General features: G+C 37.4%; 105 protein-coding genes and 2 pseudogenes (1 of these 107 only partly in view). 68 read left to right on the top strand and 39 right to left on the bottom strand.

The genetic code is table 11. The features are described 5' to 3' along the window. The 3 genes from spoT to gmk all read right to left on the bottom strand — a co-directional run. Window positions 1-1,433, bottom strand: partial view of a bifunctional GTP diphosphokinase/guanosine-3',5'-bis pyrophosphate 3'-pyrophosphohydrolase gene (gene spoT, locus AVFI_RS00475; RefSeq protein ID WP_065624634.1) — the 5' portion only. The gene continues 691 nt to the left of window position 1, outside the view; only the first 1,433 of its 2,124 coding nucleotides appear in the window; it begins with the start codon at window positions 1,431-1,433; its stop codon lies off the left edge, out of view. Window positions 1,434-1,484: 51 nt separating this feature from the next. Continuing rightward, window positions 1,485-1,748 (bottom strand): DNA-directed RNA polymerase subunit omega, encoded by a 264-nt coding sequence (gene rpoZ, locus AVFI_RS00480; protein ID WP_054775397.1) that lies wholly within the window; start codon window positions 1,746-1,748, stop codon window positions 1,485-1,487. A gap of 108 nt (window positions 1,749-1,856) precedes the next feature. Then, on the bottom strand, window positions 1,857-2,480 hold the full coding sequence (gene gmk, locus AVFI_RS00485; RefSeq protein ID WP_005417000.1) for a guanylate kinase: 624 nt from the start codon (window positions 2,478-2,480) through the stop codon (window positions 1,857-1,859). Window positions 2,481-2,708: 228 nt separating this feature from the next. Between gmk and AVFI_RS00490 the strand changes: the two genes are divergently transcribed. The 3 genes from AVFI_RS00490 to AVFI_RS00500 all read left to right on the top strand — a co-directional run bounded on the left by AVFI_RS00490 (window position 2,709) and on the right by AVFI_RS00500 (window position 4,874). Beyond that, window positions 2,709-3,134: a phosphate-starvation-inducible protein PsiE gene (locus AVFI_RS00490; protein WP_005417001.1), complete on the top strand. Its 426-nt coding sequence runs from the start codon at window positions 2,709-2,711 to the stop codon at window positions 3,132-3,134. Between the two features lie 196 nt (window positions 3,135-3,330). Further along, the gene (locus tag AVFI_RS00495) at window positions 3,331-3,711 is read left to right on the top strand and encodes a hypothetical protein (RefSeq protein WP_054775444.1); all 381 of its coding nucleotides are present in this window, start codon (window positions 3,331-3,333) and stop codon (window positions 3,709-3,711) included. A gap of 230 nt (window positions 3,712-3,941) precedes the next feature. Then, window positions 3,942-4,874 (top strand): DMT family transporter, encoded by a 933-nt coding sequence (locus AVFI_RS00500; RefSeq protein WP_188863318.1) that lies wholly within the window; start codon window positions 3,942-3,944, stop codon window positions 4,872-4,874. A 224-nt stretch (window positions 4,875-5,098) separates the two neighbouring features. Here the strand turns inward: AVFI_RS00500 and AVFI_RS00505 are convergent, their stop codons facing one another. Next, window positions 5,099-6,010, bottom strand: coding sequence for a hypothetical protein (locus tag AVFI_RS00505; protein ID WP_188863317.1), 912 nt, complete (start codon window positions 6,008-6,010; stop codon window positions 5,099-5,101). 112 nt (window positions 6,011-6,122) lie between these two features. Between AVFI_RS00505 and AVFI_RS00510 the strand changes: the two genes are divergently transcribed. From AVFI_RS00510 to AVFI_RS00530, 5 genes are all read left to right on the top strand, one after another. Further along, on the top strand, window positions 6,123-7,568 hold the full coding sequence (locus AVFI_RS00510) for a hypothetical protein (protein ID WP_188863316.1): 1,446 nt from the start codon (window positions 6,123-6,125) through the stop codon (window positions 7,566-7,568). Between the two features lie 324 nt (window positions 7,569-7,892). Continuing rightward, window positions 7,893-8,531: an inovirus Gp2 family protein gene (locus AVFI_RS00515; RefSeq protein WP_054775400.1), complete on the top strand. Its 639-nt coding sequence runs from the start codon at window positions 7,893-7,895 to the stop codon at window positions 8,529-8,531. 179 nt (window positions 8,532-8,710) lie between these two features. Then, window positions 8,711-9,652 carry a DUF4339 domain-containing protein gene (locus AVFI_RS00520; RefSeq protein ID WP_054775401.1) on the top strand — a complete coding sequence of 314 codons (942 nt, stop codon included), beginning with the start codon at window positions 8,711-8,713 and terminating at the stop codon, window positions 9,650-9,652. Window positions 9,653-9,827: 175 nt separating this feature from the next. After that, window positions 9,828-12,665 (top strand): phospholipase effector Tle1 domain-containing protein, encoded by a 2,838-nt coding sequence (locus AVFI_RS00525; RefSeq protein ID WP_188863315.1) that lies wholly within the window; start codon window positions 9,828-9,830, stop codon window positions 12,663-12,665. Next, window positions 12,658-13,287 carry a hypothetical protein gene (locus AVFI_RS00530; protein ID WP_054775406.1) on the top strand — a complete coding sequence of 210 codons (630 nt, stop codon included), beginning with the start codon at window positions 12,658-12,660 and terminating at the stop codon, window positions 13,285-13,287. Before AVFI_RS00525 ends, AVFI_RS00530 begins: the two co-directional genes overlap by 8 nt. A gap of 103 nt (window positions 13,288-13,390) precedes the next feature. On the opposite strand, the gene AVFI_RS00535 is transcribed toward AVFI_RS00530, so the two are convergent. From AVFI_RS00535 to radC (AVFI_RS00565), 7 genes are all read right to left on the bottom strand, one after another. Further along, on the bottom strand, window positions 13,391-13,744 hold the full coding sequence (locus tag AVFI_RS00535) for a hypothetical protein (protein ID WP_054775407.1): 354 nt from the start codon (window positions 13,742-13,744) through the stop codon (window positions 13,391-13,393). Beyond that, on the bottom strand, window positions 13,741-14,475 hold the full coding sequence (locus AVFI_RS00540; protein WP_188863314.1) for a hypothetical protein: 735 nt from the start codon (window positions 14,473-14,475) through the stop codon (window positions 13,741-13,743). The genes AVFI_RS00535 and AVFI_RS00540 overlap by 4 nt, the downstream gene beginning before the upstream one ends. 17 nt (window positions 14,476-14,492) lie before the next feature. Beyond that, the gene (locus AVFI_RS00545) at window positions 14,493-14,663 is read right to left on the bottom strand and encodes a hypothetical protein (protein WP_155654533.1); all 171 of its coding nucleotides are present in this window, start codon (window positions 14,661-14,663) and stop codon (window positions 14,493-14,495) included. 126 nt (window positions 14,664-14,789) lie between these two features. After that, on the bottom strand, window positions 14,790-15,680 hold the full coding sequence (locus tag AVFI_RS00550; protein WP_054775409.1) for an LPD25 domain-containing protein: 891 nt from the start codon (window positions 15,678-15,680) through the stop codon (window positions 14,790-14,792). Window positions 15,681-15,770: 90 nt separating this feature from the next. Then, the gene (locus AVFI_RS00555; RefSeq protein ID WP_054775410.1) at window positions 15,771-16,238 is read right to left on the bottom strand and encodes a DUF2787 domain-containing protein; all 468 of its coding nucleotides are present in this window, start codon (window positions 16,236-16,238) and stop codon (window positions 15,771-15,773) included. 64 nt (window positions 16,239-16,302) lie between these two features. Next, complete coding sequence (locus AVFI_RS00560; RefSeq protein WP_054775411.1) at window positions 16,303-16,746, bottom strand: DUF2787 domain-containing protein; 444 nt, start codon at window positions 16,744-16,746, stop codon at window positions 16,303-16,305. Continuing rightward, window positions 16,746-17,213, bottom strand: coding sequence for a RadC family protein (radC, locus tag AVFI_RS00565; RefSeq protein WP_054775412.1), 468 nt, complete (start codon window positions 17,211-17,213; stop codon window positions 16,746-16,748). The genes AVFI_RS00560 and radC (AVFI_RS00565) overlap by 1 nt, the downstream gene beginning before the upstream one ends. A gap of 170 nt (window positions 17,214-17,383) precedes the next feature. Between radC (AVFI_RS00565) and AVFI_RS00570 the strand changes: the two genes are divergently transcribed. From AVFI_RS00570 to AVFI_RS00595, 6 genes are all read left to right on the top strand, one after another. Continuing rightward, window positions 17,384-17,575: an AlpA family transcriptional regulator gene (locus AVFI_RS00570; RefSeq protein ID WP_063647114.1), complete on the top strand. Its 192-nt coding sequence runs from the start codon at window positions 17,384-17,386 to the stop codon at window positions 17,573-17,575. Window positions 17,576-17,669: 94 nt separating this feature from the next. Next, window positions 17,670-18,125 carry a ribonuclease HI gene (locus AVFI_RS00575; RefSeq protein WP_054775414.1) on the top strand — a complete coding sequence of 152 codons (456 nt, stop codon included), beginning with the start codon at window positions 17,670-17,672 and terminating at the stop codon, window positions 18,123-18,125. Window positions 18,126-18,330: 205 nt separating this feature from the next. Further along, window positions 18,331-20,922 carry a type I restriction-modification system subunit M gene (locus AVFI_RS00580; RefSeq protein WP_188863313.1) on the top strand — a complete coding sequence of 864 codons (2,592 nt, stop codon included), beginning with the start codon at window positions 18,331-18,333 and terminating at the stop codon, window positions 20,920-20,922. Continuing rightward, the gene (locus tag AVFI_RS00585) at window positions 20,915-22,180 is read left to right on the top strand and encodes a restriction endonuclease subunit S (protein ID WP_199414885.1); all 1,266 of its coding nucleotides are present in this window, start codon (window positions 20,915-20,917) and stop codon (window positions 22,178-22,180) included. Before AVFI_RS00580 ends, AVFI_RS00585 begins: the two co-directional genes overlap by 8 nt. A 37-nt stretch (window positions 22,181-22,217) precedes the next feature. Beyond that, the gene (locus AVFI_RS00590; protein WP_188863312.1) at window positions 22,218-25,349 is read left to right on the top strand and encodes a type I restriction endonuclease subunit R; all 3,132 of its coding nucleotides are present in this window, start codon (window positions 22,218-22,220) and stop codon (window positions 25,347-25,349) included. A gap of 84 nt (window positions 25,350-25,433) precedes the next feature. Next, a complete protein-coding gene (locus AVFI_RS00595; RefSeq protein WP_188863311.1) occupies window positions 25,434-26,843 on the top strand; it encodes an RES family NAD+ phosphorylase in 1,410 nt (469 codons plus the stop codon). Window positions 26,844-26,893: 50 nt separating this feature from the next. Here AVFI_RS00595 and AVFI_RS00600 read toward each other — a convergent pair. From AVFI_RS00600 to AVFI_RS00610, 3 genes and pseudogenes are all read right to left on the bottom strand, one after another. Further along, window positions 26,894-27,097: pseudogene (locus tag AVFI_RS00600) on the bottom strand (integrase); the annotation flags it as partial. A 22-nt stretch (window positions 27,098-27,119) separates the two neighbouring features. After that, window positions 27,120-28,331, bottom strand: a complete 1,212-nt coding sequence (locus tag AVFI_RS00605; protein WP_188863310.1) for a tyrosine-type recombinase/integrase — start codon at window positions 28,329-28,331, stop codon at window positions 27,120-27,122. A gap of 170 nt (window positions 28,332-28,501) precedes the next feature. Further along, window positions 28,502-29,365: a YicC/YloC family endoribonuclease gene (locus AVFI_RS00610; protein WP_005417008.1), complete on the bottom strand. Its 864-nt coding sequence runs from the start codon at window positions 29,363-29,365 to the stop codon at window positions 28,502-28,504. A 160-nt stretch (window positions 29,366-29,525) separates the two neighbouring features. Between AVFI_RS00610 and rph the strand changes: the two genes are divergently transcribed. Both rph and pyrE read left to right on the top strand, forming a co-directional pair. Further along, window positions 29,526-30,242: a ribonuclease PH gene (rph, locus tag AVFI_RS00615; RefSeq protein ID WP_005417011.1), complete on the top strand. Its 717-nt coding sequence runs from the start codon at window positions 29,526-29,528 to the stop codon at window positions 30,240-30,242. 452 nt (window positions 30,243-30,694) lie between these two features. Beyond that, window positions 30,695-31,336 carry an orotate phosphoribosyltransferase gene (gene pyrE, locus AVFI_RS00620; RefSeq protein ID WP_005417014.1) on the top strand — a complete coding sequence of 214 codons (642 nt, stop codon included), beginning with the start codon at window positions 30,695-30,697 and terminating at the stop codon, window positions 31,334-31,336. 25 nt (window positions 31,337-31,361) lie between these two features. Here pyrE and AVFI_RS00625 read toward each other — a convergent pair whose 3' ends face one another. Beyond that, on the bottom strand, window positions 31,362-32,105 hold the full coding sequence (locus AVFI_RS00625) for a ParA family protein (RefSeq protein WP_188863309.1): 744 nt from the start codon (window positions 32,103-32,105) through the stop codon (window positions 31,362-31,364). Window positions 32,106-32,310: 205 nt separating this feature from the next. Here AVFI_RS00625 and ompR point away from each other — a divergent pair, with 205 nt between their 5' ends. Next, window positions 32,311-33,030, top strand: a complete 720-nt coding sequence (gene ompR, locus AVFI_RS00630; protein ID WP_012532766.1) for an osmolarity response regulator transcription factor OmpR — start codon at window positions 32,311-32,313, stop codon at window positions 33,028-33,030. A gap of 336 nt (window positions 33,031-33,366) precedes the next feature. Then, complete coding sequence (gene envZ / locus AVFI_RS00635; protein ID WP_065604246.1) at window positions 33,367-34,671, top strand: two-component system sensor histidine kinase EnvZ; 1,305 nt, start codon at window positions 33,367-33,369, stop codon at window positions 34,669-34,671. Window positions 34,672-35,164: 493 nt separating this feature from the next. On the opposite strand, the gene AVFI_RS00640 is transcribed toward envZ, so the two are convergent. Beyond that, a complete protein-coding gene (locus AVFI_RS00640; RefSeq protein ID WP_054775422.1) occupies window positions 35,165-36,556 on the bottom strand; it encodes a uracil-xanthine permease family protein in 1,392 nt (463 codons plus the stop codon). Between the two features lie 754 nt (window positions 36,557-37,310). After that, window positions 37,311-37,946 carry a ComF family protein gene (locus AVFI_RS00645; protein WP_236782058.1) on the bottom strand — a complete coding sequence of 212 codons (636 nt, stop codon included), beginning with the start codon at window positions 37,944-37,946 and terminating at the stop codon, window positions 37,311-37,313. 112 nt (window positions 37,947-38,058) lie between these two features. Here AVFI_RS00645 and bioH point away from each other — a divergent pair, with 112 nt between their 5' ends. Further along, the gene (gene bioH, locus AVFI_RS00650; RefSeq protein WP_011260983.1) at window positions 38,059-38,832 is read left to right on the top strand and encodes a pimeloyl-ACP methyl ester esterase BioH; all 774 of its coding nucleotides are present in this window, start codon (window positions 38,059-38,061) and stop codon (window positions 38,830-38,832) included. A 26-nt stretch (window positions 38,833-38,858) separates the two neighbouring features. Further along, the gene (locus tag AVFI_RS00655) at window positions 38,859-39,338 is read left to right on the top strand and encodes a hypothetical protein (protein ID WP_005417025.1); all 480 of its coding nucleotides are present in this window, start codon (window positions 38,859-38,861) and stop codon (window positions 39,336-39,338) included. 413 nt (window positions 39,339-39,751) lie between these two features. On the opposite strand, the gene AVFI_RS00660 is transcribed toward AVFI_RS00655, so the two are convergent. The 5 genes from AVFI_RS00660 to coaBC all read right to left on the bottom strand — a co-directional run bounded on the left by AVFI_RS00660 (window position 39,752) and on the right by coaBC (window position 45,934). Further along, window positions 39,752-42,067, bottom strand: coding sequence for a Tex family protein (locus AVFI_RS00660; protein WP_188863308.1), 2,316 nt, complete (start codon window positions 42,065-42,067; stop codon window positions 39,752-39,754). Between the two features lie 410 nt (window positions 42,068-42,477). Further along, window positions 42,478-42,945: a transcription elongation factor GreB gene (greB, locus tag AVFI_RS00665; protein WP_005417033.1), complete on the bottom strand. Its 468-nt coding sequence runs from the start codon at window positions 42,943-42,945 to the stop codon at window positions 42,478-42,480. A gap of 18 nt (window positions 42,946-42,963) precedes the next feature. Beyond that, window positions 42,964-43,902, bottom strand: a complete 939-nt coding sequence (locus AVFI_RS00670; protein ID WP_011260986.1) for a Kdo(2)-lipid IV(A) acyltransferase — start codon at window positions 43,900-43,902, stop codon at window positions 42,964-42,966. 24 nt (window positions 43,903-43,926) lie between these two features. Beyond that, complete coding sequence (slmA, locus tag AVFI_RS00675) at window positions 43,927-44,517, bottom strand: nucleoid occlusion factor SlmA (protein ID WP_054775424.1); 591 nt, start codon at window positions 44,515-44,517, stop codon at window positions 43,927-43,929. A 187-nt stretch (window positions 44,518-44,704) separates the two neighbouring features. Next, complete coding sequence (coaBC, locus tag AVFI_RS00680; RefSeq protein ID WP_054775445.1) at window positions 44,705-45,934, bottom strand: bifunctional phosphopantothenoylcysteine decarboxylase/phosphopantothenate--cysteine ligase CoaBC; 1,230 nt, start codon at window positions 45,932-45,934, stop codon at window positions 44,705-44,707. 221 nt (window positions 45,935-46,155) lie between these two features. Here coaBC and radC (AVFI_RS00685) point away from each other — a divergent pair, with 221 nt between their 5' ends. The 4 genes from radC (AVFI_RS00685) (at window position 46,156) to AVFI_RS00700 (ending at window position 48,467) form a co-directional block, all read left to right on the top strand. After that, entirely contained in the window at window positions 46,156-46,830 is a 675-nt protein-coding gene (gene radC, locus AVFI_RS00685) for a RadC family protein (RefSeq protein ID WP_017019188.1), read from the top strand. Between the two features lie 195 nt (window positions 46,831-47,025). Beyond that, window positions 47,026-47,262: a 50S ribosomal protein L28 gene (rpmB, locus tag AVFI_RS00690; RefSeq protein WP_005417050.1), complete on the top strand. Its 237-nt coding sequence runs from the start codon at window positions 47,026-47,028 to the stop codon at window positions 47,260-47,262. Between the two features lie 14 nt (window positions 47,263-47,276). Then, window positions 47,277-47,444, top strand: a complete 168-nt coding sequence (gene rpmG, locus AVFI_RS00695; protein WP_005417052.1) for a 50S ribosomal protein L33 — start codon at window positions 47,277-47,279, stop codon at window positions 47,442-47,444. A gap of 567 nt (window positions 47,445-48,011) precedes the next feature. Continuing rightward, window positions 48,012-48,467, top strand: coding sequence for a hypothetical protein (locus AVFI_RS00700; RefSeq protein WP_011260989.1), 456 nt, complete (start codon window positions 48,012-48,014; stop codon window positions 48,465-48,467). 340 nt (window positions 48,468-48,807) lie between these two features. Here the strand turns inward: AVFI_RS00700 and AVFI_RS00705 are convergent, their stop codons facing one another. Beyond that, entirely contained in the window at window positions 48,808-50,790 is a 1,983-nt protein-coding gene (locus tag AVFI_RS00705) for an LTA synthase family protein (RefSeq protein WP_069581380.1), read from the bottom strand. A gap of 87 nt (window positions 50,791-50,877) precedes the next feature. Here AVFI_RS00705 and mutM point away from each other — a divergent pair, with 87 nt between their 5' ends. Next, complete coding sequence (mutM, locus tag AVFI_RS00710; RefSeq protein ID WP_012532671.1) at window positions 50,878-51,699, top strand: bifunctional DNA-formamidopyrimidine glycosylase/DNA-(apurinic or apyrimidinic site) lyase; 822 nt, start codon at window positions 50,878-50,880, stop codon at window positions 51,697-51,699. Here mutM and AVFI_RS00715 read toward each other — a convergent pair. From AVFI_RS00715 to AVFI_RS00735, 5 genes are read right to left on the bottom strand one after another with little or no spacing between them, the layout of a single operon-like run. Then, complete coding sequence (locus AVFI_RS00715) at window positions 51,678-52,631, bottom strand: glycosyl transferase family 90 (protein ID WP_069581379.1); 954 nt, start codon at window positions 52,629-52,631, stop codon at window positions 51,678-51,680. The genes mutM and AVFI_RS00715 overlap by 22 nt on opposite strands. Next, window positions 52,628-53,110: a pantetheine-phosphate adenylyltransferase gene (coaD, locus tag AVFI_RS00720; protein ID WP_017020349.1), complete on the bottom strand. Its 483-nt coding sequence runs from the start codon at window positions 53,108-53,110 to the stop codon at window positions 52,628-52,630. Before coaD ends, AVFI_RS00715 begins: the two co-directional genes overlap by 4 nt. Next, window positions 53,103-53,900, bottom strand: a complete 798-nt coding sequence (locus AVFI_RS00725) for a glycosyltransferase family 2 protein (protein WP_012532761.1) — start codon at window positions 53,898-53,900, stop codon at window positions 53,103-53,105. Before AVFI_RS00725 ends, coaD begins: the two co-directional genes overlap by 8 nt. Continuing rightward, window positions 53,897-54,667, bottom strand: a complete 771-nt coding sequence (locus AVFI_RS00730; RefSeq protein ID WP_063645030.1) for a glycosyltransferase family 2 protein — start codon at window positions 54,665-54,667, stop codon at window positions 53,897-53,899. The genes AVFI_RS00725 and AVFI_RS00730 overlap by 4 nt, the downstream gene beginning before the upstream one ends. A gap of 20 nt (window positions 54,668-54,687) precedes the next feature. Next, window positions 54,688-55,743, bottom strand: coding sequence for a glycosyltransferase family 9 protein (locus AVFI_RS00735; RefSeq protein ID WP_188863307.1), 1,056 nt, complete (start codon window positions 55,741-55,743; stop codon window positions 54,688-54,690). A gap of 357 nt (window positions 55,744-56,100) precedes the next feature. On the opposite strand from AVFI_RS00735, the gene AVFI_RS00740 reads away from it, so the two are divergent. Next, a complete protein-coding gene (locus tag AVFI_RS00740) occupies window positions 56,101-56,790 on the top strand; it encodes a 3-deoxy-D-manno-octulosonic acid kinase (protein ID WP_054775425.1) in 690 nt (229 codons plus the stop codon). A gap of 34 nt (window positions 56,791-56,824) precedes the next feature. Here the strand turns inward: AVFI_RS00740 and waaA are convergent, their stop codons facing one another. From waaA to rfaD, 6 genes are all read right to left on the bottom strand, one after another. Beyond that, window positions 56,825-58,078 (bottom strand): lipid IV(A) 3-deoxy-D-manno-octulosonic acid transferase, encoded by a 1,254-nt coding sequence (waaA, locus tag AVFI_RS00745; protein ID WP_188863306.1) that lies wholly within the window; start codon window positions 58,076-58,078, stop codon window positions 56,825-56,827. Continuing rightward, window positions 58,078-58,767 (bottom strand): glycosyltransferase family 32 protein, encoded by a 690-nt coding sequence (locus AVFI_RS00750; protein ID WP_069581374.1) that lies wholly within the window; start codon window positions 58,765-58,767, stop codon window positions 58,078-58,080. The genes waaA and AVFI_RS00750 overlap by 1 nt, the downstream gene beginning before the upstream one ends. After that, on the bottom strand, window positions 58,760-60,043 hold the full coding sequence (locus AVFI_RS00755; protein WP_069581414.1) for an O-antigen ligase family protein: 1,284 nt from the start codon (window positions 60,041-60,043) through the stop codon (window positions 58,760-58,762). The genes AVFI_RS00750 and AVFI_RS00755 overlap by 8 nt, the downstream gene beginning before the upstream one ends. After that, window positions 60,040-61,065: a lipopolysaccharide heptosyltransferase II gene (gene waaF, locus AVFI_RS00760; protein ID WP_069581373.1), complete on the bottom strand. Its 1,026-nt coding sequence runs from the start codon at window positions 61,063-61,065 to the stop codon at window positions 60,040-60,042. The genes AVFI_RS00755 and waaF overlap by 4 nt, the downstream gene beginning before the upstream one ends. Beyond that, a complete protein-coding gene (locus AVFI_RS00765; protein WP_054775429.1) occupies window positions 61,065-61,784 on the bottom strand; it encodes a glycosyltransferase family 25 protein in 720 nt (239 codons plus the stop codon). Before AVFI_RS00765 ends, waaF begins: the two co-directional genes overlap by 1 nt. A gap of 162 nt (window positions 61,785-61,946) precedes the next feature. Beyond that, window positions 61,947-62,888, bottom strand: a complete 942-nt coding sequence (gene rfaD, locus AVFI_RS00770) for an ADP-glyceromanno-heptose 6-epimerase (RefSeq protein ID WP_005417078.1) — start codon at window positions 62,886-62,888, stop codon at window positions 61,947-61,949. 801 nt (window positions 62,889-63,689) lie between these two features. Between rfaD and AVFI_RS00775 the strand changes: the two genes are divergently transcribed. The 3 genes from AVFI_RS00775 to AVFI_RS00785 all read left to right on the top strand — a co-directional run bounded on the left by AVFI_RS00775 (window position 63,690) and on the right by AVFI_RS00785 (window position 66,396). Then, on the top strand, window positions 63,690-65,150 hold the full coding sequence (locus tag AVFI_RS00775) for an MBL fold metallo-hydrolase RNA specificity domain-containing protein (RefSeq protein WP_069581370.1): 1,461 nt from the start codon (window positions 63,690-63,692) through the stop codon (window positions 65,148-65,150). A 77-nt stretch (window positions 65,151-65,227) separates the two neighbouring features. Further along, window positions 65,228-65,569: a four helix bundle protein gene (locus tag AVFI_RS00780; RefSeq protein WP_054775430.1), complete on the top strand. Its 342-nt coding sequence runs from the start codon at window positions 65,228-65,230 to the stop codon at window positions 65,567-65,569. Between the two features lie 182 nt (window positions 65,570-65,751). Continuing rightward, entirely contained in the window at window positions 65,752-66,396 is a 645-nt protein-coding gene (locus tag AVFI_RS00785) for a TetR/AcrR family transcriptional regulator (protein WP_005417082.1), read from the top strand. Window positions 66,397-66,573: 177 nt separating this feature from the next. Here the strand turns inward: AVFI_RS00785 and AVFI_RS00790 are convergent, their stop codons facing one another. The 4 genes from AVFI_RS00790 to AVFI_RS00805 form a co-directional block, all read right to left on the bottom strand. Beyond that, a complete protein-coding gene (locus AVFI_RS00790) occupies window positions 66,574-68,796 on the bottom strand; it encodes a YjbH domain-containing protein (protein ID WP_054775431.1) in 2,223 nt (740 codons plus the stop codon). A gap of 3 nt (window positions 68,797-68,799) precedes the next feature. Then, the gene (locus AVFI_RS00795) at window positions 68,800-69,561 is read right to left on the bottom strand and encodes a capsule biosynthesis GfcC D2 domain-containing protein (RefSeq protein WP_188863305.1); all 762 of its coding nucleotides are present in this window, start codon (window positions 69,559-69,561) and stop codon (window positions 68,800-68,802) included. 40 nt (window positions 69,562-69,601) lie between these two features. Continuing rightward, entirely contained in the window at window positions 69,602-70,276 is a 675-nt protein-coding gene (locus tag AVFI_RS00800) for a YjbF family lipoprotein (protein WP_188863304.1), read from the bottom strand. A gap of 123 nt (window positions 70,277-70,399) precedes the next feature. After that, window positions 70,400-70,648, bottom strand: a complete 249-nt coding sequence (locus AVFI_RS00805; RefSeq protein WP_054775432.1) for a hypothetical protein — start codon at window positions 70,646-70,648, stop codon at window positions 70,400-70,402. 479 nt (window positions 70,649-71,127) lie between these two features. Here AVFI_RS00805 and AVFI_RS00810 point away from each other — a divergent pair, with 479 nt between their 5' ends. The 36 genes and pseudogenes from AVFI_RS00810 to AVFI_RS00985 all read left to right on the top strand — a co-directional run bounded on the left by AVFI_RS00810 (window position 71,128) and on the right by AVFI_RS00985 (window position 109,793). Continuing rightward, window positions 71,128-72,273, top strand: a complete 1,146-nt coding sequence (locus AVFI_RS00810; RefSeq protein ID WP_456356049.1) for a polysaccharide export protein — start codon at window positions 71,128-71,130, stop codon at window positions 72,271-72,273. 227 nt (window positions 72,274-72,500) lie between these two features. Next, window positions 72,501-72,851 carry a four helix bundle protein gene (locus AVFI_RS00815; RefSeq protein ID WP_011261019.1) on the top strand — a complete coding sequence of 117 codons (351 nt, stop codon included), beginning with the start codon at window positions 72,501-72,503 and terminating at the stop codon, window positions 72,849-72,851. Window positions 72,852-73,204: 353 nt separating this feature from the next. Then, window positions 73,205-73,645, top strand: coding sequence for an arsenate reductase/protein-tyrosine-phosphatase family protein (locus AVFI_RS00820; RefSeq protein WP_188863303.1), 441 nt, complete (start codon window positions 73,205-73,207; stop codon window positions 73,643-73,645). Window positions 73,646-73,944: 299 nt separating this feature from the next. Continuing rightward, complete coding sequence (locus AVFI_RS00825) at window positions 73,945-76,104, top strand: polysaccharide biosynthesis tyrosine autokinase (protein WP_188863302.1); 2,160 nt, start codon at window positions 73,945-73,947, stop codon at window positions 76,102-76,104. Then, window positions 76,105-77,142, top strand: a complete 1,038-nt coding sequence (locus AVFI_RS00830) for an FAD-binding protein (RefSeq protein WP_188863301.1) — start codon at window positions 76,105-76,107, stop codon at window positions 77,140-77,142. A 233-nt stretch (window positions 77,143-77,375) separates the two neighbouring features. After that, complete coding sequence (locus tag AVFI_RS00835) at window positions 77,376-78,329, top strand: hypothetical protein (protein ID WP_188863300.1); 954 nt, start codon at window positions 77,376-77,378, stop codon at window positions 78,327-78,329. Next, window positions 78,310-79,569, top strand: a complete 1,260-nt coding sequence (locus tag AVFI_RS00840) for an oligosaccharide flippase family protein (protein WP_188863299.1) — start codon at window positions 78,310-78,312, stop codon at window positions 79,567-79,569. The genes AVFI_RS00835 and AVFI_RS00840 overlap by 20 nt, the downstream gene beginning before the upstream one ends. Continuing rightward, window positions 79,569-80,660 carry a polysaccharide pyruvyl transferase family protein gene (locus AVFI_RS00845; protein ID WP_188863298.1) on the top strand — a complete coding sequence of 364 codons (1,092 nt, stop codon included), beginning with the start codon at window positions 79,569-79,571 and terminating at the stop codon, window positions 80,658-80,660. The genes AVFI_RS00840 and AVFI_RS00845 overlap by 1 nt, the downstream gene beginning before the upstream one ends. 1 nt (window position 80,661) lies before the next feature. Continuing rightward, window positions 80,662-81,771 carry a glycosyltransferase gene (locus AVFI_RS00850; protein ID WP_188863297.1) on the top strand — a complete coding sequence of 370 codons (1,110 nt, stop codon included), beginning with the start codon at window positions 80,662-80,664 and terminating at the stop codon, window positions 81,769-81,771. Between the two features lie 10 nt (window positions 81,772-81,781). Further along, on the top strand, window positions 81,782-82,819 hold the full coding sequence (locus tag AVFI_RS00855) for a polysaccharide biosynthesis protein (RefSeq protein WP_188863296.1): 1,038 nt from the start codon (window positions 81,782-81,784) through the stop codon (window positions 82,817-82,819). Window position 82,820: 1 nt separating this feature from the next. Then, the gene (locus AVFI_RS00860) at window positions 82,821-83,693 is read left to right on the top strand and encodes a dTDP-4-dehydrorhamnose reductase family protein (protein WP_188863295.1); all 873 of its coding nucleotides are present in this window, start codon (window positions 82,821-82,823) and stop codon (window positions 83,691-83,693) included. Then, the gene (wecB, locus tag AVFI_RS00865; RefSeq protein ID WP_188863294.1) at window positions 83,686-84,813 is read left to right on the top strand and encodes a non-hydrolyzing UDP-N-acetylglucosamine 2-epimerase; all 1,128 of its coding nucleotides are present in this window, start codon (window positions 83,686-83,688) and stop codon (window positions 84,811-84,813) included. Before AVFI_RS00860 ends, wecB begins: the two co-directional genes overlap by 8 nt. A gap of 2 nt (window positions 84,814-84,815) precedes the next feature. Further along, complete coding sequence (locus AVFI_RS00870; protein ID WP_188863293.1) at window positions 84,816-86,021, top strand: glycosyltransferase family 4 protein; 1,206 nt, start codon at window positions 84,816-84,818, stop codon at window positions 86,019-86,021. Window positions 86,022-86,062: 41 nt separating this feature from the next. Beyond that, window positions 86,063-86,419, top strand: a pseudogene (locus AVFI_RS00875) (UDP binding domain-containing protein); the annotation flags it as partial. Between the two features lie 242 nt (window positions 86,420-86,661). Next, window positions 86,662-87,753 carry a UDP-N-acetylglucosamine--undecaprenyl-phosphate N-acetylglucosaminephosphotransferase gene (gene wecA / locus AVFI_RS00880; protein ID WP_054775442.1) on the top strand — a complete coding sequence of 364 codons (1,092 nt, stop codon included), beginning with the start codon at window positions 86,662-86,664 and terminating at the stop codon, window positions 87,751-87,753. A 622-nt stretch (window positions 87,754-88,375) separates the two neighbouring features. Further along, window positions 88,376-89,290: a sulfate adenylyltransferase subunit CysD gene (gene cysD / locus AVFI_RS00885; protein WP_017018357.1), complete on the top strand. Its 915-nt coding sequence runs from the start codon at window positions 88,376-88,378 to the stop codon at window positions 89,288-89,290. 47 nt (window positions 89,291-89,337) lie between these two features. Then, a complete protein-coding gene (locus AVFI_RS00890) occupies window positions 89,338-91,053 on the top strand; it encodes an SLC13 family permease (RefSeq protein ID WP_188863292.1) in 1,716 nt (571 codons plus the stop codon). A gap of 24 nt (window positions 91,054-91,077) precedes the next feature. After that, window positions 91,078-91,707, top strand: coding sequence for an adenylyl-sulfate kinase (cysC, locus tag AVFI_RS00895; protein ID WP_054776067.1), 630 nt, complete (start codon window positions 91,078-91,080; stop codon window positions 91,705-91,707). 12 nt (window positions 91,708-91,719) lie between these two features. After that, entirely contained in the window at window positions 91,720-93,138 is a 1,419-nt protein-coding gene (cysN, locus tag AVFI_RS00900) for a sulfate adenylyltransferase subunit CysN (RefSeq protein ID WP_188863291.1), read from the top strand. A gap of 1 nt (window position 93,139) precedes the next feature. Continuing rightward, entirely contained in the window at window positions 93,140-93,907 is a 768-nt protein-coding gene (locus AVFI_RS00905) for an NDP-hexose 2,3-dehydratase family protein (RefSeq protein WP_161939981.1), read from the top strand. Next, window positions 93,900-94,883 carry a Gfo/Idh/MocA family protein gene (locus AVFI_RS00910; RefSeq protein WP_188863290.1) on the top strand — a complete coding sequence of 328 codons (984 nt, stop codon included), beginning with the start codon at window positions 93,900-93,902 and terminating at the stop codon, window positions 94,881-94,883. Before AVFI_RS00905 ends, AVFI_RS00910 begins: the two co-directional genes overlap by 8 nt. After that, on the top strand, window positions 94,873-95,958 hold the full coding sequence (locus AVFI_RS00915) for a DegT/DnrJ/EryC1/StrS family aminotransferase (RefSeq protein ID WP_188863289.1): 1,086 nt from the start codon (window positions 94,873-94,875) through the stop codon (window positions 95,956-95,958). Before AVFI_RS00910 ends, AVFI_RS00915 begins: the two co-directional genes overlap by 11 nt. A gap of 8 nt (window positions 95,959-95,966) precedes the next feature. Further along, window positions 95,967-96,881 (top strand): DapH/DapD/GlmU-related protein, encoded by a 915-nt coding sequence (locus tag AVFI_RS00920; RefSeq protein WP_188863288.1) that lies wholly within the window; start codon window positions 95,967-95,969, stop codon window positions 96,879-96,881. Between the two features lie 47 nt (window positions 96,882-96,928). Further along, window positions 96,929-97,423, top strand: a complete 495-nt coding sequence (locus tag AVFI_RS00925) for a hypothetical protein (RefSeq protein ID WP_188863287.1) — start codon at window positions 96,929-96,931, stop codon at window positions 97,421-97,423. After that, window positions 97,420-98,349, top strand: a complete 930-nt coding sequence (locus AVFI_RS00930) for a ketoacyl-ACP synthase III (RefSeq protein WP_188863286.1) — start codon at window positions 97,420-97,422, stop codon at window positions 98,347-98,349. The genes AVFI_RS00925 and AVFI_RS00930 overlap by 4 nt, the downstream gene beginning before the upstream one ends. Beyond that, window positions 98,342-98,569, top strand: a complete 228-nt coding sequence (locus AVFI_RS00935) for an acyl carrier protein (protein ID WP_054776075.1) — start codon at window positions 98,342-98,344, stop codon at window positions 98,567-98,569. The genes AVFI_RS00930 and AVFI_RS00935 overlap by 8 nt, the downstream gene beginning before the upstream one ends. A 17-nt stretch (window positions 98,570-98,586) precedes the next feature. Next, window positions 98,587-99,372: a phosphoadenylyl-sulfate reductase gene (locus AVFI_RS00940; protein WP_188863285.1), complete on the top strand. Its 786-nt coding sequence runs from the start codon at window positions 98,587-98,589 to the stop codon at window positions 99,370-99,372. Between the two features lie 3 nt (window positions 99,373-99,375). After that, window positions 99,376-100,446 carry a dTDP-glucose 4,6-dehydratase gene (gene rfbB, locus AVFI_RS00945; protein WP_188863284.1) on the top strand — a complete coding sequence of 357 codons (1,071 nt, stop codon included), beginning with the start codon at window positions 99,376-99,378 and terminating at the stop codon, window positions 100,444-100,446. Window positions 100,447-100,455: 9 nt separating this feature from the next. Continuing rightward, window positions 100,456-101,334 (top strand): glucose-1-phosphate thymidylyltransferase RfbA, encoded by an 879-nt coding sequence (gene rfbA, locus AVFI_RS00950; RefSeq protein WP_188863283.1) that lies wholly within the window; start codon window positions 100,456-100,458, stop codon window positions 101,332-101,334. Beyond that, a complete protein-coding gene (locus tag AVFI_RS00955) occupies window positions 101,327-102,754 on the top strand; it encodes a lipopolysaccharide biosynthesis protein (RefSeq protein ID WP_214651509.1) in 1,428 nt (475 codons plus the stop codon). The genes rfbA and AVFI_RS00955 overlap by 8 nt, the downstream gene beginning before the upstream one ends. A gap of 11 nt (window positions 102,755-102,765) precedes the next feature. Then, complete coding sequence (locus AVFI_RS00960) at window positions 102,766-103,872, top strand: TDP-N-acetylfucosamine:lipid II N-acetylfucosaminyltransferase (RefSeq protein ID WP_188863282.1); 1,107 nt, start codon at window positions 102,766-102,768, stop codon at window positions 103,870-103,872. Between the two features lie 6 nt (window positions 103,873-103,878). Continuing rightward, complete coding sequence (locus AVFI_RS00965; protein WP_054776078.1) at window positions 103,879-104,748, top strand: glycosyltransferase family A protein; 870 nt, start codon at window positions 103,879-103,881, stop codon at window positions 104,746-104,748. Window positions 104,749-104,770: 22 nt separating this feature from the next. After that, the gene (locus AVFI_RS00970) at window positions 104,771-105,577 is read left to right on the top strand and encodes a glycosyltransferase family 2 protein (RefSeq protein WP_188863281.1); all 807 of its coding nucleotides are present in this window, start codon (window positions 104,771-104,773) and stop codon (window positions 105,575-105,577) included. Beyond that, window positions 105,574-107,451 carry an acyltransferase family protein gene (locus AVFI_RS00975; RefSeq protein ID WP_188863280.1) on the top strand — a complete coding sequence of 626 codons (1,878 nt, stop codon included), beginning with the start codon at window positions 105,574-105,576 and terminating at the stop codon, window positions 107,449-107,451. Before AVFI_RS00970 ends, AVFI_RS00975 begins: the two co-directional genes overlap by 4 nt. Next, window positions 107,429-108,493: a glycosyltransferase family 4 protein gene (locus AVFI_RS00980; protein ID WP_054776083.1), complete on the top strand. Its 1,065-nt coding sequence runs from the start codon at window positions 107,429-107,431 to the stop codon at window positions 108,491-108,493. The genes AVFI_RS00975 and AVFI_RS00980 overlap by 23 nt, the downstream gene beginning before the upstream one ends. Window position 108,494: 1 nt before the next feature. After that, a complete protein-coding gene (locus tag AVFI_RS00985; RefSeq protein ID WP_155656857.1) occupies window positions 108,495-109,793 on the top strand; it encodes a capsular polysaccharide export protein, LipB/KpsS family in 1,299 nt (432 codons plus the stop codon). Window positions 109,794-109,824: 31 nt separating this feature from the next. Here AVFI_RS00985 and AVFI_RS00990 read toward each other — a convergent pair whose 3' ends face one another. Continuing rightward, window positions 109,825-111,057: an exopolysaccharide biosynthesis polyprenyl glycosylphosphotransferase gene (locus AVFI_RS00990; protein ID WP_054776084.1), complete on the bottom strand. Its 1,233-nt coding sequence runs from the start codon at window positions 111,055-111,057 to the stop codon at window positions 109,825-109,827. Window positions 111,058-111,226: 169 nt separating this feature from the next. Between AVFI_RS00990 and AVFI_RS00995 the strand changes: the two genes are divergently transcribed. The 3 genes from AVFI_RS00995 to galE all read left to right on the top strand — a co-directional run bounded on the left by AVFI_RS00995 (window position 111,227) and on the right by galE (window position 114,800). Beyond that, window positions 111,227-112,393, top strand: coding sequence for a nucleotide sugar dehydrogenase (locus AVFI_RS00995; RefSeq protein ID WP_069595028.1), 1,167 nt, complete (start codon window positions 111,227-111,229; stop codon window positions 112,391-112,393). A 270-nt stretch (window positions 112,394-112,663) separates the two neighbouring features. After that, window positions 112,664-113,617 (top strand): DHH family phosphoesterase, encoded by a 954-nt coding sequence (locus AVFI_RS01000; protein ID WP_188863279.1) that lies wholly within the window; start codon window positions 112,664-112,666, stop codon window positions 113,615-113,617. Between the two features lie 175 nt (window positions 113,618-113,792). Then, a complete protein-coding gene (gene galE / locus AVFI_RS01005) occupies window positions 113,793-114,800 on the top strand; it encodes a UDP-glucose 4-epimerase GalE (RefSeq protein WP_054776085.1) in 1,008 nt (335 codons plus the stop codon). Window positions 114,801-115,343 lie beyond the last annotated feature (543 nt).

Here is a 115,343-nt window from a genome sequence, read left to right on the forward strand (position 1 = left end):
CGCATGGTTTTTAGCACTTGGCGGATCTTAGTACGTGCTTTTGATGTCACTACGTAGTTCAGCCATGCTGCATTTGGACGAGCACCTGGAGCACTGATGATTTCAACCGTTTGACCATTTTTAAGTGGTTTACTTAACGGATAAGGTTGACGGTTAACGCGTGAACCAACACAGCTATTACCAACATCAGAGTGAACGGCGTAAGCAAAGTCCACAGCCGTTGCACCAACAGGCAGTTCAAAAATACGGCCTTTGGGAGTGAAAACGTAAATTTCGTTCGGGAAGAGATCCGATTTTACGTTTTCAATAAATTCAAATGAGCTACCTGCACTTTGTTGAAGTTCAAGTAAGCTTTGCATCCAGCGTTGTGCTCGGATTTGAGCCGTCGTGCTAGAGTTATCGCCTTCTTTGTACGACCAATGTGCAGCAACACCTTTGTTCGCCATTTGCTCCATATCTTCAGTACGAATTTGTACTTCAACAGGAACACCGTGAGGGCCAACCATAGAGGTATGAAGCGATTGGTAGCCATTGGCTTTTGGTACAGCAATATAGTCTTTAATACGACCCGGACGAGGTTTGTAAATGCTGTGAACTTGGCCTAATGCTCGATAACAAGTATCGACATTATCGGTAATTACTCGAAACGCATAGATATCCATAATGGTATGGAAACGCTGTTCTTTATTTTTCATTTTATTGTAAATAGCGAACAGGTTTTTCTCTCTGCCAATCACTCGACCAGTGATGCCAGCTTCAGCAATACGGCCTTCAATTTCAGAGTGAATTTTTTGGATCATCTCTTTACGGTTACCACGAGCTGACTTCACCACTTCTTTTAATACGCGATAGCGATTAGGGTAAAGAGCCTCAAAACCTAACTCTTCAAGTTCAGTTTTAATATTGTGGATACCAAGGCGATGCGCCAAAGGAGAGAAGATTTCTAAAGTTTCACGAGCAATGCGGCGACGTTTATCAGGGCGTAAAGCACCCAACGTGCGCATGTTATGAGTTCGGTCAGCAAGTTTGATCAATATAACGCGGATGTCTTGCACCATCGCCATGACCATTTTTCGGAAGTTTTCAGCCTGTGCTTCTTTTTTATCGCGGAACTTAAGTTTGTCCAGCTTAGAAACACCATCCACTAATTCGGCAACCGTATCACCAAACTGCTCTGCGAGCTCTTCTTTGCTAACTTCAGTGTCTTCAATAACATCATGAAGCAGCGCAGCCATCAGTGTTTTGTGGTCGAGCTTCATTTCTGCAAGGATTCGAGCCACAGCTACTGGGTGGATGATATAAGGTTCGCCACTTGAGCGAGTTTGCCCTTCATGGGCTTCTTTTGCTACCAGATAAGATCGACGAAGAGCCTCAATGTGAGGCTCTGGCAGGTAATCTTTGGCAACATCTTTCAGGCTATCGAATAAATCCAAATTTCGCCCCGTCAGGTTTGCTGTTTTACAATCTACAAGAGATTATAAAGATTAACGATTGTGTGTGATTGAGCTTACTGCTGCTAATTCAGCTGCGTCTTGCTCTTGGCGCTCACGAGCATCTAGTAATTCTTTAGTGATCAGGCCTTCTTCAATTTCACGAAGAGCGATAACAGTTGTTTTATCGTTCTCTTCAGGCACTAGCGCATCTTTACCACCAGTTTGCATTTGACGTGCGCGACGAGAAGAAATAAGTACTAGATCGAAACGGTTGCCGATTTTCTCAACTGCGTCTTGAACGGTTACACGTGCCATGAGGACTCCAATTTATTAACAAAAATAGTTATATGATGAGAAAGTATACAAGTAACCCGTATAAGTTTCTAGCTAGGGTTACAAGATACTCGTAGAAATATGAAGAAATTAGTCCGCTAATAGCGCTTCTAACATGCCTTTATATTTCATTGTTTGTTTGTCTTGTTTTAAGCGTTCTGCACGGATAATTGAACGGAAGTCCATTTGTGCAGTATCAAAATCGTCATTAATGATCACATAATCGTATTCATCGTAATGTGAAATTTCAGATTTTGCTTCGCTCATGCGCTTAGCAATAACAGCATCGCTGTCTTGGCCACGTGCATTTAGGCGTCGTTCTAGTTCTCCATTTGATGGAGGTAGAATGAATACGCTTTTTGCTAAAGGCATTTGTTCACGAATTTGACGAGCACCTTGCCAATCAATATCTAAGAACACATCAATACCTTTATCAAGGGTCTCTTCGATCCATACACGAGATGTTCCGTAGTAGTTACCAAACACTTCGGCATATTCTAAGAATTCACCTTTTTGAATCAGTTCTTCAAAATGCTCTTTCTGAATAAAGTGATAATGAACACCATCAGTTTCTCCTGGGCGCATACCACGAGTAGTATGAGACACAGAGACTTTCATAGCATAAGTTGGGTTGCTTTCTAACAGTGCCGAGATCAAACTCGACTTACCAGCACCACTTGGGGCTGACACAATATAAAGTGTACCTTTGCTCATGATAGATTCTCTTGGGAGTTATGGCATTTCTCTTAATATACCATTTTTTTAGATATTGAGAGGAAATGCGAAGCATAGAAAATTGGGTGGCGAAGAATAGCACAATCAAGAATCAATTTGAATGAAAGAAATACGCTAATTCAAATAATAATTTTGTGTTAAATCGAGTTGGCACTATCATTAAGGCTTAATTAATCCTCAACCTTAATAATAGTGGATATTTTAGTTATGCCTTCTCATCTGCCGAAATCATTTAGTAAACCGTTTTTAAAAGTTTTCCATATTTTAGAAGCAATATTATTGGTCGCTATTACGCTAGCCACCTTATTTGCGATGGTGAACGAATTCATTCATGTTTTTGTCGAACAGCAAATTCAATTAACAGACATCCTTTTAATGTTTATTTACCTTGAAGTGTTGGCCATGGTGCAGCAGTTCGTGATGAACGGTAAAATCCCGGTTCGTTATCCTATCTACATCGCTATGATGGCCATTGCTCGTTACATTACATTAGGAATGAAAGAGATTGATGCAACCTTGGTGGTTTGGTTAGCGTTAGCCGCTTTCATTCTTGCCGCTGCGACGTTATTGATCCGTGTTGGACACCATTATTGGCCATATGAAATAAACGAAAACAAACATTATGATGAGTAGTCTTAACGCTATTTTTTGTTTGTAACAATAAAACGCCCCTGTAGTGATTAACTATTGGGGCGTTTTAGTAACAAATAGATGAAAAGAATCGTATTTTGTTGTTGTAAGGATTGTGTAAAAAAACGTAATGCTTATTGTGAAGTGAGTCGTATACCGTTATCTTCATTCTTGTATTTATGTCTAGCGAGATATTGTGATGCTAACTAGAAAGATAGCCACAATTTGTATTTTCATAGCGACACTATTAGTTTTAACGCTATATAGTGCGACATCTCGTGCAGAAAATTTACCAACTCAGTTCTCTGATAATCACGCTGTGGTTGAAATTAGTCATGTTGATTTTTGTAATCTAGAGCTTGGTAATATTCAATCATCAGCAGAGTCGGGGTGTTGTGATCCCGGAGGCTCTTGTTTTGAAAAGCAATGTTGTTCTCATGGGCATGCATCAAGCAGTAGTCTGGTGAGTAATTCACTGTTTGTTAATATAACGCCTTATCATTTTGTATCAGCTCCTATGGTATCTACTACCTACTTAAGTGCTGATCTCGGTTATCTTTACCGACCTCCAATCAGTTAATTCCTATCTCGTGACGATTTTGTCACACCACAATTATATCTATGCGTGAATACACGCGTGCTTTTTTGTCATGCAGGTACATCAATTCGTTGATGGATTTACCTCGCTTTTTGATAGGGATCTGAAAATGTCTTTTAGATTTATTAATGACGTATTTTTCTATTTAACTCAATACGTTTGCTTCTCATGTAATCATTCTATTCGCTCTGTATGTAAAGAAGGAGCGCATTATGAATAAGAAATATTTACCCGCATTATTGTTTGTTTCAGTGTGTTTAATTTGGGGAACAACTTGGCTTGCAATGGAGTTTGCTGTTCAGACGATTCCTCCAATCTTTGCGACTGGTTTGCGTTTTTTAATCGCTTCACCACTACTAATCATGTTGGCTAAGTTGTTTAAGCAATCTCTCTTTTTCCCGAAAGGAAAGCGACTTTGGATGCTGATAGTAGCAATGTTTTATTTCGCTATTCCGTTTACCTTGATGATTTTTGGAGAGCAGTATATTTCATCTGGATTAGCTTCGATTATCTTTGCAAATATGCCAATCGCTGTGATGTTTACATCCAGTCTATTCTTAGGTTTAAAACTGAGAAAGGTTCAAATCGGTGGTTTATTTATTGCAGTCTTAAGCTTAATTTTGATTTTAACAAAGGAGATGAGTTTAGGCGGAGAGGATTATCTACTTGGATTTTTGGCTCTAGGAGGTGCCGTTCTTATGCATGCCATCATGTATGTGTTGGTTGAGAAGTTCTGTGAGCGAGTTCCTGTACTTACGTATAATGCGCTTCCTAGTTTGATCGCTTCTTTATGTTTGCTTGTCACATCTATGTTTATCGAGCAGCCAGATGTGAGCACATTCTCTGTAGATTCGATTATGGCTGTTGTCTATTTAGGTATATTTGCAAGTGTTGGAGGCATTGTGGCTTACTTTAAACTTGGTCAAGTATCTTCACCATTTACAGCATCTATCTGCTTCTTATTTTTCCCTCTTATCGCTTTAAGCCTTTCTGTTTGGTTTGCGGGAAATAGCATATCTACCACCTCTGTTTTATTGTTGTTGCCTCTACTTTGTGGAATTTTAGTCACTAAGCTCGATGCTTCTTTTTGGACTAAGCTGTTTTCACTAGGTATGGGAGGGAGAAGAAAACAAAGGGTAAATTAAAGAACATAAGTTGTTATTGATAACCACAAAAAAGCCCTGATAAGTTCAGGGCTTTTTATTAATCTATATTTAGTAGAATCGAATTATTCAATATTCTGAATTTGAATGTCGATAGTGTTGAGGTGTTTCTTTATTATCAGTATCTTAGGTTTATATCTATTCGTAATGTAGAGTATTACCCGCCACTTTACTCGCCAGTTGATTTCGATGGTTATCGTTTATTTTTAGTCTTTTAATTTTGGATCAGAGTTATTTTTGAATATACGAGATGGGAAGTCATGCAATACCGTTGCTGTTAAGCGGAGGTGATCGTAATTGTAGTATTCATTAACAGTGGGTTGTGTCGCTACTATGCCGTTGCATGGTGTTTTTTTAGTCTTGAATTTGTCATTAAATGGCATGTGATCTGATTGTAATTCCGATTCATTAGTTTCATTTTTCTCAGGTGTAGTTTCGGTTTGAAGAGTAGAGTATTGTTCTTCTTTTTTGAATTGTTGTTCTTGATGTTTTATAAGTTTAAATAGCATTGACTCTAATCTTTCAAATTTTGCGTTAGTGAAATTAGCCAGAGTTTCTATTTTTTCAATGATTTGATTGTCTACTTGTTCTTCTTGGCGGTTGTTAGAAATAGAGTCTATTTCTACAGGAATTTTAACACTTCTTTCTGGCATGTCTGATCGTGTTTTCTTTCTTATTTCTTGTGTTATTTCTTTTCTGAGTTCTTTCTCTAATGCCTGTCTTATATCTTGATGTTTACCATATTCATTATAAATTAAATCAAGGATTGTATCTTTGATTGTGGCCTTTTTACCTTTGAGGTTCTTTAAAGATATTAGCTTATCGTATTCAACATTTGTTAGTTCGATGTTAATCTGTTTGTGGTTTTCAAGTTGTTTAAGTTTCTTCCTCCAAGCAGACATTACATTTTTTCTGATCCTCTTATCGTCTTCACTACCATGTTGAAGATCCTCAAAAAACAGTTCAAACAGAGCTTGTGATTTTTCTTCTCTAATTCCTTTTATGTTAGGTATTGAAATATCAGATTCTGGCTTTCTAGTACTGTCTAAGAAGTACTTTGTTAACCATGATCTATCATCTTTATTGTTCCAATTAAAGCCAACTAACGTGTTGTTCATTGTTGTATATCTCTTTTTAAAAAACTTATTTAAGGTATTATACAAGCCTTTGATATTAACTAGTATCTATTAAAACTAGTATTTCGTTGTTAATAATTAACAGGGTGTATATATGGATTTTAATCCTAGTTTAGTTGGATATATATTATCTAGTATAGAGGGGCTTAGTCCTGAAGGGCGTTTTTTATTGTTGTGCTTACTTTATGAGTACAGTATAGAAAATAAAGAAATAGATATTTCAGTAAAACAGCTTACTAGTAAGTATGGCGTGACAAGGACTGTTTGTTCGGAAGTATCGAAATTTTTGTCGTTACCTAAAAATAAATTAGGACAAATAAGACGTTCAAAAGTACGGTGCTGTGAGTTTGATTCAGTTTCGTTAAGCAAGTTTAGTTCTGATTTTGATAACGGACAGTATGGCAATGTTCATCATTTTACGGTTGTTGATTTGTTAACAAAAAAGTCGACGGTAAATGGTGTTAAAAATGAATGTGACTTAAGCGTGTCAAATTTATTACTCTTAATTATTCTATTAATCCACTCTGATAGTTCAGGCTCCGTTGAGAGGTTGAGTAAAGCCAAAATTAGAAAAATGATGGGTGGAATATCTTCTGACCGTTTAAAATCTCAGTTGAAAAAATTAAGTGAAAAAGGTTGTTTGTTTATTAGTTGCAGTGGTGGCAGCGGTCGAAAACTGTTTGGTAAAGTATCTAACAATTACATTCTAAATTGTGTCTCTATTAAGCCCAAAGAATACTCTTTGAATGAAGCGGAATCTGTTCGTGTTTCTTCTGATCAATTCTATTTGATTTTAGAAAAGTTAGAGGCAGTTGTTCGCAAGCTTCATTTTGTTAGATGCCCTAAGGGTTGGAAAAAAAATGCAGAGTGGAATGATTTATTTATACTGTTTGGAAGTGATCTCGATGCTTCTATGAGGATAATGAACTTAATCTTGAATAAGTGTGAATGCATCATATCTGTACTTTTGACTGAATGTTGGAGTGAGATCAACGATGACTTCATTTTTACTAATTATGACCTTTTGAATCATTCTCGAATAAAGCCATTGATGCTAGGGAGTAGTTTGTTTTCTCTGAGTGTTACACGCGATGAATTTAGTTTTGATGAGTCTAATCTTACCTCAAAGGAAATAAGTGATAGGAAGCGTGAACAACGTGAAAAAGTAGAAGGTTTTAGATTAAAAGAGATAGTTACTCCCAACTCATTGAAGCAATGGGGTGATAGTCATGGTATTGATAACAAATCATTGGATTCTCAAGCACATCTATTAATTGATTTTTTAGTTTCACAGTCTTTATGTATGGCGAAAGATATAAAAAATCTGATAGTTAATTGTTTAGGGTATGCAGATAAACCTGATTGGATTAATGTGATTTTTAATCACGCAAAGGTCAATGGTACTGTTGGCGACAATTGTCATATGACAATCGCATTGGCACTCTGTGAGCAAGTTGTTTTCTGTGAGGTAATCTCAAGGCGGTTAGCTCATAATGATGTTGAGAACGTCGTAAAGAACAAAATCTACGTTAGCATATAAGATAACGTCAGAGTGATTTCATTTCTGCTATCCAGTGAATGTCTAGGATGTTTTGGATTAATGCCCTTAACATCCTTTAGGTAAACACATTCGTGTAGTGTTGGATATAATATTATATGTTCTTTATATACTCTCTTAACTATATATTCTTTATTACAGTATTCTCTTAACTATATGCTCTTTCTTAATACACACTAACCATGCTACCTACTGATACCTTCCTAGTCATACTCATTAATTATTTGATTAACGTTAATCCTTATCACCAATAAAAAATAATCTATTCAACTATTCCTTTGATACTAACTTTGAAGGAATAACAACATGACTAATCAATCATATCCATACTCACTGTATAACCAAGGCGAAGGCTTAAATCCTCAATACTTAACCACTTTAGATAATACTGTGCAGGATATGCTAGACGACCACACAAGAGTCTTTGCTTTAAGAGTAGATTTACACTTACCTGATAATGACCTAATCAATCAGTATAGATTAATGACTCGTTTTATTAGTTCACTTAAAGCACAACTCAAAGCCTATGAATTAAAACGTAGTAAGCTAGGTACTCGTATTTACCCTAATACCCTACGTTATGTATGGGCGAGAGAAACAGGCTCAGAGAACGAACTAGAGCACTACCATTTATTATTACTATTTAATAAAGACGCTTATCACTTATTAGGAAGTTATCGTGTAGCTCACACATTAGCGAATCGAATACAGCAAGCGTGGTTTAGTGCATTAGGTGAAGCGGTAGCGAGTGAATCAGGATTAGTACACTTCCCTAAGAATGGCTGTTATTACATTGATGGTAATTCACCTGATTATGAAGACCAATTAGACGAGTTGATGTATAGAGCCAGTTACTTGTGTAAGAAACAAACCAAAGTCATTTCATCTAGAGTGCGTTCATTTGGTGCTAGTCCTCGTATTGTCGTAAAAAGGGCTTTTAGTTAATAATATATTATCTAAATCATTAGGAGGCGTAGCGAGCTTCCTAAGCCCCATATCTCCTTGTTTATGCGTTACTTATCACAAAACAAATCATTACTCATATCACTAATTCGGCATGAGACACTAGATGCCCCTACGGATTGTACGTTTCTCTTTTATTGTTATTACGTTAGGTAAATAAAATGAGTGAACAAGCAATGTGGTTCTATGAATCAAAAGGTAAAAGGGAAGGGAGTGTATCCACTACTGAGATAATTGAATTGATTAACCAAGGAGTTATTCATCAAGGAACTCAAGTGTGGAAAAAGGGAATGACTGAATGGGTAACATTAGAAGACAGTGAATTAGCTCAATACTTAGAAGATGTGGCACCACCACTAAGCAGTAATGATGTACCACCATTACAAACCGTCTTAACCCCTAAGTCTAATGAAGAAAGTTTTAGTGCTAAGTTCGCTAGTATTTGGCGTTTTATCTATGCGCCTACTTTTGCCGCTATCGTGACATACCTTGCGTCTTATCTAATTAAAGGTAATAGCTGGCAAGCGTTTGGATTATGGTCAACATCGGGTATGGCTGTGATTTCACTATTCATCATTCTTGTTGCATGGGCAGAAGACTTATGGCGATTTAAGAAGTCAGCCAATTACACAGGTTGGTCTTGGTGGTGGTTATTTGCACCTTGTTATATTCATGACCGTATGGGTAAGCAATGGAAATGGACGATAGGACTAATCATCTTATCGTTAGTTTGTAACCTAATAGCGTCTGCGGCTATTGCATTACATGGTGATGGGTACTTTGATGAGAATGATGCATATAACTATCAGCCACAATCTAACGTTCAAGTTGGTGGGATGGATTTGAATACTATCGAATTAGAAACGTATTTGAATACTACTAATACCGATGCAGCAATGACAGGGCATATTAGTGTTGCCATGCTTGATGATGTTACTTATCGAATTTCTTATTCTAATCTGTGCGGCTCTCATGGATGTGACTACAGCTACCTTAAATCAGCGCAAGATGGTGGTTACTGCTACGTGTTAGGTAGTAGTGATGAACAAGCGATAGCGGCTACACAATGCAGCTCAACGCCATTTAGATTGACATATAACTAAACACAATGGGAAGCGATTAGGCTTCCCATTTTTTTATAGCTATCTAAAACGACAACCAAATTACGTGACGTACAACCAAGAAAAATACTTTGGTTATTTTACCTAGTCATTCAGTTAAAACGAACTTGCATTTTAGATTAACATTTGAGTGTGATTTAAAAGAGAAGAATAACGAATGAAAGAGTGGGATGAAAAATTAGAGAAGTTTGTTGAGCCAGTAGATGAAGCAACACCAAAGTTTGTAAATGCGTATTTTCCATGGAATGAAGAATTAGCTAAAGCGGCTAAAGTCGATGTGCCGCATTATGAGCCAGTAAAGGAGAAGCAAGCTAAAGCGGCCGAGTTTGAGTATTCAATTGAAATTGCGTGTGCTCAAGATGAGCTGAATACCTATCAGGTAGGTGTATTCTCTTTGGGTAAGACTAAAGAAGAAACCAATATATCCGCATGGAATAAAACTCAAAATGAGAAAGGTTTTACTCTGTTAACGGCTAGTGTGAATGTGGATGAGTTAAAAACTCTCAATAGAGAGTTCTTTATCTCAAGTGGCAGTGCCATGGTATTTGATGACGTAAAACCTATTAAGCAAGGCGCAGCTCATGCTACGGAGTCATTCATTCCAGTAAAACCCGCCGTTCAAGTTGGTGAACGTCTTGGGTGGCCTACTGAAGGATACTTTTATCATTTCATTGATGATGCGTTAGTGCATGAATATAAATTAATGGGAGATGGTAAGTGGGCATTTCAAGTTACTCAATCTACAGAGCACCATTTAACTGATGAATTGCTATCAGAGCATGAATACAGTTTTATTCTATTGCCTTGGAAAATAAGTAATACCGTTGTTGCTCGTCAGCACTTACTTTACCTTTCACAGAAAATGACCACACAACAACTTGAAGAATTAACGGCGCAGTGGATTGATGAAAACGCTTGTTTACTTAATGTAAATGCCATTGTACAAGCAAAAGAGGAAGAGAAGCTCACTCGAGAGAAACAGAGTAGCAATGAAACCACTTATGTTATCCAATCGGGTGATACGTTATCTGGCATAGCTAAGCACCAAGGGTTAACGTTAAATCAGCTAGTTGAACTAAACCCTCAATACAAAGGCAAAGAAGACCACATTCAAGCCGGTGAGTCGCTTGTTATTGAAACGACAGAGGCTCAAGCCTCGTCTACCTCTGAGCATACCGTTAAGGTAAATCCTGAAACAGGTCAACGTGAAACATGGGGCGAGATAGCGACCCAATACGGACTTGCAGCCAAAGCATTATTAACTTTAAACCCACTGTATGAGCAAGACCCTACTTCATTAAAAGTGGGTGATACATTATTGATTAATAAAACGGAAAGCGAGCAATCAATAACTCAACAGCGTGAAACTTTACCTCCAAAACCCATTCAAGATGTTGGTCAAGCGGTTAGCTTTGCTAATGCGTATACCACACAGGTTGAGCGAGAACTCAGGCATGGGGTTATTGCCGTGTTAGAAGACAGTGCGGTACCTCAACGAACACCCGTTGTGAATGTGTGCAAAATGGAGCCTGAGCGTACGTTACGTATTGGTGTTTTCTTTGATGGTACAGGTCAAAACAATCCAAATGATGCCTATAAAGAAAAATGGGGCAATAAATCACGTACTAACGTAGCGAGACTATTTGAGGCGTACCCTGAAAAAACAGGTGAATCATACGCAATTTATGTTTCAGGGGTCGGTACTGTGGATGGCATTGATTCTTCGGCAGGAAGAAACCCTATTATTGATGCCGGTGACGACGAGAAGTCTTTAGCACAAGCCTTTGGGGTGTTTGATGATACAGGAGCCTTTAGGAAGTGGCAGTCGTTGCTTGGGCGACTAGCTTCAATTTTAAAAGGATTAGAACAAAACGAGCTATATTCCAAAATTAATCACATTGAATTTGATGTCTTTGGCTTCAGTCGTGGTGCTGCTTTGGCTCGTCATTTTATTAATGCGGCACTAGAAGGTGTACCTGATTATTTAAATCAGGAAAAAACGAATAATCCTGTTGATATCTACCCAAACTTACTGGGAAATGAATCTCATGAAGCATTTGATAAAGATAATGACGATTTTTACTCTATTGATAAGACGCGCCGTGTCTCGATCCGCTTCGCTGGCCTATTTGATACCGTTGGCTCGTTTTATATGGCAGGTAACAACGACGAAGGTAACTTCACTTTGGGTCTTAAAAAGAATGCTGCAAAAACAGTTTTCCAAATTTGCGCTAAACATGAGTACCGCAAGAACTTCCCATTAACCGCATTAGATGATGGGAAAAATGGAGTTAATGCGTTTGCTAATGTGGAGGAGTCATTCTATCAAGAGGTTTTTCCTGGGTGTCATACCGACATCGGTGGCGGTTATCCATCCAAAGAGCAATATGGACGCACTGATTTACCTGAACGATTAAATCGCCCAGTAGATTCAACTTACAACCGTAGATTGATGACAGATAACACTATTGATTATCAAGTAAAATACAAGGATGAATTAAGGTCTATTCCTCCAAGAGATAAACCTATTTTTATCATGAAGAAGCTCGAAGAGGAAAATGCTCGCTGGGCAAAAGAAGTGAATGATAACGAAGGGATATATGGTGAAGTTAAACAAGTTGGTAGAGAGTTTCTATATTACCAATTCACACCAATTAGCAACGCTCTGTCAGGATTAGCTCTGGAGCGAATGAAACAACAAGCAGAAGCGAGCGGCATTGAATGGGAGCATGATGAATTCCCTCCTTACCCTGACTATGAGAATGATGACAATATAGCTAAATCGCTATGGGATGAGTTAAAAGGAAAACCACTTGGTAGCATATCGATGTTTGATTGGGAAAATAAAGAGGATGATTTATTAGACGGCTATATTCATTTACCTCATGATGCTTTAGTCAATGCAGGGTATGATTCCTTATATGAAAAAATAGTCAACTCAGTCACGTACAACGACAAAGACCAATTACAACGTAAGGTATTTAGTAATGAATAAATTAAAATTTGGGTTGTTTTTCTCTATGCTGCTTTCATTAGTGGCTTGTGCCAATGATGATCCATATACCGTTAAAGTTGGGTATACCAACGGTACAACATCAGGTAGGCATGGTACAGGAGATATAATTGTTACAACGCTTTCTGGTGGAATGGTAAATTTTGCAATGGGTGCAATTGGTACTTATCCAGGGAAAATGTCAACGGGTGGGAGAATGGATGCACCAGCTCATATCGAAGGCGACTGGGCAAAGGGAAATCCAGAGCCAAACAGCGGATACATTTCTTATCATCGAATTTCAGCAGATATCCCTAAAGAGGCTGAGGCAAAAATGAAGTTAATGGATAACTATTATCAAAACTTTGATAGGAGTTATGGTTCGATGCAAGTGATTGTTGATGGACCACGAATCAGAGTTTTTTATACTAAAGAATGTTTTAGTAAATTTGATGATTGTACACCTAAGAAAGGAATAGATCCGAATGGTTGGGTCATTAAGTCACCAAAGAATACAACGGATGTAGTGGTTCTCTTTGATGGTATTGGTGAGTCATCCCAAACGCCTTTTCCGAATACCGAATTTGTCGATTTAGATAAAAGAAGAGAGTTTTATAGTAATTAGGCTTTGCATCTAAGGTGCGTTGATAATTTAAATTGAAAGCTAAGTGTACTTACACACTTAGCTTTTTTATTATCTGAATAAACTTAAGAACCTTTTAAATTCGTTAGTTAAATGTCCACGTCCAATCACCGCTATTGGTACGAACAGTCGCTTCAATAATATTACATATCTTTGATGGTGAGAACATGCGCTTTTCACCCATTTTCATTGTATACGGTAACGCTATTTGACGACCGTTGGGGTAACGTAATTTTTCTACGGTAGTTAATCGAACTTTACCGTTTTGACAATCACCTTGGTTAAGAACAATATTCTTAATTACAACGTTATTATCACGTGCCGTTGCACGTAATACTGAAGCGTTACCACGGTATTCTTTATAGATTTCTAGTGGTGCTGCGGTAGTTACAGGTGCTGCGATAAATAAAGCTAGAGCTACGATAAGTGTCTTTTTCATGGTGTTTCTTCCTTAATGGTATTGGTTATCTTATTTTTCCAATGCGTTTTCACATTGAAGGTGGATGGGTATTCAAAGGTGAACGTTGATACGCTCACTGCATTGATGTGTTCAATGGCTATGATTTGGGTTTCCAATTGCTCATTGATGTATTGCCCTATGACTAATTCAATTTTTGAGTGGTGGTGAATTAACCCTAACGGCATAACATACAAGGCTGCGGTTTCATGCAGATGCAAGGTAAGCCAGTGATTGTGATAAAGAGCCGTGTTTATTTTTTGAAAGTTCTCCTCATGGGTTTGGTGTGGTAATTGACTGCTTATCTTTTTAAGCCATTGTCTTTCCTTAGTGGTACTCGCTATTGAAGACAGAGAGCGTCGAGCGTCTTCAAATCGGTTCTGTAATGCTTTTAAAAGACTTGCTGGTGTTAGGTGAATGAAATGCTCATTCGCTAACTGAAAGATAAGAGCGTCTCTTGGTGGTATGGCGTGATGGTGCAATCTGTTTTGATAACCATAAGGTTTGCTGCGGTCATCTTTCTCAATTAAATTAAGCTCCACCAATACATTGAGATTGCGCTGTATGGTGCGCGTATCACGATGTATGTCCCTTTCGATTAATTGGTTTCTAATCTCTTTGGTGGTGGTTTTAAAGTGATGAGGAACGAGCTGATATATCTCAAACACAACAGATAAGTGCTCTTGAGTACTAAAGCGTGTTTGTTTAGTCATGGGTAAATGCTCAGTGATTACTGATTATCTGAATTAGCAATGAGGGTAATGTCATCAAGGGTGTAGCCACGTCTGAGTAGTTCATCCGTAGCAATCTCTTTGGTTTGTGTTGATGTGCTGGTTTTGATTAATTCAAATAGCTCATGAATGAGTTTGGTTTGGATGGTGTTTCGATTGATGGTTGGCATAGTGATGACTCAAATAATGATTTTCCTTAGAGTGTAAATAGCCATTGGGCATCAAGCGTCCAATGCGGTTTTAATTGATAAAATAAGAGAGGAGGCCGTTTAGCCTCCTCGTCGTTTTTATGCTTTTCATTCGGGAATACTCATTTCTCCCAATGGTACGTACTGTGATTTACTGCGAGACGTTCCAAAGGTGATTTTCTCAACACACCAACCATGATAAAGATAATCCACATCCGTTAAGCCTGAGCCTTGCCCTATGCCGTAGTTATTACGGTGCTCACAGCTTTGCTCTTTGTCATTTAGAAATACCGTATCAGGGTTATTCAAACAGGCTTTACGGAGTTCAGGAAATAATCGTCTGGTATGGGGTGACCACGCTAAAATAATAGTGCGAAGGGTTTTAGTATGATGCTCTCCTGAATACGGCTCACTGCGTTCTTTATCGTATTCGGTGTAAGTGGCTACGATCACGCCTTTCGCCCATTCAGGTATGACTAGAGCCGCTTGAAATGCCTTTTCCTTAGCTTGATGGGCTTGCCATTCTTTTTCTTCTTGCTCACGTTTGGCTTGCTCTTTATCTCGCTCTTGTTGCTTGGCAAGTTCAGTGGCTTTGATGGTTTGAATTCGAGCATTAGTCACAAATACAGTATCAAAGCGATAGGTTCTAATCAGTGCGATTAATTGTTGATGTTCAGCATCATTACGTAACCATGGCTTATCTACATCGAGGTGATGTTTCTCATGGTACTCAAGGGTACTAAGACAATGATCAGCAAAGCCTACGTCATTGCCACCACAACCTAAATCCAATCGGCATTGGTGCTCATCCCCATTTTCAAACGTCACCGTCACATTGGTTTTGTCGTAACCGCCTAATGGATTTTGTTTAGCTACGTCTAGTGCTTTACGTTCAAAGTCCATAAAGTCATACAACTGGCCTTCATTGAACTCATTGGATTCAGACCAATTGACTAAGACAGAGAAGGGATTAAGGGAGGGTGTTATTTGTTTATTCATGAGTTAGTTATCCTGATTTTTAGGCATAAAAAAACCGCAATCAAAAGGCTGCGGCATGATCTGTGTGATATTGAAGTGAAAGGAAGGTGATTAAGATACGTTGATTTCTATTTCGTCATACATCCCCATAGAGGCATAAGCTAGAAAGTTATGCTCCCATAAGCGGTACAGTTCAGCGGCATTCGCATTGTTTTTAATGGATGAATAATCCCTTAAGTAGCTGGCAAACCATTCTTCACTTAGAAAATCAAAATCTAATTCTTTAGCTAACTCTGGATAATGATTACCCACAAAAGTAAAATCAGTGATGTAGGCGTATCGCCATGTGTTATCCGCCTCTTTGGTTAGTGCAATTTCAACAGGGTGAAAGCCACCGTTTTCAACACTGTAGTTTTTATCTCGAAAGTTAAAGATGACACTATTTGTTTCCTCTAAACCAGAATGCAACTCAGGGTGCTGATTAAGTACATCAACAAGGCATTGGTTTAACTTGCTTGATACTGGCAACAACGTCTGGATCAGGTTAGTGGTGGTAATGATGGTTTGTAATTCAGACACGATGTGTCCTCCTATGATTGAAATAAGATAATAGTTTGGTAAAACGAATTAAGGTTGGATGGGATTAAGTGCGTATTTCGTTAGCTGAAATATCATCGAAATGTTGATTTCTGAGTTGACGACAAAAGGCGAGAGCCCATGAAGTAAATAAGTCGATGACTTGCGGCCTTGCAAGCTCACAGCCTTGAATGTCAGGTTGATAGAACCAACCACGTTTAAAGTTAAAATACAGCTCAGGTGCAACGTTTGGACTGTGTTCATCGGGATAAGAAAAGCTGGCAATAAACACCAATTTCCAAATATGGCGATTATCTTCGTCTCGCTCAAAACGCATTTCTACAGGGTGCAATCCCTCACGTCGATGGTAATAGCTGGTGTCTCTAAAATTTACAGACAGTCGATTGATGTCAGTACGAAGTGAAAAACTATCAAGTACCACTTCAAGATGACGATGCAAACTTTTAGGTAATGCTAGGTCTTTACCGTGAACCACTAATTCTCTTTTCATTAGATAAGCCCTCGCTCTGCAAAAGAGACACAAGGTGAGCCAACCACCACATGGTCAAGTACTCGAATATCTAGCAGATTTAATGCGTCCACCAATTTAGTGGTAATGCGTTTATCGCTCCCTGATGGCTCGGCAATACCTGAAGGGTGGTTGTGAGCAAATATCACCGCCGCAGCATTGGTTTGTAATGCCGCCTTTGCAACTTCACGAGGGTACACACTGGCAGAATCCACCGTTCCATAGAACAACTCTTGATAACTAATCAGTTGATGTTGGTTATCCAAAAACAGTACTGCAAACACTTCACGCTCTTGATGGCCTAATTTCATGGATAGGTAGTGTTTGGTGTGCTCAGGGTTAGTGAATGACTGCTCACGTTTGTATTGGTGTTCAAGTAACTCAGCGGCTTTCTCAAAGACTTGTAAGGCCGTCATAGGGGCAGTAGTGACGTAATCGGTTGAATGCATAATGGAACTCCTTGAAAGAATAGATAGGTATATACAAGGAGGTAATATGTGATTGAAATTATTTGGAAAAGTGGTGGATAGAGGTAGATGAGGTAAGGGGAAGCGAACCCAAAATAAAAAAGTATTTTGGAGAGGAATCTTTTGAACTTATAACTCAAAGGATAACCATCATGCGTTTTTTAAAACTAAAAGAAGTCATGGCATTAACGGCATTAGGTCGCTCAAGCATTTACAAATTCATGGAAGAAAACCGATTTCCTAAAAGCGTGTCGTTAGGTGATAGAGCCGTAGCATGGGTAGAAAGCGAAGTTGAAGAATGGATGCACGAGCGCCTAAGCCAGCGTGATGAAAAACAAGCTTAAGCCATCCTTCTAAGAACTAATCCACCACACCACATAAAAAAACAATTAAGGCTGGTCTACTAAGGCCAGCAAATCCAAATAAGGAAGTCCCCCCATGAGCAAAAATACTTATTCAATTTACATCGATGGCGCAGCTCCAAATAATCAAGGTGGTTGCATGAAAGGCGGTATCGGTATTGCGGTATACGATGAAGATAATGAGTTAATCGATTCATACTCAATCACAGTCAATAGAGCAACGGATAATGCAGAGCTAGAACTCATGGCATTAGTCGAAGGATTAGAATATGCCGCTGATGGCGATATCATTTATTCAGACAGTGAGTTCTGTGTAAAGGGCTACAACGAATGGCTTGATGGTTGGAAAGCAAAGGGATGGCGTAAAGCAAATAAAAAGCCAGTGGCTTATCGTCATTTATGGCAGCAAGTGGATGAGCTGCGTAGCGAGAAGTATGTAGAAGTGGTTAAAGTGAAGGCGCACAGTGGCATTGAAGGAAATGAAAAGGCCGACGAATTGGCATCAATGGCAGCCTACGGTGATGATGAATAAATAAAAAGCAACACGGATAAACGATAGCAACAAGATGGTGTTTTCTTTTCACCATCTTGTTACAGCATCGACAACTTAACAGAAGAACATTAGCTATAAAGGGCGGTTTGTTGATAGAATCGCGGCATTATGCAGTAATGGATATTCATTACATTGAGTGATTAATATCACTTATTAAACCTTTTTATCAGGATTAAATGTACCTATGAACAAACAACAATTAGCCGCAAAAATTTGGGAATCAGCAAACCAAATGCGTTCTAAAATTGAAGCCAATGAATATAAAGATTACATCTTGGGTTTCATCTTTTATAAGTACTTATCAGATAAGCAGTTGCAGTTCGTTAAGAAAGAAGAATTCTCGCCTGAAGATATCAAAGCATTAACAGAAGATGATATTGAAACCGTTGATTACATTAAGAGTAACATTGGTTATTTTATTGCGTATGACGATTTGTTTTCTACGTGGATTGAATCAGGTAAAGACTTTGATGTATCGGACGTAAGGGATGCGTTATCAGCATTTAGTCGCTTAATCAGTCCAGCTCATAAAAAATTGTTTGATGGTGTTTTTGAAACGCTACAAACAGGTTTAAGTAAGCTAGGTGAGAATGCGACCTCGCAAACAAAAGCCATTAGTCAGTTAATCCATTTAATCAAAGACATCCCAATGGATGGAAAGCAAGACTATGATGTGTTGGGTTTCATCTATGAATATCTCATCAGTATGTTTGCGGCAAATGCGGGTAAAAAAGCAGGTGAATTCTACACGCCACATGAAGTGTCGTTGTTGATGTCAGAAATCGTGGCTGAGCATTTAAAAGATAAGAAAGAAATTGAAATATACGATCCAACAAGCGGCTCAGGCTCTTTGCTGATTAATATTGGTCAGTGTGTAGCAAAACACATGGATGATGAAAATAACATCAAGTATTACGCTCAAGAGTTGAAACAAAATACTTATAACTTAACTCGTATGAATTTAGTGATGCGAGGCATTTTACCTAATAACATAGTGACTCGTAATGGCGATACATTAGAAGACGATTGGCCGTATTTTGATGAAAACGATAAAGTGAATTCTTACGATGCACTTTATGTTGATGCGGTAGTGTCTAATCCTCCTTATTCACAAAAGTGGGATTCAGAGAATAAAGAAACTGATCCACGTTATGCTCGTTTTGGTTTAGCTCCTAAAACAAAAGCAGATTACGCATTCTTATTGCACGATCTTTACCATATTAAACCTGATGGGATCATGACCATTGTATTGCCTCATGGTGTGCTATTCCGTGGTGGTGAAGAAGGGGCGATCCGTAAAAACCTAATCGAAGGCAATCACATTGATGCCATTATTGGTTTACCAGCAAATATCTTTTTTGGTACAAGCATTCCAACCGTTGTTTTAGTGCTAAAACAAAAACGCACGAATACGGACATCTTAGTGGTTGATGCTTCAAAAGGTTTTATTAAGGTTGGGAAAAATAACAAGCTGAGAGCATCAGATATTAAGCGTGTAGTCGATACTGTTATTCATCGAGAAACTAACGCTAAGTTTTCTAAAGCGGTAAGCCGTGATGAAATACGTAAAAACGATTATAACCTTAATATTCCACGTTATGTTGATTCCTCTAAAGCGGCAGACAGTTGGGATATTTACGCTTCTATGTTTGGTGGTGTTCCTGAAAAAGAATTGAATGAATTAAGTTCGTTCTGGACAGCTTTCCCTAATCTTAGAGAGTCGCTATTTACTAAAACATCCAGTGATTATGCGGAATTGAATGTTGATGATGTTAAGAAGGCGATAACGGAACATTTTGATGTAAAAACATTCGGAACTACATTTTCTACTTCTTTTGCAGATTTTGGTAATCATCTTAAAAAAGAATTACTGGACAACGTGCAAGCGTTGAATATTGAGAAGACACAAACACGCTTAAGTCGTGATGTTTTCACTCGTCTAAAAGATATCTCATTAATTGATAAGTATGACGCTTATCAATTGTTTGATGATGAGTGGGAAAAGATATCAGGTGATTTAGAAATTATTCTTACTGAAGGTTTTAAAGCAACGAAAGTTGTTGAAGCCAACATGGTTATCAAGAAAAAAGCAGGTAAAGATACGGAAGTTCAAGAGGGATGGCTTGGTCGTATTATGCCGTTTAACTTAGTACAGAATACGTATCTGAATGCTGAATTGTTGAAGTTACAATCTAAAGAAAACCGCCTTGCTGAAATCACAAGCGAATATGAAGAAACGCTAGATTCATTGAGTGAAGAAGAAAAAGACTCAGAGACAGTGAATGAAGCTAAAACAGGTTTTGTAAATTCAGTGGTAGTTAAAGAAGCTAAGCAATTTAAAGCGGGTACGAAGAAAAGCATTACGTATGCAGATGACTCTTATGAAGCAAAAATCATCAAAATAGATGCACTCATTACTGAAGAAAAAGCCGTTAAAAAATACGTAAAAACGGAAGCGGCAAAATTACACCTGAAAACCAAAGAAACCATTGAAAAGCTAACCGATGAACAAGTATATGAATTGTTAGAGTTAAAATGGATACAACCACTTGTAACGTCTATTAATAAGTTACCTACAGTGCTTATCCATAATTTGACGACTAAAGTACAAGCCCTTGCTGAAAAGTATGCGGTTACTTATGCTGATGTAGCTCAAGAGATAAAAGAAACAGAAGGCTCTTTATCTTCATTAATTGATGAACTTACAGGCAATGAATTTGACATGAAAGGTCTTAACGAATTTCAATTATTTTTAAAGGGTGCGTCAGATGAGTGATAATAAGAACGTGCCTGATATTCGTTTTAAGGGGGTTAGTGGGGAGTGGGAGCATTTTTCTATTGAGTACTGCTCCAGTTTGATAACTAAAGGTACTACTCCAATGACCATAGGTAGGAGTTTCGTTGATAGTGGTATTTCTTTCGTAAAAGTCGAATCAGTAGATGAAATAGGCAATATAAATCAATCAAAGTTTGCATATATTGATGTTGAGACAGACCAAATTTTGGCAAGATCAAGAATTAAAGAAAATGATTTATTGATATCGATTGCGGGCGCTTTAGGAAGAGCTGCAATAGTAAAAAAAGAAATATTGCCAGCAAATACCAATCAGGCACTAGCTATTGTTAGATTAACAAATGATTCCCCTGTTGCAGTTGAATTTCTATATCACTTTACTAAAACTAAAGATTTTAGAGATTTTGTAGATGCTTCAGCTTCACAAGGTGCACAGCCGAACTTATCGCTTGGCGATATTTCTAACGTAAGAATTCTTGCCCCTAAGAAAGAAGAACAAACCGCTATTGAAACTTACTTCCAAAAACTCGATAGCCTAATCAACCTGCACCAACAAAAGCATGAAAAGCTCAGTAACTTGAAAAAAGCGATGCTAGAAAAAATGTTCCCCAAAGAAGGGAATAATGTTCCTGAGATTCGGTTTGAAGGGTTTAGTGGAGGTTGGATTATTACAGGTTTAGCAAGTGTTGCATTAGTAATAGATCCGCATCCAAGCCATAGGGCACCTGATGCTATAACTGATGGAATTCCGTTCTTAGGAATAGGTGATCTTTCAGAAGATGGAAAAATAAGCCTGAAAAATGTTAGGCATGTTCATCACAATATTTACGATGAACATTCGGTTAGATATAAGCTCGAAAAAGGAGACTTTGCTTACGGCAGAGTTGCGTCGATTGGTAAAATAATAGATCTGACAATAAATATTGATAAGAAATATACATATTCGCCAACAATGGCATTAGTCAAGCCTTTTAAATTAAATTCAGAATATCTTAAAAGTTATCTTAAAACGAATGTTTTTAAAAACATAGTAGAAAACAAAACAACAGGATCTACTCGAAAATCACTAGGAGTTCAGAATTTTAGAGAACTACCTGTATGTTATCCAACCGATAAAAATGAACAAGAAAAAATAGGTTCTTATTTCCAAAAATTAGACAAGCTAATTGCTCTTCAAAAGCAGCAATTAGAGAAGCTTAAAAACATAAAAAAAGCCTGTTTAGATAAAATGTTTGTGTAATGTTTTCATCGTAACTAATTAAAAGAAGAATAATAAAATGACATATACATCAGAAGCTGAGTTTGAAGCAGCCTTAATCGTTGAGCTAGGTAAAAAAGGATGGGAGAAAACAGTTTTAAAGAATGCCACAGAAGCAGACTTACTTAAAAACTGGGCTGACATTCTTTTTGAAAACAACAGAGACATTGACCGTTTAAATGATACGCCCCTCTCTGATGGCGAAATGCAGCAAATCTTAGAGCAAATCACAGAGCTAAGTAGCCCACTGAAACTCAATGGTTTTATCAATGGTAAAACCGTAGCAATTACTCGTGATAACCCTGATGATAAATTACATTTGGGTAAAGAAATTAGCCTTAAAATATATGACCGTCGTGAAATTGCGGCTGGTCAAAGTCGTTATCAAATAGTGCAGCAACCAAGATTCAAGAGTAAATCTAAAATCTTGAATGATCGTCGTGGCGATCTTATGTTGTTAATTAATGGTATGCCAGTCATCCATGTTGAGTTGAAAAAAAGTGGTGTTCCTGTCAGTCAGGCATACAACCAAATTGAAAAGTATTCAGATGAAGGCGTATTCACTGGCATATTTTCATTGGTTCAAGTGTTCATTGCAATGGAGCCTTTAGAAACGGTTTATTTTGCAAATCCTGGAAGTGATGGTCATTTTAATAAAGACTTTTATTTTCATTGGGCTGATTTCAATAATGAAGCCATAAACAACTGGAAAGACGTTACAGCTACATTACTCTCTATCCCTATGGCACATCAACTTATTGGCTTTTATACCGTTGCAGATGATTCTGATGGTGTTTTGAAGGTAATGAGAAGTTATCAATACTTTGCCGCTAATGCGATATCCGACAAAGTATCAAAAGCGGATTGGAAGAGTGCTAATTTATTGGGTGGGTATGTTTGGCATACCACTGGCTCAGGTAAAACAATGACCAGCTTTAAGTCAGCACAGTTAATCGCTAACTCTAAAGATGCTGATAAAGTCATTTTTCTTATGGATAGAATAGAGCTTGGTACGCAATCTTTGACTGAGTATCGAGGTTTTGCTGATGGTAGTGAAGACGTACAAGGCACAGAGAATACAGGTGTTTTAGTATCTAAACTGAAAAGTGAAGATCCAGCTAATACGTTAATTGTTACCTCTATTCAAAAGATGAGTAATATTCATGATGAGGAAGAAGGACTTAAGTCTAAGGATATTGAGCTAATTAATGCAAAACGAATTGTGTTTATTGTGGATGAGGCTCATCGTTCTACTTTTGGTGATATGTTAATTATCATTAAAGCAACTTTTTCTTCAGCTATGTTTTTTGGTTTTACAGGAACACCTATTCAGGACGAAAACCAAAAGAAAATGAATACAACTTCAAGTGTGTTTGGTGATGAATTACATCGTTATAGTATTGCTGATGGGATCAGAGACAAAAACGTATTAGGTTTTGACCCATACAAAGTTATGACATTCAAAGATAAAGATTTAAGAAAAGCAGTCGCGTTAGTAAAAGCAAAAGCAAGTGATGAAAAAGAGGCGATTGATGATCCTAAGAAAAAGCGTGTTTATTATAAATACATGGACTCTTCACAGGTTAAAATGGCTGGTTATCTTGGTGCTGATGGAAAATATGTAAAAGGGATTGAAGATTATCTCCCATCGTCTCAATACGAAACTAAAGAGCATCAAACTAAGGTCATTGATAGCATTTTAGGAAATTGGTTAACTCTTAGCCAAAATGGAAAGTTCCGCGCTATTTTTGCTACAAGCAGTATTCCTGAAGCAATAACCTATTACCGAATGCTTAGAAAAAAAGCCCCTGATTTAAAAGTGACAGCGTTATTCGATCCTAATATTGATAATGGCGGCAATGTTAAGATTAAACAAGACGGGCTGGTTGAAATTATAAGTGATTATAATGAACGATATGAGCAAGAGTTTACCCTTGCGAGTTATGCTAAATTTAAAAAAGATATTGCAGCAAGATTAGCAAATAAAGACCCATATAAAAAGATTGAAAGAACACCTGAAAAGCAAATCGAATTATTGATTGTTGTTGATCAAATGCTAACAGGTTTTGATTCTAAATGGTTGAACACGCTATACATGGATAAAGTGCTGAGATATGAAAATATCATTCAAGCGTTTTCTAGGACTAACCGTTTATTTGGTCCTGATAAACCTTTCGGTACTATTTGTTATTACAGATATCCGCACACGATGGAGCAGAATATCAATAAAGCCGTTGAGTTGTATTCAGGTAACAAACCAATAGGATTGTTTGCAGATAAGCTTGAGTATAACTTGGGTAAAATGAATGAAATTTATAAAGATATTGCTGAGTTATTCAAAAATTCAGGGGTTGTTGATTTCACAAAATTACCATCAGATCGTTCAGTGTGTGGGAAGTTCGCTTCACTTTATAAAAATCTTAATGCTTACTTAGAAGCCGCTAAGATCCAAGGCTTTAAGTGGAGTAAGTTGACGTATGATATTGTTGATACTGATCGTTCGGTAGATCTGATTTTTGATGAGAATATTTATCTTATCCTAGCTCTTCGTTATAAAGAACTGTCTAATACGGGTGGTGGTGATGGCGGTGATTCAAGCTCTATTCCTTTTGATATATCAGGGCACTTAACTGAGATTGATACAGGGCTCATTGATGCTGAGTATATGAACACACGGTTTGATAAATTCCTGAAGACGTTAGAGCAAGAGGGAGTAGACAGCGATCAAGTTCAGCAAACACTTGATGAGTTGCATAAGTCGTTTGCTTCACTTACACAAGATGAACAAAAGTATGCAAATATGTTTATTCATGATGTTCGTCGAGGTAACGCCATTTTTGACGCTGGGAAAACATTTCGAGAGTACATAGCTGAGTATCAATCGAAAGCGAAGAATGCTGAGATTTATAACATTGTTCAGGTTTTAGGTTTAGATGAAAGTAAGCTTAGAAGTATCATGAATACGAACGTGACTGAATCTAATATTAATAGCTATGGTCGATTTGATGATCTGAAAAGTAGCGTTGATAAAGTGAAAGCCAAAGCCTACTTTGAAAAAATAGAGGGTAATCCAATTCCTCCTTTTAAAGTAAATATCAGAGTTCAAGCATTACTTCAGAGCTTCATTACCAGTGGTGGTTTTGAAATATAGGCGATGAGTTGTAATTACTTTTTTGCTCGTTTATTTGTCATCATGTGTATGTGTTAATAAAAGGCTCCTTCGGGAGCCTTACTTATGTGTAAAGTATTTCTAAATTTAAAGGCTATTATGGATACTAAATTCGTATGTTTGGAGTGCGTTAATAATACTTATCTCCAAAATGAAATGAAGAGATCTGATGTAAAAGTATGTCATTATTGTAAGCAGCAACAGCCATGTATGACGATTGAAGCTTTGACTGATTATGTACATACCGCACTTAAAAATCATTTTATGATTACACCAACAGAACCTGAGCCTTGGGTATCAGCAATGATGAATGATAAAGAATATGATGGTGATGGATGGTATCGTGATGGAATGGATCTTTCTGAGACTATCGAGAGCCTCTTAGAGTGCGATGAAGAGTTAAATGACGATATTATTGCTGCTTTATCTAGTAGATTATATGAAATTTCTGGTTTCGATGAGTATGATGAAGATCCGCTTTTTGAGGCAACTGTCAATAAAAGTATTGAGTGGGAAAGGAAATTATATGATTTAGAACACTCAATTAAAAGTGAAAGTCGATTTTTTAATCGTAAAGTTGAAGAAACGCTGGATGATATTTTTGATGGGTTAGAACATTTAACAACTCGTAAAGGGGACTCTGTATTGATATGTGCAGGCCCAAAAAGTAAACAAATTCATAGTTTATTTAGAGCTCGTGTTCACAGTAGCAGTGAATCATTGCAGCAAACGTTATCTTCTCCCGAAAAAGAACTTGGGCCACCCCCAGCAAATATTGCAAGTGCAGGGAGGATGAATGCTCGTGGAATATCTGTATTTTATGGCGCTCTAGATCAACACACCGCTATTTCTGAGGTACGACCCCATGTTGGAAGCTATGTTGTTGTTGGTAAATTTGATTTAGTTAAACCACTTACATTAATAAATCTATCTGCTTTGCAAGAGATAGTTAAAAGTAGATCTGAACTATTAGACCCTAATACATATAGATTGGAACAACAGGCTATATTTTTGGAACAATTGAGTAAAAAAATATCAAAGCCAATACATCCACATGAAATCGAACTAGAATATATTACAACTCAAGTTATCGCTGAATATCTTGGAAAAAAATTTGATGGTTTAGTATTTAAATCCGCACAACATTTAGATGAAAATTTTAATGTGGTATTGTTTCATTCATCCTCTTTAGTTGAACAAAACAACCCTAAATTCCATCAAGATATTAGTGTGCATTTTTTTGACTATTGGGATTCAGAAAAAATGTCTCCAAGAGTAACTATATGGGAAGAACGATTTAAAGGGCGTATAGTTCAGCATTTACATACAGACCCTTTTGTTAATAAGGTTGTTCCTAGCTTAAAACTAGATCGAGATAATATTTTTGTTTCCGAAATTCAAGGTATCACTTATAAGAGCTCTTCAGAAAAAGTCTCGTTTAATACTTATGAAAAAAAAGAGGTTGATGAATTTTAGTTAGAGTGAATACGTAATAGAGGCTCCTTCGGGAGCCTTATTTATGCCGCTTAGCCAACCAAAGATAAACACTTCATTCCTGATATAGATAAGCTTCCTTTCGATGATTCCTCAATATGTCCACTCCACCACTTCATCATCGATATTCTTCGTTCAAGATAATCAGTACGGTTATAAGCCGCACGTACTTGACTGTCATCTACGTGAGCAAGAGCAGCTTTAATAAGGTCTGATTCAAAGCCTTGTTCATTTAATAATATCTCATTCGTAAGTACGTTAGATAACAATAGAATGGATCTTCGTAGCTAATTTATCTAAGGCTTCTTTTCGTTCCTCTAAGTAATCATACTGGTCATAAATTCCTTCTACACCTTTCAACTTATGATTAAGGCAACGTTCAGCAATATGACCTTGAGTTCCTTGTCTTGCTAATAAGGTTCGGCAGGTTCGACGTAAGTCATGAACAGTAAAGTGCGGAATATCCCCCATTACATTTTTAGGTTGTTTTTTCTTTCCTGCTTCATGTCCAAATAATTTTGTGATGGCTCGGTTTAACGTATCAGACCCCATGTGCGGTTTTTTACTGATCTTTCGACTAGGAAAAACATAATCAGAGTCGAATCCAATAATTTTTAATTCCTCAAACCATGCCTGAACTTCAATAGCTAAAGGAATAGTGAAAGCAACATTAGTTTTACTTCGTTCTTTAGGTAGATGCCATAATCCCTTTTCTAGTTCAAATTCATCCCATCTTGCTTCACATAATTCAGATTTTCTTACCCCTAAACAGATTAATAAAGCACAAGCTAAATAGTTAGAACGACTAAAACTTTCTTTATGTTTACGAGCGGTTGAAAAAAATTGATTTAACTCATCTTCATTTAAAGCTCGAATTTTATTTTTTTCTACACCACCAGCATCTCTGAAAGTAAATGCAGATGCAGGGTTAAAATTCATAAGGTCTAATTTAATACCATGATTAAAAAGCTGCTTACTATAACCTAGAGCATCATTAGCAATCGTTGGGCGACCAGAGTCATTGATCGTATTTATGACTTTACGGATGTCTCTTGCGCTTATTTGATCTAACTTAATATTTCCAATATGAGGAGCAATATCTTTAAGGTAAATTCGTTGAGGTATCGTTGGGTATTTTAGGCGTTTAACTAGAGTTGGATACCAATCATGAAAAAGATCATTAACGGTTTTTATATTCTCTTGTTCAGCTCGTTGGCGCTGGATTAGAGGATCTGCACCTTCACGTAATTGCTTCATCTTAGTTGCGGCATCTAATCGAGCGTCAGCTAAAGATATATCGATGACTTTACCTAGAGTCATTTCTCTGCGTTTTTTATTTGCACTGTAGCGAAGCATCCAAGAAGAATGACCAGATTTAGGTACGACAAGGTAAAGGCCATCACCATCAGCATAACGGTTTGGTTCTCCTTTGATAAGAGCTTGTACAGATTTACTTGTTAATTTTCCCATGATAAAAGTTACCCACCACTGTATAGTGTGGCTAGTATAGCACACCCACCACTTCACCCACCAGTAGGTGGTGGGTATTAGTGAATAGCGGTGGATGCTAATGGACTTTTGTTTGTCTTAATATATTGTTTTTAAATGTATTTTTATTTCGCGCTGAACACTTCTGGATGCTATTCAATATTCTGAATTTGCTCACGCATTTGTTCGATAAGCACTTTCAGCTCAACACCAGATGCAGTGATGTCTGTGCTGATTGATTTAGATGCTAGCGTGTTGGCTTCACGGTTAAACTCTTGCATCATGAAATCCAGTTTACGACCACATGCGCCGCCTTTTTTCATAATACTGTTTGCTTCTTTAACGTGAGAATCTAAACGATCGATCTCTTCAGCCACATCCGATTTTTGAGCTAAAAGGATCAACTCTTGTTCAACACGAGAAGAATCCAGTTCAATTTTCGCATCTTCAAATTTAGTCAGAAGACGGTTGCGTTGCCATTCTAGGATTTCTGGCATGCGAGCACGAACTTTTGCTGCTTCTTCAGTAATAGCATCTAAGCGTTGTACGATAAGTGCTTGCATGTTTGCACCTTCACTTGCACGAGCTTCAATGAAGTCATTTACTGCTAGTTCAAAGTGCTCAAGAAGCTCTTTATTAATCGCATCGAAATCTTGCTCAGGAGCTTCCATTACGCCTTGCCATTGCAGAACTTGGAAAGGGTTAATGCTGCCTTCGCCTGATTCTGTTTTTACCCATTGCGCCGCTTTAATCACTTGGCGAGCTAAATCTTCATTAATTTTTAGTTCGCTGTTTGCTGCATTGTTTGCTTCAAAACGTAGGTGACATTCTACTTTACCGCGAGCAAGACGCTTACGGAAACGCTCACGAAGAACAGGTTCTAAGCCACGGAACTGTTCTGGCATACGGAAATAAGTTTCTAAATAACGTTGGTTTACTGAGCGGATTTCCCACACAGCGTTACCCCAATCTGCTTTTACTTCGCGGCGTGCATAAGCCGTCATACTGTAGATCATGTAAGCGTCCTCAAATCATCAATAGGAAGGATGATGAATAAAATATCGCGATACTATAACAGATAAGCGCAATAGTGAGTAACTAGAGAAACAGGAGCTATGCTTTATTCTTGGACTTGGGTATAATCGGCGACAATTTGTCATAATCAAGGTATCTGCCATGCGTCCTAGCGGAAGAACAGCTCAGCAAGTCCGTCCAATTACACTTACTCGTAACTTTACTGCACACGCAGAAGGTTCAGTATTAGTTGAATTTGGTAATACAAAAGTAATTTGTACTGCAAGTGTTGAAGAAAACGTTCCTCGCTGGTTAAAAGGCAAAGGGAAAGGTTGGGTAACCGCTGAGTACGGTATGTTACCTCGCGCAACACACACTCGTAATCGCCGTGAAGCAGCAAGCGGTAAACAAGGTGGTCGTACGATGGAAATCCAACGTTTGATCGCTCGTAGTTTGCGTGCAGCCGTTGACCTAGAAGCACTAGGTGAACAAATGATCACAGTTGACTGTGACGTTATTCAAGCTGACGGTGGTACTCGTACAGCATCTATTACTGGTGCAAGTGTGGCGTTAGCTGACGCAATTAATCACATGATTGCTACGGGTAAACTAAAGTCGAACCCAATGAAAGGTCATGTAGCGGCGGTTTCTGTTGGTATCTACAACGGCGAAGCAATTTGCGACCTTGAGTATCTAGAAGACTCAGCAGCAGATACAGACATGAACGTTGTCATGATGGAAGATGGCAAAATGATTGAAGTGCAGGGCACGGCAGAAGAAGCGCCGTTCTCTCACCAAGAATTGTTAGACATGCTGGCTCTGGCGCAACAGGGCATCAATGACATTATTGAGAAGCAGAAAGCGGCATTGGCCGAATAATTGATTTTAATAGCTCCTAATTTAGGGGCTATTTTTTTATGTGTTTTTAAGAGCAGGGACGAGAACGCTGTGCTCCGAGAATTGAGGACGGACTTCGTCCTAAAGAAAGAGCAGGATTCAGGACGCTATATTTGCAGGTTTCACAATACAGTTCCTCCCCTTGTTCACTAATGTTACTTGGTAGTAACTGTTGATATAAGGGGAGGCTAGGAGGGGTTGTAAATGATGAGGTTTGGTTTATTTGAATAACGTAAAAACAACATAACCAACCCCCTCTAGCTCCCCCTTGTATTAACTATGTTGATCTCATGGCAGTAGTGATAAAGGGGGAGAATTATTCTTTGTCGCTGTGATAACAGTATTCGTCTCTGAATCTTGAAAGCGTAGCGACTTGAAACCTGTTATTACCAATTTGAAAGTTATAAATTATTAACCAAAAAGAGAGAATGAAAATGAAAGCATACCAGCGTGAGTTTATTGAATTTGCCCTTGAGAAAGAAGTACTAAAGTTTGGTGAGTTTACTTTAAAGTCTGGTCGTAAAAGCCCATATTTCTTTAACGCTGGCTTATTTAATACCGGTCGTGATTTAGCTCGTTTAGGTCGTTTTTATGCAGCAGCATTGGCGGATTCTGGTATTGAATATGACGTATTATTTGGCCCTGCGTACAAAGGCATTCCAATCGCCACAACGACAGCAGTAGCATTAGCTGATCACCATGATACAGATAAGCCATACTGTTTTAACCGTAAAGAAGCAAAAGATCACGGTGAAGGTGGCAACCTAGTTGGTAGTGCACTTGAAGGCCGCATTATGCTAGTTGATGACGTGATCACAGCTGGTACAGCGATTCGTGAATCAATGGAAATCATTCAAGCAAATGGCGCTGATTTAGCAGGTGTTCTTGTGGCTATTGACCGTCAAGAAAAAGGCAAAGGTGAGTTATCGGCGATTCAAGAAGTTGAACGTGACTTCAATTGCTCAATCATTTCGATTGTCAGTCTGACTGACTTAATCTCTTTCTTGGAAGAGAAAGGCGATAATGCTGAGCAACTAGAAGCCGTAAAAGCGTACCGTGCTGAGTTTGGTATCTAATTGATGCTAATCCCTTTAAATAGGGTTAATAATGCTTTTTCAAAATAGAAGAGTAAGTGGTTGATGTTGTATCAGCCACTTTTTTTTGCGCTTCATCTTCAACATTTGCTGTCTGTGTCATATCGACATTTAACCACTCTTTCATGTTCTTCCAGAGCGGTTTATCAAGCTCAGGGTAGCGAGCTAAGAAACAGTTCTTTTCTGAAAACATCTCTTGATAAGCTTGATGCTCAGACATAGTGCCTAAAAGTGGGTACTTCATATGTTGCAGTACTTTATGAACAAATTCAGTACCTTGGTTGTTTTCTTTGCAGCGAGTAATAACAAAGGCTAGCTCAACATTATTATGTTTAAACGCAGGGGAATTAATTAAATCTTTAATGAACCCAAGCATTGAGTGCACATCAATCGGTGATGGTTGGACAGGAAAGATGATCTTATCAACCATAGAAATATACTTCTCCATCTCAAAACGACTAAAGTTAGAGGGAGAATCAATCACTGTGATTTTGGTGTCCGCTTCCAAGCGCAAAGCGAGAGAAAAGGGCACATTTGATGATGGTAAAAAACGAGTTGTTCTTACCCCTTCGGTTTTACTGCCCCAAAAGTGACTTGTTCCTTGAGGGTCAAGATCAATGATTTCCGTTTTTACTTTTTGATGAGCGTAGAAAGACGCCATTGCTATTGCAAACGTGGATTTTCCTGCGCCACCTTTACGGTTGATGACAAGAACTTTTTTACATTGTGCTCGTTTATATCCAACTAACATGATGAACTCATCTATAATCATTGACAATATTATAACTAAGCAATCAATATGCCATGTAATTCAAGTTTGACACGGTAATCTGTCTTAAAGTTTGAACTCGTTACATAAAAAGTAACAATTTCATCTCTCATTTTTTATGAAATACCGCTTCAATTGCTTCGAGTTACGAGTAAACTGAAATAAGACATATATTGAGGTTAAGCCCATGCAAGAAAACCATAAGATTTTAGTAGTTGATGATGATGCTCGTCTTCGTTCTTTATTAGAGCGTTACTTGTCAGAACAAGGCTTTCAAGTGCGTAGCGTAGCTAACAGTGAACAAATGGACCGTTTATTGGCTCGTGAAACTTTCCACCTAATGGTATTGGACTTAATGTTGCCGGGTGAAGATGGCCTATCTATTTGCCGCCGCTTACGCAGTGCAAATAATATGTTGCCGATCCTAATGCTAACGGCAAAAGGCGATGAGATTGATCGCATTGTTGGTTTGGAAGTCGGTGCTGATGATTACCTGCCAAAACCATTTAACCCACGCGAATTACTAGCACGTATTCGTGCGGTGCTACGTCGCCAAGTTATTGAAGCGCCAGGAGCACCAAGCGCAGAAGACAAAATGATTGAGTTTGGTGAATTCCGCTTAAATCTAGGCACACGTGAAATGTTCCGTAATGATGAGCCAATGCCACTGACATCTGGTGAATTTGCTGTTCTAAAATCATTAGTGACGAACATGCGTGAACCAATGTCGCGCGATAAATTAATGAATATGGCCCGTGGCCGTGAATATTCAGCAATGGAACGTTCAATTGACGTTCAAATTTCTCGTCTTCGTCGTATGATTGAAGAAGACCCAAGTCGTCCACGTTATATTCAAACGGTGTGGGGATTAGGTTATGTGTTTGTTCCTGATGGGGCAGAAGCGTAAGAGCAGGGACGAGAATCGAGTACGCTTCGCTTAAGGGGCGAGGAAGAGCGTTAAAAGCAGAGTTCAGATCGGTCGCAGGCTCCCTTGCAGGATTCTAACTCCCCCTTGTATTAACTATGTCGATCTCATAGCTATTGCGATAAAGGGGGAGAACCTTTCTTTGTCGCTGCTATAACAATATCCACCCCTGAACTCTGCTCTTCCTGAAACCTGCAAGCGAAGCGTCCTGAAACCTAGGTTATTCCAATACCAACAATATTCGCTGTTGTCGCTTCTAGTTAGCGTAGCGTATAGTCTCTAGCTCTCTTCAAATTCATCACCAAACAGAGAACCTCTATGAAAAGTACCTTCGCCAGAACCCTTTTACTCCTCGCATCCCTTCTTATCGCCAGTCAGGTATTCTCTTATCTCGCGGTTTTTAATTACGCCTTATTACCTAGCTTGCAGCAGTTTAATCGCATTTTGGCTTATGAAGTACGCTTAATGTTAGCGGAGGATGTTACGTTAGCGAGTGGTAAAAATGTTCATTTAGGGCAGCCTCTACGACGCCAATTATTAGAGCAACTTGGTGTGAGTATTCATGATGAAAACGATCCTGATATGAAAGAGTATTATCAGGCCAGCCCGGTTGAATTTTTAAGTGAAGAGATGACTCAGGAGTTAGGGGCACCAACAGAGGTGCGTTTGATTTTAGGTGCAGACAGTTATGTGTTGTGGATGAAGAGTGAAGCAATGCCTGAGTTTTATATGCGAATACCACTTTCAGAGCTGCAAGAAGATGATTTTGCGCCGCTCTTTAGAAACAGTTTGTTTATCGCTTTACTCGTAATTCTTGGTGGTTGGACATTTATTAAAATTCAGAATCGACCATTAATGGCACTGCAAACTGCCGCTCGTAAAGTAGGTAAAGGTGAAATACCCGATCCGTTACCTGAAAAAGGTGCATCAGAGATTCAAGCGGTGACTCGTGCGTTTAACCAAATGTCGAAGGGTATTCAGAAATTAGAGCAAGACCGAGCGTTATTAATGGCCGGGGTCAGTCATGATATTCGAACACCATTAACTCGGATTCGTTTAGCAACAGAAATGATGTCTCCAGAAGACAGCTACCTTGCCGAAAGTATGATTAAAGACACGGAAGAGTGTAATGAGATCATCGGTCAATTCATGGATTATTTAAAACCTGTCGCAAAGCAAGATTTTACTCAGGTGGATGTTAATACCATCGTTAATGAGGTGATATTAGCTGAGGGTGGTTATGAGCGTGAAATTCAGACTAAGCTTGCTATGATCCCAAAAGCGATTAATGGTAATGCGGTAGCAATTAAACGAGTGATCACTAATTTGGTCGTTAATGCGATTCGATATGGTGGTGATTGGATCCAAGTATCAACCAGTGTGTCTGCTGACCATAAAACCGTATGGATTATTATTGAAGATAATGGCCCTGGAGTTGATAACGCACAGCTAGAAACCGTGTTTGAACCTTTTACTCGAGGTGATACGGCTCGTGGTAGTGAAGGGACAGGGCTAGGATTAGCCATCGTTAAGCGTATTGTTACTCAGCATCAAGGTGAAGTGAGTTTATCAAACCGAAGTGAAGGTGGTTTGAAGGTTCAAGTTGAGTTTCCGTTGGGGTGAGAGCAGGGACGAGAATCGAGGACGCTGCGCTCGAGGGGCGAGGAAGAGCGTAAGAGCAAAAAGCTAGGATTCAGGAAGAGCAAAAGCAGAGTCCAGAGGTGATTGTTGTGATATCTACGGGCACAATACAGTTCCTCCCCTTGTTCACAAAGGTTACTTGGTAGTAACTGTTGATATAAGGGGAGGCTAGGAGGGGTTGGAAACTAGAGACGATACGCTAGCGCTAACTAGACCGCTTCGCTCCTATAAGAGCAAAAAGCGAAGGGTTCAGGTTTCAGGAAGAGCAAAAGCGAGTACACCTGAAACCTGCAAGCGTCGCGCCCTGAAACCTAAAAACTCACCACATCAACCATGTCCGCTCTTATAGTCTCTAGTCAGCACAGCGTATCGTTCCTAGTAAAAAATAAAAAAGACCGCAGATGATAATCACCTGCGGTCTTTTTCGTTTTTACTCGTCCCTAGAGCGAAGCGAACTTGCTCCTAGTCCCTTTATTTAAACAACCACATCTTGTTTTGCTTCTTCTTTCACTTCTGCATACGGCAATACGATATTTAAGATAATCGCAGTTACACCACCTGCAGTGACACCTGATGAGAAAATGTTTTTAATCATCTCAGGCATGAACTGAAGAATTTCAGGTTTTTGAGCTAAACCAAGACCCATGGAGAAAGACATAGCCATGATTAGGATTGCGCGACGGTCTAGTTCAACACGAGAGATAATACGCACACCAGCAGCCGCAATCGTACCGAACATCACAATAGTTGCACCACCAAGCACAGGCTCAGGAATGATCTGCACCATGCTTGCTACCCCTGGGAATAAACCAAGAAGAACTAGCATACCTGCGATGAAATAACCCACATAACGGCTTGCTACACCTGTTAATAGAATTACGCCATTGTTTTGGCTAAACGTTGAGTTAGGGAAGCTGTTAAATGCTGCGGCGATTGCCGAGTTAATACCATCAGCTAATACACCGCCTTTAATGCGCTTCATATAAACAGAGCCTTTTACTGGTTGGCCTGATACTTCTGATGTCGCAGTAATATCACCAATGGCTTCTAGTGCCGTGATTAAGAAGATAAGCACCAAAGGAATAAACAGAGACCAGTCAAAACCTAAGCCATACTGCATAGGGATTGGTAGGGCAATGAGAGCCGCATCATGAGACATATTTGTATTAAGCATTCCCATTGCCCACGCCACTAGCGTACCTACTGTCATTGCGATAACGATAGAAGCCATACGAAGGTAAGGGTTAGTTGCACGGTTTAGTACTACAATAATTAATAATACAGTGCCAGCAAGAGCGAGTTTATCAAGGCTACCAAATGTGCCTTCGCCCATAGCTGAATACCCGCCCCCCATAGACACTAAACCGACTTGAATAAGAGTAAGGCCAATTAGGGTAACAACAATGCCAGAGACTAATGGAGTAATGATTTTTTGAGCGTATTCAAGAACACGAGATAGGAAAATTTCAGCGGTTGAAGCAACAAGAATGGTACCGAAAATGGCTGCCATCATTGTAGGAACATCAGCACCACCGGCTTTTAGTGCAAGGCCAGCACCAATGATTGGGCCTAAGAAATTAAAACTGGTGCCTTGAACTGAAAGTAAGCCGGAACCGATAGGGCCAAAGGTTTTAATTTGAATAAAAGAAGAAATGCCCGAAGCAAATAAAGACATGCTGATGATGGTATTGGTCTCAGCCGCTGGAACACCAAGAGTCTGGCAGATGATCAGAGAAGGCGTAATAATCGCAACAAACATTGCTAATAAGTGCTGAAAAGCAGCAAATAAAGTGTGCGGTAGCGGTGGACGATCATCCAATTGATAGATCAATTCAGATGGTTTTGTGGTGCTGTTTTTAACGGTCATGGCCGATATTCCTAGTAGTATAACGTTGTCTTCAAATCTCGCTGAATGGGAGTTTGAAGTGAGAAGGCGTCAATCTGTGATTGCTGTTAATCAGAACCTTTCTCGATAGGGTTGCATTGTTAAGTTCGATACTTAATCAATTGGAGCGGTATTTTATAGATAATTTAATGAAAAGCAATCGTTTGCTTGTGTTTTTTAGAGAGGTAGAGCGAGGGTAAATGGAGGAAGTATTCTAGAGACTATACGTTGTGCTAACTAGACCGCTTCGCTTCTATAAGAGCAAAGCAGGGTTTCAGGGTTCAGAGGAGATTGTTGTGATAACAACGATCACAATACCGTTCCTCCCCTTGTTCGCAAAGGTTACTTGGCAGAAATTGTTAATATAAGGGGAGGCTAGGAGGGGTTGTAAATGATGAAGTTCGGTTTAATCGAATAACAAGAAACATTATAACCAACCCCCTCTAACTCCCCCTTGTGTTCACTATATCGATCTCATAGTTATAGCGATAAAGGGGGAGAACTATTCTTTGTCGTTGTACTAACAGCGTTTGAAACTAGAAGCTATACGCTGCGCTAACTAGACAGTTTCGCTTCTATAAGAGCAAAGCGAGGGTTCAGGACTCAGGTTTCAGGAAGATCAAAAGCGAGCACCCCTGAATCCTGCAAGCAAAGCGTCCTGAAACCTAAAATATCACCACATCAGTCATACAGGCTTCTATAGTCTCTAGTTAGCACAGCGTATAGTCCCTAGCCCCTAACTCCGCCCCGTCCGACAAACCGTATACACATCAATACGTTCAACCCCCGCTTTTCTTAACTCCACACACAACAGATTAATCGTTGCACCCGTTGTCACCACATCATCAACAAGAGCAACGTGTTTTTCTTTGATTGGTTTAGTGATTTTAAATGCACCGAGTAAATTGGTTTGTCTAAACGAGCGAGATAAACCTTGTTGAGGCCTTGTCGCTTTAACGCGTTTCAATATCTTGTTATTACAGTGAGTGGTGGACGACTTAAGATTGAATTCTCTTTCTAATGTCCAACCTAAATGATCACTTTGATTATAAGAACGCCACCAGAATCGTTTCCAATGCAGAGGAACAGGAAGAATGAGAGGCGCTGGTTCTGGGATTCGCTTACTGAGTAATACACCTAAATCTTGGGCAAGCCAGAACTGTTGAGCGTATTTGAGTTTATTAATGTACTCGCGTAATGGGTCAGAATAGTCACTCACACAATATAAGCGGTCCCATTGTGGTGGGTGCAAAAGGCACTCTCCGCAGACATCAGTCTCATGCTCGGTTTGCAAACCACATCGCTGACAGCGAGGCACTGTTTTGATTAAATCTAAGCAAGCTTGGCACCAAATGGTTTCAGATGGTGGCATTGCTTGTGAGCAAAAGTCACAATGACTTACGCCTAATTTTTGTATTGATCTTCTTATCCTCCTGATGAACACTAAACCACCCATACTAATTAATCATTAACAGGCAGTGTAGATGACAACACCTCTTTATTGGCAAACGGAAGGCGAAGGTTCCGATCTGGTTCTCATTCATGGATGGGGAATGAATGGAGCAGTGTGGCAGACCACATCTGAAAAGCTTAGCCAGCATTATCGTGTGCATACTGTCGATTTATCTGGTTATGGTCATAGCGCAGAGTTAGGCTGTGCTGATTTTGATGAAATGGTAAAGCAAGTTCTTGCTCAAGCACCTAAAAAGGCTGCATGGTTAGGTTGGTCATTAGGGGGATTGATTGCGACAAAAGCCGCGTTAACTTCTCCCGAGCGAGTATCACAACTCATTACCGTTGCGAGCTCACCACGATTTTCAGCAGAGAAAGGCTGGCGAGGCATAAAACCTCTTGTATTGTCTCAATTTACTGAGCAGCTAAAAACCGATTTTACATTAACCGTTGAGCGCTTTATGGCACTACAAGCTATGGGGAGTCCTAACGCTAAGCAAGACATTAAGTTGGTAAAAAAGGCTGTATTTTCAAGGCCAATGCCTGATCAGCAAGCATTAGCTACAGGTTTAATGATTCTGGCCGATATAGATCTACGAGAAGCTGTATCTCAATTGTCGATGCCGGTATGTCGTATGTATGGACGACTGGATGGATTAGTGCCAATTAAAGTTGCTCATGATATGGATGAACTTATGCCGAATTCGGCTAAAATCGTTTTTGAGCAAGCATCACACGCACCTTTTATTTCGCATAATGACGAATTTATTTCTGAGCTACGCACTTTTTTAAATCAACACGCTTAGTTTTTATTTAGTTAAGGAAACGCTTTATGATCTTTTCACCTAACAGTGTCAGTGTGCCGCTTATCGCACCTTCTGTTAATCTGCCAACAGAACAAGTAGCACGTGAAAATCGTGTTAAGAAGCCTGTTGCGCCGACGACAAAGATGAGCGAAACCACATCTGAAAAAGCAATCAAAGGTGATGATAAGCAACATAAGCGGGATGCTTGGGAGCCATCAGATCACCCAGGTTATGATGTGATGGAAGAAAAAGAGGAGCCTAAACCTCATTTCGCCACTCTGTATGATATTGATGATGATTTAGCTAAATTAGCTCGATTGTTGTCGTTGGATACTTACGCTCAAGGTGAAGGAACGGGTTATACCATCCGTTTTAATTTGCCAAAGAATTTATTAGATAAACTTGAAGAGATGGGACGAATGGTTCGCCGTCGTAGCGTGATAAGTTTTCACTATGATAAGGCGGTGGTTCCGAATAATCCGTCGGATATATTGGCGGTGCTTTGAGGGTTTAAGAGCAGGGACGAGAGGCGAGTACGCTTCGCTCGAGGAGCGAGGGAGAGCGTAGGATTCAGGTCTCAGGTTTCAGGAGGAGCAAGAGCATAGCTTAGTCGCAAGCTCCCTTGCAGATTTCAGAGATGATCGTTGTGATTACAGCGTTCATAATACTGTTCCTCCCTTTTTTACGAAGGTTACAAACCAACCCCCTCTAACTCCCCCTTGTATTAACTATATCGATCTCATAGTAATAACGATAAAAGGGGGAGAACCATTCTCTTTCGCTGTGATTGCAGTATGCGAGCAAAGCGGAGGATTCAGGTAAAAGTGAGTACACCTGAAACCTGCAAGCGAAGCGCCCTAAACCCTTTCTCTTAGCTCTTCCTCGCCCCTAGAAGCGCAGCGTTCTCGTCCCTCAAAACTTACTTCTTCGCCTTCGCAAAAGCAGCCGCAAACGCACCACCCATTGCACCACCGCCAACATCGTTATTACGTTGCTGTCTTGGTGCTTGAGAACGCTCATTGCGCTGTTGTGGTTTATTTGATTGGCGTTGAGGACGATTGTCTTCCCCTGGCTTGTCGTTTAAACGCATAGAAAGAGCGATACGCTTACGTTGCACATCCACTTCCATCACTTTTACTTTTACGATATCACCAGCTTTAACGACTTCTCTAGGGTCAGAAACAAACGTATCACTTAATGCAGAAATATGAACTAAGCCATCTTGGTGAACACCGATATCAACAAATGCACCGAAGTTCGCTACGTTTGATACAACACCTTCTAATACCATGCCTAATTCAAGGTCAGATACCGTATTTACGCCATCAGCAAAGGTGGCTGTTTTAAACTCAGGACGAGGATCTCGACCCGGCTTATCTAGCTCTTTAATGATGTCAGTGACTGTTGGTAAACCAAAATCTGCACTGATGTAATCGTTAGCCGCAACCGAGCGTAAAAACTCAGTATTACCAATAATGGCATCAATAGCTTTGCCATTTTTCTCAGCAATGGTTTTTACTACTGGGTAAGCTTCAGGGTGAACCGCAGAAGCATCCAATGGGTTTTTACCGTTCATTACACGTAAGAAACCAGCACATTGTTCAAAGGCTTTAGGCCCTAAACGAGCAACTTTTTTCAGCGTTGTACGGTTTTCAAAGCGGCCGTTTTCATCACGGTAATCCACAATGTTTTGTGCAATCGTTGCTGATAAACCCGCAACACGAGTTAATAGAGCAGGAGAGGCGGTATTTACATCAACACCAACGGCGTTTACACAGTCTTCGATGACGGCATCTAACTTTTTCGCTAGTTGGCTTTGGCTTACATCGTGTTGATATTGACCAACACCAATGGCTTTTGGATCGATTTTTACTAACTCAGCCAGAGGATCTTGCAGACGGCGAGCGATAGATACCGCACCACGGATTGATACATCTAAATCAGGGAACTCTTTCGCTGCTAATTCAGAGGCAGAATATACCGATGCACCCGCTTCACTTACGATGATTTTCGCCGTTGATAGGCCAGCACCTTTTAGTAGATTACCCACAAAGGCATCGGTCTCACGTGAAGCAGTACCGTTACCAATGGCGATTAAATCCACATTGTGTTGTTTGATTAATGCTTCGATAATCTGTGCTGATTTTGCAATTTGATTATGGGGTTGGTTAGGGTAAATCGTATCTGTTGCTAGTACTTTACCAGTAGCATCAACCACGGCGACTTTCGTACCTGTACGTAGGCCTGGATCAAGTCCAAGTGTCGTTTTAAGACCTGCTGGCGCTGCCATTAATAGGTCTTTTAGGTTGGTAGCAAATACATCAATCGCTTCGTTTTCTGAGCGTTCTTTTAGGCCGCCCATTAATTCTGTTTCCATGTGCATTAAAATCTTAATACGCCATGTCCAGCTGATCACTTGTTTACGCCATAAATCAGCAGGTTGAGAACCTAGCGTAATACCATAATGATTTGCGATGATGATTTCACAGTACGAGCCACGAGCACCTTCTTCCTGAGTTGGGTCAGCGTTAATAGAAAGCTGTAAGAAGCCTTCATTGCGACCACGTAGCATAGCAAGAGCACGGTGAGAAGGGACTTTTGTTAATGCTTCATGATGATCAAAGTAATCTTTGAACTTTTCACCCGCTTGCTCTTGGCCGTCTACCATTTTAGATACAAGCTCAGCATTAGCCGTTAGATAAGTACGTACTTTTTCAAGTAAGTTTGCGTCTTCTGCCATGCGTTCCATAAGAATGGCACGAGCGCCGTCTAATACAGCTTTAGCATCGGCAAAGCCTTTTTCTTCATCAATGTAAGATTGAGCGGCATCTTCAGGTGTATTTTCAGGCTGTGTCCACAATAAATCAGCTAATGGTTCAAGACCTGCTTCAATAGCTATTTGGCCTTTAGTGCGACGCTTACGTTTAAATGGTAGATACAGATCTTCAAGACGTGTTTTGCTGTCCGCATCTAAAATCTCACGCTCTAATTCAGGCGTCAGTTTTTCTTGTTCTTTAATCGATTTTAAGATCGATTGACGGCGGTCATCCAATTCACGTAAGTAAGTTAAACGAGTATCAAGCGTACGAAGTTGCGTATCGTCTAGGCCATCTGTTACTTCTTTACGGTAACGAGCAATAAATGGGATGGTGCTACCTTCGTCAATCAGTTGAACGGCAGCAGAAACTTGTTGAGGGCGAACGTTAAGTTCTTTAGCAATTATGTTTATTATCATTTTGATTCTTTTTTAATTAAAAATTATTGGATAGAAGCAAAGAGCAGGGTTCAGATCGGTCGCAAGCTCCCTTGCAGGGTTCAGAGGAGACAGTGGTAATTCAAGCGATCACTATACAGTTCCTTCCCTTGTTCATTAATGCTGATTGGTAGCAAATATCTATCTAAGGGGAGGCTAGGAGGGGTTGCTAGTGATAATGTTTAGTTTATCTGAATCACTAGAGTATGGTGTAACCAACCCCCTCTAACTCCCCCTTATATTAACAATGTCACTTGCATAACCTTAGTGATAAAGGGGGAGAACCTTCTTTGATGCTTTAATTTCAACGATCACTATTTCGCTCTTCCTGAATCCTGAAACCCATCTTCCTCGTCCCTCGAGCGAAGCGTCCTCGAATCTCGTCCCTACACCTAGTACCTAATCGAATTCACGAACCACTCTTTATCCCCATCAGGCGTTTTTACAATCACATCTTCATCGACTTCTTTTTTGATCAGTGCGCGAGCCATTGGGGAATCGATAGAGATATAGTCGTTGCGGCCAAATATTTCATCAGGACCAACGATGCGAAAAGAGAGGATATCGCCTTGTTCGTTTTCAATTTCAACGAACGCACCGAAAAAGATTTTTCCGTCTTGCTGTGGGGAATAGTCGACCACTTTTACTTGGTCTAAACGTTTACGAAGATAGCGAACACGGCGGTCTATTTCACGAAGGCGTTTTTTGTTGTATTGATAATCTGCGTTTTCACTGCGATCACCAAGGCTAGCCGCCCAAGTCACTTTTTTTGTGACTTCTGGGCGTTCTTCTTTCCATAGAAACGTGAGTTCATCTTGTAGCTTATTAAAGCCTTCACGTGTGATTAAATTGGTTTTCATTATTTATCCTGACACGCCCTAATCGTAGCGGATGCCTTTTTTAACGTTTGGATCTTCCATTGTTTTAAAACGTTTATGTAGCCACATCCATTGAGGAATACAGCGTAAAATGACACGTTCTACCGCTTTATTCATTACCGTAGCAACACCAACGGGATCTTTCTTCGGAAATTGATCACTGATGTCATTATCAATTTGTAAGTGGTAATTATTGTAAGTTCTAAAGCCCGATGCAGTAACAACAGCACATTTACTTGCACTGATTAAGATATCCGAACCTACAGTGGTACAAGCATCTGGAACCGCAAAGAAAGGAACAAAAACCGATTTATTACGGTTGTAATCGTGATCCGGCATATACCAAAGACGCTCACCTTTACGTAATACACGCAGCATGCCTTTAACGTCTTTTCTATCAATCATTTGGTTGCCATTATTGGTACGGCCCCAATGTTGAATAAAATCGTAAGCTGGGTTGTTATGTGGGCGGTAAACCCCATAACCTGGAGCAAAAGAAGTGAATGCACGAGCGGTAAGTTCAAGGTTTAATGCGTGAACACAAACAACCAATACGCCACGACCTTCTTCTGCAAGATCAAGAATGTGTTGCTTGTTTTCATAACTAAAGTGTTTTTCGACACGCCAATCTGGCCATACCCAAGCCATTGCGGTTTCAAAAATCGCAAGACCTGAATTTTTGAAATTCTCAACAATAATGGCTTCACGCTCGGACGATTCCATTTCTGGAAAAGCGAGTTCTAAATTACGGCGAGCAACATGGGCTCTTGATTTTCCGAGTTTTAATCCAAGTAAACCAAGAGAGCGACCAAGTTTGTAAGTTACTTTATAAGGCAATAGGGTGACGATGGCAAAAAGGAATCCGAATCCAAACCATACCCCCCAATATTTAGGGTGTAGAAGAGCGCTAGAGAATTTAGGTGCTGGATACTTTGACATCGTGAGCCTATTTTATCTAATTAATTATTGGATCTGAGCACTGAGTAGCGCCCAATATTCGTTAAAGTTTTCAGTCGGTTGATATTTAAAATCAGAACGGACAAAACGACAGAAACTCCCCTCGACTTGACCCACAAGCTGAGCGGCTAAAATACTTTCATCAATTGGGAATGCTTTCCCTTCACGTAATTTACGTTCACGTAAGATTTGTTTGAATTGAAGTTCAATACGCTCAAATATTTGATTGATGCGGCTTCTTAAGCGCTCATTTTCAAACATCAGCGCATGGCCTGTCATAATTCGAGTTAATCCAGGGTTACGTTCAGCAAAGGCGAGCAGAAGTTTTAATAATAGCTCAATACGTTTTAAAGTATCTTTTTCATCTTCAAGAATGCGGTTAACACGCGAAAAAATAGATTCTTCAATAAACTCAATTAAGCCTTCAAACATTTTGGCTTTGCTTGGGAAATGGCGATATAACGCAGCTTCTGATACACCAACCTGTTTTGCTAATTTGGCTGTAGTAATGCGAGCAGCACCTTCATTGGACTCTAGCATTTCAGCTAAAGCTTGTAGTATTTCATCACGACGATTTGTTTTTCTTGGGGTCGCCATTACGGTTCCTTTGTCATTTTTATTATTTTTTGTGGAGCTAGGTTGTTTGTTACTAGAGGCTATACGCTTAGCTAACTAGACCGCTTCGCTCCTATTGAAGAGCAGGTTTCAGGATTCAGGAAAAGCGCATCGAGTTCAGTTCTAGCTTTTCCTAAAGTCTCTGCGCGAAGCGTCCTGAATTCTGCTTCTACAGTTTTTCAACGATCTCAAGCATAATCGCTTTACCCAACTCCGACTTCGTCGTTAACGGTAGCGCTTTATCACCTTCTTTCCAATATAGGTGAAGCGCATTGTTATCACTATTAAAGCCTTGTCCTTGAATTGATACATCGTTTGCACAGATCATATCTAAATTTTTGCGCTCTAATTTACCGCGAGCGTATTTTTCCACATCTTGAGTTTCAGCTGCAAAACCGACAGTAAATGGACGTTGATTCGTTAATGCCGCAACTGAAGCGACAATATCTGGATTCTTAACCATATGAAGCGTCATACCATCTTCATCGGCGGTTTTCTTTAATTTTTGAGTCGCCACTTGGCTTAGTTTGAAATCAGCAACGGCAGCGCATGCAATAAAGATAGAATGAGATTGTGCATTTTTCATTACCGATTCGTGCATTTGTTCTGCGCTTTCAATATCAATGCGTTTTACGTTCTCTGGTGTTGCAAGGTTAACAGGCCCACTGACTAAAGTGACGTTAGCACCTAATTGAGCTGCGGCCTCTGCAATAGCAAATCCCATTTTCCCTGAGCTGTGGTTAGAGATATAACGAACTGGATCGATGGCTTCACGAGTTGGGCCTGCAGTAATAAGTAGAGATTGGCCTTTAAGTGGTTTTTTATCCGCTTCTGCTTGTTCACAAGAATTCGCTTGGAAAAAGTCTTCACATAAATGAACCAGCTCCATTGGCTCAAGCATTCTTCCCATGCCCACATCGCCACAAGCTTGTTGACCAGCAGCAGGACCCCAAATGTGCATGCCACGACGAACGAGTGTTGCTATGTTTTCTTGCGTCGCGATATTGCTATACATTTGCTGATTCATAGCAGGAGAGACCGCGACAGGAGAATCTGTAGCAAGAACTAAAGTAGATAATAAATCGTTACCCATGCCAGCAGCCATTCGAGCAATCAAATCAGCCGTTGCAGGAGCAAGTAAAACAATGTCAGCCCACTTAGCTAATTCAATGTGTCCCATTGATGCTTCAGCAGCAGGATCAAGTAAACTATCAGCAACAGGGTGGCCAGAAACCGCCTGCATCGTTAATGGGGTAATGAACTCTTTTGCTGCTTTTGTCATTACTACGCGAACTTCAGCGCCGCGTTCAATTAATCGACGAGTCAGTTCTGCACATTTATAAGCCGCAATGCCGCCGCTAATACCAAGAAGAATTCGTTTCCCTGCAAGAGATGCCATGACACTAATTACCCTGTTAAGTGGTTCACCATAAAGTAGCGCTAACCATATCATAATTTTTTTTCAGAGTGATGCACTTCCAATCTCTTCCATCAAGTAAATGACCAAAAACATAATTGCAATCAAGGTTTGAAGCTTGCCGAAGGCTAAACGATCGAGAAAGCGAATAAGATTTAGACATCGTAGGCTGTGTAGATAGTAAGTCATCAATTGAGAAAATTATGTCGTTAATGAATCTACCAGAAGAATCTCGACCAAGAGAGAAGTTACTTGCCCTTGGTCCAAAGTCACTGACTGATGCTGAATTACTCGCGATCTTTTTAAGAACAGGGATCCAAGGAATGAATGCCATTGAACTGGCAGACAAACTATTAAAGGAGTTCGGCTCATTAAGGAAGTTACTCAGTTCTGATGAAAATGAATTCTGTAGTCATAAAGGGTTGGGCACGGCAAAATTTGCACAACTTCAAGCCGTTGTAGAAATGACTGAGCGGTATTTATTTGAAAAGATTGAAAAAGAAGACGCGCTAACGAGCCCCGAACACACGAAACGTTATTTAACCCGAATGTTAAGAGATAGACATAGGGAAGCGTTTTATGTTTTGTTCCTTGATAATCAACATCGAGTGCTAAAAGGGGAGATATTATTTGAAGGAACAATCGATGCTGCTGCTGTTTATCCGAGAGAAGTTGTAAAAAGATCGATAGATTATAATGCAGCCGCCATCATTTTAGCGCATAATCACCCTTCCGGCGTAGCCGAGCCAAGTCAAGCTGACAGAAGAATTACAAAACGTATTTCTGATGCTGTAGAATTGGTAGATATCCGAGTCCTTGATCATTTTGTGATCGGTGATGGAGAAATAGTCTCTTTTGCTGAAAGAGGATGGATTTGAGTGTTTTTTTTACCGATTGAATAAAAAAAATACAAAAAACCGTAAAAAGGATCCCTTAGGGTCTTGAGCAATGCGCAATCACTTAGTATAATGCGCGACCTTTGATAGCCTTGAATTAGAAATTTCAGATGGAATTTCTAGTGGTTTTTTGCCACCAAGGTGATATCGAGCTGAAACGATTTGGAGAAGACAGCAATGTCCCGAGTATGCCAAGTAACTGGTAAGCGTCCTGCAGTTGGTAACAACCGCTCACACGCAAAAAATGCCACCAAGCGTCGTTTTCTGCCGAACCTACAAACTCATCGTTTCTGGGTAGAAAGCGAAAAACGCTTCGTTAAACTTCGTCTTACCGCTAAAGGTATGCGTATCATTGATAAGAAAGGTATCGAAACCGTTCTTGCAGATATGCGTGCTCGTGGCGAGAACGTTTAAGAGGAATCTGAACAATGGCTAAAGGCGCACGTGAGAAAATCAAGTTAGTATCAACTGCTAACACTGGTCACTTCTACACAACCGACAAAAACAAACGTAACATGCCAGGCAAAATGGAGATCAAAAAATACGATCCTGTTGTACGCCAGCACGTTCTTTACAAAGAAGCAAAAATCAAGTAATTCGATTACTGATTGCAACTTTGATAAAATTGAAAACCCAGCCTTGTTGCTGGGTTTTTTTTTGCGTGAAAGAGCAGGGACGAGAGGCGAGAACGCTTCGCTCGAGGTGCGAGTAAGGTCAAAAGCGGAAGAGCTAGAGACTATACGCTTCGCTTGCAGAATTCAGAGGCACTTGCTTCTAGCTCCTCCCCTTTATCGACATAGCCACTTGGTTGATAAAGTAAATATAAGGGGAGGCTGGGAGGGGTTGTTAGTAAATGACTAGGAACTATATGCTGTGCTAACTAGATATTATAAAAGTGAGTATGATAGGTATTTTGAGCTCTAGGTTTCAGACCGCTTCGCTTGCAAAGTTCAGCGGTACTTGTTTTTAATCTTCCTGAAACCTGAAACCTGAAACCTGAAACCTGAAACCTGAAACCTGAAACCTGAAACCTGAAACCTGAAACCTCGATCTTGCTCTTATCGTTTCTAGTTAGCGAAGCGTATAGTCTCTAGAACTTGCCTCTTCTTGAATCTTGAGTGAGCGTTCTCGCTTCTAGTCCCTGTTTTTAAAAAGGATTTAAAATGAAAAAACCATCACGTCGCAAATACAACAACATGCTGATCATCTTCGTGTTGCTTTTCATTGCAGTACTTCAAGCTCCTCAGCTAATAAAAACATATTTAATAGAACCAAAAGAAAATATTGAAGTTGTTGAAGGCATTAAGCCGCTATTTGAAGGGGAAAATGCGATTCAAAAAATGCATTTTTCAGAATACGATCTAAGTGCTAATACTTCAGAGCAAGAGAGCCAACTCATTGAGCGTTGGTTTACCCTAGAAGGAACCCTTCTTAATGATGATTCAGTAAAAGCATTAAAAGAAAAGTTACCCGCTCCAAGCTCTGTTGAAGTCTGGCTTGAAGATCAAGAAGAGCCGCAACGAATTACTATTTATCAAGCTCCAAGTTTTTGGATGATGCAAAACTGGCAAGGTGAGTGGATTGCAGTAAGTGCGGAAGAAGGGTATTTGTTTAGATAAGAGCAGGGACGAGAGGCAAGGACGCTGCGCTCGAGGAGCGAGTAAGAGCGAAAGAAGAGAGCAGAATTCAGATCGCTTCGCTTGCAGAGTTCAGAGGTAGTTGCTTCTAACTCCTCCCCTTTATCGCCATTATTACTTGGCAGGTAAAGTAAATATAAGGGGAGGTTGGGAGGGGTTGTTAGTAAATAACTAGAAACTATACACTGCGCTTTCAGGCTTCAGGAGCTATCGCTTTTGATTTTCCTGAAACCTGAAACCTGAAACCTGAAACCTGAAACCTGAAACCTAGCTCTTATAGCTTCTAGTTAGCGAAGCATACCGTCTCTAGTGCTAATTTTTATTACTCAGTAAACCCTTTGATTTGAGCATTTAAAAACAACGTTTGTAGATGGCTGTAATCTTTTTGGATGGATTTATCAGGGTTAGCCATTGCAGTTGGTTTGATTGTTAATGAAACATTATCAGCCCAAGGGTAGATCACATCAGGGGTAGAGTTATTAAACACACCGTTTTTGGTATAAGTAACATTACCATTAAACCCAACTGGATTTTCAATATCGTTTACTTGCAGCAAGTTACGTCCACCTAAACTGTAATAGTTTTGATTTGATAAACTAAAAGCATACAGGGTAGGGAAAATGTCTCGATGAGAACCAATGCGTTCTTTTTCAAACTTATAGCTCGTATGTTCTAAAATAGCTTCAGGGACATAAAGATAAAAAGGAACTGCGCGCGCGAAGCCTAAGTCTTTAGGAAATTCAATTGAGTAGTTACGTAATCTGTGATCACCAGAGGCCGAGATAATCGTTTTGCTTTTAAGCGAAGAAGCTTTTATTGAATCAACAAATTCACCTAAGGCATTCGACGAATATTGGTAAGTACCGTAAATCTTCTCCGATTCCGTTTTATCAAGCCCCATTTTATCCATCGCATATTGGCTGACCTTAATAGGCTTCACATCATAATTTTCAGGTACTTTATAAGGAGGGTGATTCGTTTCTGTTTGGATCATCAACATCATAGGCTTCTTACTTTCAGCCAGAATTTTCTCAGCAAACTTAAAAGCGAATTCATCTGGTACACCCCAAGTACTCGATAGTTTTTCTGCTTCAGGGAAGGCTTTTTTTATATCGACTTCATCATAAAAAGCATCAACACCTTGGTATGGCATGTAATATTTTAAATTACGCCAGTTAGGACTGCCCCCAGTGATGTATACGACATCGTAACCTGCGTTTTTATAAGGTAAGAATGCAGAACCAAACAATGATGTCTTTTGAGCGCTACTGTGGCTAATAGAGTTAACATTGCTGTGAAATAACATCATTACAATGCTATTTATTGTTCCGCCAGTACCTGAAGTAAAACGATTAAAATGAAAATCGCTTTGCATATGAGGACGAAGAGCACCTAATAAATCAGTACCATTACCATCTTCTAGTAATAAGTTTGTTCCCATGCTCTCCATTAATGCAAACACCACATTCGGTGGATTTTTTTCTAAATATGGATTCGCTGGTGTTGTGTACTGTGCATCTGATTGATGAAGTACTTTTTCTACCTGAGATGTATATTCGTTAAAAGAGACTTTGTGGAATTTTGCGTCTTTTTTATGGTCACTATTAGCCCAATCAAGAGCAAGGATAGCGTTAGGGGTTGCTTGGTTTAATACCTCATAGTTTGAAACGTTAGCGTGGTATTTTTTTAGTGGGAAAGTACCAATAGAACCGCGAGCAATCACAAAATAAATAAGAATATTAGCAATAACAACAAGAGTGCATTTAAGTGTAGGTTGTGTGGAATAAGCTTTATTTAAAAAGTGATGAACGTATTTCTTACAAAGAAGAGTAGAAGCGATAGCGACGAATAAAGAGAAAATAGCAGAAGATAAGATTGGATAGTCTTTCCATAAAATATCAATTACAGCTGCAGTATCATCTTCCATTAAACCGAAGACAAAAATATCAAAGGAATTTCCATAGGTTTGATAATAAAAAAAGTTTGCTGTTGTTACTGAAATAGCGATAAAGCTAACGATGAACGTATAAGGAACAAAAGCGTTAAGCACTTTAGAGAAAAAATGAGTATTAGCAGTTAATAAACCAATCAAAAAGATAGGTGCATAAGCGATAGCTGCAACTTTTAAGTCAAATCTAAATCCAATAAACAGAGAGTTGAATAGATCGTTTGGAATGGCTTCAAGTGTGTCAAAATTAGCGTACTGAAGAATGAAATTCAAACGACCAAACATTAGAATAGCCGTAAAGGATAAGAGGCTGAGCCATACGACAGGATACAAAGCCTTACTGTTTTTTTGGAACATCACAAGTCTCTTTTTTGATTATCAAGTTCATTTATAAGATTTGCGAGTATGTTAACAATAGTAGCTCCATTTTTAAAGGAAGCCCCAATGCCAGAATTGCCAGAAGTAGAAACCAGCCGCCTAGGAATTACCCCACATCTGCAAGGTCAGACAATTAAAGCCATTGTGGTTAGAACGGATAAGCTTCGTTGGCCAATTCCTCAAGAATTGCAAAAATTAGTTGGACAAAGAGTTCAGTCAATTCGTCGCCGTGCAAAATATTTAATGATAGATACCCCAGAAGGCAGTGCGATTATTCATTTAGGAATGTCGGGCAGTTTACGCGTTTTAGATGAAGAAGTGCCGTCAGCAAAACACGATCATGTTGATCTAGTCTTAGAAAATGGCAAAGTTCTTCGTTATAACGATCCACGCAAGTTTGGCGCTTGGTTATATTCTGAGGTAGGTGTAGCGCATCAAGTGCTTTCTAAGCTAGGGCCAGAACCACTAACAAATGAATTTAATAGCGAGTATTTTGCTGAGAAAGCCAAGAATAAAAAAACCGTAGTTAAGCAATTTATAATGAACAATGCTGTAGTGGTTGGTGTTGGTAATATTTATGCCAGTGAATCTTTGTTTATGGCTCAAATTCATCCTAAAACGCCAGTAGGTTCATTAAAAGCGTCTCAGATTACTGTCCTTGTAGCTGAAATAAAAAAAGTGCTAGAAACCGCAATTAAGCAAGGTGGAACAACACTAAAAGATTTTAATCAAGTTGATGGCAAACCTGGATATTTTGCACAGGAATTGAAAGTGTATGGGAGAGCAGGGAAAGAGTGCCCAGTTTGCTCTAGTAAAATAGAAGAAGAGAAAATTGGGCAACGGAATAGTTTTTGGTGCGGAAAGTGTCAGTTTTTAGCTGAAGATTGACCTGATAAGTCAAAATATTTTTGAGCAACTAAAAGGGAGATTAATTTCTCTCTTTTGCTGTCTTTAAATTGTTCAACCCATTGGTTAGCATTTTTAATGATCTCTAGAGCTTCATCTTCATGCTTTGTGTAATAATCCATTTTTTCAATTAAGTCTGAAAAATCATCTTTCACTTCAACAAAATGAATACCCGCTTGTAGCTTTCCTTCCATAAACCAAGTTTCATAGCGTAGTTTTGGAGTGAAACACAGCGAGTTTGAAGACATGATCCATTTCAGGTTAGTTGCAACGTCCATGCCCTCTAAGCTTAAGATAAACTTATATTCCAACTGTTCTTCAATCGACATCGAAGGTAGAACGTAGCCAAGTTGCTCTTCTGAATCGTCTTTTGTATCAACACGACCAATATTGCATTTTGGGTTGTTGAAATGAGTTGAAAGTAATAATCGACGATTTGGACGAAAACCTGTTCCTCGCCATACCACAGCATCTTTCTTTTCTTGAAAGCTTTTATTGTCATTAATGAAGTTATAGTGACGGATTGCATTTAGCTTTAATAATATAGATGCCGCATTATCCCCATCAATAGGTCTGCTTTTTAAAAAGCTAGGCTCAGCAGGAACATCAATAACATCCCCATTAATGTAGTTAAAAAAGTAAGAAGGGCTAAACGCTTTAATGACTTTAAACAGATCTAAGTAATAAGCACTACCACCTGTTTTTTTAAATTGGTTAACTTGTGTCGCTTCTTGGTTATTTACAGAAAATGGAATATCCAGTTTATTGTAATAATTAACCCTTTGCTCAATATAGTCTTGATCAAATGAGGTTCTGCTTTGCAGCGTTTTTTTGCCAAGAGCTTGGAGAATAAAAGCAGGTATTATCGTAATGCTGCCGTTGGCGACATAATAACGAAATTTCTTTAAGCTCATTGCTTCACCTTTTGATAGATAGCCGAAGCTACGTACGGATGAACAAACTGATCAATCTTACCGCCGTGGATAGCCGTTTCTCTTACGATGGTAGAAGATAAAAATCCGTGCTCTTCAGGTGGCGTAAGGAAAATGGTTTCTAGTTCAGGCATTAACTTTTTGTACATGGTGGTTAAGCCAAGCTCATATTCAAAATCCATCGTAGTGCGTAAACCACGAACTAAGATATTAGCTTGCTGATCTTTTGCTAAATCAACTAACAGTCCAGAAAAGCCAACAACAGAGACATTATTCAAATGTGCTGTTGCTTGCACTAACATATCCACACGCTCCTCAAGAGAGAACATGGTTTTTTTACTTGGACTAAAGGCAACGCCCACAACAACATGATCAAACATATTAGACGCACGACTAATAATGTCTGAATGTCCGTGAGTTACCGGATCAAAGGTTCCAGGGTAAATAACACGCTTAGTCATGTTGCTCCTCAAGAAACTGATTAATACCTTGCTCACAACGAGTAAGTTTCTCTGTGATTGTTTTTTCCAAAATAGCGTCATTTTCAGCTAAAGAGGCACGAGAGTTTTCATTATGGAAAAGATGGTAGCCCACGCCTGAAAACTTCAGGTATAAACGACGTTTTTTCGCATTTAGCATACGAAGGACAAACTCACTGTCTTCACGTCCCCAACCAACAAATTCTTGGTTAAAACCGTTTACTTCAATGACATCTTCGCGCCAAAAAGCCATGTTACAACCACGAGTTGCTTTGTCGTTGTTTCTTTCATAAGAGAACATACGAGACAGAAAAGCACTTGTGATGCAGTTTTTACGGTTGCGAATACCAGATGAAAAAATAGTTGGGACGGCACCGTCATTCATGATTTTTTTACTGAATGCTTCTTCAGTTAATACACGTCCGCCTTGAACAAACCAGCCTTTTTTAGCGACATGCTTATGAGATTGAACAAAAGAAGGAGATAACACCATATCACCATCAATCATCATAATATAATCACCAGATGCTTTTGCTATTGCTCTATTACGGCTCATTGAAAGCTGAAAACCATTGTCTTCATGCCAGCTGTGAATTAATGGAATAGGGAAAGTCTTTTGAATAGAAGCAACCATATCGATAGTATCTTGACGAGAACCATCATCGGCAACGATAACCTCATCTGGAAGTTCAGTTTGTCTAAGCACACTATCAAGGACTGATTTCAATGCTTCTTTCCAGTTATAAGTAGTGATGATTAATGTCGTTTTCATTTCTTTTTTGCCTCTTCACGAAGGTAAAGATCGATATATTTAATAAAAGTAGAATGCGTAGCTAACCAAGCTAAAATGAATCCATGTCTGCCATCTAAGAAACCACGTTTGATGATATACATCTTAATAAAACAGCCTAGCGCATGAATTAATGCCGTGCTTAGTCCCGCTTTTTTCTTTCCTTCACGTTCATCCGTCCATGCTTTTAAGTAGCCAGTTGTTTTGTTGATGTAATGGTGCAAATTATCGTAAGTAAAATGCAGTAAACGACCTTTTAACTTTTCAACACGAACAGAGTCAGAAGTCACTACTTTCTCATGAACCAAAGCATCGTTATATTGAGCTTCATTAGTGCGATATAAGCGAAGAACCCAGTCAGGAGACCAGCCCGAGTAATGAATTTCTTTACCAAATGCATCACTTAATCGATTCACTTTATAGGCGACATTAGGCTTGTTATCACTGATTGCTTTTTGAATGTCTGCTTTTAATTCAGGGGTTACTCGTTCATCAGCATCAAGCCATAAAACATAGTCAGAGGTGATGTGTTGTTGTGCAAGTTGACGCTGTTTACCAAACCCCGGCCATTCAGGGTTTACAAAAAATTTATCAGTAAACTGACGAGCAATAGCTTCGGTAGAGTCAGTACTACCAGAATCAAGGATAACAATTTCATCCACCCAACCTTGTACGGTTTCAAGGCAAGATTGTAGGTGGTTCGCTTCATTTTTAACGATAAGAGCGACGGTGAGTGTAGGTGTTGTCATTTATATGATTCTCATTAACGTTAGAGTGAAAAGTCGATAACTGCTTTATCAAACATGGCAATAACTTGCTCAGAGCGAATACGATTCATTGCCTGCTTATCTTGAACACGAGTTCGCCATGATAACTCTGATTTATCTTTCCCTGTTTCAGCTTTAATCGCTTCATCATAAACCGTAACGACATAGTCACGATATTGATAAGGACATGTGCGATCAGGGTTATGGTGCGCATACAAACCAATAATAGGGGTATTAACGGCATTTGCCATGTGTGCAGGACCAGTATCTGGAGCTATTACTAAATTGGCTTGCTTTAATAGTGCTAACATCTCTTTAAGTGAGCTTTTTCCTACTAAATTTTTAACAGGTGCATTTAAAAGAGATTCAATGTTTTCAGCTAAATCAATTTCAACTTGAGCCGGACTGCCTGCAAGTGTAATCGTCCAACCTTTAGATTGAGCATGATGGATGACATCAGCATAACCTTGAGCATTCCAATTTTTATAGGCTTTACTTGCTGCAGGAACAATGACGAGGTTCTTGTTATTAACATCAGAAAGCTGAGAAGATGCCCATGCATTATCTTCAGAACTGGTCGGAATATCCCACGTTGGGTTCGTGGTATTCACACCAAGCTCTTTTACAAAAGCGATTAATCCATCAAGTACATGTGGTTTTTGTGGAGAGGGCACTTTGTAGTTAGTAAATAGGGTTTGAAAGTCATTACTGCGTTCTTTATCAAAGCCTAATTTGTACTTTGCTTTAATCCCTAATGTAGCAACGCTTGCTCGCAATGCGTATTGCATATGAAGAAGCGCATCAAAACGTTCATTTTTAAGTGTTTTCCACAATTGGGTATAACCTTTCCAACCCAGTTTTTTATCAAAAACAACCACATTAATATTAGGTAGATCGCCAATTAAATGCGCTTCAAGTTTACCTGTAATCCAAGTTATTTTAGTTTCAGGCCATTGCTTTTGAATCATTTGAACAGCAGCAATGGTATTGCAAACATCACCAATAGCTGAGAGGCGTAAAATACACAAAGAATTAGGAGCTGAAGTGAATAAAGGCATAGAGATGTTAACCTAATAAGAATGAGTTAGAATTATGCTATTAACGGTCATAAATGTAAAATGGCATAAAGCGAGAAAGAGACTAGAGACTATACGCTTCGCTAACTAGAGATTATAAGAGCAAGATACAACAAGTTGCTAAGGGGCGCTTCGCTTAAGAAGAGCGTAAGCTCTAGCTCCTCCCCTTTATCGATATAGCTACTTGGCTGTAAATGTTGATATAAGGGGAGGCTGGGAGGGGTTGCTAGTGAATGACTAGAAATTATAAGAATACCTAGCTTTTGCTCTTATAGTTTCTAGAAGCGAAGCGACCTAGTTAGCGCAGCGTACAGTTCTAATTAATATTGGAGTCATTGTGTGAAAACAATTAGAAATAAAAAACAGATCATTTGGTACGACGACTCAATTCTTAGTGACTCACCAGAACAATGCTGTGATCCTGACTATTGGCAACAACAAAACAAAGTGATTGGTTCAGCGCAAGGTCGTGGTACAACTTGGTTTGTAGCTTTAGATAAAATGGATGCAGCGTTACGCCATTATCGTCGTGGTGGTTTATTTGGAAAAATCATTAAAGATCATTACATTTTTACTGGTTGGGAAAAGAGTCGTAGTTACCAGGAATTTCAGTTACTAAAGAGTTTAAAAGAATCGGGTGTTAATGTTCCAAAGCCTATAGCAGCAAGAACCATAAAACGAACGTTTTGTTATCAAGCTGACTTATTAAGTGAAAAGATCCCGAACGCACAAGATCTTGTTTCTATCTTGCAAGAAAAACCATTATCAAAAGAAATGTACCAAAAAATTGGTAATGAAATCCGAAAAATGCATGCTGCTCAAGTCAATCACACCGATTTAAACATTCATAACATTTTGATTGATGATAACGACAAAGTTTGGATTATTGATTTCGATAAATGTTATCAGCAGAAAGGCGATGATTGGAAGAAAGGAAACTGGGATAGATTAAAACGCTCGTTTGTAAAAGAAGTAACTAAACGAAATATTCATTGGAGTGAAGAAGAATGGGCTAGCTTAGAGAGCTAACCCATATGTAAATTAAGATTTTTTGGGTGTGGTATTAAAGTAAATTTAAGGTTTTAATTACTGCACCAGAGTTTTTTGAAATAAAGTCTTGCGCATTTTCACCCATTCTCTCGGCATATTCTGGTTGAGTCATTAATTGCTTTAATAGGCTCGCCAGCTCTTCAGCAGAAGTGATAACTTTCGTTGCGTCTTCTTTGATTAGCGTTTCAGTTATCTCTAAGAAATTATAATAACTTGGGCCAGTAATGGACGGTTTAGCTAGTGCAGCAGGCTCAAGTAAATTATGACCACCCACTTTATCACCAAGTAAACTTCCGCCCATAAAGCAGATATCAGAAGCACCAATGAGCGTAAGCATTTCTCCCATCGTATCACCAAGATATATTTGACAATCTGGTGTTAATATCTGATTTGAGGTGCGTTTAACGGTTTTAAAATCAGCGCCTTGGCAAAGCTCAAATACTGAATTAAAGCGCTCGGGGTGACGCGGAACTAAAATTAATAACGCATTCGGTATCTTATGCAATAAAGAGCGATGGGCCGCTAGAACTTGCTCATCTTCACCTTTATGTGTACTGGTCGCAATCCAGATAGGGCGATCTTCTCCAAGTTGCTTACGAAGAATAACCCCTGATTCTTGTATTTGCTGCGTAATTTCGATATCAAACTTTACCGAACCAGTCACATGTACTTTCTCAGCTTGAATACCAAGAGCAACGAAACGATCTGCATCATCTTTATATTGGCAACAAACATGAGTTAGGTGTTTACCAAGTAGATTAAATATTGGCTGTACTTTTTTGTAGCCTAAAAAGGATTTTTCAGAAAGACGGGCATTTAACACTGAAATAGGAATACCAAATTTGGCAACAGTATGCAGTGTATTTGGCCACAGTTCTGTTTCCATAATTAGCATCTTTTCAGGTTTAGTTGCTTTTAAAAAACCACGAACCGCAAAGCAAAAATCAATCGGCATGTATCTGTGTTCAACCAAATCACCTAACTTTTCAATTTGCTCAGCGCCAGTACTTGTCGTCGTCGTGACAAGAATGGGTTGTTCAGGGTTTTGCTTCTTTAATGCTTTAATAATAGGAGCAGCAGCAATGGCTTCACCAACCGATACTGCATGAATCCATATTGGAGCCTGCGTTGCATTGAGTGATGGGGTACAACCAAAGTGCTCTTTCCATCGACGACCAAAAGCAGGCTTTCCTTCTTTTTTCTTATAAAGAGAATAGAGAAGCAAAGGAGAGATAAAGGTTAAAAGTAAGCTATACAAAAAGCGCATTATTTTCTCTTTTTGAAAATATATTTTTGCCAAGTATATATTTTACCAAGTAATCCCATATGTTTAGATTTTAAATAAATCGCTTTTCTTGGATCTTTCCAGCTATGCTGAAACCAATGCACTAAGTATGAATTATCAGGAGTAGTAAACTCTTGTCCATTACCAAGATAGCAATAGAAGTATTCAACTGGGAAAATTAACGATTTCTCAATATCTTTCATCTTATTGTCAATTAAGACATGAGTCATTATTCCCGGTCCCATATACAATGGAGAACTTAGGATTTTATGCTCGTAAAAATCGATAAGATTAGCCAAAATTTTTGATTCTTTTTGCGCATAAATACACGCAGTTCCAATCATTGACTCTGATTCATATCCAACAGCAAACTGGCACTCGTCAAACAATGGGAATGGATTTTTTTGCACAGTTACATCTGTATCTAAATACAATCCACCTTCATGTTGTAATATTTTCAGGCGTAAATAATCCGTAACAAAAGCGTACAATCCACGCTTATAGCACTCTTTTGCAAACTCACATCCATCAATCCACTCAGTGATTAATGAGTCTTCTTCCGTCCATACTTTGTATTCATAACCCTGTTTTTTCCAGTCTTCAATACAAACTAAAGCAAGAGGGGTTAGTTTATTACCTAACCATATTGCATGGATTTTATTATTACTCATTGTTATCCTTCATCGATAAATTATGTGTTAAATAAAAAGTGTATATTCCACCGAAAATTATATTAATCATATATTCGCCTGTTTTGAAGAAAAGGAATGATTCAAAACAGTTAATGATGGCGAAAAATAAAATGAACATTGTACTTATAATTAAGACTTCATTGTTTTTCTTATAAAATGTCGAGCTATACATAATTAAAGTATAAATATAAAGAAATAACGCAACACCAAGTAAACCATAAGAAATAATTAGTTCGATATGACCATTGTGTAAGTGTGTGTATCTGGATTTTATCTTATTGGGCAGATTATTAGATTCTTTTATTACAAAGTTTCTAGTGCCTTCGCCAGTACCTAATAATGGGTTGTTTTTAATCCAAGGTATAGATTCTGACCAAAAGTGCATTCTGATCCCCATGCTACTGTATGGGATGTTATCAACATCACCAGAAAGAATGAGAGGAACTATATTACTTTCTTTATGTATTCTTTTTTCAATTGTAGGAATATGGCTAGCAAGGTAAATTGAACTTATAACCACCACTAATATTATAGAAATGGATTTTATATTTACTTTTTTAGATATGATGGCAACAATGATAGGCGTTAATATGCTTGCAATTAAAACAGCAAGCCACACTTGACGACCTTGCGATACAATCGTAATAAATAGCGACGGTAAGAGAATAAAAAGGGTAATTAATATTTTATTCTTAATACCATTTAGAGCATAAATATAATAACTACTACCAAGTAAAATAGTACCTGCTAGGGCTGATAAATGATTTGCATTTACATAGTTGAAATCAATTCGTTGTCCAGCAATCCCATTCATGATGTCAGCTAAAATATCATTTGAATGGATTAACGCAGTTAAAAAGATACCAATAGCATAGAAAAGCCAGAGTGTTCTTACTTTCTTAATGTTTCCTTTCAGCCAGTAGGCAATAAAAATGAAAAAGAACAGATCCGCTAAAATACCTATATTAGGGCTGTCTTTTGCCAGATGTGGTATTTGAAAGGTAGAGTTTATCCAACTTAAGCAAGTTAATAATATAGATAAAAATAAACAGATAAATGCTTTGTCTTTGATCGCTTTTTTAAAATCGCAGAATAAGAATAGTAAAAAACCAAGTACAATAAATGACTGAAAAATATCACCAAGAGGTCGATATGATATTTTAAATAAAGCATATCCTAATATATTAATAAACATAAATGTTTCAAACATTTTATGTTCAATTAGATGGGTGATTTTACTTTTTATATTACTCATTTTATACATGCTATAACAGATGATGCCTCTAATTCTTTCAAGCACTTCAAATGACCTAGAGGACATTCACGCTTAAAACAAGGACGACACTCAATATCAGTGCTTACAATATCGACTTTTTCCGCTAACGGTGGCGTGTATTTTGGTGATGTAGAACCATAAACACCAACCACATGACAACCTACCGCAGCAGCAACGTGCATTAAACCAGAATCGTTACTTACAACGGTTTTACAAGCAGCAAGTAGATCAACCGCTTCAATTAAGCTTGTATCGCCAGCTAAGTTAAATACCGCTGCTTGGTTATCTGTATCCACTAAAGCTTTAATACTTTCAGTTGTTTCTTTATCTTTGGCTGAGCCAAATAACCATACTTGATGGCCACGGTTAATCATTTCGTTAGCTACGGCGGCATAATGTTCAACAGGCCACTGTTTTGCAGGACCAAATTCAGCGCCCGGGCACAAACCAAGAACCGGTTTATCAAGAGATAAAGAAAACTTCTCTAGAGTATTTTTTTGAACTTCCGCATCAATTGATAGAGCTGGGCGAGGTAAATTCTCTAACCCACCTAGTGAGCTTGAATCAATCATTTCAGATTTAGGATGAGCTAATGCCACATAGCGCTCAACCATGTATTGGAATGCTTTTTTATTTGGACGTAAATCGTTTAATAGCCCATAACGCATTTCACCTTTCCAACCCGTACGAACCGGGATCCCTGCAAACCAAGGAATAAGTGCTGATTTTGCAGAATTCGGGCAAATGTAAGCGTGTGTATAGTTATTATTTTTTAACTCTTTACCAAGAGCGCGACGACCTAATAAATTGAAATCACCATGACCAAGAGGCATTTCAATCGCTTGATTAACCTCAGGCATTCTTTCAAGAATGGGTTTACACCAAGCCGGAGCCATCACATCGATAATCGCTTCAGGATGCTGTTGTTTTAATGTGATATACAGTGATTGAGACATCACCATATCACCTACCCATGATGGGCCAATGATCAGGATTTTCATTACTTATTTTTCCAATGCAAACTTTTCATTAGGGATTCATAGGTACGAAACAGTTCAATATATATTTTATTGAATAGAGAAATACCACTTTTGTCTTTACGTGTTGAACCTATCGTGGAAGTAATATCGGCACGCGTAAATAGGTCAGGTGAGACACTATAAGTTTGTACCTGATGTCGCCAAGGCTTTTCCATATAGTCATCGACAGGTTCTAAAAACGCTTGAGCATTATCAATAAAGCGTTGGGCTGCTTTAGAGCTAATAATATACGCTGTTGTACCGCAGGTTTTTTTCTTATAACCGCCAAGTTGAAACTCAGGAGTTAAATCTAGAATACGATGGAATGGAGACTTATGAGTTGCTGATAATTTGATGTAATCATAAGTTTGGATATGCTCAAAACTTAATTCAATTATCTGTTTGGCGTTTGCGATAGGGTCAACATTGTCTTCCATAATGACGATAGATTCATTTAAGGAAACGCATTTTTGCCACATCGCATAGTGGCTTGCGAAACAGGCGATTTCACTGGTTTTAAGTGAGTAGCCTTTACGTTTTTTTGTGGTAACAGGGCGAGCATGATCAGAATATTGAAAGTTTTCAATTGATCCGTCAATCGCATCAAAAAACTCAAAAGAGATATCAAGAGCGTCTAAATGCTTTTGAATGCGCTCACGGCGATCAACCGAACGTTTTAAACTGACAACAAATACTTTCATATATCCCATATACCAGAAAAATTAAATTGGATGATTTTTAAGAAACTAGAAACTAGAAGAGCAAGTATGGTGTGCATAATCAATATGAAATAGCTCTTGCTCTTACTCGTTTCTCGAGCGAAGCGTCCTCGTCACTCGTCACTCGTCACTCGTCACTTAAATCTACTTATTAATCATCGCCATATATTCAGCAACACCATCAGCTACTGACTTAAACTCAACATCACAACCAGCAGCACGAAGCTTAGTTAGATCAGCTTGAGTAAACTCTTGGTATGCGCCTTTTAGGTGCTCAGGGAACGGGATAGTTTCCACTTCACCTTTACCGTGGTGTTTAATTACTGCTTCAGCAACTGCGCGGAATGGTTCAGCACGGCCAGTACCACAGTTATAGATACCAGATACGCCATTTTCTAAGAACCAAAGGTTAACCGCAGCCACATCACCAACGTAAACGAAATCACGTTTAAACTCGTCACTACCTTCAAACAGTTTAGGGTTGTCGCCCGCATTCATTTGGTTATTTAAATGGAAAGCAACCGAAGCCATAGAACCTTTATGTTGTTCACGAGGGCCATACACATTGAAGTAACGGAAACCCGTAATTTGAGATAGCGTTTCGTTGTGCTCTTCAGCATCAGCCCATAGGCGACGAACGTAGTTATCAAACTGCTGTTTAGAATAACCGTAAACGTTTAGAGCACCTTCGTATTCACGCTCTTCGATAAACGTATCTGTTTCACCGTAAGTAGCTGCTGATGATGCATAAAGGAATGGAATTTCACGCTCAATACAGAAATGAAGCAACTCTTTAGAGTACTCATAGTTGTTCATCATAATGTATTTGCCATCCCACTCAGTCGTAGCAGAGCAAGCACCTTCATGGAAAATAGCTTCGATAGGACCAAAGTCATCACCCGCCATAATTTGCGTAATGAAGTCTTCTTTATCCATGTAATCAGTGATATCAAGATCCACTAGGTTCTTGAATTTTTTACCATCTTTTAGGTTATCAACCACTAAAATGTCGTTAAAACCTTTGTCATTTAAAGACTTAACAATGTTGCTGCCAATCATGCCAGCGCCGCCAGTTACAATGATCATTTTGATACCACCGAAAAATAATGTAATTGATTGAATTGTAGCAAAGAAGAAGAGGTGGCGCTACGCTTGAAAAGCAGGGACGAGAGTTGATAACACTTAGCTTGAGGAAGAGCGAAAAGCGAGGTTTCAGGTTTCAGGAGAGCGAAAGAACAGAATTCAGAGCGCTTCGCTTGCAGATTTCAGAGGTGATCGCTGAAATCACAGTGACAAAGAATGGTTCTCCCCCTTTATCGCAATAATTATGAGATCGATATAGTGAATATAAGGGGGAGTTAGAGGGGGTTGGTTGTGCTGTCTTTAGGTTATTCAGATAAACTAAACTTCATTATTTACAACCCCTCCTAGCCTCCCCTTATTATCGGCAGTTTCTACCAAGTCACATTTGTGAACAAGGGGAGGAACAGTATTGTGAACGCTGAAATAACAACGATCACCCCTGAACCCTGCAAGGGAGCTTGCGACCGGTCTGAACCTTAAATTCTTGAGTGATTAATCATTGGGATTCGTGATGTTAATAGAAGGGGAGGTTAGGAGGGGTTGTGAATGAATAACTTTGAATATACTCGCAATAGCTTTACCTCTTTAATTGAATTTTTTCTTTTTCTGCTACTGGTTATGGGATATTTAGAAATAAAGGTTACAACCCCCTCTAACTCCCCCTTGTATTGATTTTATTACTCTCATACATACAGTGGTAAAAGGGGGAGAACAGTCTTTGACGCTGTAATAACAACGATCACCCCTGAATCCTGCAAGGGAGCCTGCGACCGATCTGAACCCTGAATTCTAAAAGGAGCTCTCATGCCTACACCCTTAAAAAACTCAACCCAAACCACCAACCTGGAAATAAACCTCAAACACCATGGTGGAAAACTCGGCGTCACAGGCTCATGCCATGAACTCAGTATTAATCACAACGGTAACAACCACGGTATCTTAATAGATTGCGGTTTGTTTCAGGGGAGAGACGCCAAAGATAAAAATGGAAACGAGAGAAAGCTCGATATTGAATTTCCTATTTCACACCTCAAAGCACTAATTCTTACCCATACTCACATAGACCACATTGGGCGACTGCCTTGGTTATTAGCAAAAGGTTTCAAGCAACCCATTTACTGTACACCAGCAACAGCAGAGCTCGTACCGCTCATGTTAGATGATGGATTAAAACTGCAACTAGGATTAAATAAAGGCCAAAGAGAAAGAGTATTAGCATTAATAAGAAAACAGATAAAACCCATCCCATACAACCAATGGCACCGTATTCCGCTCACCTCTACAGATAAATTACCTAGCTCTCGCTCTTCCCGCTCTTCCTCGCTCCTCGAAGCGAAGCGTTCTTGTCCCTCGTCCCTTTACCTCCGTTTCCAACCCGCAGGCCATATCCTCGGTTCTGCTTATGTTGAAATTAAACTTCCCAACAATGAAATTATCGTATTTTCAGGTGATTTAGGGCCATCAAAAACGCCACTATTGCCTGACCCAACGCCACCGAAACGAGCCGATCTATTAGTCATAGAAAGCACTTACGGCAATAAAATTCATGACAGCGTAGAAACCAGAGCCACTCGCTTACAACAGATTATCGAGCGTTCATTAGAAGATGGTGGAGCCATTATTATTCCTGCATTTTCAGTGGGCAGAACTCAAGAGCTACTGTTTGATATAGAGCACCTAATTCATCATAAAAAAATAGACTCAAAAATCCCCATTATTCTTGATTCACCATTAGCCAATAAAGTCACCAAACAATATAGACGCTTTAAAAAATTATGGAGTAAAGAAGCCACAACTAAGTTAAACAATCATCGTCATCCACTTAATTTTGAACAATGCATCGTTATCGAAAGTCACAAAGAGCACATGAAAATAGTCAATCGACTTAAAAGCACCGCAGAGCCATGCATTATTGTCGCCGCAAGTGGCATGTGTGCCGGAGGCCGAGTCATGAATTACCTTGAAGCATTATTACCTGACAAACGAACCGATATTATTCTTGCAGGTTATCAAGCTCATGGAACGTTAGGACGAGATCTTCAAAACCAAGAACATCAAGTATGGATAGATAACCAACCGATTGATGTTAATGCGCAAATCCACACCATGTCTGGATATTCAGCCCACGCCGATCAATCTGATTTAATTAAGTTTGTCGAGGGGATTGAGGAGGGGAGGAAGGAGGTGGTTGTTGTGCATGGGGAGGATGATGTGCGTAGGGAGTTTGAGAGGGTTTTAGAGACTAGAAACTATACGCTGCGCTAGCTAGATGGAATAGAGTTCAGATCGCTGCGCTTACTTAGGTTTCAGGATTCAGGTCGCTTCGCTTGCAGGAGATAAGGATGAAATGTGAAAGTTTAGCTGTTTGGAAAAGAGCTTGTCGTTTATCGTGTAGTATTTATGAGTTAACTTCAGATATTAAAGATTACGGCTTTAGAGACCAGATTACTCGGTCAGGATTATCGATACCTTCCAATATAGCAGAAGGAGAAGAACGCGAAAGTGGTAAAGAAAAAGCTCGATTTTTAAATTATTCTCAAGGCTCTGCGGCAGAATTGATTACTCAGATTTTTATCGGTATTGAAATTGGCTATATTAGAAAAGAGGAAGGATTGTTACTCATTCAGGAGGCAAGAGAGATCCTAGCAATTCTATCCAAACTAGCAAAACTGAAAAGCAAATAAAATAAATGTTGTATGCTGCACTACTTTGGTTTTTGATCTTCCTGAAACCTGAAACCTGAAACCTGAAACCTCTGAATTCTGCAAGTGAAGCGATCTGAACTCTTCATCCCCATTAACATTTCCGATATACTTCAACCTCGACATTACTCAAGTCAAACTATTAGCATAAGGCGCACGCTTCCATGAAAACAAAAGATAGAATCATTCACGGTGCCTTAACCCTCTTTAATGAAAACGGTGAGCGCAGCGTAACAACCAACCATATTGCAGCGCATCTTGAGATAAGCCCGGGTAATCTGTATTACCACTTCCGTAATAAAGAAGAGATCATCAGCGGCATCTTTGATAATTACGCAAAAGAGCTGAAAACTCGATTCCAACCAATGGCAGAAGATCAACAATCAAACATGCCAAGCGTTCAGGTTATGCTGAGTTATTTAGATTCAATCTTTGAATTGATGTGGAACTACCGTTTTTTCTACGCCAACTTACCTGATATTTTAAGTCGTGATGATGCATTAAAGCTGAAATACACCAAAGCTCAGCAAGCGTTAAATGAAAACTTAATTGCGATAATGCACAGTTTTCGTGATTCTGGGTTAATTGATCTTGAAGATGATGAACTGCAAGCATTAACGAAAACTCTGCACTTAGTTGCATCATGTTGGATAAATTATCAAACCGCTTTATTGTCAGATAATGAAATTACCGAAGCGGTGATCTATCAAGGCATGTTACAGATGCTGAATGTTGTAAGACCAATGGCAACAGAGCAGGGCAGAAAGCAGATATTAGAGTTAGAAGAGCATTATAAGGGCAGGTTATAGAGCGATTCGTTCCGAGGGACGAGTAAAAGATTAAGAGCTTAGGATTCAGATCGGTCGCAAGCTCCCTTGCAGGGTTCAGAGGTATTAACTGTAACCTATATACTTAAAGTTACCACCTCTGTACTTTTTCTGCTCTTCCTGCTCTTACTCGTCCCTAGTCCCTTATCCCTCACCCCCTCAAAGTCCTTTTCTCGTAAACCACGGCGAACGCTCATCCGTCAACTCATACAACTCATGCTGCTTATTCAACATTTGACCGCCATCGCGAGTCAGAGGTTGCCAGTTAAAGTTTGCACGGTTCTTACTTGGTTTCACCGTCATAATGTCGAAAGGAATCGAGAGATAGAATCCTTTGGTGTAGCTGCCTTCACCAAACTCTTCAGCAGATAAATCCGTAAAGCTTGCGTAAGCACCAGCAATCACACCTGAATCGAATTGTTTCGAGAAATCAATGCGAGTTCCTTTATCGCCAGCTAAGAACTGACCAACACCCACTTTAAGTAAGGTGTTCTTCAAGAAAGACCATTGAGGGGCATAATAAGCGGTCGCAAACCCAGTCACTCCACTAGAAACCACAGTATAGTCACGTCCATAATCACCGCCTTCTTGATGATCTTGTTCGTAGAACCCAAACCAATCACCAGGTGTACGCTGTTTAATATACGTCGCATCAACACCAAATGCCCAATTCGAGTTTAATGGGCGGTACATCACTTCTGAGCCAATACCGCCAAACATACTTTCTAGATAACCAGCGTACATTTGGCTATAAAAGCCAGCGCCATATTCTTCAAACCAGGTTAATTGCAGATTATTCATACGAACTGGGTTTTCATGAACATAAGCACGGAACATAGTACGAACACGAGGAACCGACGTACCATCAGGAGGTGTGATGTAATTAAACTTATCGTAGTTATCAAACAGATTAAAATACAAACTGCCCGAAGCCTGAACCTTGTCAGTTAACCACACCGAACCTGCGGTATTAATACCAACCGCATAAAGATAAAAGCTTTCAGCACTACCAATAGATTGAGATAAAGTAGGAGAAACAGAGTAATCCCAGCGCTCTAAATTATCACTTTTAAGCGAATGTTCTGATGGCGAATAAGTCACTTCATCAGTTTGACTTGCATCAGCTACCTTGGCATCAAAATATTCATTATTAGCCACCTTTTTATATTGAGCCGCATCAATCAGCGTTTCAGAAACAGGCATAGACTGATTGGTTTCAATAATTCGGTACGTAGAAATCGTCTCAGGTACATGATTTGCAAAAATACGTGAAGCACGATCATGCGCCTCATCGCTATCACGATATTTCGTTTGGGTCGCAACAAGAGTGATAGAATCATCGTCGGCATAAATTCGGTTATCTTCATAACCGGCGTTGCCATTCAGTTGTTGGTTAACTCGTTGCCAATCCACGTCATCAATTGATTGATTGCTTGATTCGTCATAAGCCGTAATAGGTTCATCACGCCAAATCGCTTTCATATCATTAAAATTAGTAGTTAGGTTCACACCAAGGGTTAAGGTATCACCACGTTGATAACTGACTTTAATATCGCCCCAATCTCCTAGGCCATATAACACACCAAAGTTCCAAGGGGTGTGTTGTGTCATGTCCACTTTGCCACGAGTGACAGGGAAGTCTTGGCTATAATCGTTACTGTCGTATTCCACTTTAAAACGAAGTGGCTGATAAGGCGTTTGGTACTCGATACCACCATAAATGGCTGCAGGGCCTTTAAACCAACGTTCAAAATCAACACTGCCGCCTTTGCCTTTGTAATCACTTTGGCGAGAGCAGAATTTGTCCGAAGCTTTGCAAAAAGGGTTAGTAATATTGCCACTTTGTCCTAAGTAGCCCCAACCCATACCAAGGGTAACATCAAGATTACCAAAGCGTTTGGTTGCCGCCACGAACTCGCCATCAAACAGCCCAGTACCACCAAAATCACGAACCCCAACAGAGGTCTCTGGTAACCACTTACTCTCTTCAAGTAAACGAATTTTAAAATCGATGCCTTTATCCGTGTATTTTGTTCTGCCACTAAAACTTTCATCGCTGCTATAAAGTAAATCTTGAACCAAGGTGTAGCGGATAGTGGTTTCTAACCACGGCATGACTTGCAAAGAAACGTTGTAGTGGTGGTATTCATTATTAATGCTTGCACCAATATTAAATTCCCCCTCAGGAGCCATACGGCCAGAAGGCATTTGCATTAGACCAACACCACCAAAATCTGTTTGAGATGGGGTTAAAACTACTGGGTCAAAAACGGTGTTACTGACTTTGTTTACAACAAACTGATCTGCAGCAAAGGTTGAATAAGGCAAAGCAGAAGCAATAACCCCCGCAATAAGAGATAAAGAAAACTTTGGAGTCATCATAAATTACAGCGCCTTATTACGAAGCAGTTGAACAATTGAAGTGTTTAAAGATGAAAAACCACTTGGTAATCCGCCAAGAGGAATATACACCGATGCCCCCGGAGCTAAATAAGCGGGTTTGTTTTGCCATACTGAAAACTCAGTGGTTTGAACCACACCATCAGGCTGAATGACATAAATCGTAGAAGTATCAGCAGTAGAAGAAAGAGGGAGTGAGTCTAAATAGTCATCAATGCTTGCGTGTTCAATAAAAGGGACTGAAATGCTGCTTTCTGAATCAATCGCACCAAAAAAAGAAACAGAGGTAGGGCGAGGGTGCACAAAAAGCTGATAATCAGCATTAAGTATAGGGTTCAGTTTTTCATTAATTCGGATTAAATCGAGATCAAGTGGTGAAAAAATACGGCCCACAAAAGTGTGATGCTCTAACTGTGAAATGATCTGCGTCGCAGAACGCTTAAATTCATTGTTTGCAGAAAAAAGTGATGTCTCTCGAGAAAGTGAAGATAGCTGCTCAATTGAGTTATTTCGAAGATTATCGATATCTTTTTGTAACTGTTTATCACTTAGCACTGCCCCAAGAGAATGAAAATTCACTTGAGCATTTGCATCTAAAATGACTTGATCAAGTCTTACTGGTTGCGAGTAATTTAGCACCAAATTTTGATTAGGTAATGTGACCGATACCGCTTGTGTCGAGCTAGCATAAGTGACTGTTGATGTAGATAAAAGCAAAGAAAAAACGAATGAAGAAAGAAAATGCATGACGGTTCCTTTAAATACTAATTAATTGGATTTAACGAGCTTACAAAGCAAAAGGCTTCAGTATCGTCATTTCAATATCACCAATATCAGGACCTAAATATTGGTGGGTTTTTACTACATTAAATTGCTCATCTAACCAGTATTGGTTTGTAAAAGAATAATCAAGAGAAGGGATAGATATTACCTCAACAACTTCTGTTACATCTTTATTCCAAACTGTTGTTTCTATAGTGGATTTTCCTCTTAATACCGGGGTGATATTTGCTTTATAGTTAAATAAATAATGATCATTTAACATCCAATCATAGTGTGCAGACCAAGTGGTTTGATTTTTTGAAATAGACGCTAGAGAAGGCAAAGAGGAAGAAGAAATGGGAGTGATATTGGATAGGTTCGCTTCAGCCAACCCCAATGTTTTAACAATGCGTCCCCCCTCAGTCACTATCATCGCTTTATCTGAAGAAAGCCATTTTAATTGCATCGCCCCAGTCTCAGGGTTCTTCTCTGCAAACGCCAACACCATAAACAGGTTAGCGCCACCATTAATGCGAACAAAGCTGCTGGCATAAGGCAATTCGATAATCTTCTGCTTTGATAAAACCACGTCATCGGCACCAAAAAACGCTTCATCTAACGTTGCGTTTACGTCATTAAATTTTTGAGTACAGGCAGAAAGCAGAAAGATAGAGAGAAAAGTAACAAGGGATTTAAACACAATAAACTCTTTATTTATAAATAGTTAGGTTTGTTTAGAGGGAAAGGCATAAGTAAAAAGGGACGAAAGTGAGAGCCTAGAATCTAGTTCCTCATCCCTCGTCCCCTGTATCTGAAACTAAAATTAATTAGTAGTTACAGATGTTGTTGTTGCGTCTGAGCCTGAATCAGCAACAGCTACAACTGCAACAGCAGCAGCAACACCTACAGCGATAGCCGTAGTTGTAGCAGCACCAGCTGCAGCAGCAGAAGCGCCAGCAGTACCAGCAGCAGAGCCAGAAGTTGAAGCTGCAGCTGTTGTTGTTGCTTCAGCAGCAGCAAATGCAGATCCAGCCGTCATCGCTAACATAAGAGCAATAGCAGTCTTTTTCATAAGTTACCTTACAATTTTTACATATATTGGTGAATATTTACTCACTTATTGAGCAAACATCGTGCACGGTATCATATGAAGTTCCATATGGTAAACATAAAAATCATTCTGTAGATGATTAATGAATGATCATAAATTTAATAAATCTCACAAATGAAGCATCTTTTGTTGCTATTGATAGAATTATCTATTGCATTTTTTTGTAGCGTATGGTTATCGAGTGTGTATAATGCCGCCACAATAAATGAATATTAATTCAATAAAGAAATTAGTGAACAGATTGGTGTTTTTGTTATGGGTTTAATGACTCATTCATCAGTGTTTCGCTCCTCTATTAATATCATTGCCAATAAATGGTTAATCGTTCAATTTTTATGGTTTTCCATTAACAAATAATATTGCGCAGAGTGGGAAAGTGCTTAACAACCTCTGGGCGGTAGCATGCTTGAATTTTGTCATCTTAAGTTGAAATTATGTTTATGAGTAAAACACATCGTTCTTTGGCTTCTGCTCTACTTTTGGTTATGTTGAGTGGTTGTACTGTTTTCCCTGGTTCGCACATCTCGACATCAGATAAAAACAAAGTGGAAGAAGAACAGAGTGAAGATAATCAAAATGCTTACTCTTCAGACATTAATGTGTATGAGCTAACGCCACAAAAAGTAGCGGATTACCAAGTTAAGCAAGCATCAGCTCAAGCAAATTTAGAACTTGAAGAGCAAGTAGCAAGTTACGAATACCGTGTTGGCCCTGGCGATATTTTAAACGTCACCATTTGGGATCATCCTGAGTTAACTATCCCTGCTGGCTCATACCGTAGTTCAAGTGAATCAGGTAACTGGGTTCATGCTGATGGCACCATCTTTTACCCTTACATCGGTACGGTAGAAGTGGAAGGCAAAACCGTTCGTGAAATCAGAACGGAAATTGCTCAAAAATTAAGAAAGTTTATTGAAAGCCCACAAGTGGACGTTAACGTAGCGGCGTTTCGTTCTAAAAAAGCTTACGTAACCGGTGAAGTAGATAAACCAGGTCAACAAGCCATTACCAATATTCCATTAACTTTGCTAGATGCGGTTAACCGCTCGGGTGGATTAGGTGAAGATGCGGATTGGCGAAACGTGACATTAACTCGTAACGGCAAAGAAGAAACTTTATCTCTTTATGCACTAATGCAGCGTGGTGATTTAACCCAAAACCGTTTATTGCAATCTGGCGATATTATTCATGTTCCTCGTAATGACACTCAAAAAGTATTTGTGATGGGTGAAGTGAAAGACCCGAAACTACTTAAAATGGATCGTTCAGGCATGAGCCTAACCGAAGCGTTAAGCAGTGTAGGTGGCATTAATGAATTATCAGCTGATGCTACAGGGGTTTTTGTTATTCGTTCATCAAGCCCAGATAAAAAACAAGAAAGCATGGCGGATATTTATCAGTTAAATATTAAAGATGCTTCTGCACTTATCATTGGTACTGAGTTTGATTTAAAACCTTACGATATCGTTTATGTTACTGCAGCGCCAATTACTCGTTGGAACCGTTTGATCATGCAACTTATGCCAACCATTACAGGCTTTAATGAGTTGACAGAAGGGGCGTTACGAGTGAAGAACTGGCCTTAAATGGTTAAAGGGACTAGGAAGAGCAGGGACTAGGGGCTAGTAAGAGCAAAAGAAAAGCAGAGACTAGTAAAAGCAGGGACTAGTAAGGGCAAAAGCAAAGATAAAAAAGCTCACTAGGATCTAGGAAAAGCAAAATAGATTTAAATAATTAAGGCTTCAAAAATAGACCTTAATTAACAATAAAATAATAAGAAACAAAAAAGCACAATAATCACGGATGATTAGATATGCGATTTAAAGAACTGGATGTATGGAAGAGAAGTTTTAAAGTATCGGTTTATATTTGTAAATCAATGAGATCTTGTAAAGATCTTGGCTTTAAAGACCAAATCTGTCGCTCATCAGTTTCTGTACCATCGAATATCGCAGAAGGATCAGAAAGAGGCTCAAATAAAGATAATATTCGCTTTCTTTTCTATGCAAAAGGCTCGTGCGCAGAGTTATTAACTCAAGTTTTACTCGCAACAGAAATTGGCTATTTAAAAAAAGATGAAGTCAGTAATCTGATTATTGAATTAGAAGAAATCAATAAAATGATTGCTGGCTACATTAGATACTTACAGAGAACTAGGGGCTAGTAAATGCTAGCTTAAAGGGACGAGTATAAGCATTTTAAGCTCTTACTCGCCCCTTAAACCTAGTCCCTCGACTCTAATCAAAACGGATAGATTGGCTACTATCACGTAAATTGCACTTCAGCACTTACTCGCCTCTAAAGTCTATCCTTTAAGATTAATATTTAAACAAGACGGATAGATTGACTCTCTATAGCGCAAATTGCTTCTACGCTTTTGCTCTGTCTAGTCCTTAAAATCTAATCCCTCATTTCTAATTTCAAAATTCAAATCAAGACGGATAGGTCTAAATCAGATGTAAGGCATTTTAAGCACTTACTCGCCCCTAAAACCTAGTCCCTCGAAACTATCAATTCATGTTCAATAAAATCTTAGTTGTCTGTGTCGGCAATATTTGCCGTTCTCCAACAGGCGAGCATATCTTAAAACAACTTCTTCCTAACAAAACAGTAGATTCTGCTGGTGTTGCGGTTGAAAAAAGTCGCTTAACTGGTAAAGCGGCGGATGCCATGGCTACCGAAGTGGCGGCAGAACATGGCATTAGCCTTGAGTCACACCAGGCACGACAACTAACCAGTGACGTTTGTCGAGAATATGACTTAATTCTTGTGATGGAATCTGGCCATAAAGAAGCCGTGACCAATTTAGCGCCAGAAGCACGAAGTAAAACCATGTTATTTGGTCAATGGATAGGCCAACAAGATATTCCAGATCCATACCGCCAAAGCCGTGAAGCCTTTGACCATGCCTATGGATTAATAGAAAAAGCAGCTCAAGAGTGGGCGAACAAGTTATAGATGTGGTTTTGAGGAACTAGGAACGAGAATTTAGGTACGAGTTAAGTTTTAGGTGCTAAGGACGAGAACTTAGGAATGAGTAATGCTTTTACTGCTCTTACTTATCCCTTGACCCTAGTCCCTTGATATTAATAATCTTTTACTGCTCTTACTCGTCCCTTGAACCTAGTCCCTAGCTTTTATAAATCTTTTACTGCTCTTACTCGTCCCTTGACCCTAGTCCCTAACTCTTATAAATCTTTTACTAGCTCCTAGTCCCTAAAACTAGTCCCTAACTAAAGCAACATATTGGAACGTCCATGTCACAAGCAATCAACTCTACCCGTGATACCTCTACCTCTGATGAAATCGATTTAGCAAAACTGTTTGGTCAGCTAATTGATGGTCGTTGGCTTATTCTTTCTATTACCACTTTATTTGCCATTGCGGGTATTGCGTTCGCACTTTTATCGACACCCATTTATAAAGCCGATGCCCTTGTTCAAGTAGAGCAAAAAAGCAATGGGGGTATGTCAGCACTTGTGGGTGATATGGGGGAAATGTTCGCCTCTGAATCATCATCAACCACTGAAATTGAGATCATTAAATCACGTATGATCTTAGGTGATACTGTCGATGCCTTGAACTTAACAACCATCGCCTCTCCACAATACATGCCTATTATTGGCAAAGGATTGTCTCGTTTAATGGGTGAAGAGAAAGCGATTAAAGTCAGTCGCTTTGATATTCCTAGATACGTAGATAAGCCTAACTTTACTCTAGTTTTAGATAACGCCGAACAAGGCACTTATACCTTATTCGATGAACAAGAGCGAAAAATCTTAACAGGTAAAGTGGGTGTACTTGCAGATAAAAACGATTACCGCGTATTTGTAATGCAACTTGAAGGCAACACGGGCGATGTATTTGATGTTTCTAAAATTTCTCGTTTTGATGCAATTTTAAATTTACAACAATCTTTATCTATTAGTGAAAAAGGTAAGCAATCCGGTGTATTACAGTTTTCTCTAGAAGGTGAAAATAAAGCACAAATTGAAGCGATTATTAACGACGTAAGTCAAAATTACTTTTTACAAAACATTGCTCGTAACAGTGCAGAAGCAGAGCAAAGTCTTGAATTCTTGCAAGCGCAACTTCCTGCAATTAAAGATAAACTGACAATTTCTGAAAATGTATTAAATGATTTCAGATTAGAGAATAAATCCGTTGATTTAAGCTTAGAAGCCCGCTCAGCTTTGGATACTATGGTAACACTTGAAGCGCAATTAAATGAACTGACTTTTAAAGAGAGTGAAATTAGCCAACGTTTTACTAAAGATCACCCAGCTTACAAATCTTTATTAGATAAACGCAAAGTTTTACTTAGCGAAAAAGAACGTTTAAACGGACAAGTGCAAAAGCTACCAAAAACCCAACGTGAAGTGCTGCGCATGCAGCGTGATGTAGAGCTAAACCAAGAGATCTACATTCAACTACTAAACAAAACCCAAGAATTAAACATAGTGAAAGCCGGTACTGTAGGTAATGTGCGCATTTTAGATACTGCGCAGGCTTATACCTATGCCGTAAAACCGAAAAAGCCGTTAATTGTGGTATTAGCAACTTTATTAGGTGGCATGTTAAGTGTGGCAATAGTGCTACTAAAAGCGGCATTCCACCGTGGGGTAGAAAACCCAGATGAGATTGAAGCGTTAGGGATCCCTGTTTATGCCAGCATTCCAAAATCAAACTGGCAAGAAAAGCTGGATATTCGCTACAACAAAAAGAAAGTGAAACATTTAGAGACGCTATTAGCAGAATCAAACCCTGCCGATTTATCCATTGAAGCACTGCGTGGCCTGCGTACCAGCATGCACTTTGCCATGATGGAAGCCAAAAACAACGTAGTGATGATCACCGGTCCTGCGCCGAACATTGGTAAATCTTTTGTTGCTGTGAACTTTGCGGCGGTTATTGCCAAAACAGGTCAAAAAGTATTGGTAGTGGATGCCGACATGCGTAAAGGCTATATGCAGCGTTACTTTGGTATGAAGTGGGATAACGGCTTATCAGATTACTTATCAGGTAAATTGAGTTTAGAACAATCCATTCAAAAATCAGAAGTGCCAAATCTAGATGTAATAACCCGTGGGCAAGTGCCACCAAACCCATCTGAACTATTAATGACGAAACGTTTTAGTGATTTTATTGATTGGGCTTCAGAAAATTACGATTTAGTGTTGATTGATACACCACCAGTATTGGCAGTAACTGACCCAAGTATTGTAGGAGCACTGGCAGGCACAACATTAATGGTGGGACGCTTTGACCAAACGTCAGTTAAAGAAATTGATGTTGCAAGGCATAGATTTGAGCAAGCAGGTATAGAGGTGAAAGGCTTTATCTTGAATGCGGTGGAGAAGAAAGCAAGTAATGCATATGGTTATGGGTATTATAATTATTCGTATGAGAGCAAATAGATGGAAACATTAATTAACCTTTGTAATTTAAATTGTATTCCATACAAAGAAAAACATAGAATAAAGTATGAAACATATTTTAAGATGGGGGGGATAGTTAATCTTCTAATATCTCCCGTAAATATAAAGCAGTTAGCTGATGTTGTATCAGAGGCAAAGAAAAGAAATATTAAATACAAGTTAATAGGCTTCTCTTCAAACTTATTAATATTAGATAGTGTTGAGTATGGTGTTTTTATTTCCACTAAAAATGTAACTTGCATTAATGAAGAATGTAACAGAATTGATGTTTCTTCGGGATATTCATTATCTGAATTGGTACGTCTTATGCTACTTAGAGGTGTTAGCGGATATGAAGGTTTAGAGGGTATTCCTGGAAGTATCGGTGGTGCTGTTGTTATGAATGCTGGAGCATACGGCTATGAAATATCGGATAAAATAATTGATGTGACGTTTGTAGACTCTGTTGGTCGAGTTAGAACTAAACCAAGAGAGTATTTTGATTTTAGATTTAGAACATCTATTTTCAAAACGAATACTGATCTTTGTATATTAAGTGTTGGTTTTGATTTGGAAAATGAAAACGGATTATCTAAAAGTGAAATTGCAAATAAAATAGAAGTTTTTCATATTGCTAGACATTCATATCAGGAGTTTTCTTATCCTAATTTAGGAAGCATGTTTTCGACTCGTCAGGATATGTATCGGGAGATTCTTAGGCATGGGGTAAAACAAAAGTTTTCTTATTGGTTTTTAAAGTTATTAATTAAGAATCCGCTAGTCAAGAGATTCAATAGAAAAAAACCAACAAATAATATATTCAATAAATTAATATTTAATTTTTACGAAGTTGATTACCCTGTATCACATAAGAGCATAAATATTTTAATTAATAATGGTGATGTTACAGATGTTGATATTTTAAAGCATATGAAGAATATGCAACGTTTATATAAAGAAAATACATGCATTGAAAATGAAATTTGTATTGAAAATGCAATTATAATTCCGGAAGATATTAAGAGTTACATAAGTTAATGCTAAGTAAAATAAGCTTATCAACAACCATTATTTTATTTTTTTTCGCGTTTATTCCGTCTTTTATATTTGTGGTTTTTAATCAAAGTTCAATAACTCTAGGTATTATGATTTCAATTTTTTTTGTATCGTTATATCAGGCTGTAATAGGAGAATTCAAATTTAATTATAGGGTTTTAGTTCTATCTTTATGGATCATGATATGGTTATTCATAACATCATATAGTAACATTATGACTAACCCGACTAAAGTTGGATTATCTGTTTTTTTTGTATTTTTATATTTAAATTTTGCTTATCAGTTATCTATACAAATAAAAAAAAATGATTCGAAAGACTTTTTTCACATTACAGTAGTTTTGTGTAGAGTTTTATTATTTATAGGTATTGTTTCATTGTTTTTTAAGTTGGATGTTTTAGGATATTCAGCTTATTCTAAATCCATTTTTACATTTTATGAGCCAAGTCATTATGCTTTGGTATTAGTTGCATTTTTAATGCCTTCTTTTTATATCGTATCGTATAAAGAAAAGTTGTTATATTTTTTTATTTTACTGTGCTTTGGATTGGTATTTCCAAGCGTTATTATTTTAATTGTTGCATTTTTATCTGCATTTTCAATTTTGAATAAGCGTATATTTCTGCTATCTGTCATTGGTGCTGTATTAGGCTTTTTAATGATAACTCCTCAAACTGAACAATTATTGTATTTTTATGAACGTCTTAATTTTTCTGAGAATACAAGTAATTTGACAGCATTGGTGTATATGCAAGGGTGGTATGATGCATATTATTCCTTTATTGAGACTACGGGTATTGGTCTTGGTTTTCAGATGGCGGGTGAAAATACAGAAACTTGGATAAATTATCGTATTTATGATTTGTCTGGCGGTTATATGAATAGAAATGATGGTAGTTTTACAGCATCAAAGTTAATCAGTGAGTTCGGTGTGTTAGGTGTTTTTTTTGTCTTATCATATTTAATAGTTTTTATTAAATCTATTAGAGCCATTAAAAATGGAATTAGAAATAAAAATATTGACTTTAGTATGATATCTAATTTCTTTATAATTAGCTACGTTATTGAGATGTTTTTCCGAAGTGCTGGGTATTTTACGATAGGAACTTTAATGCTATTTGTTGGTATAATGCTTAGGTACTTTGGTAATGCTCAAATCAATAATTAAAATTTTTTCATCTAGTATGCTTGGTGCTTTTTTTGCATTTTTAGTGCAGGTCATTAATGCAAATAATATGTCTGTAAGTGATTACGGAATATTGAGTTCTAGTTTAGCTTTATGTGCTATGTTGATACCTCTTGTTGGCCTAGGTTTTGAACAGTACATATATAAATATTCTGCTGAAAATAATTTCCTAATTGAACCATTAATTTATCCAGTGATTAAATATTTTTTTATTACTTGTATTTTGTCATTTGCTATTTTTTTTACTTTAAATTCTAACAAAGATACTTATCTGTTAGTTGTTATACTAATTAGTCAGTTTTTATTAAATATATTATTGTGTGTTTATCAAATAAATGGAAACTATAATAAGTATTCTCTGGTAAGCCTTCTTCAAGGGTTGAGTCGAATATCTTGTATATCGATTGGTATATACTTTTTTGGTTTTTATAGAGTGTTAGATATATCTCTAATGTATTTTCTTTCTTCAACTATTACTATGGTTATTTGTTTAGCTATTTTGTTGAATTTTTATTGTTTTTCTAAAAGTGATAAAAATGTAACCTTACGTGAACTAGTAGTTTGCTCTGTACCATTTGGTGTAGGAACTTTAAGTCATATTGTATATTCTCAAAGTAATGTTTTTTTATTAGAAAAGTTTGATTCTTCCTTTAGTGCAGGATTATATTCAGCAGCTTATTTATTTTTAATAGTAGCATATTTAGTGCCAACAATAATTTTTCAACGTTATTTAATTCCAAAACTTCATATATGGATGAGTAATGGAGATGATCTTAAGGAGCTCTATAGAGCTGGAAATACTGTTTTATTGATACTTGGAGTTAGCGTCAGTATCTTATTTTATCTTTTGTCAGATATCCTAGTAGATATTATTTTTGGTAAAGGCTATGAAGAGGCCGCTAATATTTTATCATTGCTTTCCATATCTATTTTATGTAGGTATTTTTCTTCAAATTCAGCTTCATATCTATTTACTAATAATTACATAAATGTGAAAAATAAAATGATGCTTTTCACTATGACTATTAATGTGGTTCTTTCTATATTTTTCATTAATAAATTTGGGCTATATGGTGCTGTGTATTCTACATTGATATCTGAAATTACAATTGCAACTCTATATGTGGTTTATGTTAAACAAAATATATTTTGTGAGTTATCTATAAGTAATATGTTGTCGATAAAAAAGGAAGATTTTTATTTTTTATTTAAGGTTAAATGATGAATGTTGGAATTATTACTATCCATAATGTAAGTAATTATGGGGCTGTTCTTCAAGCTTATGCTTTGAAAGAGCTAATTAAAACAAAATATGATGTGAGTATTATTGATTATGACAATCGTCATGTTTCAAAAAGTTTGGATTATGTTCGTTTTGGAGCAAGTGTTCATTCTTGTTTAGGGACGGTTAAAGATATTTGCCGAATCATTCCTAGAATACGCGTTATTCCTAAGTTTAAAAATTTTATAAATGAACAGATGGATATCGTTCCTTACAATACAGATCAAGTAGGTTCGTTTGATGTATTAATTTCTGGTAGTGATCAAATTTGGAATCCTGCTTGTGTTTCTCAAGATAAAAAGTTTATTCCGGAATACTTCCTTTCATTTTCAGAGCCAAATCAAAAGAAAATAGCTTACGCATCAAGTTGTGGTGCTTATGAATACTCTTCTGCTGAAGAAACAGTCTTGGGTGATTATCTTGGTTCCTACGATGCGTTATCAACTCGTGAGAACAAGGCTAGTAAGTTTTTATCTTCAGTAACTGGACGTGAAGTGAAGCACGTTTTAGATCCTACACTTTTACTACAAAAAGATGAATGGCTTGATCGTCTTGGGGATAATAATTTTCGCGAAGGTGAATATATTCTCTTATATGTAATTAAGAAGACGCTTTTACTGAAAAAGGTGATCAATAAGTTAAAGCAAGAGCTTAACGTAAAAGTTATCTTATGTGAGCAAGGTCTTCACTTTGATAATGTTGTAGATGAGCACATAAGAGATGCTGGTCCGAGAGATTTTATTAGCTTATTTAATAATGCAAAGTTTGTAGTAACTGATTCATTTCATGGTACTACATTTTCACTTATCTTTAACAAACCGTTTTTCTCTATTTCTCCTGGGGCGAATGTAAACCGTATTAGTAGTTTACTTGAAGTTGTGGGTTTAGATTCACGAGTTATTCATAATGAAAATTCATTGAAATCTATTAACTCAAGTCACTATGTTTTAGATTTTACGGAGGCAAATGAGCGTTTAGAAGCTGAAAGACAAAAATCAAAGGATTATTTGTTCTCAAGTTTAGAGATGTAGGATGATGCGTGTCTTTGTAAGCGCAACTTCTATTGTTAGTGGTGGTGCTCTCAATATTTTGAAGCAGTTTATATTAAACTGTAAACCAAGTGTTGATTTTATCATCGCTATCAATAGCAAGCTTGAGCTAGAACCCGAATATACAAATAAAACAAATATATCTTTTGTTAAGGTTGTCGAAAATAGTCGCTTGGAGCGCGTTAAATGGGATTTTTGGAAGGCAAAGAAAAAAATTTCAAAGCTAAAAGGTAACGTTAGTTTAGTTATTTCTTTGCAAAATACTACTTTGAATGTAGGTGACATACGTCAGATGGTTTATGTTCACCAAGGATTATTTTTACATGAAAAGTCTTGGAACCCATTTGTAGCTAGTGAGCGCAAGTATGCATTCTACAAGTATATTTATCCTAGATTTATTTTTGCATTTTCAAAGCCAACTACACAGTTTATTGTTCAAACTGAGTGGATGAGAAATGCATTAATTAATAAGTATAGAGTCCCAAATTCTAACGTGTTTAACTTTAAGCCAGAAATTGTTCCTTGGTCAGATAAAGAATTACTTTCAGTGGATAATAATAGTAACGAAGAGTTAACTTTATTTTATCCAGCTACAGGTGAAGTGTTTAAAAACCACTTGTTACTTTTAGAATCCATTAAAACGTTGCATTATAAATACCTTTCTTTAGGTAACAGTTTGAATTTAAAGTTAATATTAACTATTGATGTAAACCTAGAAGCTAATGAACACATTCATAATTATCTTAAAGAGAATCCTAACATAAGGCAGTTCTGTGAGTTCACTGGGCCAATTTCTTACGAGCAGGTCAAAAGATACTATGACTCATGTGATGTAGTTACTTTTTCAAGCTCTATAGAGTCCTTTGGTTTACCTTTATTGGAAGCTGCAATGCTTGGTAAACATGTACTTTCTTTGGATACAAGCTTTGCAAAAGAGGTTTTAGAAGGCTATGAAGGCGTTGATTTCATAGGGGATGATCCTAGCTTATGGGCTGAATATTTGAATCGACTATTAGAAAGCGATAATAGTCATAACCCACAATTCGTTCCAAAGTATCAAACGAGTTGGCACGATTTCTTTGAATTAATGTAGAAAAATTAATATGTTTAAAAATAAAGTTTTGCTAATTACAGGTGGTACAGGCTCTTTTGGTAATGCTGTCCTACGTCGTTTCTTAAATACAGATATCGGTGAGATTCGGATTTTTTCTCGAGATGAGAAAAAACAAGACGATATGCGTAAAATTTTCCAGTCTGATAAACTGAAATTTTATATTGGCGATGTTCGCGACCCTCAAAGTGTATCTAATGCAATGCGTGGTGTTGATTATGTATATCATGCAGCAGCTCTGAAACAAGTACCCTCTTGTGAGTTCTACCCCCTAGAAGCGGTTAAAACAAATGTCTTAGGTACAGAGAATGTTTTAGAGGCTGCTATCAATCACGGAGTTGAACGAGTCGTTTGTTTAAGTACAGATAAGGCAGTTTATCCAATTAATGCTATGGGTATTTCTAAAGCGATGATGGAAAAAGTCATTGTGGCTAAGAGTCGTAACCTTGAGCATACGAATACTACAATTTGTGGTACTAGATACGGTAATGTTATGGCTTCTCGTGGATCTGTGATTCCTCTATTTATCCGTCAAGTAGTTACTGGTGATCCAATTACTATTACTGATCCAAATATGACTCGATTTATGATGACATTAGATGATGCTGTTGATTTGGTTCTTCATGCTTTTAATAATGGTTCAAATGGCGATATTTTCGTGCAAAAGGCTCCGGCAGCGACAATTGAAGTGCTTGTTCAGTCTATTTTAGAAATAATGGGTAAACCTGAACATCCTGTTAATATAATTGGAACTCGTCATGGTGAGAAACAATATGAAGCATTGTGTAGTAGGGAGGAAATGTTCGTAGCAGAAGACCAAGGTAATTTCTACCGTGTTCCATCCGATAACCGTGACCTTAATTATTCGAAATACTTTGAGGAAGGAGAGAAAGATTTATCTTTAATTGAAGATTATAACTCTCATAATACAGAGCGTTTAAACGTTGAAGGGATGAAAGAACTGCTTCGAAAACTCGATTTTATCCGCGATATTGAAGCTGGTAATGTTGTTGTTCCTGAGGGAGTGTAACGTGAAAGTTATTGTTATCGGCGCAACAGGAATGTTGGGTTATAGTATATTTTCTAATTTGTCTGATTCAACCGAACTTGATGTTTTTGGTACTGTTAGAAGTGTTCATGGGTTGGAGAAGTATTTTCCTTCTATGGACAAGTTGATTTATGGTGTTGACATCAAGAAATTTGAAACTCTTGAAACAGTTCTTGAAAAAATGAGATTTGATGTCGTTATTAATTGTATCGGTTTAATAAAGCAGCATGATGTAGCTAAGCAACATGTAGAAGCGATAGAAATTAATGCATTGCTACCACATAAAATTGCTCAGCTATGTGATCGCGTTGGTGCTAGATTAATTCATTTTTCTACAGATTGTGTGTTTGATGGTAAAGCTGGTAATTATTTAGAGACCGACTTGCCAACGGCAACAGATTTATATGGTAAATCTAAATGCCTTGGTGAAGTGGATTATGGCCAACATATTACTTTGCGAACATCGATTATCGGTCATGAGCTAAAATCTTCTGTTAGCTTAATTGATTGGTTTCTAAATCAAAAAGGCTTTGTGAGAGGTTTCTCGAAAGCTGTCTTCTCTGGTCTGCCAACTGCCTATGTTGCAAAGGTTCTTGAGGATTATGTACTCCCTAATCCATCTCTTTCTGGTCTGTATCAATTATCTGTAGATCCTATTGATAAGTTCTCTTTGATCTCAAAAGTTGCTGATGTCTACAATAAGCAGATTGAAATAGAAAGGTTTGAAGACTTTGTGATAGATCGTTCCCTTAATTCAATAAAGTTTCGTGAAAAGACAGGATTCGTACCACCAAGTTGGGACGAGTTGGTAGCATTCATGCACAGTGATTACAGTAAGAGATATAACTATGAGTAAATTAAAAGTAGTAACCGTCGTAGGCACGCGACCAGAAATCATTCGTCTTTCACGTACAATCGCTAAGTTGGATGAATACACTGATCATACCTTAGTTCATACTGGTCAAAATTATGACTATGAATTGAATCAAATTTTTTTTGATGATCTTGGTATTCGTTCTCCTGATGTGTTTTTAGAATGTGCTGGTGGCACTGCAGCTGAAACTATGGCTCAGGTTATTAGTAAATCAGATAAGATGTTTGAAGAAATTAATCCTGAAGCTATATTGATCCTAGGTGATACTAATAGTGCCCTGTCTGCTATCTCAGCTAAGCGTAAAAAGATTCCTATTTTCCATATGGAAGCGGGTAATCGATGTTTTGATTTACGTGTTCCAGAAGAGATAAACCGAAAAATTGTCGACCATATTTCTGATGTAAACATGCCATACAGCGACATTGCTCGTGACTATCTGTTACGTGAGGGGATTAGTCCTGATTTCATCGTTAAAACAGGTAGTCCGATGGATGAAGTATTAAATTACTACGAAGAAAAAATCTCACAATCAGATGTGTTAGAACGCCTAGAGCTGACTAGTGAAGGTTATTTTTTAGTGAGCGTACACCGCGAAGAAAACGTCGATTCTGAGCGAAATATTAACAATTATGTTTTAGCGTTAAATACGATTGCTGAAAAGTACTATCTACCTATTATTGTTTCTACTCACCCAAGAACAAGGAAGAAGATCGAGCTATTAAACTTACAGTTTCACCCTTTAGTACGTTTGATGAAGCCTCTAGGCTTTAGTGATTACATTCGTTTACAGAAAGAGGCGAAGGTGGTTCTTAGTGATAGCGGTACGATTACTGAAGAATCTTCAATTTTGAACTTCCCTGCGATTAATATCCGTGAAGCGCAAGAAAGACCAGAAGGGTTTGAAGAAGGTGCAGTTATGTTTACGGGAATGAGTGTCGATCGTATTCTACAAGCGATTGAAATATTGGATGATCAGCCAAGAAATGAAACTCGTTTGTTGAATAAAGTAACTGACTATATTGCACCAAACGTCTCTGATAAAGTACTTCGTACAATTCTAAGTTACACCGATTATGTCAATCGTGTTGTCTGGAAGAAATAGTAATGCACTTAGCGTTAATTATAGATGATTACCTGCCGCACAGCACTCGTGTGGCAGCTAAAATGTTTCATGAACTTGCTGTAGAATTACTAGAGCAAGGACATTACGTGACAATTATTACACCTCACTTTGATAAAAATGAGCCAGCACTTATTGAAGAAAAATTAGATGGTGTTGTTATTTGGCGCTTTCTTTCTGGTCAAATCAAAGATGTGCCGAAGGTCAAACGAGCGATCAACGAAACATTGCTCTCCCATAGAGCTTGGAGTGCAATTCAAGGTAAAGTCGATAAAGATACATTTGATGGAGTTGTTTACTATTCTCCATCAATTTTCTTTGGGTCATTAGTATCAAAACTGAAAAATCGCTGCCAGTGCAATAGTTATCTCATTTTGCGTGATTTCTTTCCTCAATGGGCTATTGATTCTGGCTTAATGAAAGAGGGGTCGTTAATTGAGCGCTACTTTCGCTTTTTTGAAACTATCTCTTATCGTAATGCCGATATTATAGGCGTTATGTCGGAGAAAAATTTAGAAATATTTAATCGAAATACTAACAATAGATTCCCTACAACTATATTACGCAACTGGGCTAATCTGTCGCCTCATTGTCCTTCAGATACTGTAAGGAACTTGAGAGAAAAATTGGGATTAAATGATGAGGTTATCTACTTTTATGGCGGTAATATTGGTCATGCTCAGGATATGGCGAACTTGATACGCTTGGCTAAAAATATGCAATGTTTTGATAAGGTGCATTTTATTTTTTTAGGGCAAGGTGATGAAGTTAAATTAATTAATGACTTAATTAAAAAATGGGCATTGACCAATTGTTCATACCTTCCTTCCGTATCACAGCAGGAGTTCAAAGATATTTTGGCTCAAGTTGATGTAGGGCTATTTTCTTTATCGGCTAAGCATAGTGCTCATAACTTCCCCGGCAAATTATTAGGATATATGGTTCAATCATTGCCAATTCTAGGTAGTGTAAATAAAGGAAATGACCTAATGGGTTTAGTTAATATTAATCAAGCAGGATTGATTAGTGTTAATGGTGAAGATGATGTTTTTTTTGAGAATGCAAGTAAATTACAAAATGATATAGAATTACGGAAGAGTATTGGAGATTCAGGTTATAAGTTATTAAAAAAAGAATTTTCAGTGGTAAATATAGCGTCTTCTATCGTTGATTCTTTAAAAAAAAGTTAGCAGTTTAGTCGCTCTAATGAAAAATATAGTTAACTATAAAGAATATTATTGGTGCAATTGTAGAGGCGAATACTACTCGTAAAGATTTTATTGCAGACAGCATTTTAAAGCGTAATCCAAAACGTGTGGGTATCTATCGTTTAGTGATGAAATCAGGCTCTGATAACTTCCGTGCATCAAGCATTCAAGGTGTGATGAAGCGCTTAAAAGCGAAGGGCATTGAGGTTGTGGTTTATGAGCCTGTTCTGCAAGAGAAAGAATTCTTCAACTCTTTGGTGATAACCGATTTAAACGAATTTAAATCAACTTGTGATGTGATTGTGTCTAACCGTATGGACCAAGAATTATCAGATGTAGAGGCAAAAGTATATACTCGCGATTTATTTGGTTCTGATTAATTATTCATTTTATTAATAGTTAATGTCGGATAACTATTGATAATTTGCTCTATTTTTGTACAATACCGCACGTTGTTTTTCTTTGGCTAAAAAACAAACGTGGCTCGTGTTTTATTTGTATCGTTACATTGATAACTGAATAAAATGCGAGCAAATAGACCACGTAGCAACTGCGTGGTTTTATGCAATACCCATCTATATATAATTAAAAGATAACTACATTCCTAAAAGGAAGTTTATTCATGATAAACGCATATCTGTTTGTGTTTCTCGTCTCATTTATCAGTTTATTTATTATGCGCAAAGTGGCTAAGCGCATTGGCTTGGTAGATAAACCTAATGAGCGAAAGCATCATAAAGGAGTCATTCCATTAATTGGTGGTATTTCTATATTCACTACATTATGTATTGGTTTGCTTCTTTTCCTCCCTGTTACTGAAACTCTGCTTATGTATTTGGCATGTGCAGCGGTATTAGTGGTGCTAGGGGCCTTTGATGATTACTTTGATGTGTCATTTAAAATTAGGTTAATTGTTCAAACTGGCATTTCTCTTGTTATCATTTTTGCTGGCGGACACAGTTTACATAATTTAGGTTTCTTAATGGGCAGTGAGACCATCATGTTGTCTTCTGCGGTAAGTGGTTTTATTACCATTTTAGGTGTGATAGGGGCGATTAATGCCTTTAATATGGTTGATGGTATTGATGGCTTATTAGGTGGGTTAGCATCGGTTACTTTTGCTGCGCTCGCTACCGTGTTCTATTACAGTGGTAATGATTACCTTGCTCATGTGTGCGGGTTAATCGTTATTGCTATGGTGCCATACATTATGCTTAACCTTGGTTTTCCTTTGGGGCGTCGCTTTAAAGTCTTTATGGGTGATGCCGGCAGTATGTTTATTGGCTTTACGGTGGTTTGGATGCTTATTCGTGGTTCACAAGAGCCAGCCGTTATTGCATTTAAACCGGTAACCGCATTATGGTTAATTGCAATTCCTCTTATGGATATGGCAACCATTATGATCCGTCGTGTTCGTAAGGGCCAATCTCCATTCAAACCTGATCGTGAGCATTTACATCATATTTGCCAGCGTTTGGGTTTATCTTCTTATATGACGCTTTTCTTAATTTGTACCGTTGCTTTAATTTGCGCTTTCTTCGGCATTTGGGCTGATTTAAATGGCATGAGTGAGTCGGTCATGTTCTTTAGTTTCTTAGCTTTATTTGGCGTGTACTTTATGACTATCAGCTACATCTGGCGTATCACAACATTTGTGCATAAGCTGTTTGGTAAGCGCATGTCGGTACAGCTTCAAGCTGAGATAAGCAAATAATGGCGTTTTGTTAAATATATAGATAATCAATACACAAAAGCGGATATAACTTAAGGTTGTATCCGCTTTTTTTGTTTTATACTCTTTAGGTGCTAGGTGCTAGGTGCTAGGTGCTAGGTGCTAGGTGCTAGGTGCTAGGTGCTAGGTGCTAGGTGCTAGGTGCTAGGTGCTAGGTGCTAGGTGCTGCTCTCTCTTTAGCTCAGTCCTTGCTTTTACTAGCCCCTTAACTCTCGTCCCTGCTCTTACTGGTTCCTTATTTCTGCTCTTACTTTTCCCTAGTTCCTGCTTTTACTCGTTCCTTAGCTCTCATCTCTGCTCTTCCTCGTCCTTAGTCCCTGCACTTACTAGTCCCTTACTTCTCCTCTCCCTCAACCTCTCATATTCCACTTATAAATTTCAGTCTTTAGTGTGTTTGCCGATATATGGGCTTACTATGTAGCCAATCGTTTATTGGTCTTGCCTTTGAGTACGCTGCAAAGATGCTAACTTATTGGGCTTATGATAAAATAAGAAAATATTTAAACAGTTTAAATCATCAAACGCCTTGGGTATGCGTTATAACCTATGGGCGGTAGCGTGCCTAATTGACCCCATAGATTTAATTAATAGAAGTGTATTCATCATGACAATTTCCCCTGAAAAAATGACTCATTTAAAACAGTTAGAAGCAGAGTCTATTCACATTATGCGTGAAGTTGCTGCTGAGTTTGATAATCCTGTTATGTTGTATTCTGTAGGTAAAGACTCTTCAGTGATGCTTCATTTGGCAAAAAAAGCATTTGCACCAGGCAAACCTCCATTCCCTTTAATGCATGTTGATACAACGTGGAAATTTAAAGAGATGATTCAGTTTCGTGATTATATGGCTGAAAAGGTTGGAATGAATTTAATTGTTCACCAAAACCCTGAAGGCGTAGAAATGGGGATTGATCCTTTTGTTCATGGCTCATCTAAACATACTGATATCATGAAAACTCAAGGGTTAAAACAAGCTTTAGATAAGCACGGTTTTGATGCTGCTTTTGGTGGTGCTCGTCGTGATGAAGAAAAATCACGAGCTAAAGAGCGTGTTTATTCTTTTCGTGATGAACATCATCGCTGGGATCCTAAAAACCAACGACCAGAGCTATGGAATATTTATAACGGTAAAGTGAACAAAGGCGAGAGTATTCGTGTGTTCCCTTTATCTAATTGGACGGAACTGGATATTTGGCAATACATCTATTTAGAAAATATTGAAATTCCAGGTTTGTACCTTTCTAAGCCACGTCCAGTTGTCGAGCGTGACGGTATGTTAATTATGGTTGACGATGACCGTATGAAACTAAAAGAAGGTGAAGTCGTTGAAGAAAAAATGGTGCGCTTCCGTACATTGGGTTGTTATCCATTAACTGGTGCTGTGGAATCTGAAGCAACTACATTACCTGAGATTATCCAAGAAATGCTGTTAACGACGACTTCTGAGCGTCAAGGCCGAGCTATTGATCATGATTCATCAGGATCAATGGAGAAGAAGAAGCGTGAAGGGTACTTCTAAGAACAGGACGAAGTCTGCTCTTGCTTCTCGCTTCTATTGAGGTTTTTATGTTACTAACTGCTTTTGTTCTCATCGGTCTCATTGTTTGTTTGGTTTCAAATCGTTTTGTGCCAAGCAAGGTTTTTCTTGTTGCGACTGCTGTCTTATATGTGTTCGGAGAAATTAATCAACATACGATCTTCTCTAATGTAACGAACCGCTCGGTTATTACGTTATTGCTATTACTGCTTTCGGTTATTGCCCTTGAGCGAACAGTAATATTAACCTGGGCGTCAAAGCAGTTATCTCATAATAACTATTGGGTCACATTGTGCCGATTAGCTGGAGTCAGTGCCTTAAGCTCTGCATTTTTAAATAATACTGCCGTTGTTGCGACTCTTATGGGAACGATACTGAAAAACCAGTTTCATGCCCCTAAAAAACTCTTAATTCCTTTATCTTATTTTTCAATTCTTGGCGGCACATTAACGCTGATTGGTACTGCGACAAACCTTGTTGTTAGTGGTTTACTTGAAGAAAATAATTTACCAAGCCTGAGCCTTTTTAGCTTTTTTCCTGTTGGGGCATTATTGCTTATTAGCTGCGGAGCCATGATTCTTATTATGGTGAATCTTTTACCTAAAGATAAGGTGAATAAGTTTAACTCTGCTGGGTATTTTTTAGATGCTGAGGTAATGGAAGGCAGTAAGCTGATTAATCAAACGGTTATAAAGAATGGCTTACGTTCTCTTGATGGTTTGTTTTTAAGTGAAATCATTCGTGATGATGTGCTTATTTCTCCTGTGACACCGAATGAGGTGATAAAACAGGGTGATAAGCTGTTATTTAGTGGCGATGTAAGCGAAGTTAAACAGCTGTTTTCGTTTGATGGCTTGAAGCTGTATGTTGAGGATGAGTTCCAGCTAGATAAAAACGTTGTGGAAGTCTTGGTTAGTCCTGAATCAATATTAATTGGACGAACTTTAAAAGAGATGGAGTTTCGTTCACGTTTTGATGCCGCTGTTGTTGCTATATCTAGGCAGGGTAAACGACTGTCAGGTAAATTAGGTGAATTAACGATTCAAAGTGGGGATAAACTTATCCTTGCTGTGGGTAATGACTTCAAGAAACGACCAAATTTATCGAGAAACTTTTTTTTGTTGGATGATAAGCAAGTAAAAGAGCCGCTTTCTGTTTTTCAAAATATTATAGGTATTGGTGGTTTTCTTGCGGCGATCGTTACCGCTACGGTCTCTACTTTAAATTTAATCGATACTCTTTCTCTCTTTTTAGGCTGTATGTTGGCGTTTAAAGTGATCGATGGAACGCAATTACGTCGACGTTTTCCATTTGGTTTGTTGATCATTTTAGTTTCAGCGCTATGTATTGCTTCTGCGTTTACCAAAAGTGGTTTGGCTTTGTGGTTAGCACATGGTTTTCAATATTACGCGGGTAGCTTATCCCCATTATGGGTGTTATTTGGTGTAATTGTACTCACCATTATTCTTACTGAAGTGATGACGAATACCGCAGCTGCAGCGATTATGCTTCCTATTGGGTTAGGGTTAGCTGAAAGTTTTAATGTAAGTTATCTGCCTTTTGCTATGGCCATTGCTTATGGCGCTAGTGCTTCGTTTATTAGCCCTTTTGGGTATCAAACCAACCTGATGGTAATGAATGCGGGTAACTACACAATGAAAGACTTTGTAAAGGTTGGTTGGCCTATTACGTTAGTTTATATTTTGGTTTCTGGCTTGGCGATCCCATACTTTTTCCCTTTTTAATTAGTTTATTTTTTAGTGATTTTTATGACATCTCCTTATGAAGTAAAAGAAAACGACTCAGTAAGTGCTGATGTTGTATGGCATAACTCTACCGTTACTCATGCTGATCGAGTTAAGCAAAAGAATCAAAAGCCAGTTGTATTATGGTTTACTGGATTAAGTGGTTCAGGAAAATCAACAGTGGCAAATGCGGTTGAAAGTAAATTATTAAGTTTAAATAGACACAGCTATTTATTGGATGGTGATAACGTTCGCCATGGATTAAATAAGGATTTGGGTTTTAGCGATGCCGATAGAGTTGAGAATATTCGTCGTATCGGTGAGGTCGCTAAGCTATTTGTAGATTCAGGAGCGATTGTATTAACTGCCTTTATTTCTCCTTTTATTGCAGATCGTGAACAAGTTCGTGCTCTGTTAAGTGAAGATCAGTTTCTTGAAGTGTTTATAGATACGCCTTTGGATATCTGTGAACAACGAGATCCTAAAGGGTTATACAAAAAAGCAAGAGCTGGTGAGATTAAGCATTTCACTGGTATTGATTCTGAATATCAAGAGCCGGTGTCTCCTGAAATCCATGTAAAAACCGCTAATAAATCAATTGAAGAATGTGCTGAGCAAATCGTTAGCGCATTAGTTAATAAAGAATATATTTAAGGAAATCAATTCATGTCTCATAGTTCAGAGCTTATCGCAACGGATATCGAAGCGTATTTAAAAGTACATGAAAACAAAGACCTTCTTCGATTTTTAACCTGCGGTAACGTAGATGATGGTAAATCAACATTAATTGGTCGTTTATTATTTGATTCAAAACTCATTTATGAAGATCAAATGGCGGCGATTGAAAAAGATTCGCAAAAATTCAATACCACTGATGGTGATTTTGATTTAGCTCTTTTGGTTGATGGTTTGCAATCTGAACGCGAACAAGGCATCACTATCGATGTTGCTTATCGTTATTTTTCTACAGATAAGCGTAAGTTTATTATTGCGGATACTCCGGGACATGAGCAATACACTCGTAATATGGTAACGGGTGCCTCTACATGTGATTTGGCTATTGTGATGGTTGATGCTCGCCGCGGTATTCAGACACAAACTCGTCGTCATAGTTATATCTGTTCATTGCTTGGCATTAAACACATTATTGTTGCGATCAACAAAATGGATTTGATGGATTATAGCCAAGAGGTGTATCAAAAAATTAAAGCCGATTACCGTGAGATGGCTAAGAGCTTTAATATTGATGATATCCGTTTTGTTCCAATTTCGGCTCTTAATGGTGATAACGTTGTGCATTCAAGTGAAGCGATGGATTGGTATCCTGGTGCAACGTTAATGAAGCTACTTGAGACGGTAAAAATCGATCAAGATAAGAATATGGAACATATGCGTTTCCCTATTCAATATGTTAACCGACCTAATCTAAATTTCCGTGGTTTTTGTGGAACATTGGCGTCTGGCTTAGTGCAAGTTGGCGATGAAGTAACGGCGTTACCTTCTGGTAAGTCATCGAAGGTTAAATCAATCTATACATTTGATGGTGAGCTAAATAGCGCTCAACCGGGACAAGCAATTACGATTACTCTAGAAGATGAAATTGATATATCTCGTGGTGATATGCTTGTTCATAAAGGTGTTGAACCAAGTACGACTAATAAGTTAGATGCGCATATTGTATGGATGGATGAGAATTCGTTACGTGCTCATAAAGAGTATGTTTTTAAGTTTGCTACGAAGTCTTGTGCAGGAAAAATATCAGCGATTCAACATAAAATCGATGTGAATACACTAAAACAGCACGCAGAAAATAGTGAATCATTGGACTTAAATGAAATTGCTTTAACTGAAATCAGTTTGACAGATAAAGTCGTTATTGATGAATACCCAAAGTTGCCTCAAACGGGGGCGTTTGTGGTTATTGATAGACATACGAATGTAACGGTTGGTGCTGGAATGGTTCACCATGTTCATTCTGGTGTAGATGAGAACAAACGTGTGTATTCACCGGCTGAAAAAGAGCTAAATGCATATGTAAGAAAGCATTTCCCTGAATGGGGCTGTGCAGATATTGGGAATGTATAAGATGAATTATCAAAATGAATTAAAAGACTTTTTAACTCGAATTGATGATTTTATATCTTCTGATATTTATTCTCACACTCCAGAGTTTATGTTTGAGTCTTTAAAGGATTGGTCTGCTTTTTACTCTCTAGAAGAAGTAAAAGAGTGGTTTGTGAATAAGAGAAAGCAATCAACTCTGGAGGTTGAAGATATTCCTTTAAACCAAGTTGCTGGCTGGAATATTGATAAAGATTCAGGAAATATTTATCACGATTCGGGTGATTTTTTCACTATTCATGGTGTAAGAGTAACATCAAAGAACCGTGAAGTTGCAGTGACATGGGATCAACCAATTCTTGAGCAGGTTGGTTATGATGGCGGCTTATTAGGTATTATTCGCAAAAGAATCAATGGTATCCCACATTATTTATGTGAAGCAAAGGAAGAGCCAGGCAATTACGGAAAAGTTCAAATTAGTCCAAGTCTTCAAGCTACGTTTGCTAATATTAATCAGGCTCATGGTGGACGAAAACCACACTTTACTGATTTGTTTATGGAGCGTGATAATCTTGATGATGTAACCGTGCTTTTTGATGCTTGGTTAGCAGAAGATGGTGGAAGACTGCATCTGAAAAGAAATCGTGGCATTTTGATTGAACTTGATGAAGCGGCTTCAATTTCATTGCCAAATGATAATTTTATTTGGTTGAGCTTGTATCAAATCAAGCAACTGCTTAAAGAAGACGCATGGATTAACCCGCATATTAGAGGTATTCTCGCTCATGGTTAAACAAATTAGGATTGGAGTGCTTGGATGTGCAAGCATTGCTCAACGTTTTGTCATACCAGCAATTCAAAGTTTAGATTCATTGTTTGAATTAGTTGGTGTTGCTAGCCGTAACAAGAAAGATGCTGATGAATTTGCCAATCAATTCAATTGTTTATCTTTTGATGATTATGAAGCGTTAATTGATAACGATGCGATAGATGCGGTTTATATACCACTACCAAATTCATTACATTATGAGTGGGTTAAGAGTGCGTTATTGAAAAACAAACATGTACTTGTGGAAAAATCATTAGCTTGTACGTTATCGGATGTTGTTGAATTAAATAATATAGCCAGAGAACGAAAGTTAGCTTTAATTGAAAATTTTCAATTTAGATTTCATCCGCAATTGGAATGCATTAAAAATATTATCGCTTCAGGTGAAATTGGTGATATTCGACAAGTTCATTCAAGATTTGGTTTTCCTCCATTTGAAGATAAATCGAATATTCGATATCAGAGTGATTTAGGCGGAGGTGCTTTGCTTGATGCTGGTGCTTATCCTATTAAAGTAACTCAAGAGATTTTAGGCTTTGATGTTGAGGTCGTTTCTTCATCGTTACATATTGATGAGCAACTGAATGTTGATTTATGGGGAAATGCACAACTAAATTTAAAAAATAGTGCCGTTTCTAGTCATATATCATTTGGTTTTGAACAATATTACCAATGTTTACTTGAAGTATGGGGAAGTAAAGGCTTGATTAAAGCTGGGCGAATTTTTACTGCTCCTCCTGGTTATAGTGCTGAGGTTGAAGTACAAACTCAGTCGGGCAGCCGTACTATCTCAATTGAAGAAACAAATCATTTTCAAAATATGCTGACGTACTTTTCTTCATCAATAAATTGCAATGAAAAGCGTGAGTTTGAATACAAATCAAATGTTAATCAAGCTCACCTTATCTCAAATATTTTAAAGGTTCATCATGCCGAATAACCCAATTTATGTAACTAAGCCATCATTAGCTCCTCTAAGCGAGTTTACTCAATATCTTGAACAGGTTTGGGAAACAGGGGTTTTAACTCATAACGGCCCTCTAGTTCAGAAACTTGAATCTGAGTTAGAGAACAAGTTACACACAAGTAATTTATCTTTAGTTACCAATGGTACTGTTGCAATTCAAATGGCGATAAAAGCCCTTGAATTAAAAGGTGAAATTATTACGACTCCATTTAGTTGGGTTGCAACAGTCAGTGCGATTAAATGGGAAGGTTGTACACCAATCTTTTGTGATATCGATGAAAATACACTAAATATTGATGTCAGCAAGATAGAAGATCTGATTACAAAAGATACTGTTGCAATTATGCCTGTGCATGTATTTGGTAATCCTTGCGATGTTGAAGCTATCGAGAGCATTGCAAAAAAACATAACTTGAAAGTAATTTATGATGCTGCGCATGCCGTGGGTACAAATTATGGTGAAAAGAGTGTGTTGGATTATGGTGATATTTCGACAATAAGCCTGCATGGAACTAAGATCTTTAATACTGCTGAAGGTGGTGCATGTATTGCTAACTCAACTGAATTACATGAGAAGCTAAAGCGTATTCGCTTTTTTGGCCATGATGATCATAAAGATGTCGTTGAAGATGGCTGCAATGGTAAAGTGACAGAAATTCATGCTGCTTTGGGTTTAGCTAACTTAAAATATTATGATGATGTGTTGGATGACCGTAAGAAAAGTTACGAATTATACGTAAATAATCTTAAGGGGATTGAATCTATCCGTTTTCAGACTATTGATGAAGGCTGCAATTACTCATATATGCCGATTATTTTTGAATCTGAAGATGCAATGATAAAGGTAGAGAGTGCATTAAATGCAGTATCAATATACCCAAGAAGATATTTCTCTCCATCATTAAATAATTTAACGCATATCGTGAAATATCAAAATATGCCGATTTCAGAGTCTATTTCGAAGCGAATCTTATGTCTTCCTTTATATCACTCATTGACGACTTCTGATATCGATCGAATTTGTGATGTTATAAATAATGAATTATAGAGTTGATTATGATTAATGAAGAGTTGATTTTTTCAAAATTGATTGATTTAAATATTGATTATAAAGTGCTTGGTGATGTTATTAACATAACGGGCTTTGGTAGTATAAAAAAAATTGAAAATAATAAATTATACTACTCAGTAGGTGATGTTCCTGAATCAATCAATAATTCAATGGTTATTGTTAATGATGAACATAATAAAAATTCAAAAAATAATTGTTATATTGTTTTGGAAAAGCCGCAACTTACATTTTACAAATTAATGCGTGAATTTTACCCTGAGAAAAACTCGGGAGTTGCATCATCAGCAGTTATATCTGAATCAGTAAAATTAGGTGAAAATGTTAATGTTGATGAAAATGCAGTCGTTAGAGCAAGTTCAATAGGTAATAATGTCTTTATTGGTGCCAATGTAGTCATTCATGACAACGTGATTATTGGAGATAATGTTACTATTTCTGACAATTCGGTAATTGGCGCTAAAGGTGTTGCGTGGATTTGGGATGAAGCAACTGGTGAAAGAGTTATTCAGCCTCAAATTGGTTATGTCGAAATCGGAAATGAAGTTTTTATTGGTTCTAATGTGACGATCGTTCGAGGTTCAGTGAATGAAAGTACGATTATTGATAATAACTGTTTGATTTCACATGGCTCTCAGATTGGGCATGGTGTGAAAATTAACCATCATACACACATAGCTAATAATTGTACTTTAGCTGGAAATGTTGTTATTGGTTCTGAATGTTTTATAGGAGCAAGTGCAACTTTTGCTTCTCAAATAAAAATTGCTGATAAAACTACGATAGGTGCTGGCGCAATTATATCAAAAAGTATTGAGAATGAAGGTGCTACGTATATTGGCATGCCAGCTAGAGCTATTCCAACGCAAAATAAGCTAAATGGAGTTCCAAAAAGAAAATGATATATTTTAAATTTAAAGCTGACCGTAACTATCTTCATGGAACGGATATGTTTAATTCTGTTAGTGCTTTATTGAAGGATGAGTATATTTCAGATATTTCTTTTCGGAAAACAACTAAGTGCCAATGTGTCTTATCAACTGAAAAGGGAAATAATACAGTTGCTATTATTAAAACTCCAAAGCAATCATACTATCTACTTGAATCGAATGAGTTAATAAACGATAGATATGATTTTGATGAAGATGGTTTAGTTGAAAATGCTAAAGTTTCGGATAAGAAAATCTCAATGACTTTAAATAATAACTTTTCTTATATAGAGAATATTGTCGCATTAACAAAAAAATTAAATAATACTTTGGATAAACCAAGTTCAGGTAAATGGTTATTTGGTCAGTATAAATCAGAGCATGATCTTATTAATTTTGATGGACTTATAGAGATTGAATCAAATAAAAGAATAACATCCAGATTTAGTGAAAATTTGATTTATTTAAATGGAGTGCTTAAAGCAAAGATTATGTTTATTGTAGGTGAAGCATGATATATATAAGAGATATAGCCTCATACATTCCTAATGATTATATTGATAATTATAAGAACTCAGAACGATTTTCAGAATCAAAGGATTTTATTGATTCAAAAATAGGAGCATCTAAATTATCTCGAATGCCTGAAGGTATGAATACATCAGATATGGCGGTTAAAGCTGTTGAATCATTATTGAACAAAACAGGTTTAAATAAACAAGATATAGATGCGCTTGTTGTTGTTACACAAAATGGTGATTTTGATGGACTTCCTCATACTTCAGCTTTAGTTCAAGGGAAGTTAGAGCTAAAAGAAGATATATCTTGTTTTGATATATCACTTGGTTGCTCTGGTTATGTATATGGTTTAAGTATTTTGAAAGCTCATATGATTGAGATGGGATTTGATAATGCAATATTAGTAACAGCTGACCCTTATTCAAAAATAATAGATGAAAATGACAGAGTAACTTCATTATTATTCGGTGATGCTGCAACTGCTACATTGTTATCAACTAAAGGTGAGTTGTTAATAGAGCGGCCTTTACTTAGTACAGATGGTAGTGGTGAATTAGCATTGGTTAAAAATGACTATTTATATATGAATGGAAGACAAGTTTTTAACTTTGCAGCAACCAAAGTACCTAATCATGTATGCAAATATCTAGAAAAAAACACATTGGCAATAGATGATGTTGATTTGTTTTTATTGCATCAAGGAAGTGCGGCAATAATAGATGTTATCGTTAGAAAATTAAGAGTTTCAAAAGATAAAGTTCCAATGGATATTAAAGATACTGGTAATACAGTATCTTCATCAATTCCATTATTATTAGAAAAATTTATTAATGACACCACTAAAGAAAATATTATTATTTCTGGATTCGGTGTCGGCCTTTCATGGGCAACAAACCTACTTAGGAGAGTAAAAAATGCTTAATATTGATGTTGTAATTGATGCAATGGATGCAGCGGGTATATCACTTGATAGTGATGTAACATTAAAAGAAAACCAAGATATCATTTTTGAAGATTTAGGGTTAGATAGCTTAGATTTATTTAATTTATTTTTAGAATTAGAGAATCTAACAGATCGAGCTGTTCCTGATGAAGAAGTTGATAACTTTAAAACAATTTCTGATATTTTAACTAAATATTAATATGGTTATGTGTACATATGTATAATGTTCTTGAAATTAATTCATTTCGACGCCTTAACATTGAACGACAACATGAGTTGTTGTCCGAAGTTAATCAGTATTTATCGACTTTAACGGCTTCAGAAAGAGTTACTTGGGCTCTTAATAATATTAAAGGTAACCAAGCTTTAACATCAAGTTTTGGAATTCAAGCAGCTGTTTGTTTGCATATGTACACGTCAATTAAACCTGATATACCTGTAATTTTAATTGATACTGGTTATTTATTTCCTGAAACATATCAATTTATTGAGAAAATGCAGCGAGATTTAAATTTAAATTTAAAAATCTTCCGTTCAGTAATCTCTCCCGCATGGCAAGAAAGTATTCATGGGAAATTATGGGAAAATGGTCTAGATGGAATTAAAAAATACAATCGAATAAATAAGGTTATTCCTATGGCGCAAGCCTTGAAGGAGCTTGATTTATCTATCTGGCATTCTGGTTTGCGAAGAGAGCAAGCTGAGTCTCGTAGGAAGCTTGATTTCTTATCTATTCAAGGAGAGCAATTTAAATTTTTACCAATATTAGATTGGTCTGATGACGATATTAAAAATTACCTTGAAGAGAACAATTTAGATTATCACCCTTTATATTATAAAGGATATGTATCCATGGGGGATGTTCATACAACGATTCCTTTATCTGATGGTATGAGACCAGAAGATACTAGATTTCATGGTTTAAAGCGCGAATGTGGATTACATGATGATAGTATTTCACAGGAGAATAGCGTTGATATGAAAAAGTTTTTTCAGGAGTAATCAGTGAAAATTTTAGTAACTGGTGGTGCAGGCTTTATCGGTTCTGCAGTTATACGCCATATCATTAATAATACAAAAGATACTGTAATTAATGTCGACAAATTAACTTATGCTGGAAATTTAGAGTCATTAGCTGAGATTAATACAGATTCTAGATATGTTTTTGAGCATGTAGATATTTGCCAACGCGCAGAACTGGATAGAATATTTAATGAATATAAGCCGGACGCTGTAATGCATTTAGCTGCAGAGTCGCATGTTGATCGCTCTATCGATGGACCTGCAGCATTTATAGAAACAAATATTATTGGCACATACACTTTGCTTGAAGCTGCTAGACAGTATTGGAATGCATTAGATTTACCGAAAAAAAATGCATTTCGATTTCATCATATATCAACGGATGAGGTATACGGGGATTTAGAAGGTACTGATGATCTTTTCACTGAAGAAACATCATATGAGCCATCGAGCCCTTACTCTGCATCCAAAGCATCAAGTGATCATCTAGTAAGAGCTTGGCAAAGAACTTATGGGTTACCAACGATCGTAACCAATTGCTCTAATAATTATGGTCCTTATCACTTTCCTGAAAAATTAATTCCACTGATTATCCTTAATGCGTTAGATGGTAAAGCTTTACCTGTTTATGGTAACGGCTTACAGATTCGTGATTGGTTGTATGTTGAGGATCACGCTCGTGCTTTATATAAAGTTGTGACAGAGGGCGTTGTTGGCGAAACATATAATATCGGCGGCCATAACGAGAAAGCGAATATTGATGTTGTTAAAACCATTTGTTCGTTACTTGAAGAGTTAGTACCAAATAAGCCTGGAGGGGTTAATCACTACGCTGATTTGATTACTTATGTTACAGACCGACCTGGTCATGATGTTCGTTACGCTATTGATGCATCTAAAATTGAACGTGAGTTAGGTTGGAAGCCTGCAGAATCATTTGAAACCGGTATTCGAAAAACGGTTGAATGGTATTTATCGAATAAGGCTTGGTGGAGTCGTGTTCTTGATGGTTCATATAATTGTGAACGCCTTGGGGTTTCAAACCAAAAATAGGAACAGTACATGAAAGGTATTATTTTAGCGGGCGGTTCAGGTACCCGTTTATACCCAATTACTATGGGTGTATCTAAGCAGCTTCTTCCTGTTTATGATAAACCTATGATTTATTACCCATTATCTGTGCTAATGCTAGCAGGTATTCGAGATATATTAGTTATAACAACTCCTGATGATCAAGAAAGTTTTAAGCGATTATTGGGTGACGGAAGTCAGTTTGGTATTAACCTAGTTTATAAAGAGCAACCTAGTCCTGATGGCTTAGCTCAAGCGTTTACTATTGGTGAAGAATTTATCGGTAATGATTCAGTTTGTTTGGTTTTGGGCGATAATATTTTTTATGGTCAAGGTTTTTCGCCAAAGTTAAAGCAAGCGGTAGAAAATGCTAAAAATGGGCAAGGTGCTACGGTTTTTGGGTATCAGGTAAAAGATCCTGAGCGTTTTGGGGTTGTAGAGTTTGATAGAAATCGTAAAGCGATTTCTATTGAAGAAAAACCAGAAATACCTAAGAGTAATTTTGCTGTTACTGGTTTGTATTTTTATGACAATCAAGTTGTTAGTTTGGCAAAACAAGTTAAGCCTTCAGAACGTGGTGAGTTAGAGATAACTGCACTTAATGAAATGTATTTAAAAGCGAATAAGCTTAATGTAGAAATGCTCGGCAGGGGATTTGCCTGGTTAGATACTGGTACATATGAAAGTTTGTTAGAAGCTGCTCAGTTCGTTGAAACTATTGAGAAGCGTCAAGGCTATAAAATTGCTTGTTTAGAAGAAATAGGATTTAACCAAGGGTGGTTAAGTGAATCTTCTATGGAAGAAAGAATTCAGCTAATGGCTAAAAATAGTTATGGTGAATATTTATCGGCTCTTATAAATAATGACTAATTTAAAGAAAAAAACAGTTAGTGGATTAAAATGGAGTGCGATTGAACGAATAGCGACACAAGGTATACAACTTGTGGTTATGCTTATATTAGGTCGAATGCTAGGACCTGAAGCATTTGGCCTTATTGGCATGCTGGTTATCTTTATAGCTATAGCTCAAATATTTGTTGATAGTGGTTTTGGTAATGCGTTAATTCGAAAGCAAGACCGTGATGAAAAAGATTTTTCGACCGTCTTCTATTGTAATATCGCAGTATCTGTTACTTGCTATTTATTGATATATTTCGGGGCGCCTTATGTCTCTGATTTTTATAATGAACCTGAATTAACCAGTCTATTAAGGGTTCTTGGTATTAATATTATTATTAATGCTATATCGTTAGTTCAAAGAACAAAATTAACGATAAATATGGACTTTAAAAGACTAACAAAAGCGTCACTAATTAGTGTTTTTATTAGTACTCTTGTTGCTTTTAGTTTTGCATTTTGTGGGTTTGGTGTGTGGGCGTTAATTGCTCAAAGACTATCTTCAGTATTCAGTAATGCGATATTAATTCAAATATTGGTGCCATGGAGGCCCAAAGAGAGATTTTCTAAATCATCGTTTGATGAACTCTTTGGTTTTAGTTCCAAATTGTTGTTAACCAGTTTGATTGACACAATATACAAAAATATTTATCAGATAATTATTGGTAAGCTATTTTCAAGTGCTCAGGTTGGTTTTTTTACACAAGCAAAAACATTATCAAACACTCCTGCAATGACTATGACATCGATTATTCAAAGGGTTACATACCCAATGTTAAGTCAAATGCAAAATGATACTGAAAAGTTAGATGCCGCATATTTATTAACACTAAGGCTATCTGCTGCGGTTATTTTCCCTTTGATGGGGGCTTTCGCTGTTGTGTCTGGTCCGTTTATTAATCTTGTTCTTGGTAATGAATGGATAGACATAAAAAGAATTATAATTATATTGTGTTTTGGATATATGCTACATCCTATACACGCAATTAATTTGAATTTATTACAGGTAAAAGGCCGATCAGACCTATTTTTAAACTTAGAAGTGATGAAAAAATTAATAACAACTATTATTTTATTCATTACCGTACCTATAGGAATCGAAGCTATTTGTTTTGGTATTATGACTCAATCATATATTAGTGTTTTCATTAATACATATTATACAAGTAAACTATCTAATATTAGCACTCTAAAACAATTTAAAAATATATTTCCAATTTGGCTTTTAGTTGTTATTTTATTTTGTATAATACATGTATTCAATATAACATATCAGAATAATGATTATTATACTTTAGTTTTATCATTGTTGTCTTTTATTTTATGTTACTTCTTGGTTGTTTATTACTTTTATAAAGATATTTACAATTCTTTTTATAATGCGTTATTTTAAATGGTGATGTGGTGAAATTAGTACACTTTATATTAGATAACAAGTTTACTGTAAATGTATTCGAGAACTTTGATTGTGTCAAAAATGTTGATAATAAATATGTTTGTCTTTTAAATAGAGATCAATCTAGTGTTCAATATATATCTGATGAATATGAAGATGTAATATATTTGAAGTTGAAAGATATTAAAAGCATAGAATATTTACTAGACGAAGCTACATATATAATCATCCATTCTTTGAATGTTAATCATGTTAAATTTATTAATATGTACCCTAAGCTTAACTATGTATGGGTCGGTATGGGATTTGATTATTATGATATGTTATCAAATGGATTATTTTATAAATATTCTTTAAAATATAAAAGATTAGGTAGCATTAAATCTAAAATTAAGAATTTTATTAAAGTTGATTTTCTTTTCCGCTTAAAAAAACACAAGGCAATATTAAATATAACTCACTTTTCACCAGTTTTAGAGTCTGAGTATCATTTGCTAAGTAAAAAGTACAAGCACTTGAAATATATAGCGTGGAATTACGGTGCGTCGGCAAAAATACTTAATAAAAATATGGTTGTAGATCCTCAAGGGGAAAGTTTATTATTGGGTAATTCTGCAGATCCGACCAATAATCACTATGAAGTTTTAGAATGCTTACATAAACTTCAATATAAAGGAAATATCATATTGCCTTTATCTTATGGTGATTTTAAATATAGGGAAAAACTGTTAAGTGATATTTATAATTTCGATTTAAATATAACTCCAATATTCGACTATATGGATAAGGATGAGTATTTTGATATTTTGAAAAAATGTAATGTGATTATTATGAATCATAGAAGGCAACAAGCTGCGAGTAATGTGTTTGTTATGATGGCTATGGGGGCTAAAGTCTTTCTGAATTCAGATAGTTTGCTTTATGGTTTTTTCGAAAGTAATGGGTCTGCTATATTTAATATCAAAGATCTTTCAATTAAACATCTTACTAATGATTTAACGATTGAACAGAAAGAAATAAATAAAAAATTTATTCTGAAAAATTTCTCTCAAGATGCAATATTTATGAGAACTCGAGAATTCTGTAATAGATTGTCAAAAATGAGTGAACGGTAGATATTAATGAAATATTCAATTATTATTCCACATTTTAACGACTTTAAATCATTAGAAAGACTTTTGAATTCAATTCCTTCAAGGGATGATATTGAAATTATTGTCATTGATGATAAAAGCACTGATGAATATGATCTTGATAGTATCAAGTCTAAGTGTATTTTCTTAAATAATGAAACACCTATTAAAAGTGCAGGTACATGTCGAAACATTGGATTAAAGATAGCTAAAGGGAAATGGCTATTATTTGCTGATTCAGATGATGTTTTTTTGAACAATGCATTTGAAGTGTTTGATTCATATTCTGAAAGTATTGATGACATTATTTTCTTTAAATCAAAAAGCTTAATTGAAGGGTCTAATAATATTTCTGAACGAAATGTGTATTTAACGAATTTGATTGATAAAAATTTAAATGAAAATGATGAGTCAATTAGGTATATGTATTTCCCTCCGTGGGGGAAATTAATTAAACATAAACTGGTTAGTGAAAATGAAATTCTATTTGATGAAGTAATCGCATCAAATGATGTTATGTTCTCACTAAAAACTGCTTTATTTGCAAAGAAAATATCATCAGTTAATGAAACTGTTTATTGTGTTTATAAACGTGTTAATAGTTTGACTACGACACATTCTAAGACTAATAGAAGATCAAGGCTTGAAGTTGCATTGAATAGAAATGAACTTCTTTCTCAATATGGTCTTAAATATTATCAATTTTCTTTCTTATCAATTGTTTTAAATTTTAAAGATGTTTTTACAATGAAACTATTTGTAAAGTTCTTTAAATCAATTGTTCTTTTTAGGCAAAGAATGTTACCTAATAATATTTCGATAAAAAAAATAAAAGATTTCTTATCTAGATGGTTTTAATATCTAATAATTTGAGCATGTTATGAAGTTGATTAGCGTCATTATTCCAGTAAAAGATAGAATTACAGAACTGAAACGAACATTAGACACTGTTCTTAATCAAAGCTATGAAAATATAGAAGTTATTGTTGCTGAAAATAACAGTAAATTCCCAGAAGAAATAGAAGAGTTGATTAAGTCCGAGTATGGTGAAAATGTACACTACCTAAAAGTTCATCCATGTAAAAATGCAAATATTGCTAGAAATGCTGGAGCTAATGCTTCAAGAGGAGAGTATGTTGCATTTTTGGATTCTGATGATGAATGGGAAAGTGATTATTTAGCTTCGTCATTAACTCATTTAACTGAGTGTGATGTGGATTTTGTCTATTCCAGTGCAATTATTAATGATTCAGTAAGTTTAAAAACGGTAACCGCACGTAAGTTTTTGGCTAAAGAAGATCCTGTTAATTACCTTTTTGGAAAAAATCGAGGTTGGGCTCAGTCTTCTTCTTTTTTTATGACGAAAGATGCTTTTTTAAAGGTTAGTTGGGATGAGTCGCTTGGTCGCAATCAAGATTTAGATTACTTTATCCGTTGTTGTGATAGCTTAAAAGTTGCATGCATGACAGATGCGAAAACGACAATTAACTGGGTACTTGGTGAAAAAAGAACTATCGATTTTCATTCAATGCTTGTTTTCTTTGCCCGTTATACAAAAAGAATGAATGTAGTAAGCAAGATTAGATTTTTCCTAATTTATTTTCGTCTTGCAAAGTCTATAGGTGATTTTAAAGATTTGAGTCAGTTTTTAATGGTTAGTTTTGGATTAAATAAGAATAACAAATGAAGACTTTTCGTTCAGATATTAATGCCCTGAGAGCACTTGCTGTTATATCAGTTATTATTTATCATATATCACCTATGACATTAAAAGCAGGTTTTATTGGGGTTGATATATTTTTTGTTATTTCTGGCTTTTTAATGTCTCGTATTATTTTTATGCGTAGTGAGGAGGGACGATTTAATCTTAAAGACTTTTATCTCGCTAGAATACAAAGAATATGCCCTTCATTATTATTTACCGTGTTTTTGGTGTTATTTGTATGTTTCTTTCTTCTTTCGCCTAAAGATTATAAGCAGCTTTCTATTGATTCTATCTCTTCTCTATCTTTTGTCTCTAATGTTGTATATTGGAAAACGTCTGGATACTTTGATACAGCCTCATTAAGTAAGTGGTTGTTGCATACATGGTCTTTATCTGTTGAGTGGCAGTTTTATCTATTTTATCCTTTACTTATACTTGGTGTAATCAAGTTCACTCCTAAAGATAAGATTCATAGTGTTATATGTTTCCTTGTTTTATTTTCATTTGTGATTAATTTAATAGTATCTGAACTTTTTCCAACAACAACTTATTATTTAATTACAACAAGAGCATGGGAAATGCTTTTAGGCTATATGGCCTATAAATATTCGCTAAAAGAAAATAATAATGCTCTTTTAATTACAGCGATTATATTATTTTTAATTTCTTATGTGATTATTGATAAATCATTATTATGGCCTGGTTACTTTGCAATACTTCCGACTATTGCGACAGTTTTTGTTATTATTTCCTCATCTGTACCTAAAAAGATATCTGAAAATAAAATAGTTGATTACTTAGGTAAAAGCTCTTATTCACTGTATCTTATTCATTGGCCTTTATTAGTCTTTTATAACTTTTTTCTATTAGAGCCTGTTTCATGGCATTTTATACTGTCTCTTTTGGCTATTTCTCATTTTTCATATTCTGTTGTTGAGAAAAAAAGAAGCTTAAAATTCATTTCTATTTCATATTTCATTATTATTTCATTTGCGGTTTTCATATATTTAACTAACGGCATTTACAATAGAGTTGAATCAAAATATCAATATAATCAAGATGAAGAAATGTTATTTAAATATGGTGGCGATGGGTTTCCTTCAAGTCAGGTTAACTATTTAGCAAAAGATCGTAGCGTTGATTACATTTTCTTTGGGGATAGCTATGCACAACAGTATCTAGGTGGTTTTGTTGATAAGGCTAAACAAGAGGGGATATCTTTAAATCTGGTTACTTATTTCGACCACGGTTGTTTAGTGTCGCCATCTTTAACTCGTTTCAATCAAGGTGTTGAGGATACGGATTGTACCAATTCATTTTCTAAGGTAGAGCAATTAGCTGCACAATATCCTTTGGCTGACATCGTCATTGGTTCTATGTGGACATATCAAACTAGTCATAAATATAAATCCAATAATATGGACTTCAATAAGTTATCTCATGATGAGTATTTTGATATTTTATCGGATCAACTTGATGAAATTAAAAGTATGTTAGGTAAAGATAGAAAATATTATTTGATAGGTGTTCCGGTTAGAGATAGCAATCACTCTGCTCAATGTCTAGGTGAAAGTGGACTGTTTTTCTCTAAAGAATGTAAAAATAGTACACCTTTTAAACAGATGGAGGTTAATTCATTCTTAAATGATTATGTAGCTCATCAGGAAAACGTTTATTTTATTGATGTAGCTGATTCTTTATGTGATGACGTTGTTTGTAAGACCATTGAGGGGCGTTTTCCAATTTTTAGTGATGGACATCATTTATCACGCTTTGGTTCAGCATATTTAGCTCCATATGTATTATCTCATTTACCTAAAATAGCTAGAGAATATGAAAGTACTTTATCTCATTAATGACATCACTATGCCTGGAGGGCTGTCTACAGTTACTAAGGGACTTGCAAGGGATCTTTCTATCTCTGAAGACATTGATGTAAAGGTTATTTCTGCCGCTCATAAATATGAAAAACCAGATATTCATAATGTGAGTTATTTAGATCTTCCTCCTTTACATGGTAGAACAGTTCTAGGGAAAATTTCTTGGTATATCTCTTTGAGTAAAAAGCTTAGAGAGTACGTTAAAAGTGAGAACCCTGATGTATTGATATCTGTTGGGACAGCAATGAGTTTATTCATTGCATTATTTAAAATTAAAGGTAAGCGAACGTGGGCAGCTGAACACACTGCTTACTCTAATAGTAGTCTGATGCGTAGAGTTATACGAAAGTATTTATATAAAAAATTTAATACTCTTGTGGTTCTGACGAATCGAGATAAAGAAAGATACTACGATAAAGAGCATAATGATGTACGTGTTATTCCTAATTATACTCATTTTGCTACAAGAGAAATTGAAACTCAGCATGAATACAATAACTTGCTCTATGTTGGTCGTTTTACGGATACTAAAGGTATTGATTTATTATGTGATATTACGAGTTCATTTCTACTTAAGAATAAACAATGGACTTGTACTTTTATAGGTGAAGGACCAGAACAGCATCAAGTAGAATCTTTGCGTAATGATGATCGTATTGGTCATCAGGTTAGCATTTTACCTCCGACTGATGTAATTGATGAATATTACAAAAAGGCGAGCATTTTGTTGTTAACTTCTAAAAATGAAGGTTTTCCAATGGTTTTAATTGAAGCATTATCATTTGGAATACCTGTTGTTTCTTTTGATTGTGAAACAGGTCCTGCTGAGATTATTACTGATACTAAAGATGGTTTTTTGATCCCTTTATTTGATACTTGTTTATTTGAAACCAAGTTATCGGATTTAGCTTCTAATGAACTTTTACGAAAAGAGATGTCAAAAACAGCTTTAAATAAAAGAACCTTATTTAGCAAAGACACTATCATCAACAAATGGATAGAAGAACTAAAAAAATAGAATGAATATACTCTCATTAGACTCACCTTACTCTCCCTTTTTTTCTCAGATAATATCGACTTTTGATGAACCTGTTTCGTTTACTGCAATTTTCTCTAAGTGCGGTTATAAGCACTATTTTTCAGGTTCTAAAAGCAACTATATAGGTTGTATTCTTAGAAAGCATAAGACATTTACTAATGATGATCTTCATTTAGCGCAGTGGTCAAATAATCATTATTCTGCTTATGTTAGAAAGTTTGAAAATAGAGAATTATCACGTAGTGAATTAGAAAACTTTGCTAAGTTTGCTAATTACTTTCGACATTATCTAAAATCAAAAAAAATCGATTTTGTTATGATGCATAATGACTTGCGATGGCACCACGCTATTGCTCGTGAAATATGCATAGAAGAGAGCGTTCCTTTTTGCGTAAGTGAGTTAGGTCTATTTCGACCTTATACCATGACCTTGGATTTTCATGGTGTTAATGCAAATTCGAGCATAACTACTCTTGATATTGATTTTTCACAATTTGGGAATTTACCTGATAAGCCATTTGATGTTCCTGATAAGTTTTATGGACATGAAAGTAAAAAATCTAAATTGAACTTTGCGTATTTTTTAATTTTAAACAAATTAGGTGGTTTATTAGGTTTCAACTCTCCTATTTTACATAACGCTTTTAAGATTCGACCTTATATCAAGCGTTTTTGGGAGCAAAGTGTTAAGCCTCGATTTAACCAAAGCGCATCATCTGTTCAACTTGATGATTTGCCGAAAGGGAAATATGTTTTCTTTCCAATGCAATTAGAAAATGATACTCAGTTTTTAATTCATAGTGATTTTTCATCGAATCAAGAACTTTTAAATCAAGTTGAAAAAGCATTTTTAAGTTCCACGTTGGCGGCAGATCATACTTTAGTTGTTAAGCTTCATCCAAATGATTTGGGGGCCTACGAATCTAGCCCTGACACGGTGTTTTCTCGATTTAATACAACTGAGCTAGTAAATAATGCATGCTCAATTATTTCGGTTAATTCTACAGTGTGTATGGAAGCATTAGAGACAGAGAAACCTTTGTATGTATTAGGTAGAGCTTTCTTTGCTCGAGGAGATGTATGTGAACCATGCGATATTAATGAATTATCCTCTGCATTATCAAACCCTAAACCTGTCAATGTGTTAGCTCGGAAGGGGTTTATTCATTATTTAAAATATAACTATAGTATTCAAGGTGCAGGTTTTAGTTTTACACTAAATGAATTAAAGGTAATAACAGATAAGATACAGGGTGTAATAAAAGGAAGAGTAAAATAAATGCGTTCTAAAGAACGCATTTATTTTCGGTTTACTTAGCGCCAAATCCAGTCATCATTGTTTTTATTGTTTTAAGAACAATATTCATATCCAACCAGAAAGATAAATGTTTGATGTAATATAGATCATGCGCTAATTTCTCTCGTGTTGAGTCAGTATCATCAGCATAACCTTGCACCGTTTGAGCCCAGCCTGTAATGCCTGGTTTTACCATATGACGGTAGCCATAGAATGGGATTTCTTGTTCAAATTGTTTAACAAAACTTTCTTGTTCTGGTCTTGGACCTATTAGTGACATTTCACCTTTTAGCACATTGAAAAATTGTGGTAATTCATCAATACGAACTTTTCGAATGATTTTCCCTATTTTCGTAACTCGAGCTTGTTCTGCTGTAGCAAATTTATCTTCGTCTCCAGGCTGCTTTACAGTCATGCTTCGGAATTTATAAATTTTAAATGTTTTCCCACCTTGTCCAACGCGTTCTTGAATAAACATGGCTGGACCTGGATTTTCTAATTTTATTAGAATGGTAGTGATTAGCATCACCGGCAATGTGATGGGAAAGAATGCAATGATTAGTAGGGATTCCCAAACTCGCTTTACACCGTGGTAGATAGGGTTCGGAATCAATGTTCCGATTGCATTCTCAGAAAGGTGACTTGTTTTTACCTTTCCTTCGACCATTTCTCGAATGCTTTCTGAGTGAAATACGGGAATATTATTAATACTACAATCAGCAACAAATTTTTCTTGAGTCGGTGTTAGTTTATTATGTAAATCAACAACTAAACCATCTTGTATATCTGTCATTGAAAGCGGTTCTGGAAGTAATGATAATTCAACACGGCCGTTCTTTTTATCGAGTGAAGTAATATCAAAATTATTGATTGCACCTAGTTTTAGCCTTTCTTTACTCTTTCTAATACTAGCAGAAAAATACATCCAAAATAGGTGAGTGCAAAAAGCGTAAACTAAGATCTCACGCGAGTAATCAATTCGAAAAAGCAGAATTAAGAGCGTTACTGTTAAGTAGACAGATGTGAGAACGGGTAAAATATAATACTTACGATCAACTAAAAGGTAGTTTGTTATTTTAGGAATAGTAACGGATGTAATGATATAAGCTGCACTAACAAGCCAATAGCTGTTAATAACCGTAATTGGTAAATGTGTTCTTAATCCTGTGGCAATATAAATAAACAAGATTGTGCCGATGACGCCTAATCCATGACATACAATTGAATTTTGTAATAGCTTTCTCACATTGATATACCTAGTAGTTACGAACTATTTATGCTAACACATTGATTAAACTTTGCAGAGTATACTTTGTTCGTAATTTGTTATTTTTATGGGCAGATTTCATCCTCGCCTCTAATGTCGATTTCTTTTATAATCAAATTAGTTAAAATTCCCTACAAGGATCATAAGAATGAAAATAGCCATTGCCGGTACAGGCTATGTTGGCCTATCAAATGCAGTGTTGTTAGCACAACATAATGAAGTGATTGCAGTTGATATTATGGCTGAAAAGGTTGAGTTGATTAATAATAAAAAATCACCTATTTCAGATGTGGAAATTGAAGATTTTCTGGCTAACAAGGAACTGAATCTTACAGCAACACTAGATAAAGAATTCGCCTATAAAGAGGCTGAATATGTAGTGATTGCAACGCCAACTGATTATGATCCTGTGACGAACTATTTTAATACGGGCTCTGTTGAAGCTGTAATTAAAGACGTTATGGTTATCAACCCAAAAGCGGTAATGGTTATCAAATCGACAGTTCCTGTTGGTTATACTGAACGTATTAAACAAGAATTAAACTGTGAGAATATTATTTTCTCTCCTGAGTTTTTACGTGAAGGTCGAGCTCTTTTTGATAATTTACACCCATCTCGTATTATTGTTGGTGAGCAATCTGAGCGAGCTCAGGTATTTGCTGATTTATTGGTTGAGGGGGCGATAAAAGAGAACATTGAAGTATTACTGACGAATTCAACTGAAGCTGAGGCTGTTAAGTTGTTCTCGAATACTTACCTTGCGATGCGTGTTGCTTACTTTAATGAGTTGGATTCTTATGCTGAGGCGCATGGTTTAGACGCTCGTCAGATTATTGAAGGCGTTGGTTTAGACCCTCGTATTGGTAATCACTACAATAATCCATCATTTGGTTACGGTGGTTACTGTCTACCAAAGGACACTAAGCAGTTATTAGCGAATTACCAAGAAGTGCCGAATAATATTATTGGTGCAATTGTGGATGCTAACCGTACTCGTAAAGATTTTGTCGCTGAATCTATCATGAAACGTAATCCAAAAGTTGTGGGTATTTATCGTTTAATCATGAAAGCGGGTTCTGATAATTTCCGAGCTTCTTCAATTCAAGGCATTATGAAACGCTTGAAAGCTAAAGGCATTGAAGTTGTCGTTTATGAACCAGTATTAAAAGAGGCGGATTTCTTTAATTCTCGTGTGATTGAAGATTTGGCTGAGTTTAAGCAAGTGTCTGACGTGATTGTTTCAAACCGTATGATGGAAGAGTTATCAGACGTTGAGAGTAAGGTTTACACTCGCGATTTGTTTGGTAGTGACTAAAATTAGGGATGCTTCGCTGCGAGAGGCGAGGACGAACTTCGTCCTATAGGGGCGAGTAAAGACTTAAAAGCAAGAGCGGACATAACTAATTGGTTGTGTCCGCTTTTTTTATTTTGAAGAGTAAAGTGAGATTTCAGGGGGCTCGCTTTTGATTTTCCTGAAACCTGAAACCTGAAACCTTTGCGCGTAGTGCCTTAAAGCTAACCTTGACTCCCAATCAGGACCGTAGGACCATAAGACAGCACTCTTGTTCTTCAAAAGGATTGATACATGAACTACGACATCTTCAATGGTGATGCCGATGGCATTATTGCACTTCTTCAACTTCGATTAGCTTACCCTCAAGAATCTGTATTGGTTACAGGTGTTAAACGTGACATTAATTTAGTAAAGAAAATTGATGTAAAGCCAGAAGATAGTTTAACTATTTTAGATATCTCTATGGAAAAGAACATGGCAGATCTAGAGGTTGCTTTGGAGTCTAGCGCGGAAGTGTTTTATGCGGATCATCATAGATGTGGTGATATTCCTGAGAATGAAAATTTATCTGCTCATATCGATTTAGATGCAAATACGTGTACAGCATTAATCATTGATAAATTATTGAATGGTCAGTTTCATTATTGGGCAATTACGGCGGCGTATGGTGATAATTTAATTACTAAAGCCGACGAGTTAGCTGATACCGCTGGTTTATCTTCTGAGCAAAAATCTCAGTTAAAAGAGCTTGGGACATTAATAAACTATAATGGGTATGGGGCAAAAATCGATGATTTGCACTTTGATCCTGCTGAGTTATATCAAGCATTAAGACAATATTTGTCACCCTTTGATGTTATTAAAGATAAAGCATCACCTTTCTATCAATTACAAAGTGCTTATCAATCAGATATGAATCATGCATTATCTATAGAGGCTCTGCACAAAAGTGAGAAACTGGCTTTGTTTGAGTTACCAAATACTGCATGGGCTCGTCGAATTAGTGGTGTTTATGGTAATCTTTTGGCTAATAGAGCACCAAATTCATCGCATGCGGTGGTAACGTTGAACGATGATGATACTTATACTGTCTCTTTACGAGCACCGTTAAATAATAAGCAAGGTGCAGGAGAGATCTGTAGCTCGTTTGCAACCGGTGGTGGTCGAGAGGCTGCTGCTGGAATTAATGCATTGCCAAAAGAGAAGCTCGCGGAGTTTATTCAAGTGGTTGAGGGGAAGTATTAGAGTGAAACTAGAAACTATACGTTGCGCTAACTAGAGACTATAGGTGCAGGTATAGCTGGTGTAATAATTAAGCCTATCAGTATAGGTGCTTTTGATTTTATAGTCTCTAGAGCTAAGCGTTCTAGTTAGCGCAGCGTATAGGCTATTATCAAATTATTTAAAATAGAGAAATATAATGAATATTTTAGTCACTGGCGGAATGGGTTACATCGGTAGCCACACATGTGTACAAATGATTGAGGCGGGCTTAACGCCGATCATTTTGGACAACCTATACAACAGTAAAGAAGTCGTACTTGATCGTATTGAAGCTTTGGTTGGTGTAAAGCCTAAATTTTATCAAGGTGATATTCGCGATCCAAAAATTTTAGAAACCATCTTTGCTGAAAATCAAATTGATAGCGTGATTCACTTTGCTGGTTTGAAAGCCGTTGGTGAGTCTGTTGAAAAACCAATTATGTATTACGATAACAATGTATCGGGTACCTTGATTTTAGTTGAGGCGATGCGTAAAGCGGGCGTGAACAGTATTGTATTTAGTTCATCTGCAACGGTTTATGGTGATCCTGCATCAACACCGATCCGTGAAGATTTCCCAACATCAGCAACGAACCCTTATGGGCGTAGTAAGTTAATGGTAGAAGAGTGTTTAACGGATATTCAAAAAGCACATCCTGAAATGAGTGTAACGCTATTACGTTACTTTAATCCAGTTGGTTCTCATAAGTCAGGAACTATGGGTGAAGACCCTCAAGGTATTCCAAATAACTTGATGCCATTTATTTCTCAAGTGGCTGTTGGTCGCCGTGAATTCTTATCTGTATTTGGTAATGATTACCCAACGGTTGATGGTACTGGCGTTCGTGATTATATCCATGTGGTTGATTTGGCTGATGGTCATTTAGCAGCACTAAAATACAAAGGCCAAGAAGCCGGCCTACATATCTATAACTTAGGTACGGGTAATGGTAATAGTGTTCTTCAGATGGTAATGGCTTTTGAGAAAGCTTCTGGTGCGAAAGTGCCATATAAGATTGTAGATCGTCGTCCAGGTGATATTGCGGAATGTTGGGCAGACCCAGCTAAAGCTCGTGAAGAGCTGAAGTGGGAAGCGAAACTGTCTCTTGATGATATGACTGCGGATACATGGCGTTGGCAGTCGAATAACCCTGAAGGGTATTAGGAACAGGGCGTTTTGCTTCGAGATGCGAGGACGGACTTCGTCCTCGAGGGACGAGTAAGAGCAAGATTTCAGGATTCAGATCGGTCGCAGGCTCCCTTTTAGGGTTCAGGGGTGATCGTGGTGGTTGCAGTGAGCACGGTACTGTTCCTCCCCTTGATAGATGTATTGTTGAGATTAGAGATGTTGATATAAGGGGAGGCTAGGAGGGGTTGTTAGTGATGGAGTTTAGTTTGTCTTTATCATTAAATATGGTGTAACCAACCCCCTCTAACTCCCCCTTGTATTGACGGTATCGATCTCATAGCTATAGCGTCTAAGGGGGAGAACCTTCTTTGGTGCAGTTAGTTCCGCTCACACCTCTGAATTCTGCAAGCGAAGCGATCTGAACTCTATTACCTCTAAAATAAAAATGCCCACAGGCTACAAACCTGTGGGCATTTTTATTTTAGTATTCATAGAGGCTAGAAACTATATGCTGCGCTAACTAGAGACTATAAGAGCAAAAGCGAATACAGCTTTTGCTTTTGATTTTATAGAAGCGAA

Origin of the sequence: Aliivibrio fischeri ATCC 7744 = JCM 18803 = DSM 507 (genome assembly GCF_023983475.1) — a bacterium.
GTDB lineage: Bacteria > Pseudomonadota > Gammaproteobacteria > Enterobacterales > Vibrionaceae > Aliivibrio > Aliivibrio fischeri.

Bases quoted from the DNA above. Each gene is read 5' to 3' on its own strand.
- AVFI_RS00790 (WP_054775431.1), bottom strand. From the start codon at position 68,796: ATGATGACTCCAAAGTTTTCTTTATCTCTTATTGCGGGGGTTATTGCT.
- AVFI_RS00735 (WP_188863307.1), bottom strand. From the start codon at position 55,743: ATGCCTTTATTCACTTCAGCTCCTAATTCTTTGTGTATTTTACGCCTC.
- AVFI_RS00505 (WP_188863317.1), bottom strand. From the start codon at position 6,010: ATGAACAACACGTTAGTTGGCTTTAATTGGAACAATAAAGATGATAGA.
- rpmB (WP_005417050.1), top strand. From the start codon at position 47,026: ATGTCCCGAGTATGCCAAGTAACTGGTAAGCGTCCTGCAGTTGGTAAC.
- AVFI_RS00825 (WP_188863302.1), top strand. From the start codon at position 73,945: ATGTCACAAGCAATCAACTCTACCCGTGATACCTCTACCTCTGATGAA.
- AVFI_RS00855 (WP_188863296.1), top strand. From the start codon at position 81,782: ATGTTTAAAAATAAAGTTTTGCTAATTACAGGTGGTACAGGCTCTTTT.
- AVFI_RS00925 (WP_188863287.1), top strand. From the start codon at position 96,929: ATGTTTAATTCTGTTAGTGCTTTATTGAAGGATGAGTATATTTCAGAT.
- AVFI_RS00595 (WP_188863311.1), top strand. From the start codon at position 25,434: ATGTGTAAAGTATTTCTAAATTTAAAGGCTATTATGGATACTAAATTC.
- rpoZ (WP_054775397.1), bottom strand. From the start codon at position 1,748: ATGGCACGTGTAACCGTTCAAGACGCAGTTGAGAAAATCGGCAACCGT.
- AVFI_RS00905 (WP_161939981.1), top strand. From the start codon at position 93,140: ATGAATTATCAAAATGAATTAAAAGACTTTTTAACTCGAATTGATGAT.
- AVFI_RS00975 (WP_188863280.1), top strand. From the start codon at position 105,574: ATGAAGACTTTTCGTTCAGATATTAATGCCCTGAGAGCACTTGCTGTT.
- coaBC (WP_054775445.1), bottom strand. From the start codon at position 45,934: ATGGCATCTCTTGCAGGGAAACGAATTCTTCTTGGTATTAGCGGCGGC.
- slmA (WP_054775424.1), bottom strand. From the start codon at position 44,517: ATGGCGACCCCAAGAAAAACAAATCGTCGTGATGAAATACTACAAGCT.
- galE (WP_054776085.1), top strand. From the start codon at position 113,793: ATGAATATTTTAGTCACTGGCGGAATGGGTTACATCGGTAGCCACACA.
- AVFI_RS00820 (WP_188863303.1), top strand. From the start codon at position 73,205: ATGTTCAATAAAATCTTAGTTGTCTGTGTCGGCAATATTTGCCGTTCT.
- AVFI_RS00585 (WP_199414885.1), top strand. From the start codon at position 20,915: ATGAGTGATAATAAGAACGTGCCTGATATTCGTTTTAAGGGGGTTAGT.
- envZ (WP_065604246.1), top strand. From the start codon at position 33,367: ATGAAAAGTACCTTCGCCAGAACCCTTTTACTCCTCGCATCCCTTCTT.
- AVFI_RS00980 (WP_054776083.1), top strand. From the start codon at position 107,429: ATGAAAGTACTTTATCTCATTAATGACATCACTATGCCTGGAGGGCTG.
- AVFI_RS00610 (WP_005417008.1), bottom strand. From the start codon at position 29,365: ATGATCTACAGTATGACGGCTTATGCACGCCGCGAAGTAAAAGCAGAT.
- AVFI_RS00835 (WP_188863300.1), top strand. From the start codon at position 77,376: ATGACTAACCCGACTAAAGTTGGATTATCTGTTTTTTTTGTATTTTTA.
- gmk (WP_005417000.1), bottom strand. From the start codon at position 2,480: ATGAGCAAAGGTACACTTTATATTGTGTCAGCCCCAAGTGGTGCTGGT.
- AVFI_RS00830 (WP_188863301.1), top strand. From the start codon at position 76,105: ATGGAAACATTAATTAACCTTTGTAATTTAAATTGTATTCCATACAAA.
- AVFI_RS00915 (WP_188863289.1), top strand. From the start codon at position 94,873: ATGCCGAATAACCCAATTTATGTAACTAAGCCATCATTAGCTCCTCTA.
- AVFI_RS00910 (WP_188863290.1), top strand. From the start codon at position 93,900: ATGGTTAAACAAATTAGGATTGGAGTGCTTGGATGTGCAAGCATTGCT.
- AVFI_RS01000 (WP_188863279.1), top strand. From the start codon at position 112,664: ATGAACTACGACATCTTCAATGGTGATGCCGATGGCATTATTGCACTT.
- cysN (WP_188863291.1), top strand. From the start codon at position 91,720: ATGTCTCATAGTTCAGAGCTTATCGCAACGGATATCGAAGCGTATTTA.
- AVFI_RS00775 (WP_069581370.1), top strand. From the start codon at position 63,690: ATGCCTACACCCTTAAAAAACTCAACCCAAACCACCAACCTGGAAATA.
- rph (WP_005417011.1), top strand. From the start codon at position 29,526: ATGCGTCCTAGCGGAAGAACAGCTCAGCAAGTCCGTCCAATTACACTT.
- coaD (WP_017020349.1), bottom strand. From the start codon at position 53,110: ATGACTAAGCGTGTTATTTACCCTGGAACCTTTGATCCGGTAACTCAC.
- AVFI_RS00655 (WP_005417025.1), top strand. From the start codon at position 38,859: ATGATCTTTTCACCTAACAGTGTCAGTGTGCCGCTTATCGCACCTTCT.
- AVFI_RS00795 (WP_188863305.1), bottom strand. From the start codon at position 69,561: ATGCATTTTCTTTCTTCATTCGTTTTTTCTTTGCTTTTATCTACATCA.
- AVFI_RS00645 (WP_236782058.1), bottom strand. From the start codon at position 37,946: ATGCCACCATCTGAAACCATTTGGTGCCAAGCTTGCTTAGATTTAATC.
- pyrE (WP_005417014.1), top strand. From the start codon at position 30,695: ATGAAAGCATACCAGCGTGAGTTTATTGAATTTGCCCTTGAGAAAGAA.
- AVFI_RS00850 (WP_188863297.1), top strand. From the start codon at position 80,662: ATGATGCGTGTCTTTGTAAGCGCAACTTCTATTGTTAGTGGTGGTGCT.
- AVFI_RS00755 (WP_069581414.1), bottom strand. From the start codon at position 60,043: ATGAGTAATATAAAAAGTAAAATCACCCATCTAATTGAACATAAAATG.
- radC (WP_054775412.1), bottom strand. From the start codon at position 17,213: ATGCATTCAACCGATTACGTCACTACTGCCCCTATGACGGCCTTACAA.
- rpmG (WP_005417052.1), top strand. From the start codon at position 47,277: ATGGCTAAAGGCGCACGTGAGAAAATCAAGTTAGTATCAACTGCTAAC.
- AVFI_RS00605 (WP_188863310.1), bottom strand. From the start codon at position 28,331: ATGGGAAAATTAACAAGTAAATCTGTACAAGCTCTTATCAAAGGAGAA.
- AVFI_RS00930 (WP_188863286.1), top strand. From the start codon at position 97,420: ATGATATATATAAGAGATATAGCCTCATACATTCCTAATGATTATATT.
- AVFI_RS00520 (WP_054775401.1), top strand. From the start codon at position 8,711: ATGAGTGAACAAGCAATGTGGTTCTATGAATCAAAAGGTAAAAGGGAA.
- AVFI_RS00560 (WP_054775411.1), bottom strand. From the start codon at position 16,746: ATGAAAAGAGAATTAGTGGTTCACGGTAAAGACCTAGCATTACCTAAA.
- greB (WP_005417033.1), bottom strand. From the start codon at position 42,945: ATGAAAACCAATTTAATCACACGTGAAGGCTTTAATAAGCTACAAGAT.
- cysD (WP_017018357.1), top strand. From the start codon at position 88,376: ATGACAATTTCCCCTGAAAAAATGACTCATTTAAAACAGTTAGAAGCA.
- AVFI_RS00730 (WP_063645030.1), bottom strand. From the start codon at position 54,667: ATGACAACACCTACACTCACCGTCGCTCTTATCGTTAAAAATGAAGCG.
- rfbA (WP_188863283.1), top strand. From the start codon at position 100,456: ATGAAAGGTATTATTTTAGCGGGCGGTTCAGGTACCCGTTTATACCCA.
- AVFI_RS00525 (WP_188863315.1), top strand. From the start codon at position 9,828: ATGAAAGAGTGGGATGAAAAATTAGAGAAGTTTGTTGAGCCAGTAGAT.
- AVFI_RS00870 (WP_188863293.1), top strand. From the start codon at position 84,816: ATGCACTTAGCGTTAATTATAGATGATTACCTGCCGCACAGCACTCGT.
- AVFI_RS00510 (WP_188863316.1), top strand. From the start codon at position 6,123: ATGGATTTTAATCCTAGTTTAGTTGGATATATATTATCTAGTATAGAG.
- waaA (WP_188863306.1), bottom strand. From the start codon at position 58,078: ATGCGCTTTTTGTATAGCTTACTTTTAACCTTTATCTCTCCTTTGCTT.
- AVFI_RS00490 (WP_005417001.1), top strand. From the start codon at position 2,709: ATGCCTTCTCATCTGCCGAAATCATTTAGTAAACCGTTTTTAAAAGTT.
- AVFI_RS00955 (WP_214651509.1), top strand. From the start codon at position 101,327: ATGACTAATTTAAAGAAAAAAACAGTTAGTGGATTAAAATGGAGTGCG.
- AVFI_RS00495 (WP_054775444.1), top strand. From the start codon at position 3,331: ATGCTAACTAGAAAGATAGCCACAATTTGTATTTTCATAGCGACACTA.
- AVFI_RS00985 (WP_155656857.1), top strand. From the start codon at position 108,495: ATGAATATACTCTCATTAGACTCACCTTACTCTCCCTTTTTTTCTCAG.
- AVFI_RS00970 (WP_188863281.1), top strand. From the start codon at position 104,771: ATGAAGTTGATTAGCGTCATTATTCCAGTAAAAGATAGAATTACAGAA.
- radC (WP_017019188.1), top strand. From the start codon at position 46,156: ATGTCGTTAATGAATCTACCAGAAGAATCTCGACCAAGAGAGAAGTTA.
- AVFI_RS00785 (WP_005417082.1), top strand. From the start codon at position 65,752: ATGAAAACAAAAGATAGAATCATTCACGGTGCCTTAACCCTCTTTAAT.
- AVFI_RS00580 (WP_188863313.1), top strand. From the start codon at position 18,331: ATGAACAAACAACAATTAGCCGCAAAAATTTGGGAATCAGCAAACCAA.
- ompR (WP_012532766.1), top strand. From the start codon at position 32,311: ATGCAAGAAAACCATAAGATTTTAGTAGTTGATGATGATGCTCGTCTT.
- AVFI_RS00965 (WP_054776078.1), top strand. From the start codon at position 103,879: ATGAAATATTCAATTATTATTCCACATTTTAACGACTTTAAATCATTA.
- rfaD (WP_005417078.1), bottom strand. From the start codon at position 62,888: ATGATCATTGTAACTGGCGGCGCTGGCATGATTGGCAGCAACATTGTT.
- wecA (WP_054775442.1), top strand. From the start codon at position 86,662: ATGATAAACGCATATCTGTTTGTGTTTCTCGTCTCATTTATCAGTTTA.
- AVFI_RS00845 (WP_188863298.1), top strand. From the start codon at position 79,569: ATGAATGTTGGAATTATTACTATCCATAATGTAAGTAATTATGGGGCT.
- AVFI_RS00840 (WP_188863299.1), top strand. From the start codon at position 78,310: ATGCTCAAATCAATAATTAAAATTTTTTCATCTAGTATGCTTGGTGCT.
- AVFI_RS00660 (WP_188863308.1), bottom strand. From the start codon at position 42,067: ATGATAATAAACATAATTGCTAAAGAACTTAACGTTCGCCCTCAACAA.
- AVFI_RS00535 (WP_054775407.1), bottom strand. From the start codon at position 13,744: ATGAAAAAGACACTTATCGTAGCTCTAGCTTTATTTATCGCAGCACCT.
- bioH (WP_011260983.1), top strand. From the start codon at position 38,059: ATGACAACACCTCTTTATTGGCAAACGGAAGGCGAAGGTTCCGATCTG.
- AVFI_RS00550 (WP_054775409.1), bottom strand. From the start codon at position 15,680: ATGAATAAACAAATAACACCCTCCCTTAATCCCTTCTCTGTCTTAGTC.
- AVFI_RS00940 (WP_188863285.1), top strand. From the start codon at position 98,587: ATGTATAATGTTCTTGAAATTAATTCATTTCGACGCCTTAACATTGAA.
- AVFI_RS00890 (WP_188863292.1), top strand. From the start codon at position 89,338: ATGTTACTAACTGCTTTTGTTCTCATCGGTCTCATTGTTTGTTTGGTT.
- AVFI_RS00750 (WP_069581374.1), bottom strand. From the start codon at position 58,767: ATGAGTAATAATAAAATCCATGCAATATGGTTAGGTAATAAACTAACC.
- AVFI_RS00530 (WP_054775406.1), top strand. From the start codon at position 12,658: ATGAATAAATTAAAATTTGGGTTGTTTTTCTCTATGCTGCTTTCATTA.
- AVFI_RS00570 (WP_063647114.1), top strand. From the start codon at position 17,384: ATGCGTTTTTTAAAACTAAAAGAAGTCATGGCATTAACGGCATTAGGT.
- AVFI_RS00715 (WP_069581379.1), bottom strand. From the start codon at position 52,631: ATGAGCTTAAAGAAATTTCGTTATTATGTCGCCAACGGCAGCATTACG.
- waaF (WP_069581373.1), bottom strand. From the start codon at position 61,065: ATGAAAATCCTGATCATTGGCCCATCATGGGTAGGTGATATGGTGATG.
- AVFI_RS00540 (WP_188863314.1), bottom strand. From the start codon at position 14,475: ATGACTAAACAAACACGCTTTAGTACTCAAGAGCACTTATCTGTTGTG.
- AVFI_RS00705 (WP_069581380.1), bottom strand. From the start codon at position 50,790: ATGTTCCAAAAAAACAGTAAGGCTTTGTATCCTGTCGTATGGCTCAGC.
- AVFI_RS00575 (WP_054775414.1), top strand. From the start codon at position 17,670: ATGAGCAAAAATACTTATTCAATTTACATCGATGGCGCAGCTCCAAAT.
- AVFI_RS00765 (WP_054775429.1), bottom strand. From the start codon at position 61,784: ATGAAAGTATTTGTTGTCAGTTTAAAACGTTCGGTTGATCGCCGTGAG.
- wecB (WP_188863294.1), top strand. From the start codon at position 83,686: ATGAGTAAATTAAAAGTAGTAACCGTCGTAGGCACGCGACCAGAAATC.
- AVFI_RS00640 (WP_054775422.1), bottom strand. From the start codon at position 36,556: ATGACCGTTAAAAACAGCACCACAAAACCATCTGAATTGATCTATCAA.
- AVFI_RS00995 (WP_069595028.1), top strand. From the start codon at position 111,227: ATGAAAATAGCCATTGCCGGTACAGGCTATGTTGGCCTATCAAATGCA.
- AVFI_RS00815 (WP_011261019.1), top strand. From the start codon at position 72,501: ATGCGATTTAAAGAACTGGATGTATGGAAGAGAAGTTTTAAAGTATCG.
- cysC (WP_054776067.1), top strand. From the start codon at position 91,078: ATGACATCTCCTTATGAAGTAAAAGAAAACGACTCAGTAAGTGCTGAT.
- mutM (WP_012532671.1), top strand. From the start codon at position 50,878: ATGCCAGAATTGCCAGAAGTAGAAACCAGCCGCCTAGGAATTACCCCA.
- AVFI_RS00545 (WP_155654533.1), bottom strand. From the start codon at position 14,663: ATGCCAACCATCAATCGAAACACCATCCAAACCAAACTCATTCATGAG.
- AVFI_RS00810 (WP_456356049.1), top strand. From the start codon at position 71,128: ATGAGTAAAACACATCGTTCTTTGGCTTCTGCTCTACTTTTGGTTATG.
- AVFI_RS00625 (WP_188863309.1), bottom strand. From the start codon at position 32,105: ATGTTAGTTGGATATAAACGAGCACAATGTAAAAAAGTTCTTGTCATC.
- AVFI_RS00515 (WP_054775400.1), top strand. From the start codon at position 7,893: ATGACTAATCAATCATATCCATACTCACTGTATAACCAAGGCGAAGGC.
- AVFI_RS00805 (WP_054775432.1), bottom strand. From the start codon at position 70,648: ATGAAAAAGACTGCTATTGCTCTTATGTTAGCGATGACGGCTGGATCT.
- AVFI_RS00700 (WP_011260989.1), top strand. From the start codon at position 48,012: ATGAAAAAACCATCACGTCGCAAATACAACAACATGCTGATCATCTTC.
- AVFI_RS00935 (WP_054776075.1), top strand. From the start codon at position 98,342: ATGCTTAATATTGATGTTGTAATTGATGCAATGGATGCAGCGGGTATA.
- AVFI_RS00670 (WP_011260986.1), bottom strand. From the start codon at position 43,902: ATGTCAAAGTATCCAGCACCTAAATTCTCTAGCGCTCTTCTACACCCT.
- AVFI_RS00725 (WP_012532761.1), bottom strand. From the start codon at position 53,900: ATGAAAACGACATTAATCATCACTACTTATAACTGGAAAGAAGCATTG.
- AVFI_RS00920 (WP_188863288.1), top strand. From the start codon at position 95,967: ATGATTAATGAAGAGTTGATTTTTTCAAAATTGATTGATTTAAATATT.
- AVFI_RS00780 (WP_054775430.1), top strand. From the start codon at position 65,228: ATGAAATGTGAAAGTTTAGCTGTTTGGAAAAGAGCTTGTCGTTTATCG.
- AVFI_RS00590 (WP_188863312.1), top strand. From the start codon at position 22,218: ATGACATATACATCAGAAGCTGAGTTTGAAGCAGCCTTAATCGTTGAG.
- AVFI_RS00500 (WP_188863318.1), top strand. From the start codon at position 3,942: ATGAATAAGAAATATTTACCCGCATTATTGTTTGTTTCAGTGTGTTTA.